Here is a 98060-nt window from a genome sequence, read left to right as displayed (position 1 = left end):
ACACTTACTCAAAAAAAATATTCCCAACCACCCCGAAATACACAACAACTCCGGCTCCCCCCCGCACGTTCTTATGTGGGGGGGGGCCGGAACACGTGCACGTGTTCCGGCCCCGCGCCTGTGCCGGGCGGTCAGGCGGGCCGCGCGACGACCAGTTCCCTGGCGAACCATTCGATCGTGGTGCGCAGGCCTTCCTCGATGGAGATCCGCGGTGCCCACCCGAGCACCTCCTCGGCCAGCGCGGTGTCGGGGCGCCGGACGCGCGGGTCGTCCTGCGGGCGGTCGACGAACCGGACGCGGGACGTCGATCCCGTCAGGTCGATGACCAGCCGCGCCAGGTCGGCCATCGAGATCTCGTAGGGGCTGCCGATGTTGACCGGCCCGGGATGGTCGGAGAGGGCGAGCGCGACGATGCCCCGGACGGTGTCGTCCACGTGGCAGATCGAGCGCGTCTGCGAGCCGTCGCCGGTGACCGTGAGGTCCTCCCCGGTCAGCGCCTGGCGCAGGAACGTCGGGATCGCGCGGCCGTCGTCGGGCCGCATCCGGGGGCCGTAGCTGTTGAAGATCCGCACGATCGCGGCGTCGAGGCCGCGGGAGTGCCGGAACGCCGACGTCAGCGCCTCGCCGAACCGCTTCGCCTCGTCGTACACGCTGCGCGGGCCGACCGGGTTGACGTTGCCCCAGTACGACTCGGGCTGCGGGTGCACCAGCGGGTCCCCGTACACCTCGGACGTGGAGGCGAGGACGAAGCGCGCGCCCTTGGCCTCGGCGAGGTCCAGCGCGTTGCGGGTGCCCTGGCTGCCGACCTCCAGGGTCTGGATCGGGTACTTCAGGTAGTCGGCGGGGGACGCCGCGGACGCCAGGTGGAAGACGTAGCCGACGTCGCCGGGGACGTTCACCGGCTCGGTGAGGTCGCGTTTCAGGAAGCGGAAGTCCCGCCGCTCGGCGAGGTGCGCGATGTTGCGGGAGGTGCCGGTCAGCAGGTTGTCCAGGCACACCACCGAGATGCCCTCGGCGAGCAGCGCCTCGCACAGGTGGGAGCCGAGGAAGCCGGAGCCCCCGGTGACGACGGCGCGTGGATGTCTCATCTTGTCCCCCTCATCGGTTCGGGCGGGCGAGTGCCCTCCCGGCGGCCTCGACGGCCTGGTCGGCTGTGATCTCCAGCAGCCCGGGGCAGGGCTCGCGTCCGTGCGGGTCGCCGCGGCGCCCCGCCCAAAGGACGCGGTGCTCGGCGCGGTCGGGAGGCCCCCACCGGTCGGGCGGCGTCGGTCCGAACAGCAGCACCGACGGTGTGCGGTAGGCGGTCGCCAGGTGCGCGACCCCGGTGTCGCCGCAGACGACGAGCCGTGCCTGCGCGACGAGCGCGGCCAGCTCGGGCAGCGCGGTGCGGCCGGCCAGGTCGGCGGCGCGGCCGAGCCCGGCGAGCTCCACGACGCGGCCCGCGAGGCCGGCCTCGCCGGGCCCGCCGGTCACGACGACGCGCTCCCCGCCGTCCCGCAGGGCCGCCGCGACGGCCGCGAACCGCTCGGGCGGCCACCGGCGCGCCGGGAACGCCGCACCGGGATGGACGACGACGGCGCCCGGCGCGGGGGAGGCCGCCGCCGGCGCCGGCAGGCCGAGGTCGGCGGGGTCGGCGTCGAACCCGTAGGCCGCGACCAGCCGGCACCAGCGGGCCACCTCGTGCTCGCCGGGGTCCCAGGCGGGACCGCCGGAGTGCGGCGCGCCGGGGCAGGCGAACGCCAGCAGCCGCCCCGGTCCCAGGGCCGCGAGGAGCCGGTGGCTCTGCGGACCCCGTCCGTGCAGGTTGACCGCGACGTTCACGGGCCCCGCGGGCGGCAGCGGGGCCTCCAGTCCGTCCGCCGGAAGGACGTCGTCGACCGCGCCGGTCGCGCGGGCGAGCGGCGCGAGCACCGGCGGCGCGGCGAGCGTGATCCGCGCCTCGGGCATCCCGCGCCGCAGCGCCCGTAACGCCGGGACGGCGGTCAGCAGGTCGCCGAGGCCGAGCGCTCGCAGCACCAGGGCCCTGCGCGCCGCTCCGCCCGCCGGCGAGGCGGCCGTCACGGCCACGAGGGCTCTTCCGAGGGGCACACGACCAGCTCGCGGACCTCGCAGCCGGGCGGCTGGGCGAGCGCGAACGCGATGGCCGCGGCCACGTTCTCCGGCCGGTTCAGCTTCGCGTCCGGGCCGGGCTTGTACTGGTCGGCGCGGTCGTCGAAGAACGCGGTGTCCATGCCGCCCGGCACCACCATGGTGACGGCGACCTTCCCGGCCGTCTCGGCGGCGAGCGCCCGGGTGAAGCCGACGACGCCGAACTTCGACGCGCAGTACGCGGTCGCGTCGCTCACGGCGCGGAACCCCAGGGTGGAGGCGACGGTGACGACCCGCCCGTGCGGCTCGTTCTCCAGGTACGGCAGCGCGGCGCGCACGACGGCGGCGGTGCCGAGCAGGTTCACCTGGACGACCCGCTCCCAGTCCTCGGCGGGGACCTCGCACAGCGCGCCGCAGGCGTCGATGCCGGCGGCGGTGACGACGGCGTTGAGCCCGCCGGCGGCGCGCGCGAGGCCGTGCACGGCGCGCTCGGCGCAGCGGCGGTCGGCGAGGTCGGCCTGCATGTGCTCGAAGTCCTGCTTCGGGGGGTGCCGGTCGAGGATGAGGGGGCGACCGCCGTCGTCGGCGACCTTCCGCGCGACGGCCGCGCCGAGTCCGGAGGCGCCGCCGGTGATGAGGACGTTCATGACGCGTTTCCCTTCGTGGTCGACAGCAGGCGGGTGGTGGAGCGCCCTTCCAGGAGAGGCAGCAGGACCACCTCGCCGTCGTGGGCCCGGACCGTCTCGGCCTCGGGCAGGGCGGTCCCGGCGTAGTCGGCGCCCTTGACCCACACGTCGGGGCGCAGCCGCTCCAGGAGCGGCGCCGGGGTGTCGTCGTCGAACACCAGCGCGGCGTCGACGTCGCTGAGCGCCTCCAGGACCCGGACGCGGTCGGCGGCGGGCGTCACCGGGCGGGAGGGCCCCTTGCGGCGCCGGACCGACGCGTCGGAGTTGACGCAGACGATCAGGCAGTCGCCGAGCCGCCGCGCCTGCTGGAGCAGGCTGACGTGGCCGGCGTGCAGCAGGTCGAAGCAGCCGCCGGTCGCCACGACCGTGCCGCCCGCCCGCCGGGTCCGCTCGACGACGTCCCAGGCGTCCTCGCCGCGCTCGGGGACGAGCCGGGCCGAGCCGGTCTCGGCGAGCTGCGCCGCGACCGCCGCCGCGGCGCCCGCGCGGACGAACTCCGAGGCGCGGTCGACGCCCTGGGTGACGGCCGCGGGCAGGTCCGCGCCGTCGGCGAGCGCGCCGACGACCCCGGCGGCGAAGCTGTCGCCCGCGCCGCACGAGTCGCCGCGGGCGGGCCGGGCGGGGGCGAGGAACGGCGCCTCGGACCCGTCGCACAGCAGCGCGCCCTCGGCGCCGAGCGTGACCGCGACGCCCTCGATGCCCCAGGACCGGCCGAGGTGCCGGCCGCGCCGCCCGGCGGCCGACAGGCCGAACCCGGTGATGTCGGCGCCGTCGGCCGCGGCGAGCCGGGCGGCCTCCTCCTCGTTCGGGGTGAGCAGCCGGACGCCGGGCACCGGCGGCTCGCCGCGCGGGTGCGGGTCCCACACGACGGGCACGCTCGGGGGCAGCCCGCCGAGCAGGGAGCGGACCGCGCTGTGCCGGGAGACGCCGCGGCCGTAGTCGGAGACGAGCACGGCGCCCGCCCCGGCGATCGCCCCGGTGACGCGGGGGCCGACGGGCCCGTCGAGGGCCTGCCCGTCTCCGGCGTCCAGGCGCGCCACCGACTGGCCGCCGGACCGGATGCGCAGCTTGCAGGGGGTCCCGCCGTGCAGGTGGAGCGCCGCAACCTCCACGTGCCGTTCCAGCATCGCGCGCAGCCGCCGGCCCGGGTCGTCGTCGGCGAGCGCGGTGACGAGCACCACCTCGCGGCCGCCCGCCGCGGCGAGCAGCGCCGCGAGGCCCGCGCCGCCGGGGCGGGGCCGCTCCTCGGCCTGCTCGACGACGGGGACGGGCGCGTCCGGGCAGAGCCGGCTGCTGCTGCCGACGACGTCGATGTCGAGCAGGACGTCGCCCACCACGACCAGTGGCGCCGTCATGGCACCTCCTTCCGGGGGGCCGGCCGCCCGCGCCGGCCGGCGCGGGCGGCGCTCCTTGCGCCGCCGCGCGGGCTCCGCTCAGGCATGCCGTACCCCCAGCGCGTCGTCGACCGCCCCGCACAGCAGGTGGATCGCGGCGAGGTGGATCTCCTGGACGGTCGAGGTCGAGGCGGCCCGCACGGTGATCGCGTCGTCGCACGCGGCGGCCAGCGGGTTCGGGCCGGGCCCGGTGACCGCCCAGGCCGCGAGCCCGAGCGTCCGGGCCCGGCGTGCGGCCGCGACCACGTTGGGGCTGCGCCCGCTGGTCGACAGGCACACCAGCACGTCCCCGGGGCGGCCGTGCGCCTGCACCTGCCGCTCGAACACGGTGGCCGGGCCGTAGTCGTTGCCGATCGCCGTGAACGAGGAGGTGTCGCCGTGCAGCGGGATCGCCGACAGCGGCCGCCGCTCGTCCTCGAACCGGCCGACGAGCTCGGCCGTCAGATGCTGCGCCTCCGCCGCGCTGCCGCCGTTGCCGCAGGCGAGCAGTCGGCCGCCGGCGCGCAGGACGCCGGCCAGGCGGCGGCCCCACGCCTCGACGGTGGGGACCTGCTCGCGGAACCGCAGCGCGGCCTCGGCGAGCTCCTCGAGCCGCTGGTCGTGGACGGTGGACGTGCGGGTCCCGAGGCCGGGTTGCGCGGTCATCAGGCGGCCACCTCGCTCAGCGCGGCGGCGTGCCGGTAGACCCCGGCGGTGTCGGCGGCGACCCGGGCCCACGAGTAGTGCTCGCGCGCCCGTTCGCCCCCCGCGCGCCCCATCGCGGCCCGCTTCGCCGGATCGTCCAGCAGCCGCCGGATCGCGTCGGCTGCCCTCTCCGGGGCGCGTGGCGGGACGACCGCGCCGGTGACGCCGTCCACGACGGTGTCGAGGTGCCCGCCGACGGCGGTCGCCACCACCGGGACGCCGCAGGCCATGGCCTCCAGCGGCACCATGCCGAACGGCTCGTACCAGGGCAGGGTGACGACGAGGCTCGCCGAGCGCAGCAGCGGCGGGACCTCCTCGCGGCCGAGCCTGCCGAGGAACTCCACCCGCCCGGCGACGCCGGCGTCCGCCGCCACCCGGCGCAGCCTGCGCACCTCGGGGTCGGCGCCGAGGCCGTCGCGCGGCGGCCCGCCCGCGACCAGCAGCTCGGCGTCCGGCAGCTGCGCCAGCGCGCGGATGGCGGTGTCGACGCCCTTGCGCTCGACGAGCCGGGACAGCACGACGAGCCGGTGCCGCGCGCCCCCGGCGCCGGCCGGGCCGTCGGGGGAGAACAGGTCGAGGTCGACCCCGCACGGCACCACGCGGACGCGGTCCCGGGGGACGCCCATCGCCGTCAGCTCGGCGGTCTCGTCCGAGCAGGTGGCGACGACGGCGTCGGCCGCGCGCCCGATCGCGCGCTCCAGCCGGACGCGGGAGGCGGGGCTGGTGTCGGCGTCGCCCTGGTGGCGCCGCTTGACGGTGCCGAGCGCGTGGTAGGTCTGCACGACCGGGACGCGCGCGGCCCCCGCCGGCCGGGCGGCCTGGACGGCCGCGAGGCCGCTCATCCAGAAGTGGGCGTGCGCGACGTCGGGCGGGTCGTCGGCCCAGCGCCGCTCCAGGTACCTCCCGAAGTCGTGCATCCACGGCAGCAGGTCGTCCTTGGCGACGTGCTCGGCCGGGCCCGCCGGGACGTGCTCCACGGTCACGCCGGGCGCGAACCGGACCCGCTCGGGCAGGGCGGCCGCGTCCCGGCGCGTGTAGACGGTGACGCGGTGCCCCTGCCTGCCGAGCTCGGCGGCCAGCTCCGCGACGAACACGTTCTGCCCGCCGCCGTCCGCGCCGCCCAGCCCCTTGCCGGCGGGACCGCGCCCGGCGGCGAGCGGGCTCGCGTGCTCCGAGATCATGGCTATCTTCATCGCGTTACCTCCTGGAGAGTTCGCCGCCAGTCGCGCAGGAACCGCGCCAGCCCGTACCGGTCGACGGCGTGGGCCCGCGCCTCCTTGCCCATCTGGCGGGCGCGCGGCGGGTCGGACGCCAGGGTCCGCGCGGCGTCGGCCAGTGCGGCGACGCGCGTGGACAGCACCCCGGCCTCGGGCGGCACCGCCTCGACCGCCTCGGTGGTGGCGAGCGCCACCACCGGGAGGCCGAGCATCATGGCCTCGATCAGTGCGAGGCCGAGCGAGGTCCACCGGTAGGGGTGGACGTAGACGCGGCGGCGGGCGAGCTGCTCGTGCATGCTCGCCTGCGGCAGGTCCTCGAAGGTCCACAGCGACTCGTGCGGGATGCCGAGCCGCTCCGGCGCGCCGGCGACGTTCATCCCGAACAGGTCCAGGGGGACGGCGGCGGCCAGCCCGGCCAGCAGGTCGGCGCCGGCGACGCGCCCGCGGCGCAGCGGGTCGTTGATGACGACGCCGGCGCGCGGCAGCTCGGCGGTGTACCGGTAGCCGGGGTCGACGACGCCGTGCTCGATGACCGTGGTCGGGGCGCGGCCGCAGTTCCAGAACAGCTGGTTGAAGTGGGTGACGTGCACGACGGGGATGTCGGAGCGGTCGTGCAGGAAATGGCGGCTGTCGGGGACGACCTCCTCGGGGAGGCCCACGTCAGAGGGGGTCCGGCGCGGGGTGTCGTGCTCGACGTAGACGGCGGGGACGTCGCGTCCGGGGCGCCGCCCGAGCCATTCCTCCGCCAGGCGCAGCTCGTGGGGGCGCTGGAGCACGACGGCGTCGACGTCCTCGCCGCGGAGCCGCTCCGGCGGCACCTCGACCGCCCGGTCGGGCCAGTGGAAGGTGTCGGGGCGGCCCTTCCCGTCCGGGCCCCGGTCGGGGGTGACGGGGACGAGCGTGGTCTGCGGGCCGTGGACGAACGAGGTCGCCCACGATCCGTGCACGTGCCACATCAGGACTCTCACGGGGCGGGCACCTCCCTGGCCGGCGCGGCGTACTCGTCCGACGCCACGATCTCCACGGCGGCCGCGACCTCGTCGGCGCTGACCGACGACAGGCAGGGGTGGCCGTCCACCGGGCACTCGCGGGCGCGGCTGTCCTTGCAGGGCGCCCGCTGGTCGCCGAGCAGCGCCAGCGGGACGCCGAAGGGGGCCCACCGGGCGGCCGGGACGGTCGGCGCGAACAGCGACACGACCGGCGTGCCGACGGCCGCCGCCAGATGCGCGGGGCCGGTGTTGCCGGCGACGACCGCGCAGGCGCTCCGCAGCACCGACGCCAGCTCGGGCAGGCTGGTGCGCCCGCCGAGGTCGAGGCCGTCCTCCCCGGCGACCAGCGCGGTCAGGTCCTTCTCGTCCTTGTGGCCGGTGACGACCACGCGGCGCCCCGCCCCGACGAGCAGCCGCACCGCCTCGGCGCAGTGGCCGGGCGGCCAGGCGCGCGCGGGGACGGAGGTCCCGGGGTGCACCACCACGTAGCCGGGCCCGCCGGTGAGGTGGTCGATGTCGGGCAGCGGGCCGCGGACCCGCAGCCGGGTGTCGCCGGGGGAGGGGAACCCGGCGTCCTCCACCAGCGCCAGCATGCGCAGCGGCTCGGGCACGTCGGTGTCGGGCCGGTGCCGCAGGTCGAGCAGCGACCCCGGGTAGTCCTCGCTGATGCCGCCGATCCAGGGCGTCCCGGCGAGCCGCAGCAGCAGCGCGAGCGGCAGCGGCGACTGGTGGAACGAGGTCAGGATCAGGGCCCGGTCGAACCCCTTCAGCTCGCGGACGAGGCGGTCCACCGCGGCCTGCTCGACGGGCACGTGGTCCGGGTCGATCCACGGGGCGCGCCACTCGACGACCCGGTCGACGCCGGGCAGCATGTCGGCCGCGGCGCGCCCGCGCGGCCCGCACAGCAGCACGACCTCGTCGGCGCGTCCGGCGACCGCCCGCACGGCGGGGCCGGCGAGCAGGACGTCGCCGATGTTGTCCTGGCGTGCGACGAGGACTCTCATCGGCGCCGCCTTCCGCCGAGGACGAGATCGACGGCGGCGTCCAGCGTCGGCGCGGTCTCCCGCGCCCGCGCGACCTCCGCCCGCCGGGTCCGGCCGGTGGGGACGAGGATGCCGCGCGCCCCGGCCGCCGCGGCGGCCTCGAGGTCGCCGCCGATGTCGCCGATGACGGCGCAGTCGGACGGCGCCACCCCGAGCCGCTCGGCGGCGCGCTCGATCAGCCCCGGGCGCGGCTTGCGGCACCCGCAGCCGTCGCCGCCGTCGTGCGGGCAGAACTCCCACACGTCGATGCGGCCGAGCAGCTCCTCGACGCGGGCGTTGACGCGCCGCACGTCCCCGGCGGTGATGTGCCCCTTGGCGATCCCGGACTGGTTGGACACGACGCCGATGCGGACGCCGTGCCGCCGCAGCCGGTCGAGGGCGCGGCGGGCGCCCGGCATCGGCTCGACCCGCGCCGGGTCGCCGTTGTAGGGGACGTCCCTGATCAGCGTGTCGTCGCGGTCGAACAGGACGGCGCGCGGCCCGCCCCACGCCCGCGCCCGCCGGTGGACGGCCAGGCCGCGCAGGCGGTGCCGGACCGCCGCGGGCGGGATGGCGGCGCTGGTGACCAGCATCCTGACCACCTCGCCCGGGGTGCGGGGCCCCGGCCGGATCCGCTCGTAGGCGAACCGCCCGGTGAGTCCCGCCCAGGCTCCCGCGGCGGTGAGCGCGACGGCGGCGCCGCCGCGGCCGCGGGGCGCCGCGGGGAGCGCGGCCAGGGCGAGCAGTCCCGCCGCGGTGGTGGCGGCGTGGCGGCGCAGCAGACCGGGGCCCTCGCCGGCGCGGCGTCGCCAGTCCGGGCCGTGCACGCGCCACATGAGGACGTCGTCGGCGTTACCGGCCTGCGCCCGCACCGACGCCCAGAACCCGGCCGGGCGGACCGGATGCGTCAGCCGCCGCTCGCCGAGGACGAGGCCGTGCCCCGCGTCCATGGCGCGCAGCGCCAGGTCGGCGTCCTCGCGGTAGGCGCGGCGGAAGCGCTCGTCGAAGCCGCCGAGCTCGGCGAGCACGCCGCGGCGGTAGGCCATGTCCGCGGTGATCCACTCGGCGTCCGCGAGCGCGGCGGTGTTGCGCTCCCAGTCCGTGGGGGCCCGGCCGTCCGGCGGCGGGACGGTGACGCGGCCCTGGGAACCGCCGACCTCGGGCGGCAGGCCGGCGAGGTCGGCCGCCAGCCGGGTGGGCCACTTCGGCTCGGGGACGACGTCGTCGTCCAGGAAGGCGACCCACTCGGTCGTGGCGGCGCGCCAGCCGGTGTTGCGCGCGGCGGCGGGGCCGCGGCCCCCGGAGCGCAGCACCCGGATCTCCGGCCCGGCGGACGGCGGCAGCGGCAGCGGCGCGCCGGGCGCCGGGCGGTCGTCCACGACGATGATCTCGTGCGGGGCCGGGCCCGCCCCGTCCTCCAGCGCGGTGAGCAGCGCCTCCAGGGTGACGCGCAGGCTCGGCCTGCCGATCGTCGGGATGACGACGGTGTGGCTCATCGGGCGTGCACCTCCCGGCGGCGCACCACGAACGGTCCGATGGCGAGCAGGTCGACCGGCGCCGAGCCGAAGCACTCCAGCGCGTCGCGCGGGTCGTCCACCATGGGGCGCCCGGCGGTGTTCAGGCTGGTGTTCACCATGACCGGCAGCCCGGTGCGGCGGCGGAACTCCTCCAGCAGGCGGGCCAGGAGCGGCTCGCCGGCGGCGTCGACCGTCTGGACGCGGGCGGTGCCGTCCACGTGCACGACGGCGGGGATCCGGGCGCGCCACTCGGGCCGCACCCGGTGCACGAACAGCATGTAGGGGCTCGGCAGCGGGCCCTCGAAGATCTCGGAGGCGTGGTCGAGCGCGACCATCGGCGCGATGGGCCGGAACTGCTCGCGGCCCTTGACGTCGTTGAGCCGCTCGACGTTCCCGGCATGGCCGGGATGTGCGAGCAGGGAGCGGTGCCCGAGCGCGCGCGGGCCGAACTCCGAGCGGCCCTGGAACCACGCGACGACCTGGTTGCGGGCCAGGGCGTCGGCGACGGCGGCGGCCAGGTCGTCCGGCCGCTCGTACGGGATCTTGGCGGTGTCGAGCCGCGCGGCGATCTCCGCCTCGTCCCACCGCCGGCCGAGGTCGGCGCCCGGCATGGCGGCCAGCGGGTCGCCGCCCGACCGCGCGACGTGCAGGGCGGCGCCGAGCGCCGTCCCTGCGTCGCCCGCCGTGGGCTGGACCCAGACGTCCTCGTAGGGCCCGGCCTCGGCCAGCCGGGAGTTCGCGACGCAGTTGAGGGCGACGCCGCCGGCGAGCATCAGGCGGCGGGCGCCGGTCCGGCCGTGCAGCCAGGCCGCCAGGTCCAGGACCACCTCCTCCAGGCGGGTCTGGACGCTCGCGGCGAGGTCGGCGTGGTCGCGGGTCCACTCGGCGCCGGGCCTGCGGGCCTTCGCCAGGGAGCCCCAGTCGATCGGGGCGACCGCGAAGCCGCCGTCCTCGGTGGCGCGGACGTGCTCGCGGAGTTCGTCGAGGAAGCGCGGCTCGCCGTAGGACGCGAGCGCCATGACCTTGTACTCGTCGCTGGAGCGCAGGAAGCCGAGGTGCTCGGTGAGGTCCTCGTACATGAGCCCGAGCGAGTGCGGGAGGCGCTGGGCGTGCAGCGGCGTCAGCTCGCCGCCCTCGTACGTCCCGGCCAGGTGCGAGTGCGACTCGCCGCGGCCGTCCAGGACCAGCACGTCGCCCTCGCCGGGCCCCGGCGCGGCGAGCGCGGCGGACGCGGCGTGCGCCACATGGTGCGGCACGTACCGGACGATCCCGGGATCGAGGCCCGGCAGCGCGGTCGCGAGGAAGTTGGGGGCGCGCTGCGCGTACAGCGTCCGCAGGCGCTCCCACTGGGCGTCGTGGCCGTCGAGCCCGGGCTCGACGAGTCCGGGATCGTAGGAGTAGGCGACGGCGTCGAGATCGCCGGGCTCCAGCCCGGCCTCCTCGAGGCACCACCGGGCGGCCCGCTCCGGCAACTCCCACGCGGCGAAGGCGACCGGCCGCTTTCCGTGCTTGCGGCGGCTGAAGCGCTCCTCCTCGGCCGCGGCGACGACGGTGCCGTCCGACACCAGCGCGGCGGCCGGGTCATGGAAGATCGCGTTGATTCCGAGCACGCGCATGTGCACCCCGTTTCGACGCAGTGTTCGGTAATGGAGTGGGGAAGTGCCGTGGTCTCAGGCACCGCGCCCCGGGACGGACCGGCCGGAACCGAATCCCCTATAGGTAATTCCGGACATTGCCGAGAACTGTGCCGCTAAACGCTGATGCCAGAAGAGTCGCTGGTAATAGAAGTGGCAGGTGATGCGGCATCTGCGCACATAGAGGGGGATGCGTGGGGTACTGGGCGGTTCATGCGCTTCACCGTCGTCGTCATCACCCGGGACCGGCGGCGGTCCCTGCTCGCCGCCCTGGCCGCCGCACGCGCGCTCACCGAGCGGGCGCCGGTCATCGTGGTGGACAACGCCTCGCGGGACGGGACCGCCGACGCCGTCGCGGAGGAGTTCCCGGAGGTCACGCTGATCCGCTCGCCGCGCAACCTCGGCGCCGTCGCGCGCAACCTCGCCGCCGACCATGTCCGCACGCCCTATGCCGCGTTCTGGGACGACGACATCCGGTGGGACCCGGACGCGCCGTCGATCGCCGCCGGCCTCCTCGACGCGCACCCGCGGCTCGCCGTCGTCACCGGCCGGATCCTGGTGGAGCCCGGCGGCCGCGAGGACCCGATCGTCCCGGAGTTGCGGCACTCGCCCGTCCCCGGACCGCCGTGGCTGCCGGGTCCGGCGCTCGGCTCGTTCCTGGCGGGGGCCTCCATGGTCCGCCTGGAGGCGTTCCGCGAGGCCGGGGGCTTCTCCCCGCGGCTGTGGCTGGGCGGCGAGGAGGAATTGCTCAGCGCCGACCTGATGGCCCTGGGCTGGCAGCTGTGCTTCGCCGAGGACGTCGTCGTGCGCCACGAGCCGTCCCCCGTCCGCGAGGCGCACCTGAGGCGCCGCCACGGCATCCGCAACACCCTGTGGTCCACCTGGCTGCGCCGCCCGCTCCCGGTCGCCCTGCGCCGGACGGCCGTCCTGCTGCGCACCCTGCCCCGCGACCGCGTGACGGCCGCCGCGCTCGCCGAGGCCGCCGCGGGGCTGGCCTGGGTGGCCCGCGAGCGCAGGACGCTGCCCCGCGACGTCGAGGACCGGCTGCGCCTCCTGGAGGCGTCCCAGCGCGCGTCCAAGGCCCGCCGCTACGTGAGCTGAGGAGACCGCCGCATGCCGGACGTGACGATCGTGGTCGCGACCCGCGACCGGGCCGCCGAACTGCGCCGCAGCCTCAACCACCACACGGCTCCGGTCATCGTGGTCGACAACGCCTCCAGCGACGGCACCCCCGCCGCCGCCGAGGCGGCCGGGGCCACCGTGCTGAGGCTGCCGTCCAACCGGGGCGCGGCGGCCCGCAACGCCGGGGCCCAGCTCGCCGCCACCCGCTACGTGGCCTTCGCCGACGACGACTCCTGGTGGGCCCCGGGCTCCCTGGAGCGGGCGGTCGAGATCCTCGACGCCCATCCGCGGACCGCGCTGCTCGCCGCGCGGGTCCTGGTGGGGGAGGAGGAGCGGCTCGACCCGGTCTCCGAGGCGATGGCCCGCTCGCCCCTCGGCCGCCCCGAGGACCTCCCGGGACCGGCCGTCCTCGGCTTCCTGGCCTGCTCCATCGTCGTCCGCAGGGACGCCTACCTCGGCGTCGGCGGCTTCTCCGACGTCCTGCACTTCGGCGGCGAGGAGGAACTGCTCGCCCTCGACCTGGCCGCCGCCGGATGGGGGCTCGCCTACGTGCCGGAACTGGTCGTCCACCACCACCCGGCGGCCGCGGGCCGCGATCCGGCGGCGCGCCGCCGCCGGCAGGCCCGCAACCGGGTGCTGACCGCGTGGCTGCGCCGCCCGCTCCCCGCGGTCGCGCGCGCCGCCGCGTCCGTGCTCGCCACCCGGGACGGCCGCGCCGGGCTCGCCGACGCGGCCCGCGCGCTGCCCGGGCTCGTCCGCGCCAGGCGGCCGGTCCCGCCCGCGGTGGAGGCCGCCCGCGCCCGCCTGTCGGGGTACTGACCGTCAGGGGCGGGCCGCCGCCCGGCCGCGGGCCAGGGACAGGGCGAACAGGGCGCCGAGCAGGACCATGCCGGCGAGCGCCCATCCGGCGCCGTACTCGGCGTGCCGGGTCGACCCGCCGGACTCGGCGAGGGTGAGGAACAGCGTCCCGACGGTGGCGATGCCGACCACCTGCGCGAGCTGCATCAGCGTGAGCAGCAGCCCGCTCGCGTCCGCCGCGTCGCCGGCCGGGACGTGCCGCAGGGCGAGCGTCATGATGATCGGCATCACCCCGAGCCCGAACCCGATGACCACGGTGAGCGCCTCGTAGGGGACGCCGCCACCGGCGAGGGGCCCGACGCACAGGTAGCCCGCCCCCGCCACCGCGAACCCGGCCGGGACGGCGCGCCCGTGCCAGCGGGCGGGCAGCCGCTGCCAGTTCAGCCCGACCAGCCCGAACGCGGTCACGCACGGCACGAACGCCAGCCCGGACTCCAGCGGCGACATCCGCAGGTCGCCCTGCAGGTGCAGGGTGGTGGTGAACAGGAACGACCCCCAGCTGGCCGGTCCGAACATGATCGCCACGCAGGCCGGGACCAGCAGCGGGGCGCGCAGCACCCGGGGCGAGACCAGCGGCCGCCCGCCCGCGGCCGCCACCCGCCGCTCCACGGCGGCGAAGGCCGCGGCGAACGCGGCGCTGGCGGCCAGCGACGCCCAGCCCCACATGGGCCAGCCCAGCTCGTGCCCCATGATCAGCGGGACGACGAGCAGCAGCACCGCCGGGGCCAGCGTGAGCAGGCCCGGAAGGTCCAGTTCGGCGCGCAGCGGGCGCGTCCGGGGCGCGGGCTCGTCGCGGGGCAGCACGCGCGGCCCCGCGAGCAGCAGCGCGGCGCCGATCGGCACGTTGACGAGGAAGACCGTCCGCCAGCCCGTGCCGAACAGGTCCGCGCCGACCAGCAGGCCCCCGGCCGCCTGCCCGACGACGACGCCGCCCGCGATGACCGCCGAGTAGACGCCGAGCGCCCGCGCCCGGGCCGCGCCGGTGAAGTCCCGCTGGATCATCGACATCACCTGCGGGGTGAGCATCGCCGCGCCCGCGCCCTGGAGGAAGCGGAACACCACCAGCGTCCCGGTGGACGGCGCCAGCCCGCACGCCAGCGACGCCGCCGTGAAGGACGCCAGGCCGAGGTGGAACAGGCGGCGGTGGCCCGCGATGCCGCCGAGCCGCGCGCCCGTGATCAGCAGGACGGCGTAGGAGATGATGTAGCCGGCGACGATGAGCTGGAGCCCCGCGCCCGAGGCGTGCAGGTCCGCGCGCATCGTCGGGAGGGCCACGTTGACGATGTTCACGTCGAGGATGGCCATGAACTGGCCGAGCAGGATGACGGCGAGCGCGAGCCCGCCGGAGCCGTTCCGCGACCCCCGTTCGGGAATGGTCCCGCGCAGGTCGGTTGTCTGTGTCATGTGTACGAGCGTGCTCGGAGACCGGTACCGGTAACGAGAGCCTGCCGATACTGGTACTGACAGCACCTGGAAGAGCACGCCGGTCGGGGTCAGGCTGGGGGAGTGACGATGACGAGTGCGCCCGCCGCGCCCACCGCCCGCCGCAACGGTGCGGGCCCGCGCCGCCGCACGGAGCTGGCGGCGTTCCTGCGCAGCCGGCGCGAGCGGATCACCCCCGAGGACGTCGGGATGCCGCCGGGCCCCCGGCGCCGCACGCCCGGACTGCGCCGCGAGGAGGTCGCCCAGCTCGCCGGGGTGGGCGTCACCTGGTACACGTGGCTGGAGCAGGGCCGCCCGATCAACGCCAGCACCCAGGTGCTGGACGCCGTGGCGCGCACCCTGCGGCTCGACGGCGCCGAGCGCGAGCACCTGTACCGGCTGGCCGACATCCCGGACGCCGCGGTCGAGGAGCACGCCGAGACCCTCCCCGAGGACGTCCAGGCGATCCTGGACGCGCTCGTGCCGATGCCCGCGGCGGTCGCCAACGCCCGCTCGGACATCCTGGCCTGGAACGCCGCCTACGCCGCGATCTTCCCGCACGTGGTGCGGGCCGGGCCGTGCGAGCGCAACACGCTGTGGATGGTGTTCACGCTGCCGCCGTGCTGCAACCCGGTCGCGAACCTGGAGGAGGCGGCGCCCGACCACGTCGCCGTCTTCCGGCACCGCTACAGCAGGCACCTGGACGAGCCGGGCTGGAAGGACCTCGTCCGGCGCCTGCAGGCGGCCAGCCCCATGTTCGCGCGGCTGTGGGCGTCCCACGACGTGGCGCTGCCGGGGCCGACCGTGAAGCTCTTCCGGCACCGCGCCGTCGGCGAGATCCGGACGCGCACCACGAGCATGGACATCACCGCGTCGCCGAACGCGCGCCTGGTCGTCTACACGCCGACCGACGAGGAGAGCCGGGACCGGATCGGCCGGCTGCTCGCCGACCCCGGGATCGCGGAGCCCGACCACCGGCACTGACCCGCCGGCACCCACCCCCGGGCACCGGCCGACCGGCTCAGTGGCGGGCGCGCCGGGCGATCACCACCAGGTCGACGGCGGCGATCACGGCGACGGCCGCGCAGATGCCCGCCGCGGTCCAGGAGCCGTCGCCCGAGCCGTTCACCGCGAACACGATCGCGGCGGCCACCGCGCCGACCAGCGCGACCGTGGACAGGACCGCGCGCAGGGCCAGCGGGCTGCGCGCGGTCACCGGCTCGTCGCCGCGCGGCTGCTCGTGCGGGTACGGTCCGTGCGACCCGGGCCCGTGCCACCCGGGCTCGTTGCGGCCGATGTCGTGCCGCTCGGGCTCGTCCCACCCGGGCTCGCGCCGCTCCGGCTCGCGCCCTCCGGACGAGCGCCGCTCCGGCTCGTGGCGCTCGGGTCCGTTCCGGTCGGGCCCGCCGGCCCCGGTGCCGCCCATGGCTCACCTCGCGTAGGTGCCGACGAGCGTCCCCGATGCGACGACCTTGTCCTCGACGGCGTCGCGCAGGTCCCCGGCGGTGAAGCCGTCCCGCAGCCCGGACGGCTCCGACAGCCCGTACAGCCGGAAGAAGTACCGGTGCGGGTCGTCGCCCACTGGCGGCTTCGGCCCGCCGTAGCCCTCGGCGCCGAAGTCGTTGCGCCCGAGGACGGCGCCGGTCGGCGGCTCCCCGGCGTCCAGCCCGGTGGTCACGGGGTCGATGCCGGCGACCAGCCAGTGCGCGAACGTGCCGACGGGGGCGTCCGGGTCCTCGCACACCAGGGCCAGCTCCACCACCTCCTCGGGGGCGGGCGACCACTCCAGCGGCGGCGAGAGGTCCCCGCTGTCGTGGGAGTAGTCCGACGGCATGAGCGTGTGGTCGGTGAACGCGGAGCTCCGCAGCGTCATCTCCTCCATGAGCTGCTCGTGCCCCCTGCCGCCCGGTCGATGCACGCCGCGCCCGGTCGATGCACGCCGCGCCCGGTCGATGCGCGCGCCCCGATCGCCGGCCGGGGCGCTCAGCCGGCGCTGGAGGCCGCCCAGATGTTGATGCCCGCCTCGACGGCGTCCCGGTCGATCGCGGCGAGCTCGTCGGGGGTGAAGTCGAGCCGGTCGAGGGCGGCGAGGTTCTCCTCCAGTTGCGCGACGCTGCTCGCGCCGATCAGCGCCGAGGTGACCCGGCCGTCGCGCAGCGACCAGGCCAGCGCCATCTGGGCGAGCGACTGCCCGCGCGCCCCGGCGATCTCGTTCAGCGTGCGGACGTGCCGGAGGTTGTCCTCGGTGAGCAGGCTCGTGGACAGCGACGTGCCCCTGCTCGCCCGGGACCCCTCCGGGACGCCGTCGAGGTACTTGCCGGTCAGCATCCCCTGCGCCAGCGGCGAGAACGCGATGCAGCCCGCCCCCACCCGGTCGAGGGTGTCGAGCAGCCCGCCCTCGATCCAGCGGTTGAGCATCGAGTAGGACGGCTGGTGGATCAGCAGCGGGGTCCCCATCTCCCGCAGGATCGCCGCCGCCTCGGCGGTGCGCTCGGGGGAGTAGGACGAGATGCCCGCGTACAGCGCCTTGCCGGACCGGACGGCGCGGTCCAGCGCCCCCATCGTCTCCTCCAGCGGCGTCTCCGGGTCGAAGCGGTGGCTGTAGAAGATGTCGACGTAGTCGACCCCCATCCGGCGCAGCGACTGGTCGAGGCTCGCGAGCAGGTACTTGCGCGACCCCCACTCGCCGTAGGGGCCGGGCCACATGTCGTAGCCCGCCTTGGTCGAGATGATCAGCTCGTCCCGGTAGGGGGCGAGGTCCTCGCGCATGATCCGGCCGAAGTTGGTCTCGGCGGACCCGTACGGCGGCCCGTAGTTGTTGGCGAGGTCGAAGTGCGTGACGCCGAGGTCGAACGCCCGCCGCAGGATGGCCCGCTGCACGTCCAGCGGCCGGTCGTCGCCGAAGTTGTGCCACAGGCCCAGCGAGATCGCCGGAAGCCGCAGCCCGCTCCGCCCGCACCGCCGGTAGGTCATTTGCCCATATCGCTCACTGTCTGCCAAAAAGGTCATGACCGGGAGTATTCCAGGGCCGGCAGGGCGCCCGGACCGGTATGACCTGCGTCACATCCCGCGCGCGGCGCGCCCCCGGCGGTGCGGGAGTACACAAAGGATCGGGGGCCCGGCTGTCATGTCTGCGAGGCGTGAAGGAAGCTCGGAAGCGGCAAGAATGGTCAGAGCTAAGGACAAGGAGGTCCCAGTGGTCGTGCTGCGCAGTTACGTGTCGGGTTCCTGGCGTTCCCCGGAGGACGAGGGGGCGCCGTTGCACGACGCCGTCACCGGGGAGGAGGTCGCCCGGATCTCCTCGGCGGGGATCGACATGGGCGCCGCCCTGGAGTACGGGCGCTCGGTCGGCGGCCCGGTGCTGAGGGAGCTCACGTTCCACCAGCGCGCGGCCCTGCTGAAGGCGCTCGCGTCCCACCTGCGGGAGCACCGCGAGGAGCTGTACGCGCTGTCGGCCAGGACGGGCGCGACGCTGGGCGACTCGAAGTTCGACGTGGACGGCGGCATCGGCGTCCTGTTCGCCTACGCGAGCAAGGGCAAGCGGGAGCTGCCGAACGACACGGTGCTGGTCGAGGGCGCCGTGGAGCCGCTCGGCAAGGGCGGGACGTTCGTCGGGCAGCACCTGTGCACGCCGTCGCACGGCGTCGCGGTGCAGATCAACGCGTTCAACTTCCCGGTGTGGGGTCCGCTGGAGAAGCTCGCGCCCGCGTTCCTCGCGGGGGTGCCGAGCCTGATCAAGCCGGCGAGCCAGACCGCCTACCTGACCGCCCGGCTGGTCGAGCTGATCGTCGAGGCCGGGATCCTGCCCGAGGGCTCGGTGCAGATGGTCTGCGGGGAGCCGCGCGACCTGCTCGACCACCTCACCGAGCAGGACATCGTCGGGTTCACCGGGTCGGCGTCGACGGCCCGGCTGCTGCGCACCCACCCCGTCATCGTGGGGAACGCGGTGCGGTTCAACGCCGAGGCCGACTCGCTGAACTGCTCGGTCCTCGGGCCGGACGCGGTGCCCGGCACGGCGGAGTTCGACCTGTACGTCAAGCAGCTCGTCGCGGAGATGACCGTGAAGGCGGGCCAGAAGTGCACGGCGATCCGCCGGGCGCTCGTCCCCGCCGCGCTGATGGACGACGTCACCGAGGCCGTCCGGGAGCGGCTGGCGAAGGTCGTCGTCGGGAACCCGTCCGACCCCGCCGTGCGGATGGGCGCGCTCGCCACGCTCGACCAGCGCGAGGAGGTGCGCCGCTCCCTGAAGGCCCTCATGGACGCCGGCCGCGCCGTGTTCGGCGACCCGGAGCGGGTCGAGGTCGTGGGCGCGGACGCCGAGCGCGGCGCGTTCATCTCCCCGGTGCTGCTGCGCGCCGACGACGCCGGCCGCGCCGAGCCGCACGAGGTCGAGGCGTTCGGGCCGGTCAGCACGCTGATGCCGTACGAGGGCGCCGAGCAGGCGGTGGAACTGGCCGTGCGCGGGCGCGGCAGTCTCGCCGGGTCGGTCGTGACCGGCGACGCGGAGTTCGCCCGGAAGGTCGTGCTCGGCACCGCGCCGTGGCACGGCCGCCTGCTGGTGCTGAACGCCGAGGACGCCAAGGAGTCGACCGGGCACGGCTCGCCGCTGCCCCCGCTCGTCCACGGCGGCCCCGGGCGCGCCGGCGGCGGCGAGGAGATGGGCGGGATCCGCGGGGTGGTGCACCACATGCGGCGCACCGCCGTCCAGGCCGGGCCGGCGATGCTCACCTCGATCACCGGGCGCTGGGTCCCCGGCACCGACCGCACCGTCACCGACGTGCACCCGTTCCGCAAGCACCTGGAGGACCTGCGCGTCGGCGACACCGCCGTCGGCGGCCCCCGCGTCGTCACCCTCGACGACGTGGAGCACTTCGCCGAGTTCACCGGTGACACCTTCTATGCCCACATGGACGAGGAGGCCGCCAGGGCCAACCCGTTCTTCGGCGGGCGGGTCGCGCACGGCTACCTCGTCGTGTCGTTCGCGGCCGGACTGTTCGTGGAGCCGTCCCCGGGGCCCGTCCTGGCGAACTACGGCCTGGAGAACCTCCGGTTCCTCACGCCCGTCAAGCCGGGCGACGAGCTGACCGTCACCCTGACGGCCAAGCAGATCACGCCGCGCGAGGGGGCCGACTACGGCGAGGTCCGCTGGGACACCGACGTCACGAACCAGGAGGGCGCCTCGGTCGCCAAGTACGACGTGCTGACGCTGGTGGCCAAGCGCCCGCGGCACGACTGATCTTGGGACTGGGGCCCCGGCCCGCGGGATGATACGCATGGAGGGAGGCGTCTGCGGGGGAGACGGTCACGTTCAGCGCTGAACGGGGTGCGCCCATGATCAGTCCCCTGCACATCCAGACGGTGCGCGAGGTCGTCCGCACCGGCTCGTTCGCGGACGCGGCCCGCAACCTCGGGTACACCGCGTCCGCCGTCTCCCAGCAGATCGCCGCCCTGGAGCGCGCCTGCGGCCTGGTGCTCTTCGAGCGCCGGGCCCGCAGCGTGCGCCCGACGAGCGCCGCGTTCCTGATGGTCAGCAAGGGCAACGACGTCCTGTCGGCGCTCGACACGCTGGAGCGGGAGCTGCGCACGGTCGCCAGCGGCGAGCGCGGCGCCCTGCAGCTCGGCAGCTTCCCGACCGCCAGCGCCCGCATCCTGCCGCGGGTGCTGGCGGAGCTGTCGCGCGTGCGGCCCGGCATCGACATCACGCTGGCGGAGGGCGAGCCCGACGAGCTGCTGCCCGAGCTGCTCGACGGCGACCTCGACCTCCAGCTCGTCTACCGGTACGACCTGTTCCCGCGCACCTGGCCCGACCAGATCGTGGAGACGCCGGTGATGGACGAGAACCTGGTGCTGTGCGTCCCGCGGGACCACCCCCTCGCCGGGGGCCGCACCGTCCGGCTGCGGGACCTGCGGTCGGAGACGTGGATCGCGAGCCGCCCCGAGAGCTCGGGCGCGCAGGCCCTGCTGCGGCTGTGCGGCACGGCCGGGTTCACGCCCAACATCGCGTTCCGCAGCAACGACTACGCCGTGGTGTGCGGGCTGGTCGCGTGCGGCCTCGGCATCGCGCTCGTGCCGGCGCTCGGCTGCGTCCCGGCGCCGGGGCTGCGGACGCTGCGGCTCAGCCGCCGCTCCCCGCGGCGGCACGTCACCGTGCTGCGCCGCACCACCAACACCAACCCGCTCGTCAAGGACGCCATGCGCGGCCTCATCGAGGTCGCCCGGGGCGTCGAGAACGAGGTCAGCGGCGCCACCGGCCCTTGAGCTCCATCGCGGCGCGGACGCGCTCCTGCGCGAGCGCCACGGCGGCCTCGTGCGTCGTCGTGCCCTGCGCGCGGGCGGCGTCGAGGACCCGGCCGGTGTTGTCGCGCATCTTCGCCGAGACCGCCGCGAACACCGCGTCGGTGTCGGGGCGGAACGCCGAGTGGCGGGCGTCCATCGCGAACCCCGCCGCGACCACGCCGCCCGCGTTGGCGACGAAGTCCGGCACGACCGTCACGCCGCGCTCGGCGAGGACGCGCTGCGCCGCCCGCCCGGTGGGCAGGTTCGCGCCCTCCACCACGATCGCGGCCTGGACGTCCGCGGCCGCGTCCTCGTCGATGACGTCCTGCAGCGCGGCGGGGACGAGGATGTCGGCCGGGACGGACAGCTCCGCGCCGGCCCGGAGGAGCCGCCCGCCGTACTCCCGCACCGCCGCGTCGCCCGCCTCGGCGCGCAGGGCGAGCAGCCGCCCCACGTCCAGGCCGTCCGGGTCGTGCAGGGCGCCGTGCACGGTCGAGACCGCCACGACGGTCGCGCCCAGCTCGTGCAGGCGCCGGGCCGCCGCGTGCCCGACCGCGCCGAACCCCTGGATCGCGACCCGCGCGCCGCGCAGGGACGTCCCCGCGTGCTGGGCGGCGGCGTCGGCGGCCTCCGCGACCCCGAAGCCGGTCACGCCCAGCTCGTCGTAGGGCATGCCGCCGAGGACGTGCGGGGTGCCGACGGCCGCGCCCCGGTCGTCCAGCTCGTCCTGGACGATCGCCGCGTCCCGCTCCGACAGCCCCATGTCGAGGCCCGCCACGTACCGCCGCGGGATCTCCTGCGACAGGGCCCGCACGAACGCGCGCAGGACCGCCTCCCGGTCCGGCGACCGGGGGTCGGCCGCGATGCCGGCCTTCGCGCCGCCGAAGAACAGGTCGACGCCCGCCCACTTGTAGGTCATGACCCGCGCGAGCCGCGCCACCTCCGCGACCGTCACCGACGGGCTCATCCGCATGCCGCCCTTGCCCATGCCGCGGGCGGTGTTGTCGATGACGAGGACGCCCCGCATCCCGGTCCGGGTGTCGGACACGCACACGACCCTCTCGGGGCCCCACTCGTCCATCAGTTCGAGCACGTCAGACACAGTTGATCTCCGGGCGGAGGGCGTCGCCGGCGAAGCGGGCGGCGTGCAGGGGAGCGACGTCGGTGAACGGCTCGCGGCCGAGGTACAGGTCGCGGACGACCTCGCCGACCGCCGGGCCTTGCAGGAAGCCGTGGCCGGAGAAGCCCGTCGCGTACAGGAACCGGGACACCGACGGGTCCTCGCCGATGAGCGCGTTGTGGTCGGGCGTCACCTCGTACAGGCCCGCCCAGCCGCCCGTCAGCCCCACGTCCAGGAGGCGGGGGGCGCGGGTCCCGATCGCCTCGGTGAGCCGGGGGAGCCACGCGTCGGAGCGGTCCAGCCGGAAGCCGGGCCGCTCGTCCGGGTCGGACATGCCGAGCATCAGGCCCTCGCCCTCGGCGTGGAAGTAGAACGACGTCGCGAAGTCGATCGTCATCGGCACCGGGCGGGGCAGGTCCGGGATCGGCTCGGTGAAGACGATCTGGCGGCGCAGCGGCTCCACCGGCAGGTCGACGCCCGCCATCCGCCCGACCGCCGCCGACCAGGCTCCGGCCGCGCAGACGACGGCGGAGGTCCGGATGCGCCCGCGCGAGGTCCGGACGGCCGTGATCCCGCCGCCGCCGGCCTCGATGCCGAGGACCTCGCAGCGGGTGCGGATCTCCGCGCCGTGCCGCCGCGCGCCCGTCGCGTAGCCGAGCACGACCGACTCGGGCGTGCAGTGCCCGTCGTCGGGGGAGAACGCGGCGGCCAGCAGCCCGTCGGGGGAGACCAGCGGCGACAGCCGGCACGCCTCCGCCACCGAGACCATCCGGCTCGGCACGCCCAGCTCGTTCTGCAGGGCGACGCCCGCCTCGAACGCCGCGACGTCCTCGGGCCGCGACAGCAGGAACAGGTACCCGACCTGGTGCAGGTCGATCTCCTGGCCAGGGCGCTCGGGGAAGCGGGTGAACGCCTCCAGGCTGCGGGCGCCGAGCCGGATGTTGACCTCGTCGGAGAACTGGGCGCGCACGCCGCCCGCCGCCCTGCTCGTCGAGCCCGAGCCGAGCTCGTCCCGCTCGACGAGCACCACCCGCCGCACGCCCGCCTCGGCGAGGTGGAACGCGACGCTCGTCCCCATCACGCCGCCGCCGATGACGACGACGTCGGCCTCGGTCTCCGCCGCGGTCTCCGTCGCCGGTCCGGTCCCCACGCCCGCCCCTACAGCCGGAAGCCGAGGTCGGGGGTGATCTCCAGGACGTCCATCTGCGCCTTCTGGAGCCTTCCGGAGGTGTCCCAGTTCATCGACTGCCAGCGGGTGAACTGGTCCAGCACCCACACGCCCGACTGGCGGCTGCCGTTGCCGGAGCGCCCGTTCCCGCCGAACGGCAGGTGCGCCTCCGCGCCGGACGTGGAGTTGTTCACGCTGACCATCCCGGCCGAGATCCGCCGCCGGTACGCGAAGACCTTCGCCGGGTCGGCGGTGTAGATGGAGGCGGACAGGCCGTAGCCGGGGGCGTTGGCGAGGGCGATCGCCTCGTCCAGCGTCCGGTACGCGGTGACGCCGATGATCGGCCCGAAGGCCTCGTTCATGAACAGCTCCTCGCCGGGCCGCACCCCGTCGACGATCACCGGGTGGTAGAACAGCCCCGCCTCGGGGTCGCCGGCGAAGCCCGCCCGCGGCGCCGCCGCCGTGATGCGCCCGGTGGCGGACGACCCGTGCACGGTGTGGCCGGGGCCGATCCAGCCGAGGACCTTCTCGAAGCCGTCCGCGAACCGCTCGCTGATCAGCGGTCCGAACAGGACGTCGCCCGCCGGGTCGCCGACGGGCGCGGCCCGGGTCGCCTCGTCCAGCAGCCGGAGGAACTCGCCGTGCACCGACTCGTGCACGATCGCGGTCCCGAGGGAGGTGCAGCGCTGCCCGGCCGTCCCGAACCCCGAGAACAGGGCGCCCTCGACGGCGAGCGGCAGGTCGGCGTCCTCGGCGACGACCATCGGGTTCTTGCCGCCGAGCTCCAGGCAGGGCGTCTGGAGGTGGCGGCCGCACAGCTCCCCGATCCGCGACCCGACCTCGGTGGAGCCGGTGAAGCCGACCTTGTCGACGAGGCCCTCGCCGAGGGCCCGCTCGAGGCCGCGGAACGTCTCCGGGCCGTCCGCGTACACGACGTTGAGGACGCCGTCCGGCAGCCCCGCGTGCGCGAACAGCTCGTAGAACGCGTCGGCGCAGGCCGCCGCGTACTCGGCGGGCTTCCACACGACCGCGTTCCCGCACAGCAGCGCGGGGACGATGTACCAGGACGGCACCGCGACCGGGAAGTTCCCCGCCGTGACGACGGCGACGACGCCGACCGGGTCCCGGAAGGTGAACAGCTGCTTGTCGGGCATCTCGGACGGGACGGTCTGCCCGTACAGCCGCCGCCCCTCGCCGAGGAAGAACGCGCAGGTGTCGGCGATCTCCTGGACCTCGCCGAGGGCCTCGGCGTACGGCTTGCCGACCTCCCGGGTGACGGTCCGGGCGAGCGCCGCCTTGTTGGCCTCGACGAGCCGGCCGATCGCGGCGACCACCTGCCCGCGGACGGGCGCCGGCACGTCGCGCCAGGCGTCCTGCGCCGCGCGGGCGGCCCGGCAGGCGCCGACGAGCCCGCCGGCGTCCGCGAGGGACACCTCGGCGACCGTCTCGGACGTGCGGGACGGGTCGGTGGAGCGGTACGAGCGCGGCCCCGCCGGGATCCGGGCGCCGCCGATGACGGAGGAGAGCACGGTCCCAGCCTGAACGGGCCGCGAGCCCGAGCCAAGATCGGGCAGAGCACGGCTTCCTTACCGCGAGGCCAAGCCGGGCTGAGGCTCTCCGGAAGGCGTCGGTAAGCGATCCTTGGGCAATTCCCAACCGGTTCGCGGCCTTGCCCGGCTTGGCCGGGGCCGGGGCGGCGTCCGATGCTCGACACGCGTCCCGATCCGCCCGCAGGAGCACGCATGCCCGAGCCCGCCGACGTCCACTTCCTCGAGACGGCCGCAACCCTCGCCCCGTCCGGCGCGCCCGCGCCGCCGGGCGGGCTCACCGGCGAGCGCTGCCTGGAGCTGTACGACGCGCAGCTCGGCAGCCGGCACCTGGACCTCGCGGCCCGCCGGCTCCAGGCGCAGGGCCGCGGTTTCTACACCATCGGCTCCGCCGGCCACGAGGGGAACGCGGCCGTCGCCGCCGCGCTCCGCCCGGACGACCCGGCGCTCCTGCACTACCGGTCGGGCGCGTTCTTCCTGGAGCGCGCACGCCAGGTCCCCGGCCAGGACCCCCTCCGCGACGTCCTGCTCGGGCTCGTCGCCGCCGCCGAGGAGCCGATCGCGGGCGGGCGCCACAAGGTGTTCGGGAGCCGCCCCCTGAACGTCATCCCGCAGACCTCCACCATCGCCTCGCACCTCCCGCGCGCGCTCGGCGTGGCTTTCGCGATCGAACGCGCCGCCCGGCTCGGACTGGACTCGCCGTGGCCGCGCGACGCGGTCGCGGTGTGCGGCTTCGGGGACGCCTCGGCCAACCACTCCACGGCCGCCGGCGCGATCAACGCGGCCGCCAACTGCGCCTACCAGGGGCTTCCCCTGCCGCTCCTGCTCGTCTGCGAGGACAACGGGATCGGCATCAGCGTCCGCACGGCGCCCGGCTGGATCCGCGCCGCCTACGGTGCGCGGCCCGGCCTCGCCTACTTCCACGCGGACGGCTGCGACCTCGCCGACGCCCACGCGGTGTCGGTGCGGGCGGCCGACTGGGTCCGCGAGCACCGCCGCCCCGCCTTCCTGCACCTGCGGACCGTCCGGCTCATGGGGCACGCGGGGTCCGACGTCGAGTCGGCCTACCGGACCCCGGCCGAAGTCGCGTCCGACATGGCGCGCGATCCGCTCCTGGGGACCGCGCGCCTCCTCGTCGACAGCGGCGCCGCGACCTCGAAGGACGTCATCGAGCTCTACGAGGCCAAGCGGGCCGAGGTGACGGCGCTGGCGGACGAGGTCGCGGGCGCGCGCCGCCTGGCGTCCGCCGCGGAGGTCATGGCTCCGCTCCGGTCCACCGGGCCCGCGGGGCGCGCGGAGCCCGCGGAGGGGGAGCCGGCGACGGTGGCGCAGGCGATCAACCGGACGCTCGGCGAGCTGCTGGACGAGCGGCCGGGGGCGGTCGTGTTCGGCGAGGACGTGGCGCGCAAGGGCGGCGTCTACGGCGTCACGCGCGGGCTGATGAAGCGGGCCGGGGCGGCGCGGGTGTTCGACACGATCCTGGACGAGCAGTCGGTCCTCGGCCTCGCGCTCGGGTTCGGGACCGCCGGGATGCTGCCGGTCCCGGAGATCCAGTACCTCGCCTACCTGCACAACGCCCTCGACCAGATCCGGGGCGAGGCGGCGACGCTGCCGTTCTTCTCGTCCGGGCGGTACCGCAACCCGATGGTCGTGCGGGTCGCCGGATACGCCTACCAGAAGGGCTTCGGCGGCCACTTCCACAACGACAACGCCGTCGCCGCCCTGCGCGACATCCCCGGGCTCGTCATCGCCTCACCCGCCCGCCCCGACGACGCCGCGGGGATGCTGCGCTCGTGCATGGACGCCGCCGAGCACGGGGGCCGCGTGTGCGTGGTGCTGGAGCCGATCGCGCTCTACCACGCCCGCGACCTGTACGAGGACGGCGACGGGGGCTGGCTGGCTCCCGCCGGCGGGACGGTCCCGATCGGGCGCGCCCGAACCTACGGGGACGGCGGCGACCTCACCATCGCCACCTTCGCCAACGGCCTGCGCATGAGCCTGCGGGCGGCCCGGCGCCTGGAGGCCGCAGGCGTCCGGTGCCGGGTGGTCGACCTGCGCTGGCTGGCGCCGCTCCCGGTCGAGGACCTGCTCCGCGAGGCCCGCGCCACCGGCGCCGTCCTCGTCGCGGACGAGACGCGCCGGACCGGCGGCGTGTCCGAGGGCGTCCTGGCGGCGCTCGCCGACGCCGGCTTCCGGGGGCGGGCGGCCCGGGTGGCGAGCGAGGACAGCTTCATCCCGCTGGGGGACGCCGCCTACCACGTCCTGCTGTCGGAGGACGCCATCGAGGAGGCGGCGCGGAGCATGCTCACGTCGCCTCGATGACCGGGTCCCCGCCCAGGTAGGCGGCCTTCACCCGGTCGTCCCGGGCGAGCGCGGACGCCGGCCCCTCCAGCACGATCCGGCCCGTCTCCAGGACGTAGGCGCGGTCGGCGAGGCGGAGCGTCTGGTGGGCGTTCTGCTCGACGATCAGGACCGTGGCGCCCTGGTCGCGGATCTCCCGGACGACCCGCAGGACCTGCTGCGCCGTCCGCGGCGCCAGCCCCATCGTCGGCTCGTCCAGGGCGAGCAGGCGGGGCCGCAGCATCAGCGCCCGCCCGATGGCGAGCATCTGCTGCTCGCCGCCCGACAGCAGCCCGGCGGGCTGCCCGCGCCGCTCGCCGAGCCGCGGGAACATCGCGTAGACCTCCTCGCGGCGGGCCGCGACGGCGGCCCGGTCCCGGCGCCGCAGGTAGCCGCCGAGCAGCAGGTTCTCGGCGACGGTCAGGGCCGGGAACACGCGCCGCCCCTCCGGGACGTGCCCGAGCCCGGCCGCGACCACCCTGTGCGCGGCGAGCCGGGTGATGTCGCGGCCGTCGAACTCGACCCGGCCCGACCGGGCGCGGTGCAGGCCGGTGACCGTCCGGAGCGCGGTGGTCTTGCCCGCGCCGTTGCTGCCGAGCAGCGCGACGATCTCGCCCTCGCCGACCTCGAACGAGACCCCCGACAGCGCCTCGACCTGCCCGTACCGGCTGCGCAGGTCGCTCACCCGCAGGAGCGTCACCGCAGCACCTCCGTGACGAGGTCGGTCTCCGGGTCGTCCGGCACGCCGAGGTAGGCGGCGATGACCCGCTGGTCCTCCTGGATCTCGGCCGGCGGCCCCACCGCGATCGTCCTCCCGTGCTCCAGCACCGTCACCCGGTCGGAGATCGACATGACCAGCGCGACGTCGTGCTCGATCAGCACCACGGCGGCGCCGAGCGCGCTGATGCGGCCGATCAGCTCCATCAGCGCCCGCTTCTCGGTCGGGTTCGCGCCCGCCGCGGGCTCGTCCAGCAGCAGGACGCTCGGGTCGCCCGCGAGCGCCCGCGCGATCTCCAGCCGGCGCCGGTCGCCGTAGGCGAGCCCGCCCGCGGGGCGGTCGGCCGCGTCCAGCAGCCCGACGAAGTCCAGGCAGCGGCGCACCGCGTCGAGGTCGGCCCGCGACAGCGGCCGCAGCAGGGTGCGGTCGCGGGCGAACCGGCCGATCAGCACGTTCTCGGCGACGGTCATCTCCTCGAACAGCCGGATGCTCTGGAAGGTGCGCGCGAGCCCGGCGGCGGCGACCCGGTGCGGGGCGAGGCCGCGGACGTCCCGCCCGGCGAGCACGACCGTCCCGGCCGACGGCGCGATCATCCCGGTCACGCAGTTGAACGCGGTGGTCTTGCCCGCGCCGTTCGGGCCGATCACGCTGACGACCTGGCCGGCGTCCGCTTGCAGGGCGAGCCCGTCCACGGCCGTGACGCCGCCGAAGCGGCGGGACAGGCCGTCGACCTCCAGCAGCGTGCCGCGCGCGGCCGGCGGCTCCGGCGGGGGCCCGGCCCGCTCGGGCAGGCGCAGGCGGCGCGGCCGGTACGGCCACACCCCCTGCGGCCGCAGGAGCACGATCAGGATGAGCAGCAGCGCGAAGAACAGCCCCCGGTACTCCTGGACGGTGCGCAGCACCTCCGGCAGCGCGACGATCACGACGGCGCCGACCATCACCCCGGGCCGGCTGCCCATCCCGCCGATGATCACCACGAGCAGGATCATCAGCGAGGTCAGGAACGTGAAGCTGGACGGGTCCACGGTGCCGAGCTGCGCGGCGTTCAGCGGCCCCGCGACCGCCCCGGTCATCGCGCCGAGGACGTACGCCAGCAGCTTCACCCGCCGCGAGGGCACGCCGACCGCCTCGGCGGCGGTGTCGTCGGCCCGGATGGCGCGCCAGGCGTAGGCGAGCCGCGACCGGGCCAGCAGCGCGGTCGCGGCCAGCACGACGGTGAAGAACGCGAGCGCCAGGTGGAAGAAGTCCTTCGGCGTGACGATCTCCCGGCCGCCGACGGTCACCGGCGGGATCCCGGTCAGCCCGTTCGGGCCCCCGGTCACCTGCAGGTTGATCACGGTGATCCGGATGATCTCCCCGAAGCCGAGCGTGACGATCGCGAGGTAGTCGCTGCGCAGCCGCAGCGTCGGGTACCCGATGACCGCCCCCGCGACCGCGGCGGCGGCGACCGCGACCGGCAGCGTCGGCCAGAAGCCCCACTCCAGCTTGAGCATCAGCAGCCCGGAGGCGTAGGCGCCGATCGCGAAGAACGCGGCGAACCCGAGGTCGAGCAGCCCCGCGTACCCGACGACGATGTTGATCCCGAGCCCGAGGATCGCGTAGACCAGGATCGTCCCCGCGACGGTCAGCGCGTAGTCGTCGAGGGTCTGCCCGGCGACCAGCGCCAGCGCGACCAGCAGCGGCCAGCCGCCGTACCGGGCCGCGGCCTCCCCGCCCGCGAGGCGCGGCGCCCGGGCCCTCATGCCCGCTCCACGACGCGCTCGCCGAACAGGCCGGTCGGTCTCAGCGCCAGCACCGCGATCAGCAGCCCGAAGATGATGACGTCCGTCCAGCGGGACGAGACGTACCCGGCGGAGAACGACTGGACGAGGCCGATGCACACGCCCGCGACCATCGTCCCCGGCAGGTTCCCGATGCCGCCGAGCACCGCCGCGGTGAACGCGCGCAGGCCGATGAGGAAGCCCATGCCGAAGCTGATCTGCACGTAGTACACCCCGTACATGACGCCGGCCGCGCCCGCGAGCAGCGATCCGATGAAGAACGTCGTCAGGATCAGCCGCTCCACGTTGATGCCCTGCAGCCGGGCGGCGTCGCGGTCCATCGCCAGCGCGCGCATCGCGGTGCCCGTCACGGTGCGGGTGACGAACAGCCACAGCGCCGCCATCAGCGCCACCGACAGCACCACCAGCGCGAGCTGCCCCCAGGTGACGTGGACGGCGCCGCTGAAGATCCGGCCGCCGTCCAGCGTGGTGGGATACGACTTGAACCGGGCGCTGGTGAGCACCTTGACGCCCTCCTCCAGCGCCAGCGACACCCCGATCGCGGCGATCAGCAGCGCGAGGCGCGGCGAGGCCAGCAGCGGGACGTAGGCGGCCCTGGCGATCCCGGTGCCGACGACGCCGGTGGCGAGGGCGCCGACCACGACGGCGGCGAGGACGGCGGGCAGCGCCATCCCGCCGGTCGCGCCGAGCGCGGTCAGCGTCCCGAACCCGGCGAACGCGCCGATCATGAACACGTCGCCGTGCGCGAAGTTGATCAGCCGGACCACCCCGTAGATCATCGAGTAGCCCAGCGCGATCAGCGCGAGGAACGCCCCGATCGTCAGGCCGTTCACGAGGTACTGGACGAATTCGCTCATCGGGCCCCTGATCAGGAGGTCTTGGCGTCCACCCAGGTGGCGCCGTTCTCGTCGAGCTTCTTGTAGGCGGTGAACGCGCCGTTCTGGACCTGGACGGTGATGTAGAGCGGGTCGGTCCGGTCGCCCTTGGCGTCGAAGGTGATGGGCCCGGTGATGCCCGGGAAGTCCTTGATCTTGTGGAGCGCCTCGGTGATCGCGGCGCCCCGGGTGGATCCGGCGTCGTCGATCGCCTTGGCGACGATCTTCACGGCGTCGTACTCGTACACCGAGAACGGACCGGGGTCGGCGTTGTTCGCGGCCTTGTACGCCGAGACGAACTTCGCGGCGGCGGGCAGGTCCTTGGCGAGCGGCGCGGTCGTGGCGATGTAGCCGCCGGCCGCCGAGCCCGCGGTCTTCAGCACGGTGGAGTCGGTCGTCGCGTCCCCGCCCATGAGGGTGAACTTCAGCCCGAGCTGCTTGCGCTGCTTCATCAGCAGGCCCGCCTCGGCGAAGTAGCCGGTGAAGTACAGCACGTCCGGCCGGGTCGAGGCGATCTTGGTGAGGACGGGGCCGTAGTCGGACTGGCCGGGCTGCAGCGCGTTCTCGTAGACGACCTGGCCGCCCGCCTGCTTCGTCGAGTTCGCCGCCGCGTCCGCGAGGCCCTTGGCGTAGGTGGTGTTGTCGTGCAGCAGCGCGATGCGCTTGGCGCCCAGCGGCCCGGTCATGAACTTGGCCGCGACCAGGCCCTGGTTGTCGTCGCGCCCGCAGGTGCGGAACACCTTGCCCTTGCCGCTGTCGGTCAGGGACGGGTTGGTGGAGGCGTCCATCACGAACGGGACGCTGCGCCTGCCGTAGATCGGGATCGCGGGCACCGCCGCCCCCGAGCAGTACCCGCCGGCGACCGCCACGACCCCGCTGTTGAGCAGCTTCTGCGCGGCCTGCGCGCCCTGCTGGGCGCTGCACTGGTCGTCGGCCTCCACGATCTGGATCTTCCGGCCGTCCACCCCGCCGGCCTTGTTGATCTCGTCGGCGGCGACCTTGGCCGCGGCGAGGATGTCCTGCCCGGCCGAGGCCGAGTCGCCGCTGAGCGGCGCCGGGACACCGATCTTGATGGCGCCCGAGCCGCCGGAGCCGCCCGATCCGCAGGCGGCGGCGAGCGGGGCGAGCAGCAGGCCGGCGCCCGCCGCGGTGAAGATCCGGAACCGGCGTCCGCGGTCCCGCGGGGTCAGTGGGGTCATCGGCGGCTCTCCGTCGCTCGTGGCCGGCAGGTCCCTCGTGGTCCGGGATGGTGAAAGCGTGAAACGTCGGGGCACGGGCGTCGAGACGGGCAAGCATGCGATCTCATGCACTGATCGGTAAGCACCGCTTGCCCTTTCGCCCCTCGACAGCGCGGCGGAGGCCTCGCAATGATCTTCCCCATGGCCGGTGTCCTGCTGCTCTCCGCCGCCGACGTGCGCGCGGTGTTCGACCTGCCCGCCGCGATCGCCTCGCAGCGGGAGGCGTTCGGCGCGCTCGGCCGCGGGGAGGCGCGGCTCGCGCCGCGGGTGCTGCTGGACGGGCCGGGCGGCGAGGTCGCCTTCAGCTACGTCTCGCGCCTGCCCGGCGCCGGGGCCGTCGCCAAGTTCGGCAGCGTCACCCCGGGCAATGCCGCGCGCGGCCTGCCGACCGTGGCCGCGCTGGTGACCGTCCAGGACCCGGTGGACGGCCGGCCCGTCGCGATCATCGAGGGGGAGTCGGTGACGACGCTGCGCACCTCGGCGGCGAGCGCGGTGGCGGCCGACCACCTCGCGGTGCGCGGGGCGTCCCGCCTCGCGGTCGTCGGCTGCGGGGTGCAGGGCCGCGCGCACGTGCGGGCGATGGCGGCGGTCCGCCCCATCCGCGAGGTGGCGATGGCCTGCCGCCACCCGGAGACCTGCGCCGCCGCGTCCGAGCTCGCGCGGGAGCTGGAGCTGCCGGTCGAGCCGGCGGCGTCCGCCCGCGCGGCGGTCCGGGGCGCGCAGATCGTCGTCACCGCCACCACCAGCGCCGAGCCGGTCGTCCTCGGCGCGTGGCTCGAACCCGGGTGCACGGTCGTGAGCGTGGGATCCTTCGCCCCCGACCGGGAGGAAGTGGACGGCGAGGTCCTCGCCCGCGCCGCCTCGGTCGTGGTGGACGACGTGACGACCGCCCTGGAACACGCCGGCCCCGTCGTGGCCGCCGTGCGGGCCGGGTCTTTGGACCCCGCCCGCGTGCGCCCGCTGGGCCCGGTCGTCGCCGGCCTCGCCGCCGGACGCGGCTCCGACGACGAGATCGTCTTCTACAACAGCGTCGGCCTCGGCGTGCAGGACGCGGCGGCGGCCGCCGTCATCGTCGAGCGCGCCCGCGCGGCCGGCGCCGGGACGCCCGTGGAACTGTGACCGGCCCCTCCGCTGGACCCGGTCAGAGTACACTGGCCGTTCGGTAGAGCGAACGCAAGGCGAGCGAGCGGACGAGGGGCGGGAGCGTGGGCGCGTCAGGGGAATCGGTGCGGGACGTGCTGGCCGGCAACCTGCGCCGCGCGCGGCTGGAGCTCGGGCTGTCGCTGTCGGAGCTGTCCCGCCGCTCGAAGATCGGCAAGGCGACGCTGTCCCAGCTGGAGGCGGGCGCCGGGAACCCCACGATCGAGACCGTGTTCAGCCTGTCGCGCGCGCTTGAGGTCCCCATCTCCGACCTGCTCGACCGCCAGGAGCCGTCCGGGCTCACGGTGGTGCGGGCGGCGGAGGTCGAGGTGCTGAGCGGGGAGGGCGTCGACCTGCGGCCGCTGCGCGGCATCGAGTCCGGCGGGGCCATGTTCGAGGTGTACGACCAGCAGGTCAGGGCCGGCCGCCGGCAGGACTCGCTCGGCCACGTCGGGATGGAGCACACGATCGTCCAGTCCGGGCGGCTCGCCGTTCGGGTGGACGACCGGGACGTCGAGCTCGGCCCGGGCGACTACGTCGGCTTCGACGCGCGCCTGCCGCACAGCTACACCGCCGTCGAGGGGCCCGTCCGCTCCGTCCTGCTGCTGCAGTACACCGCTGACCAGCGGCTCCACGCCTCGCCGGGGACGCCGTCCCATCTGGTGGAAACCCCGTGAAGTCCGACCCGTCCGCGCGTTGACATCGCGCGCGCGACCCGCCTACTCTCGGAATCGTTCGGTTTAACGAACGGCAAACGGGAGGGTCGATGACGCGGGTCGTGGTGCTGGGCGCCGGGATCATCGGCGCGGCCTGCGCCCGCGAGCTGGCCCTGGCCGGATGCGCGGTCACCGTGGCCGACCGGGGCGGCCCCGCGGCCGGGACCACCGCCCACGGCGAGGGCAACATCCTGCTCTCCGACAAGGGGCCGGGCCCCGAACTGGAACTGGCGCGGCTGTCCCGCGAGCTGTGGCCCGCCATCCTGGACGGCGACCCGAACGCCGCCGGCGTCGAGTGGGACGCCAAGGGCGGCATCGTCGTCGCCACCACCCCCGCGGGCGCCGAGGCGCTGACGGAGTTCGCCGGCGCCCAGCGCAAGGCCGGGATCCGCGCCGAGGACCTGGACGCATCGGCCCTCGCCGCCGCCGAGCCCCACCTGACGCGCGACTTCACCAAGGCCGTCCACTACCCGGAGGACGCGCAGGTCCAGCCCGCCGGCGCCGCCACCGCCCTGCTGGCCGCCGCCGTGCGCGCCGGCGCCGCCGTGCGCACCGGATGCGAGGTGCTCGGCGCGGTCCGGCGCGGCGGCCGCGTCACCGGCGTCCGCACCTCCGGCGGCACGCTCGGGGCCGACGCCGTCGTCAACGCGGCCGGCCCCTGGGCGGGGGAGGTCGCCGCGCGGCTCGGCGTCCGGCTCGGCGTCCGGCCCCGCCGCGGCGAGGTCCTGGTGACCGCGCCGATGCCGCCGACCGTCTTCCACAAGGTGTACGACGCCGACTACGTGGGCGCGGTCGGCAGCGGCGCCGGCGACCTGCAGGCGTCCGCCGTCGTCGAGTCGACCCGGGCCGGGACGCTCCTGCTCGGCTCCTCGCGCCGCCGCGTCGGGTTCGACGACCGGCTCCGGCCCGAGGTGCTGTCGGTCATCGCGGCCAAGGCGCTGCGGCTGTTCCCGTCCCTGGCCGGGGTGCCGGTGATGCGCGCCTACGGCGGGTTCCGCCCGTACGTCGACGACCACCTGCCCGTCATCGGCGCCGACCCGCACCTGGAGGGCCTGTGGCACGCCACCGGGCACGAGGGCGCCGGGATCGGCCTGTCCGCCGGGACCGCCGCCGTCCTGCGCGACCTCATGCTCGGCCGCGCGCCCGCGATCGACGCGGCGCCGTTCCGCGCGGACCGGCCCGCCGTCCAGTGCGAAGGAGAGACCCGATGAGCGCGCGACTCGTGCCCGCCGACGGCGACCGGACCGGGCGCCGCCCGGACGTGCCGCTGCGGATCACCGTGGACGGCGAGCCCGTGGACGGCGTCGCGGGCCAGACTCTCGCCGGCGTGCTGCTGGCGGCGGGCCGCCGCACCTGGCGGCGGGGCCCGTCCGGGGCGCCGCGCGGCGTGTTCTGCGGGATCGGCGCCTGCTTCGACTGCCTCCTCACCGTCAACGGCGTCCGCGACGTGCGGGCCTGCCGCCGCCGCGCCCGGGACGGCGACGCCGTCGAGACCCAGACCCGGGACGCCCGGTGAGCCGGCACGTCGTGGTCGTCGGCGCCGGACCGGCGGGGCTCGGCGCGGCGGCGGGCGCGCTGCGCGCCGGGGCGCGCGTCACGCTGGTCGACGCGGCGGAGGAGCCCGGCGGCCAGTACCACCGGATGCCGCCCGCCGCGTTCGGGGCCGCCCGCCCCGGCCGCCTGCACCACGGATGGCGCGGCTTCGAGCGGCTGCGCGACCGCGTGCTCGGCCATCCGCGCTGCGACTGGTGGCCGGAGAGCGCCGTCTGGACCGTCGAACGCGCCGAACAGGGGCCGCCGCACGTCCACGTGCTGCGAGGTGAGGCCGACGGCGCCGGACGGGAGCGGCGCGTGCTGCGCCCGGACGCGCTGGTGCTCGCGCCGGGCGCGCACGACCGCGTCCTGCCGTTCCCCGGCTGGGAGCTGCCCGGCGTCTGCACCGCCGGGGCGGCGCAGGCGCTCGCGAAGGGGGAGCGGCTGGTCATCGGCGACCCCGTCCTGATCGCCGGTTCTGGACCGTTCCTGCTCCCGGTCGCCGCGTCGCTGATCGAGGCCGGCGCCACCGTCCTGGAGGTGCTGGAGGCCAATCCCGCCGCCACCGTGGCGCGCGGCTGGGCCCGGCGCCCGTGGGAGCTGGCGCACCAGGCGGGCAAGGCGGGGGAGCTGGCCGGGTACGCGGGGCTGCTGGCCCGGCACCGCGTCCCCTACCGGACGGGCCGCGCCGTGATCGAGGCCCGGGGCGACGGGCGCGTCGAAGAGGCGGTCACGGCGCGGCTCCACCACGACTGGTCGGTCGTCCCCGGCACCGAGCGCACCGTCGCGGTGGACGCCCTGTGCGTCACCCACGGCTTCAGCCCGCAGCTCGAGCTGGCCGTCGCCGCGGGCTGCCTGCTGCGCGGCGGAGCCGCCGACGCCGCCTTCGCCGACGTCGACGCCGACCAGCGCACCAGCGTCCCGGGCGTCTACGCGGCCGGGGAGATCACCGGCATCGCCGGGGCGCCCGCCGCCCGCACCGAGGGGCTGCTCGCCGGCTGGGCCGCCGGGGGAGGGGACCCCGGCGACCGCGCGGCCGCCGCCCTGCGCCGCCGCCGCGACCGGGCCCGCGCGTTCGCCGGCCGGCTCGCCGCCGCGCACCCCGTCGGCGCGGCGTGGCCCGGCTGGCTGCGCCCCGACACGGTCGTCTGCCGCTGCGAGGAGACCACCTACGGGGCGCTCCTGCGCGCGGCGGACGGCGAGGCCGCCGGCTCGGCCCGCGCCGTCAAGCTCGGCACCCGCGCCGGCCTCGGCCCCTGCCAGGCCCGCGTCTGCGGCCCCACGGTCGCCGGACTGCTCCGCGGCCGGGCGGACGGCGGAGACCCCCACCACCGGCCCGTCGCCCAGCCCATCCGGCTGGGCGAGTTGGCGAACCCTCCAGTCGAGGACCCAGAAGAGAAAGAGAGCGCCCGATGAGCGACAGCAAGCCCCAGAGCCTCGGCGGCGTCATCGTGGCGACGGCCCTGCCCTACCGCGAGGACGCCGCCGCCCCCGCCGGGCTCGCCGTCGACTACGACCGGTACGCCGAGCACTGCCGCTGGCTGGTCGGCAGCGGCTGCCGCGGCGTCGGCCCGAACGGCTCCCTCGGCGAGTACTCCTCGCTGACCGACGACGAGCGCCGCCGCGTCGCCCGCACCGCCGTCGAGGCGGTCGGCGGGGACGGCGTCGTGGTGGTCGGCGTGCACGGCCCCGGATCCCACCAGGCCCGGCACTGGGCGGAGATCGCGGCCGAGGACGGCGCCGACGGCGTGCTGTGCCTGCCGCCGACGATGTACCGGGCCAACCGCGGCGAGATCATCGCGCACTTCGAGGCCGTCGCGTCGGTCGGCCTGCCGGTCATGGTCTACAACAACCCCATCGACACCAAGGTCGACCTCACCCCGGACCTGCTCGCCGAGATCGCCCAGATCGACGGCGTCGTCGCGGTCAAGGAGTTCTCCGGCGACGTGCGCCGCGTCCTGGAGATCCGGGAGAGGGCACCCGGCCTGGAGGTCGTCGCGGGCGCCGACGACGTCACCCTCGAAGCGCTGCTGATGGGCGCGACCGGCTGGTTCGCGGGCTTCCCCAACGTCTTCCCCGCCGAGTCGGCGCTGCTGTACGAACTGGCCACCGCCGGGAAGCTGGAGGAGGCCCGCGCCCTGTACGAGCCGCTCGTCGCCGCGTTCCGCTGGGACTCGCGCACCGAGTTCGTCCAGGCGATCAAACTCGGCATGGAGCAGGTCGGCCGGTACGGCGGCCCCTGCCGCCCGCCGCGCGGCCCGCTCGTGCCCGAGCACCGCGCCGCCGTCACCGCCGACATGGACCGCGCGATCGAGGCGCTCGCGCGGCGGCGGGCGGCCTGATGCGCTCGGCCCGGTCGATCAGCGCGGTCGACTCGCACACCGAGGGGATGCCGACGCGCGTCGTCACCGGCGGCGTCGCGCCCATCCCCGGCGCCACGATGGCCGAGCGGCGCCGCCACGCCGTGGAGCACCTCGACGGGCTGCGCCGGTTCCTCGTGGACGAGCCGCGCGGCCACCCCGCGATGAGCGGCGCCCTGCTCCAGCCGCCCACCCGGCCGGACGCCGACTGGGGCGTGGTCTACATCGAGGTCAGCGGGTTCCTGCCCATGTGCGGGCACGGCACCATCGGCGTCGCGACCGTCCTGGTCGAGACCGGCATGGTGGAGGTGACCGAGCCGGAGACGATCGTGCGGCTGGACACCCCCGCCGGCCTCGTCGAGGCCCGCGTCGCGGTCCGCGACGGCGTCGCCGAGCACGTCACGCTCCGCAACGTCGCCTCGTTCGCGCTCCGCCAGGACGCCGTGGTGAGCGTGCCCGGGCTCGGGGACGTCCGCTACGACATGGCCTACGGCGGCAACTTCTACGCCATCACCGAGCTGGAACCGCTCGGCCTGCCGTTCGACCGGGCCCGCAAGGACGACATCCTCCGCGCCGGACTCGCGATCATGGAGGCGATCAACGAGACCGACCGGCCCGTCCACCCGGGCGACCCGCTGATCGGAGGGTGCAAGCACGTCCAGTTCCTCGCGCCCGGGTCGGACGCCGGGCGCTCCCGCAACGCGATGGCGATCCACCCGGGCTGGTTCGACCGGTCGCCGTGCGGCACCGGCACGTCCGCCCGCATGGCGCAGCTGCACGCCCGCGGCGAGCTGCCGCTGCACAGCGAGTTCGTCAACGAGTCGTTCATCGGAACCCGCTTCACCGGGCGCCTGGTCGGCACAGCCGAGGCCGGCGGCCTGCCCGCGGTGATCCCCGAGTTCACCGGGCGGGCCTGGATCACCGGCACCGCGACCTACCTGCTCGACCCCGCCGACCCCTTCCCCGAGGGCTTCGTCCTCTAGGAGGGTCCCGGCCGGCTCGCTCCCGAGCCCTTCACGGCGGCCCCGACCGCCGCTCCACCTTGAGACCACGGAGGAACCTTCATGACACCGGACCAGGCCGTGTCGGCGGCGGTCGCCGCCGCGCCAGGCTGGGCCGCGTCGCCGCCGGCCGGACGCGCCGCCCACCTGACCGCGGTGGCGGACGCGCTGGAGGCCGCCCGCGAGGAGCTGGTCGCCCTCGCCGACGAGGAGAGCCGCCTCGGCGAGGCGCGCCTGAACGGCGAGCTGACCCGCACCACGTTCCAGCTCAGGCTGTTCGCCGAGCAGGTCCTGGAGGGCGCCTTCCACGACGCCCGCATCGACCGGCCGGACCCGGACTGGCCCACCGGCCCGCGTCCCGACCTGCGCCGCTACCGGACGGCCCTCGGCCCGGTGCTGGTGTTCGCGGCGAGCAACTTCCCGTTCGCCTTCAGCGTCGCCGGCGGCGACACCGCCTCGGCCTGGGCGGCGGGCTGCCCCGTCGTCGTCAAGGCGCATCCCGGCCACCCCCGGCTGTCGCGCCGGACGGCGGAGGCGATCGGCGGCGCCGGGCTCCCGGACGGCGTGTTCGCCCTGATCGAGGGCGAGGACGCCGGAGTCGAGGCGCTGCGGCACCCCGGCACCGCCGCCGCCGCGTTCACCGGCTCCCAGCGGGGCGGCCTCGCGCTGGCGAGGATCGCGGCGGAGCGGCCCGTGCCGATCCCGTTCTACGGCGAGATGGGCAGCGTGAACCCGGCCGTGGTGACGCCCCGTGCGGCCGAGGCGCGCGCCGGGGAGATCGCCGAGGGGTACGCGGCGTCCCTGACGCTGGGGGCGGGCCAGTTCTGCACGAACCCCGGCCTGCTGTTCGCGCCCGCCGGGCTGCCGGACCGCATCGCGGCGCACCTCCGCGAGGCCGCCGCCGCGCCCATGCTCAACGAGCGCATCAGCTCCGGGTACCTGGCCGCGGCGGGCGCGCTGGGCGCCCGGCCCGGGGTGCGGCGGCTCGTCTGGCCGGACGAGCGGGACGCGCTGACGCCGCGCCTGCTCACCATGGACCTCGCGGCGTTCAAGGCCGACATCGACGCCGCGGCGGAGGAGTGCTTCGGCCCCCTCGGCCTGGTCGTCACCTACGACGGCCTCGACGAGGTCGCGGACGCCGTGGCGGCCCTGCCGGGCCAGCTGACCGCGTCGCTGCACGCGGAGCCGGAGGAGGCCGGCGGCCTCGCCGCGCTTGCCGCCGTGCTCGCGGGGCGCAGCGGCCGCGTCCTGTGGAACCAGTGGCCCACCGGCGTCTCCGTCACGCACGCGATGCAGCACGGCGGCCCGTACCCCGCCACGACGGCGCCCTCCACCACGTCGGTCGGCACGGCCGCGATCGAGCGGTTCCTGAGGCCCGTCGCCTACCAGGGCTGGCCGCAGGACCTGCTCCCGCCGCCGCTCCGCGACGACAACCCGTGGAAGGTCCCCCAGGCCGTCCGGTGACGGCGCCCTCGGTCCGCCGCTCCGGCGGCGGACCGGGGACGTCCGGACGGGCCGGCGCCCGGTCGCCGGTCGCCGGCCGCCGGCGGTCAGCCGACCCAGACGGTCTTGGCGTTGCAGAAGGCGCGCAGGCCGTCCGCCGACAGCTCGCGCCCGTACCCGGAGCGCTTCACGCCGCCGAACGGCAGCTCGGGGAAGGAGGTCGTCATCCCGTTGATGAAGACCTGCCCGGCGTCCAGCTCCCGCACGAACCGCTCGCGCTCGGCGTCGTCGCGGGTCCAGGCGTTCGAGCCGAGCCCGAAGCCCGTGGCGTTCGCGACCTCGACGGCCTCCGACACGCCGCGCACGCGCAGCAGCGACGCGACCGGCGCGAAGACCTCCTCGTGGTACATCCGCATCTCGGGCGTCACCCCGGAGACGACCGTCGGGGGGTAGTACCAGCCGGGGCCGTCCGGACGCTCGCCGCCGCACAGCACCGTCGCGCCCCTGCCGACCGCGTCGGCGACGAGCTCCTCGACCTCGGCGCGGCCCTGCTCGTTGACGAGCGGGCCGATGTCGGTGGCCTCGTCCATCGGGTCCCCGACCCTCTTCGCGCGCATCCGCTCGACGAACAGCCGCTCGAACTCGTCGGCGCAGCCGGCGTCGACGATGAACCGCTTCGCCGAGATGCAGCTCTGCCCGTTGTTGAGGCAGCGGGACTCCGCGGCCGTCCGCGCCGCGGCCTCCAGGTCGGCGGACGGCATCACCACGAACGGGTCGCTGCCGCCGAGCTCCAGCACCGTCGGCTTGATCTCGTCCCCGGCGATCGCGGCGACGGACCGCCCGGCGGGCTCGCTGCCGGTCAGCGTCGCCGCCTTCACCCGCGGGTCGCGCAGCACCCGCTCGACCTTCGCCGAGCCGATCAGCAGCGCCTGGAACGCGCCCTCGGGGAACCCGGCGCGGCGGAACAGGTCCTCCAGGAACAGCGCCGTCTGGGGGACGTTGGAGGAGTGCTTCAGCAGCCCCACGTTCCCCGCCATCAGCCCCGGCGCCGCGAACCTGATCACCTGCCACAGCGGGAAGTTCCACGGCATGACCGCGAGCACGGGCCCGAGCGGCTCGTAGCGGACATAGGCGTCCCGGGCGTTCACGTCCGCGGGGTCGGCGGGGCGCCGGTCGGCCATGAACTCCGCGGCGTGCTCGGCGTAGTAGCGGCACGCCTTCGCGCACTTCCGCGCCTCCGCGACGGCCGCCTTGAGCGTCTTGCCCATCTCGGTGGTCAGCATGGCGCCGATCTGGTCGGCCTCCCCGTCGAGGATGTCGGCCGCGGCGTTCATCCACTCCGCCCGCCGCTCGATCGGCACCGTGCGGTAGGAGGCGAACGTCTCCGCCGCCCGCGCGACGCGCCGGTCGACCTCCTCGTCGGTCAGCGCGTCGAAGGTCTTCTCGACCTCGCCCGTCGCGGGGTTGGTCGTGGCGATCGTCGTCATGTCGGGATGCTCCCTGGGTGTCCGGCTCGTTCACCCGGGACGTGCCCGAGGGGCCCCGCAGGAAACGCCCGCCGGGACCGGCGGTCAGGCGGGGACCACGCACACCGGCGAGGGGAGGGGCAGGGGCGGTCCCGCAGGCACGGGGACCCCGTCCGGCCCGATCCGGAAGGTCGCGATCGCGTCGCTCCGCTCGTTCGCCACGTGCATCCACTCGCCGTCCACGTGCAGGTCGCGCGGCCAGTGCCCGCCGGACGGGACGTCCGCGACCGGCTCCAGCGCCGCGCCGCCGTCCAGCACCCGGTGCGCCGTCACCACGTCCGTGCCGCGCATGGACGTGTAGACGTACCGGCCGCCGTCGCCGAGCTTGATCGCCGCGCCCTGGGCCGAGCCGCCCGCCGGACCCGCCGTCGCGGCCGACTCCGCCGCGACCTCCAGACCCGCGTACCCGTCGGCCGGCCGCAGGACGAGGACGGCCGCGGCCAGCTCCGCCAGCACGTACACGTGCCCGCTCGGATGGACGGCCAGGTGCCGCGGCCCGCAGCCGGCCGGGAGGGCCGTCTCCCCGGCGAGCCGCAGGGCGCCGCCCTCGAACCGGAAGGACCGCACGAGGTCGGCCCCCAGGTCGGTCGTCAGGACGGTCCCGTCTGGAGCGCTGACGGCCATGTGGGCGTGCGGGCCCTCCTGGCGGTCGGCCCTCGGCCCGCCGCCGTGCCCCTCCACCACTTGGGGACCGCCGGCCAGGCCGCCGTCCGGTCCCAGCGGATAGGCCCTGACCGTGCCGGACCCGTAGTCGGCGACGACGAGGCGCTCGCCGTCCGGAGTGACCGACAGGTGGCAGGGCAGTGCGCCGGCCTCGCGCGCGCCGAGCTCCTTCAGCCGCGCGCCGGCCACCTCGTAGGCCGCGACCCCGCCGCGGTCCTCCTCCCGGACGGCGTAGAGGACGTTCCCGGTGGGATGGACGGCCAGGTACGACGGGCACACCGCCTCGGCCGCGAGCCCGTCCGCGCGCAGCGCGCCGTCCGCCCCCCGCACGACCCGGTAGATCCCGGCGCCGCCGCCGGCCGCGCCGGTGTACGTGCCCACCCAGAACGCCCGCTCGCCCACCCGGGACTCCCCTCGAAACGCGATCCGCCCGCCCTCCGGCGGCCGAGGGCGAGCCTAGTCCCGACCGTGATCAGCGGCGCCGGGAGCCGTCTCCCCGGGCCCCGCGGCGAGGCGGGCGCGCAGCCGCGCGGCGGCGTCCAGGACCGCCTCCCATTCCGCGTCGGTGGCGTCCACCTGCCGGTGCGCGGTGAAGTAGGGGTTCTGCTCGACCTGCCGGTCCTCGGCGTGCCGCCGGACGACGTCGAGCATCCCCGGCACCGGGTCGTGCCCGCGCTCACGGTCGATCCCGGCGACCAGCTCGTCGAGCGCGGCGGCGGGGTCCGCGTCCGGGACGGTGACCGCGCCGCCGCAGCGGGCGATCTGCTCCTCGTACCGGTCCTCCCAGAACTCCACCCGCCACCCGGGCCACAGCCGATGCCGTCGTAGGCTCAGGGCGAAGTTCGCGCGAGCTCCCATGGACGGGGACCTTAGCGGCGGGCGGTGACAGAGCCCCAGGGGTTTTCCGGAGCGGTCAGGGGGAGGCGGGGCGCAGGAGCGCCTCCTGGGCGACGGAGGCCACGAGCGTGCCGTCCGCCGTGTGGAGCGTGCCGCGGGCGAGGCCGCGCGCGCCGTGGTTCGCGACGGGGTCCGCGGAGTAGAGCAGCCACCGGTCGGCGCGCGGCGGCCGGTGGAACCACACCGCATGGTCGAGCGTGACCGCGGTGGCGAGGCGCCGCGGGGAGCCCGGCGCGCGGGCGCTGCTGACCAGGCCCATGTCCGACAGGTAGGCGACGAGGCAGGCGTGCAGCGAGGGGTCGTCGCCGACCGGCGTCGACACCCTGATCCAGAACGGGTGCGGCATGGGGGACCCGCCGCCCGCGGACGGGTTCACGACCCGGATGTCGAACCCGGCGGGGTGCCTGAGGAACGCGGGCAGCTCCGGCTCGGCGAGCTCCTCCGGGCCGGGCGCGCTCGGCGGCGGACCGGCCTGCCAGTCGAACCCGTCCTCCGGGTCGTGGAACGAGGCGATCAGCTCCAGGATCGGCTTGCCGCCCTGGCTCGCCGTGACGTGCCGGGTCGAGAACGAGCGGCCGTCGCGGGTGCGGGCCACCTCGAACACCAGGGGATCGTCCGGCATGCCGGGGCGGATGAAGTAGGCGTGCAGGGAGTGCGGCGGCCGCCCGCCCGCCGTCAGGCAGGCGGCGCGCAGGCTCTGCGCCGCGACCTGGCCGCCGAACAGCCGAGGCCGCCCGACGGGCGGGGACGCGGCTGTGAAGGAGTCCCCGCCGACCGGCGTCAGGTCGAACACGCGCGTGATCCCGTCGGGGACGTCGCTCATCCGGGCACCTCCTGCGACCTGCGGGCGACCCTACCCACGGACCGGTCGGGCGCGGGCGGCCGGGGGCGGACCACTGCGGGGCCGGGGACGGCCCTGATACGGTCGCGCGCGGTCGACCTATGATCGCCGGTGGGGCCCGGCGGGGTGCCCGGGGGACGTTCGGCGCCCGCCCGCGGGGGTACGCCCTCGCCCCCACGAGGAGATGAGAGAGGCAATGGCAGATATCACCGAGTCGCCCGAATGGACCGCGCTGGCCGAGCACCACGCGGCGATCGCCGGGCGGCACCTGCGCGAGCTCTTCGCGGACGATCCGGGGCGCGCCGACCGGATGACCGTGACCGCGGGGGACCTGTTCCTGGACTACTCCAAGCACCGCGTCACCGGCGAGACCCTGACGCTGCTCGCGGCGCTCGCCGAGCGGGCCGGGCTGCGGGACCGGATCGAGGCGATGTTCCGCGGGGAGCACATCAACGCCAGCGAGGACCGCGCCGTCCTGCACACCGCGCTGCGGCTGCCTCCCGGCGAGGCCCTGACGGTGGACGGGCAGGACGTCGCGGGCGACGTGCACGCCGTCCTGGACAAGATGGCCGAATTCGCGGGCCGCGTCAGGTCGGGGGAGTGGACGGGCTCCACCGGCAAGCGCATCACGGCCGTCGTCAACATCGGCATCGGCGGCTCCGACCTCGGCCCCGCCATGGCCTACGAGGCCCTGCACGACTTCGCGGACGCGGGCATCGCCTGCCGGTTCGTCTCCAACATCGACCCGGCCGACATCCTCGGCAAGCTCGCCGGCCTCGACCCCGAGCAGACGCTGTTCGTCGTCAGCTCCAAGACGTTCGGGACGCTGGAGACCCTCACCAACGCCAAGGTCGCGCGCCGGTGGCTCACCGAGCGGCTCGGCGACGACGCCGTCTCCCGCCACTTCGTCGCCGTGTCCACCAACGCCGAGCGGGTCGCCGAGTTCGGCATCGACACCGCCAACATGTTCGGCTTCTGGGACTGGGTGGGCGGGCGCTACTCCTTCGACGGCGCCATCGGCCTGTCGCTGATGATCGCGATCGGCGGCGAGGCGTTCCGCGAGATGCTCGCCGGGTTCCGGGAGGTCGACGAGCACTTCCGCACCGCGCCGTTCGAGGCCAACATGCCGGTGCTGATGGGGCTGCTCGGCGTCTGGTACACCGACTTCTTCGGCGCGCAGACCCGGGCCGTCCTGCCCTACAGCCAGCGCCTGTCGCGCTTCCCCGCCTACCTCCAGCAGCTCACGATGGAGTCCAACGGCAAGTCGGTGCGGGCCGACGGCGCGCCCGTCGTCGCGCAGACCGGCGCGATCTTCTGGGGCGAGCCCGGCACCAACGGCCAGCACGCCTTCTACCAGCTGCTGCACCAGGGCACCCGGCTCGTGCCCGCGGACTTCATCGGCTTCGCCGAGCCGTTCGAGGACCGCGAGGGCATGCACGACCTGCTCACCGCGAACATGCTCGCGCAGACCTCGGCCCTCGCGTTCGGCAGGACCGCCGAGGAGATCGCGGCCGACGGCACGCCCGCCGCGCTCGTCCCGCACAAGGTCATGCCGGGGAACCGGCCGAGCAGCACGCTCCTCGCGCCGAAGCTCACGCCGAAGACCCTCGGCTCGCTCGTCGCGCTCTACGAGCACATCGTGTTCGTCGAGGGGACGGTCTGGGGCATCGACTCCTTCGACCAGTGGGGAGTCGAGCTCGGCAAGGTGATGGCGATGGACCTCGCCCCCGCGCTCACCTCGCAGGAGCCGCTGTCCGAGGCGCCCGACCCGTCCACCGCCGCGCTCGTGCGCAGGTACCGGGAGCTGCGCGGCCGCAAGGCCTGACGGGCGCGGACGCGCACGGCTCCGCAGCGCGGAGGCACAAGGGCCCGCCGGTCGTCCGGCGGGCCCTTCTCTTCTCGGCTTCTCTCTTCTCGGCTTCGCCGTCAGGCGCGGGCCCCGGGCAGGGGCCCGTCGACCCAGCCCTGGGACTCCAGGATGGCGCGGAACTCGCCATAGGAGATGAACCCGTCGAGATTGCTGTCCGCCCTCTCGAACCTGTCCTGCGTCTCGGCCCGAGTCCAGGACAGCCCCAGCTCCTCCAGCACGAGCGTGAACTCCATCAGGTCGAGCTTCTCGTCGCCGCCGAGGTCCGCGCGCGTGAACACGGCAAGAAGGTCGTCCCCGGTCGGTCTCGTCGTCATCTCGCTCCTCGTTCCGGTCCGATGTAGCCCCGCATCATGTCATAGCGGGCAGGTCCGGCTATATGCGAAACGCCGCAGGAAGACCCCTGGTTCCCGGCTAGCCCTCGCCCGTCAACTCGGGGACGCGGTGGCGGTAGCGCTCCAGCAGCGCGGCGTTCACCTCGTCGCCGCCGGGGACGTTCGCGCTCGTCCAGCGCGGCAGGTCGACGCCGCGCGCCGCCGCGAGGTCGTCGAGGCCGGCCAGCACCCGCGCCCACGCGTACGCGGCGAGGACGGTGGAGACCGCCGCGGTGCGCGGCGCGCCCGCCGGATGCAGGACGTCCCCGGGCGGGACGCACGTGTCGAGCACGATGGCCGCGTGGTCGGCGAGGGTCGTGTCGGTCCGCGCCGCCGCGCCCCGCGACGCCCGCGCCGAGGTCACCGCGACGACCGGCACGCCCCGCGCCGCGCACTCCTCCGCGACCTCCACCGGATAGGGGTTGCGGCCGCTGGTGGAGAACACCACCGCCACGTCGGGCGGGGCGGGCGCCGCCTTCTCGACCACGGCGCGCCCCACCCCGTCCCGCCGTTCGGCGCGGGTGCTGCGCAGCGCGTCGTCGAGCGGGAACACCGCGGGGTCCCAGATCGGGCGGACGGCGGCGAGCCCGCCGGCCCGGTAGAAGGTCTCGCACACCATCGCCAGGGAGTGCCCGGCGCCGGCGACGTGCACGATCCCGTCGGCCTCGATCGCGCCGAGCAGCAGCGCGGCGGCCTCGCCGGCCGCCGCGCCGGAGACCGCGTCGAGGTCGTCGAGCAGGGCGCGGACCCGTGCGGGGACCCCGGAGGACGCCGCGTCAGGCATTCGGTAGAGCCTCCTTCAGGATGCCGGCCAGGTCGTCCTCGCCGGACGCCGCGCGCAGGCGCTCGGCGAGTCCGCCGGACAGAGCGCGCGCCAGCGCGGACAGCGTGCCGACGTGCGCGTCGGGGTCGGGGGTGCAGAACGCCAGCAGCAGGTCGACCGGGTCGTTGTCAGGATGGCCGAACTCGACCGGGGACGCCAGCCGGGTGACGCCGACGCCGACGGCCAGGCCGCCCTCCTCGGGACGGGCGTGGACGAGCGCGAGCCCCTTGGTCAGCACGATGTAGGGGCCGTTCTCCTCCACCACGCGGACGCACGCCTCCGGGTAGCCCTCGCCCGCCGCGCCGGCGGCGACCAGCCCGGAGGCCGCCGCCCGGACGGCCTCCCGCCAGTCGCGGGCCGCCGCCCCGCCGGCCGCGGCGACGACCGGTCCCGGCGGCGGGGTCCCGGGCGCCGCCCCCTCGGGACGGGCCGTCACGGGAGCCAGCCCTGCTCGGTCAGGCGCTCCCGGAGCCGGGCCGCCAGGCCCTCCTTGTCCAGGAAGTCGCTGACGGTGATGACCACGGGCGCGAGGTCGGCGATCTCGCCGGTGTGCATGCCCTGGCCGATCACCACGTCGGGCGACATCCCGCGCGCCGTGGACACGTCGGTGTTCTCGACCCGCGCGTCCACGCCGAGCGAGCGCAGCGCGTCCTCGGCGGTCATCTTGAGCATCAGGCTGGAGCCCATGCCGACGCCGCAGACCGCGAGGATCTCCAGTTGCCGGTCCAGTGCCATGTCCGTCTTCTCTCCTCGTAGGGTCGGTCAGGCCCGCGCGGCGGCCGTTCCCGTTCGCACGGCCGCCGCGCGGCGCCCGTCATGCCTCGGCGGGGGCAGCGCTCTCGGGCGCCGCCTCCTCCTCCACCGCCGCACGGCGCTTCTCGGCGCGGCCGAGGAGCAGCAGGGTGGCGACCATCGCGGCGATCGCGACGGCGGGGACGAGCCAGATCGAGTTTCCGCCGACGACCGGGTCCGCGGCCTTCAGCAGCCAGGCGATCGCATACCAGTCGGGGTCGGCGAGCGTCGCCAGCTCGGGCGCGGTCTTCTCGTACAGGCCCCACGTGACCGCCTGCCCGACGGCGAGGACCAGCCCGGTGACGACGCCGCCGAGGACGGCGCCGCGCCAGCCCGCCACCACGTTGCCGAACAGCGCCGCCGCGCCGCCCACGAAGAACAGCATGATCATGGGCGGGGCGAGGGTGAACCAGCCGGCGCCGGCGAACACGCCGAGGCAGACCAGGAACACCACGGTCGACGAGACGAACCCGACCATGACGGCGGTCGGCGCGACGGGGAACACGGTGGGCGCGTCCAGCGCCGGGCGCGTGCCCGGGATGACGCGGTCGCTGAACCCCTTGAACGCCGGGACGATCTCACCCAGGAACATCCGCACGCCGAACAGCAGGATCGCGATGCCGCCCGCGAACCGCAGGCCCACCAGGATCGCCCACACCCACGGCGACAGCTTGTCGTCCATCTCGGCCGCGGCCTTGGCCACCACGCCGTCGTCGGCGAACGCGACCCCGACCAGCATGATCACGGTGATGATCAGCGCGGTGCTGACGTTGACGTCCTTGAAGAACGACAGCTGGCGCGGCAGCTTCAGCTTCTCGGTGTCGTGCTTCTCGCGGCTGCCGAGCGGGCGGGCCGCGTAGCCGGTGATCAGGCAGGCGAGCGAGCTGGTGTGCGCGAACCCGAACCGGTCGTCCGGCATGACGCGGCGCATCAGCGGGCGCATCCACAGCGGCTGCAGCGTCCAGTACGCCGCGACGAACCCGGCCCCGCAGAGCACGAGGGTGAGCTGGTCGGCGCCGGGCGCGATCGTCACCAGCGAGGCGACCGTCACCGTGCTGATCCAGAACATCAGGTGGCCGGTGAGGTACAGGTACCGGGCCGCCGGGAAGAGCCGCACCACCAGCACGTGCGCCAGGAACGCGACCGTGATCACCAGCGCGATCGTCCCGCCCTGGTCGGCGAGGAAGTCGGCGAGGGTGTTGTCGGCCTTCGGCGGCGTGGTCCCCATCGCGCTGGCGAGCACGGTCTGGAAGCTCGTCAGCCCGCCGGTGAAGACCTCCACGCCGATGAACAGGATGACCACGCCGATCGTGGCGCGCAGCGCCCCGGCGAAGACGTCCTCGAACCGCTTGCGCTGCAGGAGCAGCCCCAGCAGCGTGATGAGCCCGATCAGGATGGGCACCTGGCCGAACACGTTGTCGGCCAGGAAGGTGAGGATGTCCTTGATGACGTCCATGGTGAACTCGCCTCACATCTCGGGGGATGGGTGGTGCGCTGTCGCCCCCGTCAGCGCGGACGGACGATCGTGCGCCCGGGACGCGGCGCCCGGGCGTGCGGTCAGTGGTTCGGTGGTCGCAGGTCCAGTTCGAGCCGGTACCGGTCGCCGCGGTAGACGGACCGGACGTACTCCAGCGGCCGGCCGTCCGCGTCTCTGGTGATCCGCTCGAACAGGAACGCCGGCGTGTGCACCGGGACGCCGAGCTCGGCGGCCTCCTCGGCGGTGGTGACGGTCGGCTCGATGGTCTCGGTGCCCGAGGCGATCACGATGCCGCCGCCCCGGAGCAGGTCGTAGAACGACCGCCCCTCCAGGTCGTGCCGCCGCAGGCCCGGCATCAGCGCCCGCGGCAGGTAGAGGGTCTCGATGGCCATGGTGGCCTCGTCGGCCAGCCGCAGGCGGCGAATGGTAAATACCTCTTCGTCGGGCGACAGGGCCAGCCGGCGGCCGATCCGCGCCCCCGCGGCCTCGGTGCGGAACGACAGCACCCGCCCGCCCGGCTTCATCCCGCGCCTGATCATGTCCTCGGTGAACGACGTCATGGTCAGCGACACGGCGATCCGGGGTTCGGCCACGTAGGTCCCGCTCCCGTGCCGCCGCTCGAGCAGTCCGTCGGTGACGAGCCCGTCGATGGCCTGGCGCAATGTCGGCCGCGAGACGCCGAGCTCCTCGGCCAGGCGGCGCTCGGACGGCAGCGCGTCGCCGACGTCCAGGCCGTCCAGCATCGCGAGCAGCTCGCGCCGGACCGCCTGCCGTTTCGTGCTCCCGGTCCGGGCCTCACCGGCGGATGGCATGCGTATCACCTCCTTACCGCCTGTTCCTGTCGTCGCACACGGTATGTCCCATTATGGCGACTGGTCAATACCACTTTGTCGATGTTTGCCGTGGTCATGGGCGGACGGCCCGAACTACCGTCGCGGAAGATCGTCAAGACGGTGCCGTTCCGGCGGCGGTCCGGAGGACGGCGACGCCGCGCCCGGCGCGGCGAGGAAGGCGGCCAGATGAGGAAGTTCGTGCGCGGCGCACTGGCGCTCGCCCTGCCCGTGCTCATGCCGGCGGCGCTCTGCGCGGCGCCGGCCCGGGCCGGCGAGAACAGGCCGGGGGCCCGGGACGGCTGGAGGCTCGTCGCCTCCGAGCCGTTCGACCGGCGCATCGACGATGCGAGGACGCCCTGGAGGCCGGACGGCGACGGTCCGTCCAGTCCGTACAACGTCGACATGTACGACAACGACGGCGCCTACTTCGACACGGTGGGCGGTCCGGCGTTCCGCGAGCAGCTCGCGAAGATGAAGACCTACCGCAAGTCGTTCGCGTTCGGGAAGCGCGGCTGGCTCACCGCCGAGCTGGCCGCCCGGGACGCCGACGGGGACGGCCGGCCGGACGCGCCGCCCTCGCTCACGTCCCGCAAGGGCATGGCGTGGATGAAGGAGCCGAGCCACCAGGCGGGCGTCGTCATCCGCTCGACCCGCGACCTGCCCGCCGAGTACCGGGTGGAGATGACCCTGCGCGGCCTCGACTTCGGCGGCCAGCGCGACGGGTCGTGGGACTACCCGGACGGCCGGATCAACGGCTACTCGCCCGAGGGCTGCAAGACCAACTTCCCGTGGGCGTCGGGGGGCGACTACACCAGGCCCGAGTGCTCCTGGGCCGACGTCCGGACCGACTCCAACGGCTTCTACTACATGTCGATCATGGACTACCGGCAGGTGGCGCCGCACAACAACGTGTTCGTCCACGGCCACCGCAAGGTCGCCATGGACGGCTACAACCGGTACAAGTACACCGGCAAGGGCCTGCTGTACTGCAACCCCGCGACCGGGCAGTACGAGCCGTACTCCGCCGGAACCGGCAACGGCGTCAACGCGATCTTCATGACCGACGACCGCCGCTACCCGACGATGCCGGGCACTGAGTACCTGATGGAGAGCGAGTGCGGGCTGCGCAAGGGCGGCGCCATCGTCTCGACCGTCGACCTCAGGCCCGAACTCCTGCCGAAGGAGCCGTACACCTTCGCGGTGGAGCGGCGCGGCGGCGCCTACACCATGGAGATGTCCGGGGTCTTCGCGCACGTCGGCCGGGCGACCTTCCGCTACACGCGCGCGTTCGTCCAGGACGGCGAGCCGATCTGGCACTACAACCAGAAGCCGGGCGAGTACGACGGCCGGTTCAACGCCGACTGGACCTGGACGGGCCCGGGCGGGACCCTCGTCGACCGCGACACCTGGCCGGCCGGGTCCGCCTACCCCGACCGGTTCATGATCGGTGACCCGCACATGAACTTCTACGAGGGATCGGCGCAGGTGGACGACATCCGCCTGTACGTACCGAAGTAGGTGCCCGATGTCGGTGGCGCGGTCTAGGGTCCGTGGGAACGTGCCAAGCCTCGTCCTTGGGGGCCTCGTGACTCAGCAGACCGCGCCCGGCCGGGCGCCCGCGCCGTCCCTCGCCGAGCCCTGCGCCGGGCGGGAGGCGGCGGGCGCCCGGCCGACCGCCGGGCGGGGCCCGGCGCCCGCGCTGGACGTCTTCCTGACCGGCCAGGTCTTCATGGACATGATCTTCACGGGGCTGCCCGGGCTGCCGCCGCCCGGCACCGAGATCGTCACCGACGGCCTCGGCTCCGCGCCGGGCGGCGTCGCCAACATCGCCGTCGCGATGAGCCGGCTCGGCCTGCGGGTCGGGCTGGCGGCCCCGTTCGGCGACGACATGTTCGGCGCCTACCTGTGGCGGACGCTCGCCGAGCAGGAGGGCGTCGACCTCGGGCCGTCGCGGCGGGTGCCGGGCTGGTCGACGCCGGTCACGGTGTCGATGGCCTACGACTCCGACCGCAGCATGGTGACGTTCGAGCGCCCCGTCCCGGCCGCGCAGGCGGGCCCGGACGGCCTCGGCGCGCCGCCGGCCGCGCGGGCGTGCGTCGTGGACGTCGACCGCCCGCTCCCGTCGTGGACGGCGGGGATGCGCGAGCGCGGCACGCTGGTGTTCGGCGACCTCGGCTGGGACCAGACGGGCGCCTGGCCGGCCGAGGTCCTCGACCGCCTCGCGCACGTGGACGCCTTCCTGCCGAACGCCGCCGAGGCGATGTCCTACACCCGCACCCGCTCGCCGGCCGAGGCCGCCGAGGCGCTCGCCGAGCGGGTGCCGCTCGTCGTGGTCAAGTGCGGCGGCGACGGCGCGATCGCCATCGACTCGGCGGCGGGGGAGCGGGCCGAGACGCGGGCGCTGCCGGTGCGGGCGCTCGACCCGACCGGCGCGGGCGACGTGTTCGCCGCGGGCTTCGTGTTCGCGACCCTCGCCGGGCTCGCGCTGCCCGAGCGGCTGCGGTTCGCCAACCTGTGCGCGGGGCTGTCGGTCCGGCACCGCAGCGGCTCCCTCGGCTCGCCCTGCTGGGGCGAGATCGCCGCCTTCGGCGAGTCGGGCGAGGTGCCCGAGTCGGTCCTCGCCGACTACGCGTTCGTGATCCCGTTCATCCCCGAGGCCGCCGACGACACCGTCGTCCGCGCCGAGCCGACGCTGCGCCGGGAGGGGTGAGCCGGCGGGTCAGCCGGCCGCCGCCCCGGCGCGGTACTCCTGCGGGCTGACGCCGTGCTCGCGCTTGAACGCCGTGCTCAGCGCGAACGCGGTCCCGTAGCCGACCCGGCGGGCCACCGCCTCCAGCGTCGCGTCCGTCTCGCGCAGGAGGTCGGCGGCCTGCGCGAGGCGGACGCCGGTGAGGTAGACCATGGGCGGCTCGCCGACCAGCTTCGCGAACCGCTGCGCGAGCGCCGCGCGGGACGCCCCGGCCCCGGCCGCGAGGTCCGCGACCGTCCACGGGTGCGCCAGGTCGTCGTGCAGGAGCCGGAGCGCGGGACCGACGACCGGGTCGCCGTGGGCGCGGTACCAGCCGGGCGCGGCCGAGTCCGGGCGGGAGAACCAGGCGCGCAGCGTCGCGATGAGCAGCAGGTCGAGGAGCCGGTCGAGGACGACGTCCTGGCCGGGCTCGTCCTTGCCGATCTCCTCCTGCAGCACGGCGACGAGCGGCGACTTCCAGGTGTCGCCGCGGACGACCGCCACCGGGGGCAGCGCGGCCAGCAGCCGCTGGGTGACGGCGCCGCGCATCTGGTAGGTGCCGATCAGCATGACCGCCGAGCCGCCGGGGTCGTTGCCCCAGGCGCGGACGCCGAGGTCCATCGCCTCCGACAGGCTCGTCCCGTCCGGGGTGGTGCAGCGCTGCCCGGGATGGATGACGACCTGCGGCGCGGTCGCGGGGTCGTCGCTGACGGTGTAGGGGTCCGGGCCGCGGAAGACGGCCATGTCGCCGGGGCCGACGCGCTGCGGTTCGCCCTCGTCGGGGATCAGCCACGCCTCGTCCCTGACCATGGAGAGAAGGGTCAGGGGCGCCTCGTCCTGGATCCGGAGCGACCAGGGCCGGGCGAGGGTGGAGCGCAGCATGAACGCTCCCCGCGCGCGCGGACCGTCGAGGAGTTCGGCCAGGGCGTCCATGGGGGCCAGCGTAGACGCTCGCGTATGGGGGCGAGCGTCTCGACGATGGTGGCCGGAACCGCCCGGCGGTTGACTCGAAGGCATGACGAACAGCGCAGCGGACATCATCGAAAGCGGCCTCACCCTCGTCCTCGGCGGGACCGGCAAGACCGGCCGCCGCGTCGTCGAGCGGCTGGAGGCGCGGGACGTCCCGGTCCGGATGGGCTCGCGGTCGGCCTCGCCGCCCTTCGACTGGGAGGACGAGTCGACCTGGGCGCCCGTCCTGCGGAACGTCGAGAACGTCTACCTCTCCTACTACCCCGACCTGGCCGTGCCCGGAGCCCCCGGCGCCGTCCGCGCGTTCACCGCCGCGGCGGCGGACGCGGGCGTGCGGCGCGTGGTCCTGCTGTCGGGGCGTGGCGAGCCCGAGGCGCGGGAGTGCGAGCGGATCGTGGCGGCGTCGGGCCTGCGGTGGACGGTCGTGCGGTCGAGCTGGTTCGCGCAGAACTTCAGCGAGGACTACCTGCTCGACCCCGTGCGGGCGGGCGAGGTGGTCCTCCCGGCGGGCGACGTGCCCGAGCCGTTCGTGGACGCCGACGACATCGCGGACGTGGCCGTCGAGGCGCTCACCCGGGACGGGCACGCCGGCGAGGTCTACGAGGTGACCGGCCCGCGGGCGCTCACGTTCGCCGAGGCGGTCGCCGAGATCGGCCGCGCCGCCGGACGCGGGATCGCCTTCGTCCCCGTCGGCGCGGACGACCACGCGGCGGCCCTCCGGGAGCACGGCGTGCCCGAGGACGTCATCGCCCTCCTGACCTACCTGTTCACCACCGTGCTGGACGGCCGCAACGCCCGGCCCGCCGACGGCGTCGAGCGGGCCCTCGGCCGCAAGCCGCGGGACTTCTCCGAGTACGCCCGCGACACCGCCGCCAGCGGCATCTGGAACCACTGACCCGAGGACCGGACCATCATGAAATCGTCTCTCGCGGGCGTCTCCGCGACCCTTTCCATCATCATGGCGGTCGGGATGGCCGGAACGTTCTTCGGCTTCTCCACCGGGGTGATGCCCGGTCTGAGCGCGGCCCGCCCCGCGTCGGCCATCGACGCCATGCAGGGCATCAACCAGCGGATCCAGAACCCGGTCTTCGTGGGGATGTTCCTCCTGGTGCCCGTCCTGGCAGGGGCGGCGGGAGTGCTGCTGCTCACCATGGACCAGAAGTCGGCGGCCCTGCTCTTCTTCGCCGCGGCCGGACTGTACTTCGCGGGCGCGCTTCTTCCGAGCTTCGCGGTGAACATCCCGATGAACAACGACCTGGACGGCGTCACGATCCCGAAGGACGCGTCCGAGGCGGCGAGGATCTGGTCGGACTACTCCGGCCGCTGGACGGCGTGGAACACCGTCCGGGCCGTGTTCAGCTGGGCGAGCCTCCTCGCGATGAGCCTGGCCGTCTACGTCTGGGGCAAGGACGGCTGACCCGGGCCGGCGGCGCCGAGGGCCCGTGCTCCCTTCCCGGAGCACGGGCCCCGAGCCGCGCTCACGGGAGCAGCACGCCCCAGTGGACGCCCCACGGGACGAAGACCGCGCCGGCGGCCAGCAGCAGCCCGAGCCGCACGCGCTCGCCGCGGGGGACGGCCGCTCCCGTCCGGCGCCACGCCAGCGCCGTTCCGGCCGCCGCCACGACCGTCGCCGCGGCGAGCCCCTGGAGGACCAGCCACGGCAGCGGCCTGCCGCCGAGGACGGGACCGGGGCTCGGATCGCTGCCCGCGACGAGGGAGAGGAGGTAGACGACCGGACCGAAGGCGGCGACGAGTCCGGCCCCGGCGAGCAGGCGGGCCCAGCGGCTCACCGGACGCGCCCTCCGCCCGCGCAGCCTGCGCACGAGCGCGGCCAGCGGGTAGGCGAGGAAGCCCACGAGGAAGAGCACGGCCGCCGCCAGGTGCACCCACCGCGACTCCCACCACGCCAGCGGAGCCACCTCGGTGCTTGCGTGCGCCTGGTGGGGCGGCGTCGCCGTCCCACCAGGCGGCGTCGCCGCGTCGGCCGCGGGCGGCTTGCCGCTCGTGACGTCGCGCACCCAGGCGCCGACGAGGTCGGCGTAGCCGGGTGCGAGCTCGGGGCCGCGGGTGGTTCCGCCGTCCGGGGTCAGGTGCGCGGCGTGGTCGGCTCCGGCGAAGAACCGGAAGGTGTAGCGGTCGTTGCCGCCCCGCCTCAGGGCCTTCGCGAACAGCGGCGGATTGTCCTCGGGCGGGGTCTGCAGGTCGTGCTCGCCCCAGACGCCGAGCAGGGGCTGCCGCACGCGCGCCAGCACGGCGGGCGCGTCGAAGTAGGCCTCGGCGAACAGGCCGACGTCGCCGGCGAGCCGGGCCAGCGCCGGCTTGCCGCGGTCGATCAGCGAACCCGAGACGCCGACCCTGCGCAGGTCGGAGACCTCGTTCCAGGTCTGCTGGCGGATCGGCGTCATGGCGTTGCCGCCGACGACGATCACGAAGGCCGCCTCGGCCGAGCGGGACGCGGCGAGCGGCGCGACCCAGCCGCCCTCGCTGAGGCCCCACAGGCCGACCTTCCGGTGGTCGACGCCGGGGCGGGCGCGCAGGGCCCGCAGCCCGCCGAGCGCGTCCTCGGCGAGCTCGGAGTAGTCGCGGCGCAGTGCGGTGTACCCCGCCGACCTCTTGTCGTAGATCAGCACGGCGAGGCCGCGCCGCGCGAACTCCGTCGCCTCGGTGAGCAGGTGCTCGCGCGGCACCCCGGCGCCGGACCCGGTGACGAGCACGACGCCGGGACGGGGCGGCCCCTTCACCGCCGGGGCGAGGACCGTGCCGTGCAGGGTCAGCCCGCCCGCGCCCGTGAAGGCCACGTCCGTCGAGGTCAGGCCGGGCGGTGCGGGGATCCGGCCCGGGCCGCCGCCGGCGCCGGCCCGGGCGGGTGCGGCCCAGAAGGCGCCGAGCAGCAGCGCCAGGAGGAGGGTCATCGCGGTTCTCATGGCGGCGACCCTAGAACTACAGAGAAAGCTCTGCAAAGAGTTCTCTGCAAATATACGTCTGCGGTACTAGGCTTCTCCCCATGAAGGACGAGGAGGAGCCCGTCGTCCTGGACGACCCGGGGCGCATGAAGGCGCTGAGCCACCCGCTGCGGCGCCGGATCCTGCACCGGCTGCGGGTGCACGGCCCGGCGACGTCCACGACGATCGGCGAGGCGCTCGGCGCCAACACCGGCACGACCAGCTACCACCTGCGCCAGCTGGAGAAGCACGGGTTCATCGAGGAGATCCCGGAGCGTTCGGGCGGCCGGGAGCGCTGGTGGCGCCGGACCGAGGGGCTCCGCGACGTCCGCGCGCCCCACCCCGGCTCCCTCCCGCCCGAGGACCGGCCGGTGCTGGCCGAGCTGATGCGGGTCGGCCACGCCGAGGACATGGAGCTGTTCGCCGGGCTCCCCGCCGCCTACGAGCGGGACCAGGCCTGGGCGCGGATGTCGCGGGGGTTCGCCCACATGACAGAGGAGGGCCTGGCCGAGTTCTTCGAGGCCTACATCCGCCTGCTGCACGAGCACGCGCACGGCCGGGAGGACGCGCCGCCGGGCGCCCGCCCCGTCCACATCCGCCTGTTCACCCTCCCCGCCGACGGCGACTGAGGCGCGGCGGGGCTTACGATCGCTGGATGGGCGGCGTCTACGCGATCAGCGACCTGCACGTGGGGTTCCCGGAGAACCGCGCGTTCGTCGAGGGGCTGCGGCCCGCGTCCGAGGACGACTGGCTGATCGTGGCGGGCGACGTCGGCGAGCGCTTCGCCGACGTCGAGTGGACGCTCCGCACCCTCGCCGGACGCTTCGCCGCCGTGCTCTGGGTCCCCGGCAACCACGAGCTGTGGACCGTCAAGGGCGACCCCGTGCAGCTGCGCGGCGAGGCCCGCTACCGCCGGCTCGTCGACATGTGCCGCGGCCTCGGCGTCCTGACCCCAGAGGACCCCTACCCCGTCTGGGACGGACCTGACGGCGCCGTCACCGTCGCGCCGCTGTTCATCCTCTACGACTACACGTTCCGGCCGGACGGGACGTCCACCAAGGAGGAGGCCCTCAAGGCCGCGCACGAGGCGGGCGTCGTGTGCACCGACGAGGTCTACCTGCACCCCGATCCGCATCCCGGCCGGGACGCCTGGTGCGACGCCAGGATCGACTACACCGAGCAGCGCCTGTCCGCCCTGGAACCGGGGACGAGGACCGTCCTGGTCAACCACTGGCCGCTCGTCCGCGAACCCACCCGCGTCCTGTGGTACCCCGAGTTCGCCCAGTGGTGCGGCACCGAGCGGACCGCGGACTGGCACAGCCGGTACGGGGCGGTGTCCGTCGTGTACGGGCACCTGCACATCCCCCGGACGATCTGGACCGACGGCGTCCCGCACATCGAGGTGTCGGTCGGCTACCCGCGCGAGTGGCGGCGGCGGGCCGACGCCCCGCGCGGTCCCCGCCGGGTCCTGCCCGATCCCGAGACGTCCTGACCGCCGCGACCGGCCGGTCCTAGCGCGCGCCGCCCGGCACCACTCCGGCGGCGGCGAGCGACAGCATCCGGCCGGCGGCGCCGGGGTCCCGCTCGGCGACCGTCGCGATCGCGCCCGCGAGCCCCAGCACGTCGCCGAACGCGGCGTCCGCGGGCGCGTCCCCGGCGCGCTGCGCGCGGGCGAGCAGCGCCTCGCCCGCCTCGAACATCGCCGTGCGCGAGCCCGAGTTCTCCAGCCGGGGGTCGCGCAGCGACACCACCGCCGAGGCGGCCATCCCCGGGAACGCCGTGACCTCCGAGACGAACGTCCGCAGCCAGGTCAGCAGCGCCTCGCCGGGGGAGGGGGAGTCCAGCAGTCCGCGCGCGGCGGCCGCCAGCCCGTCGTAGACGTCGGCGAGCAGGGCCTCCAGGAGGTCCTGCCGGGTGGGGAAGTGGCGGTAGAGCGTTCCGATGCCGACGCCCGCGAGCCGCGCGACGCCCTCCAGGGAGGCGCCCGCGCCCCGGCTCTGGAAGGTCTCCCGCGCCGCGGCGAGCAGCCGCGCGCGGTTGCGCCGCACGTCCGCGCGCACCGCACGCGCCTTCGGCGTGTCGTCGCTGGTCACCTGGGTTGTCGATCCTTCCGGCGGGTGGAGCGGGCCTGCGGCTTTCGGAGGGATCCGCGGCTTTGGAACGGTCCTTCGATCCTAGCCGCGCCGCCTCCCCGCCCCCGCGCCGGGATGCGCCCTGACCTGCCAGGGCCCGCCGCGCACGGTGCGCGGCGGGCCCGTCGGCGCCCCGGGCGGCGCCCCTCCGGCCCTCCGGCCGGTCAGCTCCCGGCGGGCGAGACCGGGAGGTGCAGGCGGCCGCCGGAGGCCTTGAACTCCTCGGCCTTCTCCCGCATCCCGGCGGCGAGGGCCTCCTCGTCGCCCAGGCCCCGCTCGGCCGCGTACCGCCGCACGTCCCGCGTGATCTTCATGGAGCAGAAGTGCGGGCCGCACATCGAGCAGAAGTGCGCGGTCTTCGCCGGCGCCGCCGGGAGCGTCGCGTCATGGAAGGCCCGCGCGGTGCCGGGGTCGAGGGACAGCTCGAACTGGTCCTCCCAGCGGAAGTCGAACCGCGCCTCCGACAGCGCGTCGTCCCACGCACGCGCGCCCGGGTGGCCCTTGGCGAGGTCGGCGGCGTGCGCGGCGATCTTGTAGGCGATCACGCCGGCCTTGACGTCGTCGCGGTCCGGCAGCCCGAGGTGCTCCTTCGGCGTGACGTAGCAGAGCATCGCGGTGCCGTGCCAGCCGATCATCGCGGCGCCGATCGCGGAGGTGATGTGGTCGTAGCCGGGCGCGATGTCGGTGGTCAGCGGCCCGAGGGTGTAGAACGGCGCCCCGTCGCACCACTCCTGCTGCAGGTCCACGTTCTCCTTGATCTTGTGCATGGGGACGTGCCCGGGGCCCTCGTTCATCACCTGGGTGCCGAACCGCGCGGCGATCCGCGTCAGCTCGCCCTGGGTGCGCAGCTCGGCGAACTGGGCCTCGTCGTTGGCGTCCGCGATGGAGCCCGGGCGCAGGCCGTCCCCGAGCGACCAGGTCACGTCGTAGGCGGCGAAGATCTCGCACAGCTCCTCGAAGTGGGTGTAGAGGAAGTTCTCCTCGTGGTGCGCCAGGCACCAGGCCGCCATGATCGACCCGCCCCGGGACACGATCCCCGTCTTGCGCCGCGCCGTCAGCGGGACGTACGACAGCAGCACCCCGGCGTGGACGGTCATGTAGTCCACGCCCTGCTCCGCCTGCTCGATCACGGTGTCGCGGAACACCTCGTAGGTGAGCTCCGCCGGGTCGCCGCCGACCTTCTCCACCGCCTGGTACAGCGGCACGGTCCCGACCGGCACGGGGGAGTTGCGCAGGATCCACTCGCGCGTGGTGTGGATGTCCCGCCCCGTCGACAAGTCCATGATCGTGTCGGCGCCCCAGCGGGTGGCCCACGTCATCTTCTCGACCTCGTCCTCGATCGAGGACGCGACCGCCGAGTTGCCGATGTTCGCGTTGACCTTGACCAGGAAGTCGCGTCCGATGACCATCGGCTCGATCTCGGGATGGTTGACGTTGGCGGGCAGCACCGCTCGCCCGGCCGCCAGCGCGTCCCGGACGGCCTCCGGGGCCACGCCCTCGCGCAGCGCGGCGAACTCCATCTCCGGCGTGATCTCCCCGCGCCGCGCGTAGGCCCGCTGGGTCACCGCGCCGCCGGTGCCGCGCCGCGGCCGCCGGGGCAGGGAGCCCTCGCCGTCGGCCTGCGGGAGGCCTCCCGCGCCCCCGGGGAAGGCGGTGGACGACGGCCGGCGTCCGTCGTCCTCGGGGCGCGCCGCCCGCCCCTCGTACGGGGCGGTGTCGCCGCGCTCGGCGATCCAGGCCTCCCGCAGCGGCGGCAGCCCGCGGCGCACGTCGGTCCGCTGGTCGGGGTCGGTGTACGGCCCGGACGTGTCGTACAGGACGACGACGTCGCCGTTGGTCAGCGCCACCTCCCGCATCGGGACCCGGAGCTCCGGGCGCGAGCCCTGGAGGTAGGTCTTGCGGGCAGCTGGAACCACAGGTTCGGTCATGACGACTCGATCTCTCCCTACGCCGGCATTACCCGGTCAGGTTCATGCGGTCAGCGGCCGTCCCAGCCGCTATCTCAGCCCGGTTCGCCGGACCCCCGCGATCTGTCGTCCCCGACGTTAACCCGCGCCGCCCCCGTTGCCGCAACCGCCGTCCGCGGGGTAGAACGCGCCCGCGCGGAGCCTCTGGGAAGATCACGGCATGTCCCACGTCGACAGGGAAGTCACGCTCACACCGGTCGGGCACGTCTCCTCGCCGCTCACCGACCGCGCGGCGGCGCCGAAGCAGGGCACCGAAGGCGCCCCCGAGGCCTGGCTGGTCTTCGAACCGGCCTACCGCGCCGCCCTCGACGGGCTCCGCCCCGGCGACCGGATCATCGTGCTCACCTGGCTGCACCAGGCGTCGCGCGAGGTCCTGCGGACGCGGCCGCGCAACGACCCGGCCAACCCCGAGACCGGCGTGTTCGCGACCCGCTCGCCGGACCGGCCGAATCCGGTCGGCCTGCATCCGGTCGAGATCCTCCAGGTGAGCGGGCGGCGGCTGCGCGTCCGCGACATGGAGGCCGTGGACGGGACGCCCATCCTGGACGTCAAGCCCGTCATCTGACCGGCTCCGGCCGCCCGGCTAGCGGCGGCCCGAGCGGAACGCGACCGGCAGCGCGAGGGCCAGGGTGCGGAGCGGGTCCGGGGCGGACGGCGACCGCTCCAGCCGGACCTCGTCTCCGTCGCCCGTGTCTCCGTCGCCCTCGCCGCCGCCGGTGTCCAGCGCGGCCGAGCGCCGGCCGTCGATGCCGGTGACGACGAGGCCGCCGCCGGTCTCGCGCGTGCTGCCGAGGAGGATCCCGCCGGCGGTGTGGAAGGACGGCTCGCGCGGGCCGCGCAGGAACCCGAGGGTGCGCCCGGCGGGGTCGAGGACGCGCACGCGGTCGCGGCCCGGCAACCGGGAGGGGCCCCGGACCACCAGCAGCGCGGCGGCGTGGGGGTCGCGCAGCACGACGGTCCTCCGGCCGCGCCGCCGGCAGGCCACGGCGAGGACCGCGCCGCCGTCCCGGTCGCGGTACCGGCCCCTCCCGTCCACGGTGATCTGCGGGGCACGGGACAGGGCGCCGGCCGCGGGCGGCGGGACCTCCTCGCCCTCGTCGTCGACGACGCGCCAGGCCGCGCCGAGGGTCTCGGCGGTCGCGGTCCGCACGGCCTGGAGCCAGCCGGAGGGGAGCGTCCGGTCCCTGAGCAGGGCGACCGCCTTCCCGTCCACCCGGGCGACGGCCTCGACGCCCGGCGCCCGCTCCGGGTCTAGCCAGAGCGTCCACACGGGGTCGCCCACCGGCCACCTGATCCCCACCGCGTCCACCGCTCCGGCCGGGACGCGCGCCTCCCGCCCGCCGCGGCGGAGAACCACACCCTCCGCGTCGACGGTGACGACGAGGCGGGTCAGGTGGAGGCGGACGGCCCAGAGGACGGCGGCGAGGGCGGCCAGAAGGCAGCCGCCGCCGCACAGCAGCAGGGCCCCGCGGGCACTCTCCGGCTCCCAGGCCCCGAGGCCGGAGCGGGCCGCCGGCAGGGCGGCGGCGCCGCCCGCGAGCGCGGCGAGCAGGACGCCGAGCGGCCGGCGGTACGCTCGCGCGCCGAGCGTGATCCGGAGTCCGGGCGGGGGGACGGCGGGCGGGGGGACGGACAACTGTCGGCCCTTCGTGACGGGGTTTGCAGAACTATAGGGCGGCCCCGCGGCGCCGCACGGGGCCCGGCGCGAAAGATCGTCCGCGCGGGCGAGGACCGCTGCGCGGGTCGCGCGCACGTGGGGGAGAATGATCGCGTGCTGACGGTGCCCCGGGTCGACGCGACGGTGAAGGACGCTCTGGCGGCGGCGGTGCTGGCGGTGGCCGCGACCGCGGCGGCGGTGCTGTGGCCGGGCGTCCGGGAGCTGGACGCGCCGGGCGCGCTCCTGCTGGTGGCGGCGCACGTGCCGCTCGCGGTGATCCGGCGCCGGCCGGCCTCGGGCCTGGCGGCGCTGGTGGTCCTGGTGCTGCCCTACCACCTCGCCCAGTACCAGCACCACGCGCTGGTGCCGGCCGAGGTGGTCGCCCTGTTCGCCTACGCGGTGCTCGGACGCAGGGTGCGGGTCGTGCTCGGCGTCGCGGCGTCCCTGCTCGCCGTGTGCGTGATCGGCATGGCGATGCGGGCGGGCGGCGGCTCGCTGCGCGAGCAGATCGCGGTCATCGAGGCCGTGGTGTCGGTCGTGATCGCCGTCCAGGTGCGGCGGGTGCACCGCGCGCGGCTCGCGACGATCACCGAGCGGGCCGAGCGCGCCGAGCGGACGCGGGAGGAGGAGGCGCGGCGGCGGGTCGCCGAGGAGCGCCTGCGGATCGCCCGCGACCTGCACGACCTCCTCGCGCACAGCATCACCCTCATCGGCGTCCAGGCCGGCGCCGCGGCCCACCTCGTGCGCGGGGACCGGCCCCTCGACCGGGACGAGCTGGCCGACGCGCTCGCGTCCATCGCCTCGACCTGCCGGGACGCCAGGACCGAGCTGCGCGGCACCCTCCAGGTCCTGCGCGGCACGGACGTCGGCGCCCCCGGGACGCTGCCGGGCCCGCACGGCATCGGCGACCTCGTGCGCGCGGCGCGCGGCGGCGGCGTCGACGTCGACCTCCGGGACGGGGACGTCGGGACGCTGCCGCCGGAGACGGGCGTCGCGGCGTACCGGATCGTCCAGGAGGCCCTGACCAACGTTGTCAAGCACGCCGCCGCGAAACGCGCGACGGTGAGCCTGGAGCGGGACGGCGCGGGGCTCGTCGTCCGGGTCGCGGACGACGGCAGAGGCCCGTCCGGCGCCCCGCCCGAGGGCTTCGGGATCCTCGGCATGATCGAGAGGGCGCGCAGCGTGGGCGGGACATTGGACGCGGGTCCGGGCGAGTCCGGAGGGTTCGTCGTGACGGCCGTCCTGCCGCTCGCGGACGCCGCGGCGCCGCACCGGGCGTGACGCGAGCCCCGGCGGGAATCCGGTAGCGCACGTTCGCCGGGACCCTCCCGACTCCGACCCGGACGCCGCCGGGGGGCTTTCCACCCCTTACGGATAGGGTCAGGATCAAGGGGACCAGGGGAGGCGAACGGGTCGGTGAGCACTTTGCAGGAGGCCCCGCAGGACCGGATCTTCACGGTGCCCAACATCCTGAGCCTCGCCCGGCTCCTGGGCGTCCCGCTGTTCCTGTGGCTCGTGCTGGCCGAGGCGGACTGGTGGGCGCTCGGCCTGCTGGTGTTCGCGGGCCTGTCGGACTGGCTGGACGGGAAGCTCGCACGCGCGCTGAACCAGACGAGCAGGCTCGGCACCGTGCTCGACCCGGCCGCCGACCGCCTCTACATCCTGGCCACGCTCGTCGGGCTCACCATCCGCGACATCATCCCGCTGTGGCTGGTGCTGGTGCTCGTCGCCCGCGAGGTGTCGATCCTGCCGATCGCGCCGATCATGCGGCGGCTCGGCTACGGCCCCGCGCTGCCGGTCCACTTCATCGGCAAGGCGGCGACGATGTGCCTGCTGTACTCCTTCCCGCTGCTGCTGCTCGGCGACCACGACGGGGGCGCGGCCACCGCGGCGAGGGTCATCGGGTGGGCCTTCGCCGGCTGGGGGACGGGCCTGTACTGGTGGGCGGCCGTCCTGTACTGGGCGCAGACGCGGCAACTGGTGCTGGCCGGCCGCGGCGCGCCGCCCCCGGGCGCCCCGCCCGAGGCGGACGGTCCGGGCGCGGGACCGCCCGCCGGTGACCAGAAGGGAGCTGAGACCCCCCGATGAAGGCCGTCGTGATGGCGGGAGGCGAGGGGACGCGGCTGCGTCCGATGACCGCCAACCAGCCCAAACCGCTGCTGCCGCTCGTCAACCGGCCGATCATGGAGCACGTGCTGCGGCTGCTGAAGAAGCACGGGTTCAGCGAGACCGTCGTCACCGTGCAGTTCCTGGCCGCGCTGATCCGCAACTACTTCGGCGACGGTGAGGAGCTCGGCATGGCGCTGAGCTACGCGACCGAGGAGATGCCGCTCGGCACCGCGGGCAGCGTCAAGAACGCCGAGGAGGCGCTGCGCGACGACCGCTTCCTGGTGATCTCCGGGGACGCGCTCACCGACATCGACCTGACCGACATGGTGCGGTTCCACGAGGAGAACGACGCCCTCGTCACCATCGGCCTGAAGCGCGTCCCGAACCCCCTGGAGTTCGGGATCATCATCGTGGACGACGAGGGCCGCGTGCAGCGGTTCCTGGAGAAGCCCACCTGGGGCCAGGTGTTCTCCGACACCGTCAACACCGGCATCTACGTCATGGAGCCCGAGGTCCTGGAGCACGTCGCGGAGGGCGAGCCGGTCGACTGGTCCGGGGACGTCTTCCCGAAGCTCCTCGCCGAGGGCGCCCGCCTGTTCGGGTACGTGGCCGACTGCTACTGGGAGGACGTCGGCACCCACGAGAGCTACCTCAAGGCCCAGGCGGACATGCTGTCCGGGCAGGTCGGCATCGACCTGGACGGCTTCGAGGTGTCGCCGGGCGTGTGGGTCGCCGAAGGCGCGGAGGTGGACGCCGAGGCCGTCCTCAAGGGCCCGCTCTACATCGGCGACTACGCGAAGGTCGAGGCGGGCGTCGAGCTGCGCGAGTTCACCGTCCTCGGCAGCAACGTCGTGGTGAAGGAGGGCGCGTTCCTGCACCGCGCCATCGTCCACGACAACGTGTTCGTGGCGCCGTCCACGAACCTGCGCGGCTGCGTCATCGGCAAGAACACCGACATCATGGCGGGCGCCCGGGTGGAGGAGGGCGCCGTCATCGGGGACGAGTGCGTCATCGAGGCCGAGGCGTACGTGTCCAGCGGCGTGAAGGTGTACCCGTTCAAGACCATCGAGGCCGGCGCCGTCGTCAACACCAGCGTGATCTGGGAGTCGCGGGGGCAGCGCAACCTGTTCGGGCCGCGCGGGGTGTCCGGCCTGGTCAACGTCGAGATCACCCCGGAGCTGGCGGTCCGGCTCGCCAGCGCCTACGCGACGACGCTGAAGAAGGGCACGACGGTCGTCACCGGGCGGGACGTCTCCCGCGCGGCCCGCACCCTGAAGCGCGCCGTGAACAGCGCGCTGACCGCCAGCGCCATCAACGTCCAGGACCTGGAGGCGACGCCGCTGACCGTCGCCCGGTTCGAGACGGGCCGCGAGGACAGCGTCGGCGGCATCTACATCCGCACCACCCTCGGCGACCCGCAGGGCGTCGACATCCTGTTCCTCGACGCGGACGGCGCCGACCTCTCCCAGGGCGCGCAGCGCAAGCTGGAGCGCGTCTTCGGCCGGCAGGAGTACCGCCGCGCGTTCCCCGGCGAGATCGCCGAGCTGACCTACCCGCCGCGCGTCGTGGAGACCTACACCCGCGACCTGCTGCGCCGCGTCGACATCCGCGGCGTCCGCGAGGCGGGACTGAAGATCGTCCTGGACTGCGCGGGCGGGGTGGCCTCGCTCGTCCTGCCGAACCTGCTCGGCAAGGTCGGCGTGGAGGTCCTCACCCGCAACGCCGGCTTGGACGAGGCCAACCCGACCGAGACGCTCGCCGAGCGGATGCGCGACCTCGAGCGGCTCGGCGAGCTGGTGTCGTCGTCGCGGGCCGCGTTCGGCGTCCGGTTCGACCCGGTGGGGGAGCGGATCTCCCTGGTGGACGAGAACGGCGAGCTGGTCGGCGACGACCGGGCCCTGCTGGTGATGCTGGACCTGGTCGCGGCCGAGCGGCGCGGCGGCAAGGTGGCGCTGCCGGTGACGACGACGCGGGTCGCCGAGCAGGTGTGCCGGTTCCACGGCGTGCAGGTCGAGTGGACCTCCACGTCCCAGGACGTGCTGACCAAGGCGGCCGCGCAGCCGAGCGTGGTCTTCGCGGGGGACGGGCGCGGCGGGTTCCTGATGCCCGAGTTCAGCGGCACCGTGGACGGGATCGCGGCGTTCGTCCGGCTCGTCGGGCTGGTCGCGCGGACGCGGCTGACGCTGTCGCAGATCGACCGCCGCATCCCCGACGCGCACCTGCTGCGCCGCTCCGTCCCGACGCCGTGGGCGGCCAAGGGCAGCGTGATGCGCCATGTCGTGGAGGCGGCGGCGGGCCGGACGATCGACACCACCGACGGCGTCCGCGTGGTCGAGGGCGACGGCCGCTGGGTCCTCGTCCTGCCCGACCCCGCGGAGGCCGTGACGCACCTGTGGGCGGAGGGGCCGGACGCCGACGCCGCGCAGGCGCTCCTGGCCGACTGGGCCGCCGTCGTCGAGAGCGCGGGCTCCTGACCGGCCCTCAGCAGCGCTCGCGGGGCCTGAGCCCGGCCCGGTCGGGCTCCCGGTCGGCGTAGGCGGCGCCGAGGAACCCCGCGAGGCGCTCCACGTCGGCGGCGTTGGACACGAGGCCGAGGGACGCCCTGACCGCGCCGCCGCTCGGCAGCCCGAGCACGTCGAGGTAGTCGTCGAGGGTCCGCGTCCGCCGGTGCGCGGCGCTCCGCAGGGCGGGCTCGGGGATCCCGAAGGCGCCCTCGCCGGCGCCGGGGTTGCAGAAGCATCCCGTGCGCACCGAGATGCCGGCTGCGGCGGTGTCGCGGGCGACGATCCGCTCGTCCACGACCGCGCCGCGCCGGTCGAGCACGTTGAACGCGACGGTGCCGCCGCGCCGGTCGCCGTCCTCCGGCCCGTACACCCGGATCACGGGGGAGCCGTCGGCGTGGCGGAGCTCGGCGAGCCGGCGCAGGAGCAGCACCGTCAGGCACCCGACGCGGCGGTGGACGAGGTCGATGCCGATGTCCTCGATCCAGTGGATGCCGAACTCGACGTCCGGGATGGACAGGAAGTTCAGGGTGCCGTCCTCGAACGCGGTCTCGTCGGGCGCGGGGACGTGCCAGCCGCCGAGCGCGCTGACCGCCTGGATCGTCCCGCCCGCGAACCAGGGGCGGCGCAGCCGGGCCAGCGCGTCCCGGCGGGCGACCAGGCCGCCCACGCCGGTCGGGTACCCGAACACCTTGTACCAGCTCACGGGGACGAAGTCGGCCCGGACCCGGCTCAGGTCGAGGCGGTTGGCGGGCGCGAACGCGGCCGCGTCCAGCAGCACGTCGCAGCCGTGCGCGTGGGCGAGGTCGACCCAGCCCAGCGGGTGCTGGACGCCGCTGAAGTTGCTCTGCGCGGGGAACGCCAGCAGCCCGCCGCCGCCGCGCAGCGCCGCGGCGAGCTCGGCCTCGCGGACGCGCAGGTCGGGCCCGCGGACGGGCACGTGGGTGACCTCGGCGCCGCGCGCCTTCGCGAACTCCCTGATCCCGTTCACCGAGTTGTGGTTGTCGCCGGTGAGGACGAGCCGCCGGCCGCGCCCGAACGGGTAGGCCTCCCCGACGAGGCGGCACGCTCCGGTGGCGTTGTGGGTGAACACCACCGCGTACTCCTCGGGGGAGGCGTTGAAGAACGCCAGGACGGCCCGCCGCGCCCGTTCGACGAGCGCGGTGGAGGCGCTGGAGGCGGGGTTCTCCGAGTGCGGGTTGCCGTAGCAGCGCCCGGCGAGGCGCTCGGCGTGCGCGCGGATCTGGGCGGCGGCGGCGACGCCGGAGCCGGTGTAGTCCAGGTACGTGTGCCCGTCCAGGTGGCCGTACTCGGCGGCCCGCAGCTCGTCCAGCCGCCGCGTCTCCGCGTAGCCGGGCATCAGCTCGGCACGGAAACCGGATGAAATTCTCACAAATCTCCCCCGCCTACATAAGCCGCATTCCTCACTAAACGGTCCAAAATTCCCAATGGGGATACAAGGGTGCGGGAGTGGCCTCAAATGGCCCGCGGAGAAGGGTTTCTATGTCCTGCGGGTGAGGACCAGGCAGGCTCCCGCGAGGAACAACGCGGCGAACCCGCCCAGCACCGCCCAGTCCACGGCGACCGGCCGCGAGAAGGTGTCGCCGTACGAGGCGAGAAGGGGCGGGCCCAGCGGCGAGCGGCCCGTCGCCCAGAGCCGGTCCACCCCGAGGCTGTGCCCGAGCCCCTCGAACGCCCAGCGGTTGGACATGGCGCAACTGAGCCATCGTCCGGGCGCCGCCATCACCGGGACGGGCAGGATCGCGCCGACGAACAGCACCTGCGGGAAGCAGAGCATCGGCAGGGCCATCGTGGCCTGGGCCGGATCGGTGACCGACGCCGACACGAGGAGACCCAGTGCCAGCGCCGCCACCGAGCACAGCAGCAGCGTCACGAACAGCTCCCCGTAGGTGCCCCACCCCATCGCGGGCAGCCGGTCCAGGGCCCGCAGGACGCCGAGCATCAGCGCGTCCACCGCGGCCAGCAGCGGCAGCAGGACGGCGGCCTTCGCCAGCACGTACGGCCCGACCCGCAGGCCGGTCAGCCGCTCCCTGCGCAGCACGGGCAGCTCGTTGCAGATCTGCAGCAGCCCGTAGGTCAGGCCGAAGAAGAACCCGCCGAACGCGATCCAGAACAGGATCATCACCGTCGCGCCGGGGCTGGGGGACTCCGGCGCGAACGCGCCCGGGCGGAACAGGACCGCGAACATCGCCAGCACCATGAGCGGCGAGCCGGCCAGCACGGCGAGGGTGAGCCGGTTGCGGGCGAGCAGGTCCAGGCTGCGGCGGGTGAGCAGCGCCCACTGCCGCAGCGGGCCGATCCCCGGTCCGGACGCCGGCGCGGCGGACGCGCCGAACCGCCCCTCCCACTCGTGCGCGTTCCCTTCGGCCAGGCGCAGGTAGATGTCCTCCACCCGGTCCGCCCGGAACCGCTCGCGGGCCTCGCGCGGCCCGCCGTAGAAAGCCAGCCGCCCGTCCTGGGAGAGGACGGCGACCCGGTCGCACACGAGGACGTCCGGCGGGTGGTGCGTGGTGAGCACCACCGTCGTCCCCGCGTCCGCGAGCCCGCGCAGCAGCCGCATCAGGTCGGCCGCGGCCGCCGGGTCGAGCCCGGAGGTGGGCTCGTCCAGGAAGAACACGCGCGGCCGCGTCAGCAGCTCGACCGCGATGCTGGCCCGCTTGCGCTCACCGCCGCTCAGCGACCCGACGCGCTGCCCCGCCCGGCCGGTCAGCGCCAGCGCCTCCAGCACGCCGTCCACGGCGCGCTCGGCCCGCTCCGGGGACGTCCCCGCGGGCAGCCTGAGTCCCGCCGCGTACCGCAGGGTGCGCCGCAGCGGCATCTCCAGGTGCACGATGTCGTCCTGCGGGACGTAGCCGAGCGAGCCTGCTGCCGGAGCGCTCCCGCCGCCGTCGTACCTGACCTCGCCCTCGGCGGGCGGCCGGACGCCCGCGATGGCGTCCAGGAGGGTGGTCTTGCCCGCGCCGCTGCCGCCGATGATCGCCACCAGCTCCCCGGCGCCGATCGACAGCGACACCTCCCGCAGCGTCCGCCGCCCCCCGGCCGCGCGCTGCCCCACCTCGCGGACCTCGATCATCTGTCCTCCCGCCGGGCGGCCCCACCCCGACGATGAACGATCTTCCGGTGCGCGTCCAGCCGCCGGAGCGCGCCGGCCGCGGCGGTTTCCGGTCAGTCCGGGGCGTCGTCGTCGGGGTCCCCGGCGGCGATCCCGGCGAGGGTCTCCAGAGCACGCGCGAGGATGTCCGGCGGCGGGGAGGCCAGGCCGAAGCGGACGGCGCGCGGGGCGGCGCCCCCGCCCACGACGAAGGCGGCCGCCGGGGTGACGGCGATCCCCCGCCGGGCCGCCGCCGCCACGAACGTCTCCGCCCGCCACCGCTGCGGCAGCTCCCACCAGCAGAAGTACGAGGCGGGGTCGGACCGGACGGCCGCGCCCTCCAGTCGGCTCGCCGCGATGCGCTGGCGGGCCGCCGCGTCGGCGCGCTTGGCGCGGGTGACCGTCTCGACCGTCCCGTCGGCGATCCAGCCCGCGGCCGCCTCCAGCGCGAAGCCCGCCGGGCCCCAGGCGCCGGAGCGCAGCGCGGCGGCGACGCGTCCGGCGAGCGCGGCGGGCGGGACGGCGAAGCCGAGGCTCAGGCCGGGGGCGAGGCGCTTGGAGAGGCTGTCGACCAGCACGGTGCGGTCCGGCGCGTGCGCCGCCAGCGGCTCGGGCCCGCCGCCGGGCAGGAACGCCCAGATGCGGTCCTCCACGGCGTGGAGGCCGAGCCGTTCCAGCGCGCCGGCCAGCTCGGCGCGGCGCTCGGGCGGCATCGTCGTCCCGCAGGGGTTGTGCAGCGTCGGCTGGACGTAGACGGCGCCGAGGGGGGCGGCGCGATGGGCGTCGGCGAGCGCGTCCGGGCGCAGGCCGTGCCCGTCCATCGCGATCGGGACCGGCGTCACCCCGAGCCTGGCCGCGATCCCCTTGATCACCGGGTAGGTCAGCGCCTCGACGCCGAGCCGGCCGCCCGCCGGCACGAGCGCCGCCACGGCCCCCGCGATGGCCTGCCGGCCGTTCCCCGCGAACAGGACCCCGTCCGGGGCGGGCCGCCAGCCGGGGGTGGCGAGCAGCGCCGCCGCGGCCTCGCGGGCGGCGCCGGTGCCCGCGACGCCCGCGGGCCCGAGCGCGGCGTCGAGGACGTCCGGGCGGCGCAGGCGCTCCAGTCCCGCGGCGAGCAGGGCGGTCTGCTCGGGCACCACCGGATAGTTCAGCTCCAGGTCGACGCGCGCGGCCGCCGGCTCGGCGAGCGCGGGCCCCGGCGGGCGCTCGCCCGCGCGGACGAAGGTCCCGCGCCCGACCTCGCCGACCACGAGACCGCGCCTGGCCAGCTCCCGGTACACGCGGTTCGCCGTGGAGCCCGCGATGCCCCGGCGCCGGGCGAAGGCCCGCTGCGGCGGCAGCCGCTCGCCCGGGCGCAGCCGCCCCGCCGCGATGTCGGCCGCCAGCTCGTCCGCGACCCGCCGGTAGTCGTCCATGCGCCACCCCATATTGCACCGAGCACAATGTTTTTATTGCTTTGAGATTACTCCGACTCCTAGCCTTGGAGCACCTTGACCGACTGGAGCGCAATGATCTCGTACGCGGCCGTCGCGGCCATCGCCCTCTTCGCCCTCGGCCTCGTCCTCACCCCGGGGCCCAACATGATCTACCTGGTGTCGCGGTCGGTGACCCAGGGCCGCCGGGCCGGGCTGATCTCGCTCGGCGGCGTCGCCGCGGGCTTCCTCGTCTACGTCGCGGCCGCGACCGCGGGGCTCACCACCGTGTTCGCGCTCGTCCCGCCGCTGTACGCCGCGATCAAGATCGGCGGGGCCTGCTACCTGCTCTGGCTGGCGTGGCAGGCGCTGCGGCCGGGCGGCACGACCGCGTTCGCCCCCGCCGACCTGCCCGCCGACCCGCCGCGCCGGCTGTTCGCCATGGGGCTGGTCACCAACCTGCTCAACCCCAAGATCGCCGTCCTGTACGTGTCGCTGCTGCCGCAGTTCGCCGACCCCGCGCGCGGGAACGTCGCCGCCCAGATCCTGCTGCTCGGCGCCGTCCAGGTCACGATCGCCGTCACCGTCAACGCCCTCATCGTGCTCTGCGCCGGCTCCATCGCCGCCTTCCTCGCGCGCAGGCCCGGCTGGCGGCGCGCCCAGCGGTACGTGATGGGCTCGGTGCTGGCGGGCCTCGCCGTCCACATCGGCCTGCGCCCCGCCGCCACCTGACCCGGGGACGCCGCGCCCCGCCAAGGCCGACGCGCCCGGCGCCGATTTGCAGGTCCTTGCCATGATGGGCCGGTGATCGCACGACAGGACACGCCCGGCGGCCGCGACGCGGACGAGCGGCCGCGGAACCGGGGCGGGCCGCCCGGATGGCGGCGCCCCGACGCCTCCATGTCGCTGCTGGCCGACCTGTTCGCCGGAAAGCACCTCGATCCGGGGTACGCGGAGGCCGCGGCGCGCCGCGCCGCATCCGGCGCGGCCGCCCCGCCGCGAGGGCGGCTCCGGGGCGCGGGCGTCCTGCTCGTCCTCGCCCTCACCGGTGCGCTGGCCGCCGTCGCCGGCCTCGAGGTGCACCGCAGCGAGCCGGTGGCCGCCGAGCGGCGCTCCGAGCTCATCGACCAGATCCACGCCCGCACCGCCGAGACCGACGCCCTCCAGCGCCGGCTCGACCGGCTCCGGGCCGACACCGAGCGCCGCCGGGCCGCCGCGCTGGCCCGCAGCGCCGCCGGCCGCCGCGTCCGGCAGCAGGTGGCCGCCGCGGGCGCCGCGGCGGCCGCCGCGCCCGCCGCCGGCGAGGGCCTGGTCGTCACCCTGGACGACGCGCCGCGCGACGCCCCCGCCGGGCACGCGCCGCCGGGCCGCGCCGCCGAGGGCGGCCGGGTCTATGATCAGGACCTCCAGGTCCTGGTGAACGGGCTGTGGGCGGCCGGCGCGCGGGCCATCGGCGTCAACGGCCGGCGGCTCGCCCCGACCACCGCGATCCGTGCCGCCGGCGAGGCGATCATGGTCGACTACCGGCCGCTCGCCGGCCCCTACGAGGTGACGGCGCTCGGCGACCCCGGGCGGCTGCGGGAGGCCTTCGCCGGCTCGCCCGCCGACCGGCGGCTCGCCGCGCTGCGGGACCGGTTCGGGATCAGGTACGACACGCGCCGCTCGGACGGGGTGCGGCTGCCCGCCGCGGGCGCGTTCCGGCTGCGGTACGCCGTCCCCCGCGACGAGGGCGGCCGGTGAGCGGGGGAGGGGTGGTCCGAGGATGATCGCGCTGATCGGGCTCGTGGTCGGCGTGACGCTGGGCTTCCTGGTCCAGCCGGACGTCCCGCTCTGGCTCCAGCCCTACCTGCCGATCGCGATCGTGGCCGCGCTCGACGCCATGTTCGGCGGCGTCCGGGCCCGGCTGGAGGGGATCTTCGACGAGAAGGTCTTCACGGTCTCCTTCGTCAGCAACACCGTCATCGCCGCGCTGATCGTCTTCCTCGGGGACAAGCTCGGCGTCGGCTCGCAGCTGTCCACCGGCGTCGTGGTCGTCCTCGGCATCCGGATCTTCTCCAACGCGGCGGCCATCCGGCGGAAGCTGTTCGGCGCATGACCGGGGGAGAGGCCACGCGGCGCGACGGAACCGCACCCGAGGACGAGCGAGTCCCCGAGGACGAGCCTGCTCCTGAGGCGGAGCAGGTGGCCGAGAACGAGCAGGTGGCCGAGAACGAACAGCCGCCCGAGGACGAGCAGGCCCCGCCCGAGCCCGGAGGGCTGCGCGCCCTCGCCGCCCTGCTGCGCCCGCGCGTCAGCCCGGGCCAGCTCATCGGCGGGCTGCTGTGCCTCCTGCTGGGGTTCGCGGTCGCCGCCCAGGTGGGCTCGACCGAGCGCGACACCACGTTCGCCACCGCGAGGCAGGACGAGCTCGTCGGCATCCTCGGGGACCTGGGCCAGCGCTCCGAGCGGCTGCGGGGCGACCTGCGCGACCTGGAGGAGACGAAGGCCCGGCTGGAGCGGGACGCCGAGGGCGGGACGGCCCTGGAGGAGGCGCGCGAGCGGGCGACCACCTACGGCCTGCTCGCCGGCACGCTGCCCGCCGAGGGCCCCGGGATCGAGCTCCGGATCGACGACCCCGGCCGCGGCGTGAAGGCCCTCAACCTCCTGGACGCCATGGAGGAGCTCCGCGACGCCGGCGCCGAGGTCATCCAGGTCGGCGACGTGCGCGTCGGCGTCGACACCCACTTCCTGGACGACCGCGACGGCATCCTGGTGGACGGCCGGCTCCTCACCGCCCCGTACCGGTTCCTGGCCATCGGCGACCCCCACACGATGACCACGGCGCTCACCATCCCCGGCGGCCTCGTCCGCACGCTGGAGGGGGCCGGGGCGCGCGTCCTGATCAGCCGGCGCGCGAAAGTGACCGTCGGCGCGGTACGGTCTCCCTAGAGGGGACGGGGGAGACGGTGGACCGCGCGCCCGCAGGCGCTTCTGATCGCGGCCGCCCGCGCGGCGGCATGGACCTGCGATCATCGGCGAATGTAGTTTGGTGCAGCCGGCTCACCGTTCCAGTTGACCCCTCGGGTGATACCCGCGTAAGTTGCGGCGACCGTCGTGTGAGCGGGCGGTGAGTTGGACCGTTGCCGGGGGCGGACCCCCGGCGTGGGTTGGGTGAAGGATGCGCGTGGCGCAGGCGGCCCCCGCTACGGCGGGAGTCGCGGGCGGCACGCCGATGGTAGGAGGCCGAGCCGATCGATGCCGAGCGTCTACTGCACGCAGTGCGGTCACGCCAACCCGGATGATGCCCGCTTCTGCTCGAACTGCGGCACTCCGCTGAGGAGTTCGGCGCCGCCGCCTCCCCGGGAGTCGCCGGGCGAGTCCACGTCCACGATCTCCATCGGAGGGTTCGAGGCGCTGGACACCGATGCCGGCGCCGAGGAGCCGGTCGGGCCCGACCAGATGGCGATGGAGGCGCTCCCCCCGGGCACCGCGCTGCTCGTCGTGAAGCGCGGCCCCAACGCCGGCAGCCGCTTCCTGCTCGACAAGGACCGCACCTCCGCCGGGCGGCACCCCGAGAGCGACATCTTCCTGGACGACGTCACCGTGTCCCGCCGCCACGCCGAGTTCGCCCGCCAGGGCGGCGTGTTCTCCGTCCGCGACGTCGGCAGCCTCAACGGCACCTACGTCAACCGGCAGCGGATCGACCAGGCCGGGCTGTCGGGCGGCGACGAGGTCCAGATCGGCAAGTTCCGGCTGGTGTTCCTCACCAACCCGGCCCACGGCTGACGGAACGCGGCGAGGCCAGGCGACGATGGGAGGGCCCTTGAACGCGGAGCCGGCCCGGTCCCCGATGACGATCGGGGACGTCCTCGGGCTGCTCAGGCCCGAGTTCCCCGACATCACCATCTCCAAGATCCGGTTCCTGGAGTCCGAGGGGCTCGTCGAGCCGGAGCGCAGCCCCTCCGGCTACCGCAAGTTCAGCGACGCCGACGTCGAGCGCCTGCGGTACGTCCTCACCGCGCAGCGCGACCACTACATGCCGCTGCGCGTCATCAGGCAGCACCTGGAGGCGCGCGACCGCGGCGAGAGCGTCCCGCCGCTCGGCGCCCGCCGCACCGGTCCGGCCGAGCCGGACCGGCGCCGCCCCCGCACGCTCGTGGCCGCCGACACCACCGCCCCTGACCCGGCCGTCCGGCTCACCCGCCGCCAGCTCCTCGACGGCGCCGGGATCGACGAGGCACTCCTCGCCCGCCTGGAGGAGTACGGCCTCGTCCGCCGGACCGGCGCGCACTACGAGGGCGAGGCGCTGAACATCGCGCGCGTGGCCGCCGCGCTCGGCGAGTTCGGCTTCGAGGTCCGGCACCTGCGCGCCGTCAAGGCCGCCGCCGACCGGCAGGTCGGCCTGATCGAGCAGATGGTCGCGCCGCAGCTGCGGCGCCGCAGCCGCGGCGCGCACGAGCAGGCCGCCGAGACCGCGCGGGAGATCGCCGCCCTGTCGGTCCGGCTGCACGCCGCGCTGGTCGGCGCGGGGCTGCGCGAGAGCCTCGACCACTGAGCACGCGGCCCGTGGACGATTTTCCCGCCCCCCGTCCGCCGCGAGCTGTCCGAGCCTGGGTGTACGTTGGCTACATGGTTCGGTCAGGAATCGATCCGCTGCACGTGGTGATCGAGACAGCGAGAACCAGCAGGGAGCCGCAGTGAAGCAGATGGAGGTCGTCGGCGTCCGGGTCGAGATGCCCTCCAATCAGCCGATCGTCCTGTTGAAGGAGACGGAGGGCGATCGCTACCTGCCCATCTGGATCGGGGCGGTCGAAGCGACCGCGATCGCCTTCGCCCAGCAGGGGGTGCTGCCCGCCCGTCCCCTCACCCACGACCTGTTCCGCGACGTCCTGGACGCCCTCAGCGTCCAGCTCCGCACGGTCAACATCACCGCGCTCCGCGAAGGGATCTTCTTCGCCGACCTGATCTTCTCCAACGGCGTCGAGGTGAGCGCGCGCCCCTCCGACTCCATCGCCCTCGCCCTGCGCACCGGCGCGACGATCTTCGCCAGCGAGGACGTCCTGGAGGAGGCCGGCGTCGCCATCCCCGACGAGCAGGAGGACGAGGTCGAGAAGTTCCGCGAGTTCCTCGACACGATCTCCCCGGAGGACTTCGGCCGCGCCGGATAGCCCCCCTCCGTACAGCCCGCCTCCGCCCCGCCTCGTCCTCCGCCGTCCCGCCCGCGACGCGCCGGTCGAGCGCGTCCCGCGCCGGGCCTGTGGCGAATGTCACTCTGGAGGGGGCGAGTTCATGCCATGGGGCGATTGGTCGCCCATTGGGCTGGACCTGGCGGTTTTTGCGGGGGAACCATCGGGGTATGGACTGCGTGGGTGGCGAAGGTGTGCAGTTTGCCCATGTGAAGCCGGTTCGTCCGGGCATGCGACGCGCCGACGATGAACGTTGACCACACCCTGACCGGCACCTACCGTGCTGGTGGAACACCCGTGGTGTTATTCGTCAAACCCCCTTGACGAACCGCCGCGGGCTGATAGAAGCCGGAGGTCCGCGTGGCGGTGAGCAGCGGCGAGGGCAAGGCGACCCCCGACAGGCGCGTGGCGTCCCGCCGTGCCGGAGAGCAGGGCCTGCTCTTCGACACCCAGGTGTCGGCGCCGCCGGAGGACGTCGGCTACCGCGGCCCGACGGCGTGCGCCGCGGCGGGGATCACCTACCGGCAACTCGACTACTGGGCCCGCACCAAGCTGGTGGAGCCCAGCGTGCGGTCGGCGCAGGGATCCGGCAGCCAGCGGCTGTACAGCTTCCGCGACATCCTCGTCCTGAAGGTCGTCAAGCGGCTCCTGGACACCGGCGTCTCGCTGCAGCAGATCCGCACGGCCGTCACCCATCTGCGCGACCGCGGCGTCCAGGACCTCGCTCAGATCACCCTGATGAGCGACGGCGTGAGCGTGTACGAGTGCACCTCGCCCGACGAGGTCGTCGACCTCCTCCAGGGCGGGCAGGGCGTGTTCGGCATCGCGCTCGGACGGGTGTGGCAGGAGGTGGAGGGCAGCCTGGCGGAACTACCCGGTGAGCGCGCCTCCACCGGTGAGCCCGACCCGGCGGGGCACCCCCACGACGAGCTCGCCGACCGGCGGCGCGCCCGCCGCACCGGCTGACGCCTCAGAGCGCCTCCTTGCGCTGCAGGAAGGCGAACGCCCCCCAGCCCGGCAGAACCGGCAGCCACAGCGTCAGCAGCCGGTAGAGCAGCACCGCCGACGTCGCCGTCTCCGCCGTCAGCCCCGAGATCGTCAGCGCCAGGGTGAGGGCGCCCTCGACGGCGCCGAGCCCGCCCGGCGTCGGCGCCGCGGATCCGACCGCGTTCGCGGTCAGGAACACCAGCACCACCGTCGTCCACGGCAGCGACCCGCCGAACGCCCGGATCGAGGCGTCCAGGCACAGGGTGAACGCCAGCGTCAGCAGCAGCGTGCCGCCCATCCCGGTGGCGAGCTTCCGCGGGGACTGCAGGACGTCCACCAGGCGCGGCACCACACCAGAGAACATGGCCCTCAGCCGCGAGGCGACCACCCGCCGCACCCGCGGCACGGTCAGCGCCAGCCCGGCGAGCAGCCCCAGCCCCAGCACCGCGAACATGATCGTCCGGGAGGGGGCGAGGTCCTGCGTCGCCTTCGCCGTCGAGCCGGTCAGGAACCCGAACAGCACCAGCAGCAGGATGTGGATGACCATGCCGACGAGCTGGGACGCGCCCACGCTCGCGACGGCGAGGGCCGGCCGGACGCCCGTGCGCTGCAGGTAGCGGGTGTTGACCGCGACGCCGCCCACGGCCGCGGGCGCGACCAGCTTCACGAACGACGCGGCCAGCTGCACCAGGACCGTCCGCCACAGCGGCAGGCGTTCCGGGACGAACCCCATCAGCATGAACGCGGCGGCCACGTAGGTGAGCGCCGCCGCCCCGAGGGCCGCCGCCACCCAGTGCCAGCTCGCCGTGGCCGCCAGGCGGCCGATGTCCAGGCTCGTCACCTGCGGGATGACGATGTAGGCCGCGATCGACAGCGCCACGATGCTGACGATGGTCCGGGGCCGGAAGCGCTCCAGGTTGGCGGGGGCCGCCTCGGTCTCCGGCTTCAGCCGGACGATCTGCTCGCGGATGCGGGTGAGCAGGTCCTTGTGGTGCCGGAGGGCCGTGCGGGTCGCCCGGGACAGCGCCACCCGCTGCAGCAGCGGCACCGCCCCGCCGAGGGCCTCCTCGCCCAGCACGGACGCCGCCGTCCGGACCGCCCGCTCCGGCCCCGCCCGCAGCGCCAGGGTCGTGAGCAGCTGGGCGAGGTCGAGGCGCAGCGCCAGGTCGCCCGCCGCCGTCTCCCCGGACCGCAGGTCGGTGAGGTAGGCGCGGCCGTCGTCGCCGACCAGGACCGCGCCGCCCTCCAGCCGCCGGTGCGCGATCCGCCCCGCCTGCAGCGCCCGGAACTGCCGCCACACGTCCGTCAGCAGCACGTCGGTGACCTCGTCGTCGGGGACGTCCCCGAGCCGCCGCCCCGGCACGTGCTCGTACGCCAGCAGCGCCGCCTCGGTGCCGACCTCGCAGGTGCCGGCGAGCCGCGGCGTCCGGGCGCCCGCCGCGTCCAGCGCGTACGCCGTCAGCGACTCCAGCTCCAGGGAGCGGCGGAGCGAGCGCAGCGTCCGCCCGGTCGTGTCGCCGCGCAGCCGCAGCAGCCGCCAGACGCGGTAGAGCAGCCCGGCGGTCTGCTGGTCGCGGTCGAGGACGCGGACCTCCACGTCCCACTCGCCGTGCGGCCCGCGCCGCGCCGGGAGCCGGGCGCCGGTCCCGCCCCGCGGGCGGTCGGCGAGGACGACGCCGTACCGGCGCGTCTGGTCGGTGCCCTCCCCGGCGCCGTCCAGCCGCGCCGCCCGCTCCGGCCGCAGGCCGAGCCGTTCGAGCGCGGCCACCACGGTCCTGCCGGGCGGGCGCGGGTTCGGCGTCCCGACCGCGTACAGGGTGCCGTGGCCGATGGCGCGGCCCAGCAGGTAGGTGGCCGCCAGCGCCGCCACGGAGGCGTACGACGCGGTCAGCCCGGTCAGCGCCGCCAGCCCGATCATGGTCCAGGTCGCGGCCTGCCAGCGGGCGCGGCCCGCCATCCCCACCGCGCTGACGAACGCGATGACCGGGGCGATGTCGGTGTGCACCGGCGCGGTCTCGGTGCCGCCCCAGATCAGCGAGTCGAGCACGCCGCCCGGCGCGGCCCGCACCACCAGGTCGTCCAGGCCCACCGTGACGCCGAACGCGATCATCGCGGCGAGCAGCGCGATCGCGACGCGCGTCCCGTCCTTGTGGAACAGCCGCTCGATCCCGAACGCGATCGGCACGGCGAGCACCCCGAAGCTGGACACCAGCGTCGCCAGCGTCAGCAGCGGCCGGGGCGCGTGCGCGGTGCCCTGCGCGATGTCGGTCTGGAGGCCGTGCGTCGTCTGCTGCGCGATCGACACCAGCAGCATGACCGCCGCCAGCCCCACGACGGACGCCGCGAACCGGAAGGCGTCGGAGGGGCGGCGGATCCGGTCGGGCTGGGCGGGCTCCTCGACGGGGACGCCGGCGGACGCGCCCGGCGCCGGGCGCACCGCGCCGTCGTGGGTCTGTGTCACGCCGTACCGCCGCTCCGGCCATCCGTCATCGTGGCCAGCGTCCCAGACCCGGCGGCGCGCCGTCGAGTCGGTGGAGCGCCGCCGGGACGCGCGTCCATCCCGCAGCCTCACCTCCCCGCCCCCGTGCGGCCCGAGCCCCTCCCGTCCCAGGTGGGTGAGCACATGGTACTCGCCGGTAGACCTCCGGCGCCGGAAGGGCGCGGCCCTTGCGGCGGGCCGGAACCACCCGGTGGACGCGCCTTTGGGTAGGGTTCGTCCTAGGACATGCCGTCGACCCTGTGCGGGAGAGTCCCCACGCCGCCAGCGTGGGGCGCCGAAGGGGCAACCTCCCCGGAACCTCTCAGGCAAAAGGACCGCGCGGACGAGGCACCTCTGGAAAGCAGGCGTCGATCCCCGCGCGCGGGGAAGGGCGGCTCACCGAAGGGGAAACCCCGCCGCGCGGGTGAAGCTCTCAGGTGCCGATGACAGAGGGGGAGACCGGCCCGCCGGCCCGCGCCGGCGGCGCACCTGAGCGACCGCAGCAGCCAGGAGGCCTTCCATGACCGCCCAGTTCTTCGCCCCCGTGGCCGCGCCGCAGCACCCGCGGTCGGCGTTCGCCGACCGGCACGTGGGCCCGTCCCCGAGCGACCAGGCGCGGATGCTGGCCGCCATCGGCTACTCCGGCGCCGAGGCGCTGATCGACGACGCGGTCCCCGCCGCCATCCGCACCTCCCGGCCGCTGGACCTGCCGCCCGCGCTGAGCGAGACCGCCGCGCTGGACCGGCTCCGCGAACTGGCGTCCCGCAACACCGTCCTGACGTCCATGATCGGGCTCGGCTACCACGGCACCACCACGCCCGGCGTGATCATGCGGAACGTGCTGGAGAACCCCGGCTGGTACACCGCCTACACGCCCTACCAGCCGGAGATCTCCCAGGGCCGCCTCGAGGCCCTGCTGAACTTCCAGACGGTGGTGGGCGACCTGACCGGGCTGCCCGTCGCGAACGCCTCCATGCTGGACGAGGGCACCGCCGCCGCCGAGGCCATGGCCCTCGCGCACCGCGTGTCCAGGCGCAAGGAGCCCGGGACGTTCCTCGTCGACGCCGACACCCTCCCGCAGACCATCGAGGTCGTCCGGACCCGCGCGGTCCCGCTCGGCATCGAGGTGGTCGTCGCCGACCTGTCCGGCGGGCTCCCGGACGGCGACTTCTTCGGCGTGCTGCTGCAGTACCCGGGCGCCTCCGGCGCCGTCCGCGACCTGGAGCCCGTCATCGCGCAGGCCCACGAGCGCGGCGCCAAGGCCGTCGTCGCCGCCGACCTGCTCGCGCTGACGCTGCTGCGCCCGCCCGGCGAGGCCGGCGCCGACATCGCGGTGGGCTCCGCGCAGCGGTTCGGCGTCCCCTACGGGTTCGGCGGCCCGCACGCCGGCTACATGGCGGTCGGCGAGGGCATCCAGCGCCAGCTCCCCGGGCGGCTCGTCGGCGTGTCCGTCGACGCGGACGGCGCCACCGCCTACCGGCTGGCGCTCCAGACCCGCGAGCAGCACATCCGCCGCGAGAAGGCCACCAGCAACATCTGCACCGCCCAGGTCCTGCTCGCGGTGATGGCGAGCATGTACGCGGTCTACCACGGGCCCGAGGGCCTGGCCGCGATCGCGCAGCGCACGCACCGCCGGGCCGCCGAGATCGCCGCGGGCCTGCGCGCCGGCGGCGTCGAGGTGGTGCACGACTCGTTCTTCGACACCGTCCTCGCCCGCGTGCCCGGCCGGTCCGCCGAGGTCGTCGCGGCCGCCCGCGAGCGCGGGATCAACCTGCGCCCGGACGGGCCCGACCGGGTCGCGGTCGCCTGCGACGAGACGACGCTGCCCGAGCACGTCGCGGCCGTGCTGGACGCGTTCGGCGCCCCGGCGGCCGGCGAGGCCCCCGAGGCGTTCCCGGACGCGCTGCGCCGCGAGAGCCCCTACCTGACCCACCCGGTCTTCCACGCGCACCGCTCCGAGACCGCGATGCTGCGCTACCTGCGCAGGCTCCAGGACAAGGACATCGCGCTCGACCGGTCCATGATCCCGCTCGGCTCCTGCACGATGAAGCTGAACGCCACCGCCGAGATGGAGCCGATCACCTGGCCGCAGTTCGCGGACATCCACCCGTTCGCGCCGATCGACCAGGCCGCCGGCTACGTCGAGCTGATCGGCGAACTGGAGGAGCGCCTCGCCGAGATCACCGGGTACGCGAAGGTCTCCGTCCAGCCGAACGCCGGCTCCCAGGGCGAACTGGCCGGGCTGCTCGCCATCCGCGGCTACCACGCCTCCCGCGGCGAGGAGCACCGCGACGTCTGCCTGATCCCCTCCTCGGCGCACGGCACCAACGCCGCGAGCGCCGTCATGGCCGGGATGCGGGTCGTCGTCGTCAAGTGCGACGAGGGCGGCAACGTCGACCTCGACGACCTGCGGGCCAAGCTCGCCGAGCACGGCGACCGGCTCGCCGCGATCATGGTGACCTACCCGTCCACGCACGGCGTCTTCGAGGAGACGATCACCGAGGTGTGCGCGGCCGTGCACGAGGCCGGCGGCCAGGTCTACGTCGACGGCGCCAACCTCAACGCGCTCGTCGGCCTGGCCCGCCCCGGCGAGTTCGGCTCGGACGTCTCCCACCTCAACCTGCACAAGACGTTCTGCATCCCGCACGGCGGCGGCGGCCCCGGCGTCGGCCCGATCGGCGTCCGCGAGCACCTGGCCCCGTTCCTGCCCAACCACCCGCTGCGCGAGGAGGCCGGCCCCGGCACCGGCGTCGGCCCGATCTCCGCGGCCCCGTGGGGCTCGGCCGGCATCCTGCCGATCTCCTGGGCCTACATCGCGATGATGGGCCCGGACGGGCTGCGCGCCGCCACCGAGGGCGCGATCATCGGCGCCAACTACCTCGCCGCCCGCCTCGCCCCGCACTACCCGATCCTCTACACCGGCCGGAACGGCCTCGTCGCGCACGAGTGCATCGCCGACCTCCGCAAGATCACCAAGGAGACGGGGATCACCGCCGAGGACGTCGCCAAGCGCCTCATCGACTACGGCTTCCACGCCCCGACCCTGTCGTTCCCCGTCGCCGGCACGCTGATGATCGAGCCCACCGAGTCCGAGGACCTCGCCGAACTCGACCGGTTCTGCGACGCCATGATCGAGATCCGCCGGGAGATCCAGCGCGTGGCCGACGGCGGCTACGACGCCGACGACAACCCCCTCAAGAACGCCCCGCACACCGCCGCCTGCCTCGTCTCCGACGACTGGAAGCACGCCTACACGCGCGAGGAGGCCGCCTACCCCCTCCCGTCCCTGCGGGAGAACAAGTACTGGCCCCCCGTCCGCCGCATCGACCAGGCCTACGGCGACCGCAACCTCGTCTGCTCCTGCCCGCCCCCCGAGGCCTTCGAAGACTGAGTTGAGGTGTGTTCTTGGTGGCTCAGGCGTCTGGTGGTCTGAGCCACGAAGAACACGTGTCGCCGAGTGCAGGGATGATCCCCGATGGAATGCCGCCGGACTCGGCCTGGCCACGGCTCAGCCACCAACGACCCGAGGGATCGCGATCGCGTCCGAAGGCAGGTTCGAGCTCGCGAGAACCTGATCGCGCAGCGAGCCGCAAGGCGAGTCGGAGCGATGCCAGCGATCGCCGCAGTGCCCGACGATGGAGGGCCGTCAAGGCCCGAAGGAGGAGGGCACTGCAATAGATAGGTGATCATGGCGGGATTTCGGGGTGTCGGGGCGGGACGGGGGTGGGGGCGTCTCGCTACGCTCTTGCTGATCCCGACCCCCAGAGGGCAGAAGAGCGATGAGCGAGTCTCTGGACGCCGTTTCCGACGATGCGGCGCGACTGTGCGAGGAGGCCCGCGGCCTCGCCGAGAACGGTGAGGCGGAGCGGGCCGCGCTGCTGTTCGAGAGGGTGCTCGCGCTGGGCGACACCTCCTTCCGGGCGCAGGCGGCGCTGGGGCTGGCGGTCGTCCTGGACGACGCCGGGCATGTGGAGCGCGCCAGGGAGGCCGACCGGGCGGCGATCGCCACGGCCGACCCCGAGTACGGGCCGCGCGCCGCCTACCACCTGGCCCTCACGCACGAGCGGGCCGGCGAGCACGAGCTGGCGGCGCCCGCCTGGCGGGTCGTGGTCGACTTCGGCAACCCGGCCTACCTGCCGCCCGCCCACCTCGCCCTCGCCCGCATCGCCGACGACGCCGGCGACTTCGACACCGCCCGCGGCCACTGGGAGGCGGTGATCGCGACCGGGGACGCCGAGTACGGGCCGCCCGCCGCGCACGACCTCGCGCAGCGGCTGCTGGAGCGCGACGAGCCCGCGCGGGCGCAGCGGGTCCTGACCGCCGGGCTCAGGCTGATCGACCGGGGCACCGCCCCCTACGCCCACTCCCGGCTCGCCGTCGCGCTCGGCATCTCCTACCTCGACCAGGCGATCGGCGCGTTCGGCGCGGCGCTGGGGGAGGAGCCGCCCGACCCGGAGGTCGGGCCGCTGGCCACCGAGCTGCTGGCGCGGACGCTGCCGCTGCGGGGGCGGGGCGCCGAGGCCGGCGAGGTGTGGCGGCGGGGGCTCACCGACCCCGGCACCGCGGGCCAGGTGCGGGCGCGGCTGCGCCGCGACTTCGGCGACGCCGAGGACGACGGCGACCCCGGCGACCTGTGGTGGGAGCCGGTCGTCGAGCAGGCCGTGTCGGACGGGACGCTCCCGGCCCTCGCCGGGGAGGCGTTCGGGGCCCTCGACCACATGTACGCGCTGCTCGCCGCCCGGTACGCCGAGCGGCGGGCGGGCGAGTCGAACGAGACCCTCGGCAGGGCGGTGCGGGTGCCGAGCGGCTACCCGTGGGGCCCGCTGCTGCACGAGAGCTTCGCGGAGCGGTTCCGGCTGGCGATGGGCACGCCCGTCCCGGACTGGACCGAGGGCTAGCTACTCGGCGATGGCGCGCTCGGCGATCACCTTGGTGATGCGGGCGCGGACGAGGTACTCGGTGGGCACCGCGTTGCGCCGGCCGAACTCCTCGGCCCGGTCGGCGCCCATGTAGCGGCCGCCGATGGCGGTCGCCCAGCGGAGCACCTCGTCCAGGTCCTCGACCAGCGTCGCCTCGGCCTGGAGCAGGACGTACGAGTAGGGCGGGACCTGGTCGTCGACGCAGATGGACACGCGCGGGTCGCGGGCGAGGACGCGTCCCTTGACGCTGCGGCGGCCGGTGTTGAACAGCACGTCGTCCCCGTCGAGGACGAACCAGACCGGGGTGACGTGCGGCGTCCCGTCCTTGCGGGTGACACCGGCCTTGCCGGTGCGGGTGCCCTCCATGACGAACGCGCGCCACTCGCTCTCGGTCATCCTCTGCATGGGGCCAGTCTGCCGCACGGGCCGGTCGGCCCGGCCGCTACCTTGAGTCACATGAAGGTCGCGACGGCGCACGGGCCCGCCGAGGTGGTGCTCGACGAGGTGGACGACCCGGCGTTCCTGCTGGTGCTGACGCACGGGTCGAACGGGGGAGTGGAGGCGGCCGACCTGCTGGCGGTGCGGGCGGAGGCGCTCGCGCTCGGCGGCGCCGTCGCGCGGGTGACGCAGCCGTTCCGGCTCGCCGGCCGGCGGGCGCCCGGCCCGGCGGCCAAGCAGGACGAGGCATGGCTGGAGGTCGTCGCGGTCCTGCGGGAGAGTTTCGGGGACGTCCCGCTGGTGCAGGGCGGCCGCAGCAACGGCGCGCGGGTGGCGTGCCGGACGGCGGCGGCGGCCGGGGCGGCGGGCGTGGTGGCGCTGGCGTTCCCGCTGCACCCGCCGGGCAGGCCCGAGAAGACCCGGGTGGACGAGCTGCGGTCGGCGGGTGTGGAGGTCCTCGTCGTCAACGGAGACCGCGACCCGTTCGGCGTGCCCGATCCGGCGGACGCGGCCGAGGTCGCGGTGCTGGCGGGGGAGCGGCACGACCTGAACAAGGACCCCGCGGCGGTCGGCCGGGCAGTGGAGCCGTGGCTGAGAAGGTGGGCGGCCCGTCCGGTGCGGACGGGCCGGGAGTAGGGTCGCTCCGGGCCCGGTGCGGGCCCAGAGGCCGGTGGTGGGCGGGCGTGCCCCCGAGGATGATCACCCGTTTGAACTAGTCCCCCGTGGAGACCCGCTCAAGCGGCGGACGTGGCCTGCGCGTCCGTCGGCCGGTGCGGCGCGATGACTCCCCCGTCGGGCAGCAGCTCACCGGTGTCCTCGAACAGCACGACCCCGTTGCACAGCAGGCTCCACCCCTGTTCGGGGTGCGAGGCCAGCGTGCGGGCGGCGTCGCGGTCGGGTGCGTCGTGGGAGGGACAAGGCGGCTGGTGCGGGCACATGGCGTGCCTCCGGTCTCAACTACTGGTCGGTCGTGGTGCTTTCCTGTTCTGACGCACCCAAGTGTGGAGTGGTTCGCCCCCACCGGCCATAGCCCGTTGGGACGGTTGTCCGTTGGTACCGGAGTACCGGACGGGTGTGATCCCTCCCACTCCGGGGTGCCACGCAGTAGCGTCCCCCCGGCGCGGTAACGGACGGAGAACGACACGCCGCCGGAGCCTGAAACCCCTACGATGTTCGGCGGGGGAACGGGCTCTGCGGGTTGGGGGAGTGAGGCCGGTGCGGGTCGCGCTGTCCGTCGCGTGCTTCGACGACGTGCTGTTCCCCGGCACCGCGAAGGCCGTGACCGCGCTGCTGGAGCGTCTCGGCCACGAGGTGGCGTTCCCGCCGGGGCAGGGCTGCTGCGGCCAGATCCACTGGACGGCCGGCTACCACCGCGAGGCCGCCGCGCTCGCCCGCTCCCACGCCGCCGCGTTCGAGGGCTGCGAGGTCGTGGTGGCGCCGTCCGCGTCGTGCGCCGCGACCGTCCGCGACGACTACCCGAAGATCGCCCGGGCGGCCCGCGACCCCGGCCTGGCCCGCGTGGCCGAGGGCCTCGCCGTCTACGAGCTCACGGAGTTCCTCGTCGACGTCCTTGGGGTCACCGACGTCGGCGCTTACTTCCCGCACCGGGTCGCCTACCACCCGTCCTGCCGGTCCCTGCGCACCCTCGGCGTCGGCGACCGGCCGGTGCGGCTGCTGCGCGCGGTGCGCGGCCTGGACCTGGTCGACCTGCCGTCCGCCGGCGAGTGCTGCGGGTTCGGCGGCGCGTTCGCGATGAAGAACGCGGACGTCTCGGTCGCGATGGTGGCCGACAAGGTCAGGCACATCCGCAGCACCGGCGCCGACGTGGTCTGCGCCGTCGACGACGCGTGCCTGGCCCACATCGGCGGCGCGCTTTCCCGGCTGCGCGGCGGCGTCCGGACGATGCACCTGGCCGAGATCCTCGCCGAGACGGGGCCGGCATGACGGCCTCCCCTCCGGGGGCGGCGCCCTCCTCCCAGGGGAGGAGCGAGCCCGCCCGGCCGCCGAGGCCGAAGTTCGCCGCCGCCGCGCGGCCGGAACTGGCCGACACCCGGCTGCGCCGCAACCTGCGCGGCGCGGCGGCCGCGCTGCGGGAGCGGGAGGCCGCCGCGGCGGCCGAGGCCGCCGACTGGGAGGACCTCCGCGAGGCCGGCCGCGCGATCGGGGACGGCGCCCTCCTCGACCTCGACGCCCATCTGGAGGAGCTGGAGCGGGCCGTCACCGAGGCGGGCGGCACCGTGCACTGGGCGGCGGATGCCGCGGAGGCCCGCCGCGTCATCACCGGGCTGGTCCGCGCGGCGGGCGCGAAGGAGGTCGTCAAGGCCGCGTCCGCGACGACGCGGGAGATCGGGCTGAACGACGCGCTGTCCCAGGCGGGCGTCACCGTCCGCGAGACCGCCGTCGCCGAGATGGTCCTGCAGCTCGGCGAGGACGCGCCGTCCCACCTGCTGTCCCCGGCGGCGCACCGCGACCGCGCGGAGATCGCGGAGCTGTTCCGCCGCGCGGTGCCCGCCGCCGGGCCCGGCCTCGCCGACGACCCCGCCGCGCTGGCCGCCGCCGCCCGCGCCCACCTGCGCGACCGGTTCCTGCGCGCCCGCGTCGCGGTCACCGGCGCGAACTTCCTGGTCGCCGAGACCGGCACCGTCGTCCTGGTGGAGTCGGAGGGCAACGCGCGGATGTGCCTGACGCTCCCCGAGACGCTGATCAGCGTCGCCGGTATCGACAAGGTCGTCCCGACATGGGATGACATGGAGGTGTTCCTCCAGCTGCTCCCGCGCTCGTCGACCGGCGACCGGATGACCCCGTACGTCTCGTCGTGGACGGGCGTGACCGCGGGCGACGGGCCGCGCGAGTTCCATCTCGTCCTGCTCGACAACGGCCGCACCCGCGCCCTCGCCGACGAGGTCGGCCGCGCCGCCCTGCGCTGCATCCGCTGCTCGGCCTGCCAGAACGTCTGCCCCGTCTACGAGCGGACGGGCGGGCGCCCCTACGGGCCGGTCCACCCCGGCCCGATCGGCGCGGTCCTCACCCCGCTGATGCGGGGCGTGGAGAGCGCCGCCGACGCCTCGCTGCCCTACGCGTCCACGCTGTGCGGCGCCTGCGCCGACGTCTGCCCCGTGAAGATCGACATCCCGGACGTGCTGGTGCACCTGCGCGGCAGGGTGGTCGAGTCGCGGCGGCGGCGCCCCGTCCCGACCCCCGAGATGGCGCTGATGCGCGGCCTCGCCTGGACGATGGGCGACCCGCGCCGGCACGAGGCGGCGGTGCGGCGCGGCGTCCGGTGGGCCCGGCTGCTGTCGCGCGGCGGGCGGATCCGCCGCCTGCCCGGCCTGCTCGGCAAGTGGACGGAGGCCCGCGACCTGCCCGCGCCGCCGGCCGAGAGCTTCCGCGGCTGGTGGGACAGGACGCGGGCATGAGCTCGCGCGAGGAGGTGCTGCGGCGGGTCCGCGAGGCGCTCGGCGGGGCCCGCGGCACGGGCCGGCCGGCGCCGCGCGGCTACGCCCGGCGGCTGCCCGCGGCGGACGCCGAGACCAGAGCCGACGTCCTCGCGCTGTTCACCGAGCGGGTCGCCGACAACCGCGCGGCGGTCCGGCACGTCGGCGCCGACGAGGCGGGCACGGCGGTGGCGGCCGCGCTGTGGGGGCGGGAGGCCAAGCAGATCGTCGTCCCGGCCGACCTGCCGTTCGGGTGGCTCGCGGAACTGGACGGCGTGCGGGCGCTGCCCGACACCCCGGCGGTCGACCTGGCCACCCTCGCCGCGGTCGACGGCGTCGTCACCGGCTGCGCGGTGGCGGTCGCGCAGACGGGCACGGTCGTCCTGGACGGCGGCCGGGCGCAGGGCAGGCGGGCGCTCACCCTCGTCCCCGGCTACCACCTGTGCGTGGTGCACGCCGACCAGATCGTCGGGACGGTCCCGGAGGCGGTCGCGCGGCTCGACCCCGCGCACCCCCTGACGTGGATCAGCGGGCCGTCGGCCACCGACGCCATCGGGACGGCACGGGTCGAGGGCGCGCACGGCCCCCGGCACCTGGAGATCATCCTCGTCGAGGACTGACCGCGCCTAGCGCACGCCGCCGAGGACGACGTCGAGGCCGGCGCGGAACCGGGCGCCCCAGTCGACGTCGCCGTCGCCGGCGGCGGTCCGCGCGGCGGCGCCGTCCTCGGCGGTGCCGCGCACCTCCAGCGCCGCGTGCCCGATCACGTAGCCGAGCAGGGTGTGCGCGGCGACGGCCGCGGCGTCCTCGGCGACGCCGCCGCGGCGCAGCACCTCCCGCAGGGACGCGAGGGTGGCGGTGAGCGCGGCCGGGTTGCGCCGCGTGACGACCAGCGGGAGGACGCCCGCGTGCGCCAGCAGGCGCTCCCGGTAGTCGCCCGCCCACGCCCGCAGGACGTCCTGCCAGCGCCCGGAGGCCGACGTGTCGGCCGGCGCCGCCGCGACGTGCGCGACGAGGCCGTCAAGGAGCTGCTCCTTGCCGCGGGGGAGGTGGTGGTAGATCGCCATCGCCTCCACCTCCAGGGCGTCGCCGAGCCGGCGCATCGTGAGGCGGCCGAGCCCCTGGCCGTCCACGATCCGCAGCGCGGCCTCGGTGATCCGCTCGGTGGTCAGCGGGGCGCGGTTCTGGGCGTTGATGCTGGGTTGCCGGACCATGAAGCGACCTTACTACGTAAAGGGCCGCGGCCGGGTGTCCGCCGCCGCAACTCGCGGGGACGCCGCGTACGCTTACCCTCGATCGAACACTGCACGACCGTCGAGGGAGTACCACCATGCCGCTGGGCCGCCGGGTGAGCAAGGACGTCGCGGAGCCGTACGAGGCCGACCAGCGGCTGGCCGGCGAGTACGAGGACCGGCTAGCGGCGGCCGGCGAGGCGGAGCGGGCGCTGCGGGAGGCGCAGGCGTCCGGCGCCGCCGAGCCGGAACTGCGCGAGCTGACGATCGCCTTCGACGAGGCGATGACGGCCGTGCTCGCCGCCGCCGAGGCCTCCGAGCGGGTCGCGATGGGCCCGAAGGCGTACTCCACGGAGGCGCAGGACGCCAAGACGCGCCGCGCCGCCGAGATCGCCTACCGCAAGGCCAAGGCGCGCCCGGCGGTGCGCCCGTGGACGGAGGAGGTCGACCGGCTGCGCACGGCCCGCGAGGCGCACCGGCTGAGCTTCAGGACGCGGCCCGCCGCCCGCCTGTGAGCCGCGGCGGACGTGTGGCGACACAGCGTCACCGGGTGGCACGGGCCACCGAACTCTGAGAGTCTGCCCTCTCTGGGGAACGCCAGGGGGCGCCTCGCGCCGCACGCCGCGCCGGCGTGACGGCCGCGGGCACCTCCCGGCGGGAGGGCACTCGGTGCTCTGGACGTTGGGGGATGTCACGTGGAGCGCACGCCGCCGGACCGGTGCCGCGTACTCGAGTCCTACCAGGACGGGGTGGAGGCGATCCGCGCGCTCGCCGACGCCGTCGGGGACTGGGACGTGCCGACGCCCTGCGCCGACTGGCAGCTGGTCGACCTGGCCGGGCACCTGCGGTGCGTCGCGGAGAACTGCCTGGAGTACCTCCAGGACGCGCCCGACAGCCGGCTGGCGAAGCTGTTCGCGCAGGACGCGGCCACTGCGGTGCTGATCAGGCAGCAGGCGCGGCAGAACGCCGCCGAGCTGGCGGTGCTGCCGCCCGAGCCCGGCCCGGAGCGCATCCTGGCGTTCGGGGTGTCGGCGGGGGCGTACGCCGACCTGATGCCCGACATGTGGGACCGGACCCATCTGATCTACCGGGGCACCAAGTACACGGTGGGCGACCACGCGGGCGCGGCGTGCGTGGAGTGGCACCTGCACGCCTGGGACATGGCCCGCGCGATCGGGGCCGACTACCGCCCGCGCGATCCGGACCTGCTGGTGTCGGCCTGGCACTGGGGCGTCCCGCACCTGCCGCTGGAGCCGGGGGACCCGTGGGAGGCGGTGCTGCGCTCCTCGGGCCGGTCGCCGCGGTGGCCGGACCCCGACGAGGGGCCCGGCCGGTCGCGGCGGCGGCGCTCGGGCCGGCAGCCCGCCGTCAGACGCCCGCCGGCCTCCCCGGGCGGGCCCGCAGGTAGACCAGCCAGGTGAGCGCGCAGCACACCGCGTAGAAGGCGATGAACGCGACGTAGGCGCCGTCGCCCGTCCCGTAGGTCAGGAACGACTGCCGGAACGCGATGTTGACGAGCACCCCGCCGAACGCCCCCACGGCGCCCGCGATGCCGATCAGCGCCCCGGACAGGCGGCGGGCCTCGTGCTCGGCCGCGGCGGGGTCACCGCCGGCGGCGACGCCGGCCTGCGCCTTCGCCCTGAAGATCGCCGGGATCATCTTGTAGGTGGATCCGTTGCCGACGCCGCTGAAGGCGAACAGCAGCACGAACCCGGTGAGGAACAGCCCGAGGGACCCGAGCAGCGAGGCGGCCAGCACCAGGCCCGCCGAGACGGCCATCGCCACGAACGTCCAGAAGGTGACCTTCGCTCCGCCGAGCCGGTCGGCGAGCCACCCGCCGGCGGGCCGGATCAGCGAGCCGAGCGCGGGGCCGAGGAACGTCAGGTAGGCCGCCTTGATCGGGGTGTCGAACTCGGCCTTGAACTGCACCTGCAGGACCTGCCCGAACGCGAAGCCGAACCCGATGAACGACCCGAAGGTGCCGATGTAGAGCACCGACATGATCCAGGTGTGGCCGTCCCTGCAGACGTCCCGCATGGCGCGCCTGTCGTTGCGGGCGTGCGCCAGATTGTCCATGGCGAGCGCGGCGCCGAGGGCGGCGAGGACGATGAACGGGATGTAGACGCCCGCGACGAGCCCGGGGTGGTCCTTCCCGGCGGTGGCGAGGACGGCCAGCCCGACGAGCTGGACGACGGCGACGCCGAGGTTGCCGCCGCCCGCGTTGATGCCGAGCGCCCACCCCTTGAGCCGCTGCGGGTAGAACGCGTTGATGTTGGCCATCGAGGACGCGAAGTTGCCGCCGCCGACGCCCGCCACGGCCGCGAGGACCAGCAGCGTGGTGAACGAGACGCCGGGCTCGACGAGGACGGCGGCGAGCACCGCCGGGACGAGCAGCAGCGCGGCGCTGAACACCGTCCAGTTGCGTCCGCCGAACCGGGCGACGGCGAAGGTGTAGGGGACGCGCAGCACCGCCCCGATCAGCGCCGGGACGGCGGTGAGCGTGAACTTCCCGGCCGGGTCGATGCCGTAGGCGGGGCCGAGGAACAGCACCAGCACCGACCACAGCGTCCACACCGAGAACCCGATGTGCTCGGAGAAGATCGAGAACATCAGGTTGCGGCGGGCGGTCCGGGCGCCGCCGGCGGCCCAGAACGCGGGGTCCTCGGGGCGCCAGTCGTCGATCCAGCGGCCCTTCGTCGGGTGGGCGCGGCCGGAGCGCGCGGCTTCGGTGGTGACGATCATCAGGCGGTCTCCTTGGGTCGCTCGGACGGCCCGACCGTAGGAAGCGGGGGTTTCGCGCGTGTGTGACCGGTCATACGGCAGTGATAACTCCGCTGCACAGCGTGTCCCGCCCGCTGTGAGGCGCGGGGTAGGTCCGGGCGCGCCGGGGTAGGCAGACAGGGCGACGCGGCGGGGGAGACGGAGACGCGACATGGGAACCTGCGAGGTCTGCGGGAACGAGTACGCGATGGCGTTCGAGGTGCACGCGCAGGGCGAGGTGCACACGTTCGACTCGTTCGAGTGCGCGGTCACGAAGATGGCGCCGATCTGCGAGCACTGCGAGTGCCGCATCATGGGGCACGGCGTGGACGTGGGCGGGCACTTCTACTGCGGCGCCCACTGCGCGCGCGCCGCCGAGGGAGAACGCGCCCGCACCATTCAGGACGCGGTGTCGGTGTAGACCGGCCTGGACGCGGCGCCGGCGTGGACGTCCGGCGCCGGTGGTCCTGTCCGGCCGTCGTGCCGCCCGGTCTCAGGCGCGGGCGGCACCGAACGGCTGCTCGCGGCCGTCCTCCAGGTAGACGGCGCTGCCCGCGGCCATGGCCCGCAGGCTGGGCTCCATCCGGCGCGCCACGTGCGGCGGCGCGAGCTCGGGGACCTTCTCCGGCGCCACGAGGATGTGGTCGGACAGCTCCTCGGGCGGCAGCCGGATCGCCGCGATCTCCGCTCCGGTGATCGTGCCGCCGAAGACGAAGACGTTGACCGCGTCGACGCCGTCGTCGCGCGGCGAGCCCCAGTCGACGCAGGCCATGCCGTGCAGGCGGGGGACGAGGCCGAGCTCCTCCTCGCACTCGCGCACGCACGCCGACAGCGGGGACTCGTCGGCCTCGATCACGCCGCCGGGCAGGAACCAGCCCTCGCTGTAGGTGGGCTTGACCAGCAGCACCCGTCCCAGGTCGTCCAGCAGCAGGGCCGCCGCGGCGCCGCGGGCCCGCGGCAGGGAGGCGTAGTAAGCAAGGTCGGGCATGCTCCGAGGTTAAACGTGATCAACGCGGACCGATTCAGGTCGTAACGGACAGGCGGCCGCATCCGTCCGCGAGATCGCCGGACCACCGCAGATCCGTTCGATAACGGGTCAAAATGCAACGAATAGGCCATGACAGGGATCGACAACGCTTGACACGCGTTCGTCAAGAGGCGTCGCGGCCCGGCCGGTCCGCTTCCTGACCTCGGGGGACGCGCGGCGTGAAAGCCATTTAACGCCGGGGTCACACCCGGGACTCGGCGGCGAAACCGGGCGCGCGGAGCCTCGGCGCATGATCGGGACCTCTACGCACTGCCCGTACTGCGCCCTGCAGTGCGGCATGACCCTGCACGACGGCGGCCGGGGGGGCCTGCGGGTGGAGCCGCGCCAGGACGTGCCGGCCAACGGCGGCGGGCTGTGCCAGAAGGGCTGGACGGCGGCGGAGCTGCTCACCGTCCCGGACCGGCTGACCTCGCCGATGATGCGCCGCGGCCGGGGCGAGCCGCTCGAGCCGTGCGGCTGGGACGAGGCCCTCGACCGGGTCACCGCCGGGGTGGAACGGCTGCGGCGGCTGCACGGGCCGGACGCCGTCGCGGTGTTCGGCGGCGGCGGGCTGACCAACGAGAAGGCTTACCAACTGGGCAAGTTCGCCCGGATCGCACTCGGCACGTCCCAGATCGACTACAACGGGCGGTTCTGCATGTCGTCGGCCGCCGCGGCGTCCGGGCGGGCGTTCGGGCTGGACCGCGGCCTGCCCGGCCCGGTCACCGACCTCGCGGCCTCCGGCGCGGTCCTGCTGGCGGGCGGCAACGTGGCCGAGACGATGCCGCCGTTCATGCGGCACCTGGCGCGGATGCGCGACGGCGGCGGCGCCCTCGTCGTCGTCGACCCGCGCCGCACCGCCACCGCCCGCCAGGCCGACCTGCACCTGCAGCCGACGCCGGGGACCGACATCGCCCTCGCCAACGGCCTGCTGCACCTGGCGCTCGCCGAGGGCCTGGCCGACGAGGAGTACATCGCCGCCCGCACCACCGGGTTCGAGGCGGTCCGCACCGTCGCCAACGCCTACTGGCCCGACCGGGCCGAGCGCATCACCGGCGTGCCCGTGCCGCTGATGCGCGAGGCCGTCCGGCTGCTGGCCCGCGCCTCCCGCGCCCACGTCCTCACGGCGCGCGGATCCGAGCAGCACGCACGCGGCACCGACACGGTGAGCGCGTACATCAACCTGGCCCTGGCGCTCGGACTGCCGGGCCGCGAGGGCTCGGGATACGGGTGCCTGACCGGCCAGGGCAACGGGCAGGGCGGTCGCGAGCACGGCCAGAAGGCCGACCAGCTGCCCGGCTACCGCAGGATCGACGACCCGGCCGCCCGCGCGCACGTCGCCAAGGTCTGGGGCGTCGACCCCGAGGACCTGCCGGGTCCGGGGAGGTCGGCCTACGAACTGCTGTCGGCGCTCGGCACCGCCGAGGGTCCGAAGGCGCTGCTGCTGTTCGGGTCCAACCCGGTCGTGTCGGCTCCCCGCGCCGCCGACGTGGAGGAGCGGCTCCGCGCGCTCGACCTGCTGGTGGTGGCCGACTTCGTCCCGTCGGAGACCGCGCGGCTCGCCGACGTCGTCCTGCCGACCGCGCAGTGGGCCGAGGAGTCGGGGACGATGACGAACCTGGAGGGCCGGGTGCTGCGGCGCCGCCGCGCTGTCCCCCCGCCGGACGGCGTCCGCACCGACCTGGAGATCCTCGCCGCGCTCGCCGGGCGGCTCGGCGCGCCGGGGGAGTGGAGCACCGACCCGGAGGCGGTGTTCGGGGAGCTGCGCCGCGCGGGCGCGGGCGGCGCGGCCGACTACTCCGGCATCACCTACGAGCGGATCGAGGCCGAGGGCGGGGTGTTCTGGCCGTGCCCCTCGCCGGACCACCCCGGCACGCCGAGGCCCTACCTGGACCGCTTCCCCACCCCGGACGGGCGGGCCCGGTTCGTCGCCGTCGAGCACCGCGGCGCGGCCGAGGACGTCGACGGCGAGTACCCCGTCTACCTGACCACCGGGCGCGTCCTCGCCCAGTACCAGTCGGGGGCGCAGACCAGGCGCGTCCGGCCGCTGGCCGAGGCGGCGCCGGGCCCGTTCGTCGAGCTGCACCCCGACCTGGCCGAGCGCCTCGGCATCGAGGACGGCGCCGGCGTGCGGGTGGAGAGCCGCCGCGGCGCGGCGACCGTGACCGCGCGGGTGACCGGCGCCATCCGCCCCGACACCGTCTTCATCCCGTTCCACTGGGCGGGGGAGGGGCGCGCGAACCTGCTCACCAACCCCGCGCTCGACCCGGTCTCGCGGATGCCGGAGTTCAAGGTCTGCGCCGTGCGCCTCCGGCCCCTGCCCGCCGAGGAGGGCGCCGCGCTCGGCGCCTCGCGGTGAGCCCCTTTTAACACGGCGGTGACAAAGGAGACCCAACCGCGAAACCGCCTCTTCCGAGTATCGGACCATCGGACAGTTCCCCGCCAGGAGGTTGCCGCGCGATGACCACGACACCCGAAGCGACCATCACCAGGGAGCGGGCGGGCCGGCCCGCGGCCCGCTGGTTCGACATCTGCTCCTACGCCGGCCTGACCCCCGAGCGGGGCGCCTGCGCGATGGTGGACGGCACGCAGGTGGCGATCTTCCGGGCCTTCGACGGGGCCCTGTACGCGCTGTCGAACCTCGACCCCTTCAGCGGCGCCTACGTGCTGTCGCGGGGGATCCTCGGCACCCGGGACGGGACGCCGACCGTCGCGTCCCCCATGTACAAGCAGGTGTTCGACCTGCGGACCGGGGCGTGCCTCGACGACCCCCGGGTGGCGCTGCCGACCTTTCCGGTCCGCCGCTCCGGGGACCGGGTGGAGGTGGCGCTCACCGATGAGCACCGGCAGTGAGCCGCTGGCCGGGTTCGCCGTCGGCGTGACCGCGGCCCGCCGCCACGAGGAGCTCGCGACGCTGCTGGAGCGGCGCGGGGCCAGGGTCGTGCCGGCCCCCGCGATCCGGCTGGTGCCGCTCGCGGACGACGACGAACTGCTGGACGCCACCCTGGCGTGCCTCGACGGGCCCCTCGACCACGTCGTCGTCACGACCGGGATCGGGTTCCGGGCGTGGCTGGAGGCCGCCGACGGGCACGGCATGCGGGACGCCCTCATCGCCCGGCTGGCCGGGACCGACATCGTGGCGCGGGGCCCGAAGGCGCGCGGCGCGATCCGGTCGGCGGGTCTGCAGGAGCGCTGGTCGCCGGAGTCGGAGGAGTGCTCCGAGGTGATCCGGCACCTGCTGGAGAAGGATCTGGACGGCGCGCGCGTGGCCGTGCAGCTGTACGGCGAGCGCCAGCCGGAGCTGGTCGACGCGCTGCGCGCCGCCGGCGCCGAGGTGATCGAGATCCCGGTGTACCGGTGGTCGCGGGCCGAGGACTCCACGCCGCTGCGCCGCCTCGTCGGGCAGGCGGTCGCGGGCACGATCGACGCGATCACCTTCACCAGCGCCCCCGCGGTCGCCGCGACGCTGGCCGTCGCCGCCGAGGACGACCTGGAGGAGGCCCTGCTGGAGGCCATGCGCACCCATGTCGTGGCGGCGTGCGTCGGCCCGGTCACCGCGCAGGCGCTGACCGACCGCGGCGTCCCGACCGTCCAGCCGGAGCGCGCCCGGATCGGCGCGCTCGTGCGGGCCCTGGTCTCCGACCTGCCGCGGCGCCGGTCGCGCCGGCTGTCGGTGCGCGGGTTCTCGCTGGAGCTGCGCGGGCACGCCGTCGTCCTGGACGGCCAGCTGCGGCCCATCGCGCCCGCGCCCATGGCGATCCTGCGGGCCCTCGCGCGGCGCCCCGGGCACGTGGTGTCGCGGGCGGAGCTGTGCGGGGTGCTGCCGAGCAGGCTGGCCGCCGGGTCCGGATCGCGGGACGGCTGGGCGCGGGAGGCGCGGCCCCGGGAGGCCCGCCCGCAGGCCGACGAGCACGCGGTGGAGATGGCGGTGGCGCGGCTGCGGCGCGGCCTCGGCCGGCCCGGCATCGTCGAGACCGTCGTCAAGCGCGGCTACCGGCTGGCCTGCGACCCGCGGATCGTCGACCGGCTTCCGGCGGGCGCCGGTGGCTGAGCCCGGCGCCGGGGCGCCCGCGCTGCTGGCCGTGGCGCACGGCACCCGCGACCCGGC

At 75.2% G+C, this 98060-nt stretch carries 90 protein-coding genes and 2 riboswitches; of the genes, 45 read left to right on the top strand and 45 right to left on the bottom strand.

The genetic code is table 11. The features are described from left to right. Window positions 1–131 precede the first annotated feature (131 nt). The 10 genes from AB0C21_RS39425 to AB0C21_RS39380 all read right to left on the bottom strand — a co-directional run bounded on the left by AB0C21_RS39425 (window position 132) and on the right by AB0C21_RS39380 (window position 11213). Window positions 132–1088, bottom strand: a complete 957-nt coding sequence (locus tag AB0C21_RS39425; RefSeq protein ID WP_500211276.1) for a UDP-glucuronic acid decarboxylase family protein — start codon at window positions 1086–1088, stop codon at window positions 132–134. A 10-nt stretch (window positions 1089–1098) separates the two neighbouring features. Then, a complete protein-coding gene (locus AB0C21_RS39420) occupies window positions 1099–2067 on the bottom strand; it encodes a glycosyltransferase family 9 protein (protein ID WP_500211274.1) in 969 nt (322 codons plus the stop codon). Continuing rightward, entirely contained in the window at window positions 2058–2735 is a 678-nt protein-coding gene (locus AB0C21_RS39415) for an SDR family NAD(P)-dependent oxidoreductase (protein ID WP_149258599.1), read from the bottom strand. Before AB0C21_RS39415 ends, AB0C21_RS39420 begins: the two co-directional genes overlap by 10 nt. Further along, on the bottom strand, window positions 2732–4129 hold the full coding sequence (locus AB0C21_RS39410; RefSeq protein WP_500211273.1) for a PfkB family carbohydrate kinase: 1398 nt from the start codon (window positions 4127–4129) through the stop codon (window positions 2732–2734). The genes AB0C21_RS39415 and AB0C21_RS39410 overlap by 4 nt, the downstream gene beginning before the upstream one ends. Window positions 4130–4207: 78 nt before the next feature. After that, window positions 4208–4813: a D-sedoheptulose-7-phosphate isomerase gene (locus tag AB0C21_RS39405; RefSeq protein ID WP_149258597.1), complete on the bottom strand. Its 606-nt coding sequence runs from the start codon at window positions 4811–4813 to the stop codon at window positions 4208–4210. Then, a complete protein-coding gene (locus tag AB0C21_RS39400) occupies window positions 4813–6045 on the bottom strand; it encodes a glycosyltransferase (RefSeq protein ID WP_500211271.1) in 1233 nt (410 codons plus the stop codon). The genes AB0C21_RS39405 and AB0C21_RS39400 overlap by 1 nt, the downstream gene beginning before the upstream one ends. Further along, window positions 6042–7037: a glycosyltransferase gene (locus AB0C21_RS39395; RefSeq protein ID WP_500211270.1), complete on the bottom strand. Its 996-nt coding sequence runs from the start codon at window positions 7035–7037 to the stop codon at window positions 6042–6044. The genes AB0C21_RS39400 and AB0C21_RS39395 overlap by 4 nt, the downstream gene beginning before the upstream one ends. Continuing rightward, window positions 7034–8062, bottom strand: coding sequence for a glycosyltransferase family 9 protein (locus AB0C21_RS39390; protein WP_500211268.1), 1029 nt, complete (start codon window positions 8060–8062; stop codon window positions 7034–7036). Before AB0C21_RS39390 ends, AB0C21_RS39395 begins: the two co-directional genes overlap by 4 nt. Beyond that, window positions 8059–9576 carry an HAD-IIIA family hydrolase gene (locus tag AB0C21_RS39385; protein WP_500211266.1) on the bottom strand — a complete coding sequence of 506 codons (1518 nt, stop codon included), beginning with the start codon at window positions 9574–9576 and terminating at the stop codon, window positions 8059–8061. Before AB0C21_RS39385 ends, AB0C21_RS39390 begins: the two co-directional genes overlap by 4 nt. Beyond that, a complete protein-coding gene (locus tag AB0C21_RS39380; protein ID WP_500211265.1) occupies window positions 9573–11213 on the bottom strand; it encodes a carbamoyltransferase family protein in 1641 nt (546 codons plus the stop codon). The genes AB0C21_RS39385 and AB0C21_RS39380 overlap by 4 nt, the downstream gene beginning before the upstream one ends. Before the next feature lie 231 nt (window positions 11214–11444). On the opposite strand from AB0C21_RS39380, the gene AB0C21_RS39375 reads away from it, so the two are divergent. Together AB0C21_RS39375 and AB0C21_RS39370 are read left to right on the top strand one after the other, a co-directional pair. Continuing rightward, complete coding sequence (locus AB0C21_RS39375) at window positions 11445–12332, top strand: glycosyltransferase family 2 protein (protein ID WP_500211263.1); 888 nt, start codon at window positions 11445–11447, stop codon at window positions 12330–12332. 12 nt (window positions 12333–12344) lie between these two features. Then, window positions 12345–13172: a glycosyltransferase family 2 protein gene (locus AB0C21_RS39370; protein ID WP_500211262.1), complete on the top strand. Its 828-nt coding sequence runs from the start codon at window positions 12345–12347 to the stop codon at window positions 13170–13172. Between the two features lie 3 nt (window positions 13173–13175). Here the strand turns inward: AB0C21_RS39370 and AB0C21_RS39365 are convergent, their stop codons facing one another. Continuing rightward, window positions 13176–14615, bottom strand: coding sequence for an MFS transporter (locus tag AB0C21_RS39365; protein ID WP_500211260.1), 1440 nt, complete (start codon window positions 14613–14615; stop codon window positions 13176–13178). Between the two features lie 108 nt (window positions 14616–14723). Between AB0C21_RS39365 and AB0C21_RS39360 the strand changes: the two genes are divergently transcribed. Then, window positions 14724–15617 carry a helix-turn-helix transcriptional regulator gene (locus tag AB0C21_RS39360; protein WP_500211259.1) on the top strand — a complete coding sequence of 298 codons (894 nt, stop codon included), beginning with the start codon at window positions 14724–14726 and terminating at the stop codon, window positions 15615–15617. 37 nt (window positions 15618–15654) lie between these two features. Here AB0C21_RS39360 and AB0C21_RS39355 read toward each other — a convergent pair whose 3' ends face one another. The 3 genes from AB0C21_RS39355 to mgrA all read right to left on the bottom strand — a co-directional run bounded on the left by AB0C21_RS39355 (window position 15655) and on the right by mgrA (window position 17642). Next, window positions 15655–16059: a DUF6343 family protein gene (locus tag AB0C21_RS39355; protein WP_500211258.1), complete on the bottom strand. Its 405-nt coding sequence runs from the start codon at window positions 16057–16059 to the stop codon at window positions 15655–15657. Between the two features lie 3 nt (window positions 16060–16062). Beyond that, a complete protein-coding gene (locus AB0C21_RS39350) occupies window positions 16063–16515 on the bottom strand; it encodes a YbhB/YbcL family Raf kinase inhibitor-like protein (RefSeq protein WP_500211257.1) in 453 nt (150 codons plus the stop codon). A gap of 101 nt (window positions 16516–16616) precedes the next feature. After that, a complete protein-coding gene (gene mgrA / locus AB0C21_RS39345) occupies window positions 16617–17642 on the bottom strand; it encodes an L-glyceraldehyde 3-phosphate reductase (protein ID WP_500211256.1) in 1026 nt (341 codons plus the stop codon). Window positions 17643–17829: 187 nt separating this feature from the next. Between mgrA and paaZ the strand changes: the two genes are divergently transcribed. Then, a complete protein-coding gene (paaZ, locus tag AB0C21_RS39340) occupies window positions 17830–19869 on the top strand; it encodes a phenylacetic acid degradation bifunctional protein PaaZ (RefSeq protein ID WP_500211254.1) in 2040 nt (679 codons plus the stop codon). Between the two features lie 95 nt (window positions 19870–19964). Then, complete coding sequence (locus AB0C21_RS39335; RefSeq protein WP_149258584.1) at window positions 19965–20891, top strand: LysR family transcriptional regulator; 927 nt, start codon at window positions 19965–19967, stop codon at window positions 20889–20891. On the opposite strand, the gene AB0C21_RS39330 is transcribed toward AB0C21_RS39335, so the two are convergent. The 3 genes from AB0C21_RS39330 to AB0C21_RS39320 are packed head-to-tail and all read right to left on the bottom strand — an operon-like array spanning window position 20869 to window position 24726. Further along, window positions 20869–22011: a Glu/Leu/Phe/Val family dehydrogenase gene (locus AB0C21_RS39330; protein WP_500211253.1), complete on the bottom strand. Its 1143-nt coding sequence runs from the start codon at window positions 22009–22011 to the stop codon at window positions 20869–20871. The genes AB0C21_RS39335 and AB0C21_RS39330 overlap by 23 nt on opposite strands. Beyond that, window positions 22004–23179 carry an NAD(P)/FAD-dependent oxidoreductase gene (locus AB0C21_RS39325; RefSeq protein WP_500211252.1) on the bottom strand — a complete coding sequence of 392 codons (1176 nt, stop codon included), beginning with the start codon at window positions 23177–23179 and terminating at the stop codon, window positions 22004–22006. Before AB0C21_RS39325 ends, AB0C21_RS39330 begins: the two co-directional genes overlap by 8 nt. A gap of 8 nt (window positions 23180–23187) precedes the next feature. Then, on the bottom strand, window positions 23188–24726 hold the full coding sequence (locus AB0C21_RS39320; RefSeq protein ID WP_500211250.1) for an aldehyde dehydrogenase family protein: 1539 nt from the start codon (window positions 24724–24726) through the stop codon (window positions 23188–23190). Window positions 24727–24939: 213 nt separating this feature from the next. On the opposite strand from AB0C21_RS39320, the gene AB0C21_RS39315 reads away from it, so the two are divergent. Further along, on the top strand, window positions 24940–27066 hold the full coding sequence (locus tag AB0C21_RS39315) for a thiamine pyrophosphate-dependent enzyme (RefSeq protein WP_500211249.1): 2127 nt from the start codon (window positions 24940–24942) through the stop codon (window positions 27064–27066). Here the strand turns inward: AB0C21_RS39315 and AB0C21_RS39310 are convergent. From AB0C21_RS39310 to AB0C21_RS39295, 4 genes are read right to left on the bottom strand one after another with little or no spacing between them, the layout of a single operon-like run. Next, window positions 27050–27784: an ABC transporter ATP-binding protein gene (locus tag AB0C21_RS39310; RefSeq protein ID WP_500211247.1), complete on the bottom strand. Its 735-nt coding sequence runs from the start codon at window positions 27782–27784 to the stop codon at window positions 27050–27052. The two genes, AB0C21_RS39315 and AB0C21_RS39310, sit on opposite strands and share 17 nt — an antisense overlap. Then, on the bottom strand, window positions 27781–29544 hold the full coding sequence (locus tag AB0C21_RS39305) for a branched-chain amino acid ABC transporter ATP-binding protein/permease (protein WP_500211246.1): 1764 nt from the start codon (window positions 29542–29544) through the stop codon (window positions 27781–27783). Before AB0C21_RS39305 ends, AB0C21_RS39310 begins: the two co-directional genes overlap by 4 nt. Continuing rightward, window positions 29541–30440, bottom strand: coding sequence for a branched-chain amino acid ABC transporter permease (locus AB0C21_RS39300; RefSeq protein ID WP_149258578.1), 900 nt, complete (start codon window positions 30438–30440; stop codon window positions 29541–29543). The genes AB0C21_RS39305 and AB0C21_RS39300 overlap by 4 nt, the downstream gene beginning before the upstream one ends. Window positions 30441–30451: 11 nt before the next feature. Next, window positions 30452–31657, bottom strand: coding sequence for a branched-chain amino acid ABC transporter substrate-binding protein (locus AB0C21_RS39295; RefSeq protein ID WP_500211245.1), 1206 nt, complete (start codon window positions 31655–31657; stop codon window positions 30452–30454). A 180-nt stretch (window positions 31658–31837) separates the two neighbouring features. Here AB0C21_RS39295 and AB0C21_RS39290 point away from each other — a divergent pair, with 180 nt between their 5' ends. The 8 genes from AB0C21_RS39290 (at window position 31838) to AB0C21_RS39255 (ending at window position 39910) form a co-directional block, all read left to right on the top strand. Beyond that, window positions 31838–32815 carry an ornithine cyclodeaminase family protein gene (locus tag AB0C21_RS39290; protein ID WP_500211244.1) on the top strand — a complete coding sequence of 326 codons (978 nt, stop codon included), beginning with the start codon at window positions 31838–31840 and terminating at the stop codon, window positions 32813–32815. An 86-nt stretch (window positions 32816–32901) separates the two neighbouring features. Then, window positions 32902–33513, top strand: a complete 612-nt coding sequence (locus AB0C21_RS39285; protein WP_500211242.1) for a helix-turn-helix domain-containing protein — start codon at window positions 32902–32904, stop codon at window positions 33511–33513. 89 nt (window positions 33514–33602) lie between these two features. Next, on the top strand, window positions 33603–34763 hold the full coding sequence (locus tag AB0C21_RS39280; RefSeq protein WP_500211240.1) for an NAD(P)/FAD-dependent oxidoreductase: 1161 nt from the start codon (window positions 33603–33605) through the stop codon (window positions 34761–34763). Next, on the top strand, window positions 34760–35068 hold the full coding sequence (locus tag AB0C21_RS39275; protein ID WP_500211239.1) for a (2Fe-2S)-binding protein: 309 nt from the start codon (window positions 34760–34762) through the stop codon (window positions 35066–35068). The genes AB0C21_RS39280 and AB0C21_RS39275 overlap by 4 nt, the downstream gene beginning before the upstream one ends. Beyond that, complete coding sequence (locus AB0C21_RS39270; RefSeq protein WP_500211238.1) at window positions 35065–36501, top strand: FAD/NAD(P)-dependent oxidoreductase; 1437 nt, start codon at window positions 35065–35067, stop codon at window positions 36499–36501. The genes AB0C21_RS39275 and AB0C21_RS39270 overlap by 4 nt, the downstream gene beginning before the upstream one ends. Next, on the top strand, window positions 36498–37427 hold the full coding sequence (locus AB0C21_RS39265; protein ID WP_500211237.1) for a dihydrodipicolinate synthase family protein: 930 nt from the start codon (window positions 36498–36500) through the stop codon (window positions 37425–37427). Before AB0C21_RS39270 ends, AB0C21_RS39265 begins: the two co-directional genes overlap by 4 nt. Beyond that, window positions 37427–38428: a proline racemase family protein gene (locus tag AB0C21_RS39260; protein WP_500211236.1), complete on the top strand. Its 1002-nt coding sequence runs from the start codon at window positions 37427–37429 to the stop codon at window positions 38426–38428. Before AB0C21_RS39265 ends, AB0C21_RS39260 begins: the two co-directional genes overlap by 1 nt. 81 nt (window positions 38429–38509) lie before the next feature. Then, window positions 38510–39910: an aldehyde dehydrogenase (NADP(+)) gene (locus tag AB0C21_RS39255; protein WP_500211235.1), complete on the top strand. Its 1401-nt coding sequence runs from the start codon at window positions 38510–38512 to the stop codon at window positions 39908–39910. 86 nt (window positions 39911–39996) lie between these two features. Here AB0C21_RS39255 and AB0C21_RS39250 read toward each other — a convergent pair whose 3' ends face one another. The 4 genes from AB0C21_RS39250 to AB0C21_RS39235 form a co-directional block, all read right to left on the bottom strand. Beyond that, window positions 39997–41376 carry an NADP-dependent succinic semialdehyde dehydrogenase gene (locus AB0C21_RS39250; protein ID WP_500211234.1) on the bottom strand — a complete coding sequence of 460 codons (1380 nt, stop codon included), beginning with the start codon at window positions 41374–41376 and terminating at the stop codon, window positions 39997–39999. A gap of 84 nt (window positions 41377–41460) precedes the next feature. Then, on the bottom strand, window positions 41461–42480 hold the full coding sequence (locus tag AB0C21_RS39245) for a lactonase family protein (RefSeq protein ID WP_500211233.1): 1020 nt from the start codon (window positions 42478–42480) through the stop codon (window positions 41461–41463). Between the two features lie 54 nt (window positions 42481–42534). Then, the gene (locus AB0C21_RS39240; protein ID WP_500211232.1) at window positions 42535–42936 is read right to left on the bottom strand and encodes a hypothetical protein; all 402 of its coding nucleotides are present in this window, start codon (window positions 42934–42936) and stop codon (window positions 42535–42537) included. A 55-nt stretch (window positions 42937–42991) separates the two neighbouring features. Continuing rightward, window positions 42992–43798, bottom strand: a complete 807-nt coding sequence (locus tag AB0C21_RS39235; protein ID WP_500211231.1) for an acyl-CoA thioesterase — start codon at window positions 43796–43798, stop codon at window positions 42992–42994. 214 nt (window positions 43799–44012) lie between these two features. Between AB0C21_RS39235 and pgi the strand changes: the two genes are divergently transcribed. Then, a complete protein-coding gene (pgi, locus tag AB0C21_RS39230) occupies window positions 44013–45641 on the top strand; it encodes a glucose-6-phosphate isomerase (protein ID WP_500211230.1) in 1629 nt (542 codons plus the stop codon). Between the two features lie 101 nt (window positions 45642–45742). On the opposite strand, the gene AB0C21_RS39225 is transcribed toward pgi, so the two are convergent. The 6 genes from AB0C21_RS39225 to AB0C21_RS39200 all read right to left on the bottom strand — a co-directional run bounded on the left by AB0C21_RS39225 (window position 45743) and on the right by AB0C21_RS39200 (window position 49961). Continuing rightward, window positions 45743–46000: an EF-hand domain-containing protein gene (locus tag AB0C21_RS39225; protein WP_149258564.1), complete on the bottom strand. Its 258-nt coding sequence runs from the start codon at window positions 45998–46000 to the stop codon at window positions 45743–45745. Between the two features lie 97 nt (window positions 46001–46097). Continuing rightward, window positions 46098–46841 (bottom strand): sugar isomerase domain-containing protein, encoded by a 744-nt coding sequence (locus AB0C21_RS39220; RefSeq protein ID WP_500211228.1) that lies wholly within the window; start codon window positions 46839–46841, stop codon window positions 46098–46100. After that, window positions 46834–47316 carry a PTS sugar transporter subunit IIA gene (locus AB0C21_RS39215; protein WP_500211226.1) on the bottom strand — a complete coding sequence of 161 codons (483 nt, stop codon included), beginning with the start codon at window positions 47314–47316 and terminating at the stop codon, window positions 46834–46836. The genes AB0C21_RS39220 and AB0C21_RS39215 overlap by 8 nt, the downstream gene beginning before the upstream one ends. Further along, complete coding sequence (locus AB0C21_RS39210; protein WP_500211225.1) at window positions 47313–47615, bottom strand: PTS sugar transporter subunit IIB; 303 nt, start codon at window positions 47613–47615, stop codon at window positions 47313–47315. Before AB0C21_RS39210 ends, AB0C21_RS39215 begins: the two co-directional genes overlap by 4 nt. Window positions 47616–47694: 79 nt before the next feature. Then, the gene (ulaA, locus tag AB0C21_RS39205) at window positions 47695–49128 is read right to left on the bottom strand and encodes a PTS ascorbate transporter subunit IIC (protein WP_500211223.1); all 1434 of its coding nucleotides are present in this window, start codon (window positions 49126–49128) and stop codon (window positions 47695–47697) included. A gap of 101 nt (window positions 49129–49229) precedes the next feature. Beyond that, window positions 49230–49961, bottom strand: a complete 732-nt coding sequence (locus tag AB0C21_RS39200) for a GntR family transcriptional regulator (protein WP_500211221.1) — start codon at window positions 49959–49961, stop codon at window positions 49230–49232. A 207-nt stretch (window positions 49962–50168) separates the two neighbouring features. Between AB0C21_RS39200 and AB0C21_RS39195 the strand changes: the two genes are divergently transcribed. Next, entirely contained in the window at window positions 50169–51500 is a 1332-nt protein-coding gene (locus tag AB0C21_RS39195) for a hypothetical protein (protein WP_500211219.1), read from the top strand. 67 nt (window positions 51501–51567) lie between these two features. Next, the gene (locus AB0C21_RS39190; protein ID WP_500211218.1) at window positions 51568–52692 is read left to right on the top strand and encodes a PfkB family carbohydrate kinase; all 1125 of its coding nucleotides are present in this window, start codon (window positions 51568–51570) and stop codon (window positions 52690–52692) included. Window positions 52693–52701: 9 nt separating this feature from the next. On the opposite strand, the gene AB0C21_RS39185 is transcribed toward AB0C21_RS39190, so the two are convergent. Continuing rightward, window positions 52702–53643: an AraC family transcriptional regulator gene (locus AB0C21_RS39185; protein WP_500211216.1), complete on the bottom strand. Its 942-nt coding sequence runs from the start codon at window positions 53641–53643 to the stop codon at window positions 52702–52704. A gap of 82 nt (window positions 53644–53725) precedes the next feature. Between AB0C21_RS39185 and AB0C21_RS39180 the strand changes: the two genes are divergently transcribed. Together AB0C21_RS39180 and AB0C21_RS39175 are read left to right on the top strand one after the other, a co-directional pair. Continuing rightward, complete coding sequence (locus tag AB0C21_RS39180; RefSeq protein ID WP_500211215.1) at window positions 53726–54574, top strand: NAD(P)H-binding protein; 849 nt, start codon at window positions 53726–53728, stop codon at window positions 54572–54574. An 18-nt stretch (window positions 54575–54592) separates the two neighbouring features. After that, a complete protein-coding gene (locus tag AB0C21_RS39175) occupies window positions 54593–55096 on the top strand; it encodes an anthrone oxygenase family protein (protein WP_500211213.1) in 504 nt (167 codons plus the stop codon). Window positions 55097–55157: 61 nt separating this feature from the next. Here AB0C21_RS39175 and AB0C21_RS39170 read toward each other — a convergent pair whose 3' ends face one another. Next, window positions 55158–56603 (bottom strand): alpha/beta hydrolase family protein, encoded by a 1446-nt coding sequence (locus AB0C21_RS39170; protein ID WP_500211211.1) that lies wholly within the window; start codon window positions 56601–56603, stop codon window positions 55158–55160. 80 nt (window positions 56604–56683) lie between these two features. On the opposite strand from AB0C21_RS39170, the gene AB0C21_RS39165 reads away from it, so the two are divergent. Then, window positions 56684–57250 (top strand): helix-turn-helix domain-containing protein, encoded by a 567-nt coding sequence (locus tag AB0C21_RS39165; protein ID WP_500211209.1) that lies wholly within the window; start codon window positions 56684–56686, stop codon window positions 57248–57250. Window positions 57251–57276: 26 nt separating this feature from the next. Beyond that, on the top strand, window positions 57277–58113 hold the full coding sequence (locus AB0C21_RS39160) for a metallophosphoesterase family protein (protein ID WP_500211207.1): 837 nt from the start codon (window positions 57277–57279) through the stop codon (window positions 58111–58113). A gap of 19 nt (window positions 58114–58132) precedes the next feature. Here the strand turns inward: AB0C21_RS39160 and AB0C21_RS39155 are convergent, their stop codons facing one another. Further along, entirely contained in the window at window positions 58133–58714 is a 582-nt protein-coding gene (locus AB0C21_RS39155; protein WP_500211206.1) for a TetR/AcrR family transcriptional regulator, read from the bottom strand. A gap of 203 nt (window positions 58715–58917) precedes the next feature. After that, window positions 58918–60681, bottom strand: a complete 1764-nt coding sequence (gene thiC / locus AB0C21_RS39150) for a phosphomethylpyrimidine synthase ThiC (RefSeq protein WP_500211204.1) — start codon at window positions 60679–60681, stop codon at window positions 58918–58920. Further along, a riboswitch (TPP riboswitch) is annotated at window positions 60677–60790 on the bottom strand. (Overlaps the previous gene by 5 nt.) Before the next feature lie 90 nt (window positions 60791–60880). Here thiC and tsaA point away from each other — a divergent pair. Further along, a complete protein-coding gene (gene tsaA, locus AB0C21_RS39145; protein ID WP_149258551.1) occupies window positions 60881–61285 on the top strand; it encodes a tRNA (N6-threonylcarbamoyladenosine(37)-N6)-methyltransferase TrmO in 405 nt (134 codons plus the stop codon). An 18-nt stretch (window positions 61286–61303) separates the two neighbouring features. Here the strand turns inward: tsaA and AB0C21_RS39140 are convergent, their stop codons facing one another. Then, window positions 61304–62356: a hypothetical protein gene (locus tag AB0C21_RS39140; RefSeq protein WP_500211203.1), complete on the bottom strand. Its 1053-nt coding sequence runs from the start codon at window positions 62354–62356 to the stop codon at window positions 61304–61306. Between the two features lie 135 nt (window positions 62357–62491). On the opposite strand from AB0C21_RS39140, the gene AB0C21_RS39135 reads away from it, so the two are divergent. From AB0C21_RS39135 to AB0C21_RS39125, 3 genes are all read left to right on the top strand, one after another. After that, window positions 62492–63658 (top strand): sensor histidine kinase, encoded by a 1167-nt coding sequence (locus tag AB0C21_RS39135; RefSeq protein WP_500211201.1) that lies wholly within the window; start codon window positions 62492–62494, stop codon window positions 63656–63658. A 135-nt stretch (window positions 63659–63793) separates the two neighbouring features. Further along, on the top strand, window positions 63794–64465 hold the full coding sequence (gene clsA / locus AB0C21_RS39130; protein WP_500211199.1) for a cardiolipin synthase ClsA: 672 nt from the start codon (window positions 63794–63796) through the stop codon (window positions 64463–64465). Continuing rightward, the gene (locus tag AB0C21_RS39125; protein ID WP_500211197.1) at window positions 64462–66960 is read left to right on the top strand and encodes a sugar phosphate nucleotidyltransferase; all 2499 of its coding nucleotides are present in this window, start codon (window positions 64462–64464) and stop codon (window positions 66958–66960) included. The genes clsA and AB0C21_RS39125 overlap by 4 nt, the downstream gene beginning before the upstream one ends. 7 nt (window positions 66961–66967) lie before the next feature. On the opposite strand, the gene AB0C21_RS39120 is transcribed toward AB0C21_RS39125, so the two are convergent. The 3 genes from AB0C21_RS39120 to AB0C21_RS39110 form a co-directional block, all read right to left on the bottom strand. Next, the gene (locus AB0C21_RS39120; protein ID WP_500211196.1) at window positions 66968–68380 is read right to left on the bottom strand and encodes an aminotransferase class V-fold PLP-dependent enzyme; all 1413 of its coding nucleotides are present in this window, start codon (window positions 68378–68380) and stop codon (window positions 66968–66970) included. A gap of 108 nt (window positions 68381–68488) precedes the next feature. Next, on the bottom strand, window positions 68489–70081 hold the full coding sequence (locus tag AB0C21_RS39115) for an ABC transporter ATP-binding protein/permease (protein ID WP_500211194.1): 1593 nt from the start codon (window positions 70079–70081) through the stop codon (window positions 68489–68491). Between the two features lie 92 nt (window positions 70082–70173). Continuing rightward, a complete protein-coding gene (locus AB0C21_RS39110) occupies window positions 70174–71514 on the bottom strand; it encodes an aminotransferase-like domain-containing protein (protein WP_500211192.1) in 1341 nt (446 codons plus the stop codon). 75 nt (window positions 71515–71589) lie between these two features. Here AB0C21_RS39110 and AB0C21_RS39105 point away from each other — a divergent pair, with 75 nt between their 5' ends. From AB0C21_RS39105 to AB0C21_RS39070, 8 genes are all read left to right on the top strand, one after another. After that, window positions 71590–72243, top strand: a complete 654-nt coding sequence (locus AB0C21_RS39105; protein WP_500211190.1) for a LysE family translocator — start codon at window positions 71590–71592, stop codon at window positions 72241–72243. A gap of 72 nt (window positions 72244–72315) precedes the next feature. Further along, window positions 72316–73251 carry a DUF881 domain-containing protein gene (locus AB0C21_RS39100; protein WP_500211188.1) on the top strand — a complete coding sequence of 312 codons (936 nt, stop codon included), beginning with the start codon at window positions 72316–72318 and terminating at the stop codon, window positions 73249–73251. A gap of 22 nt (window positions 73252–73273) precedes the next feature. Further along, window positions 73274–73606 (top strand): small basic family protein, encoded by a 333-nt coding sequence (locus AB0C21_RS39095; protein ID WP_149258545.1) that lies wholly within the window; start codon window positions 73274–73276, stop codon window positions 73604–73606. Next, window positions 73603–74439, top strand: coding sequence for a DUF881 domain-containing protein (locus AB0C21_RS39090; protein ID WP_500211186.1), 837 nt, complete (start codon window positions 73603–73605; stop codon window positions 74437–74439). Before AB0C21_RS39095 ends, AB0C21_RS39090 begins: the two co-directional genes overlap by 4 nt. A 306-nt stretch (window positions 74440–74745) precedes the next feature. After that, on the top strand, window positions 74746–75276 hold the full coding sequence (locus AB0C21_RS39085; RefSeq protein WP_500211185.1) for an FHA domain-containing protein: 531 nt from the start codon (window positions 74746–74748) through the stop codon (window positions 75274–75276). Between the two features lie 37 nt (window positions 75277–75313). After that, window positions 75314–76045, top strand: a complete 732-nt coding sequence (gene ftsR / locus AB0C21_RS39080) for a transcriptional regulator FtsR (RefSeq protein WP_500211183.1) — start codon at window positions 75314–75316, stop codon at window positions 76043–76045. Window positions 76046–76187: 142 nt separating this feature from the next. Then, complete coding sequence (locus tag AB0C21_RS39075) at window positions 76188–76658, top strand: bifunctional nuclease family protein (RefSeq protein ID WP_067468341.1); 471 nt, start codon at window positions 76188–76190, stop codon at window positions 76656–76658. 378 nt (window positions 76659–77036) lie between these two features. Next, on the top strand, window positions 77037–77642 hold the full coding sequence (locus tag AB0C21_RS39070) for a MerR family transcriptional regulator (protein ID WP_353821687.1): 606 nt from the start codon (window positions 77037–77039) through the stop codon (window positions 77640–77642). 4 nt (window positions 77643–77646) lie between these two features. Here the strand turns inward: AB0C21_RS39070 and AB0C21_RS39065 are convergent, their stop codons facing one another. Beyond that, a complete protein-coding gene (locus tag AB0C21_RS39065) occupies window positions 77647–80124 on the bottom strand; it encodes a lysylphosphatidylglycerol synthase transmembrane domain-containing protein (RefSeq protein ID WP_500211182.1) in 2478 nt (825 codons plus the stop codon). 271 nt (window positions 80125–80395) lie between these two features. After that, window positions 80396–80490, top strand: a riboswitch (glycine riboswitch). Window positions 80491–80662: 172 nt separating this feature from the next. On the opposite strand from AB0C21_RS39065, the gene gcvP reads away from it, so the two are divergent. After that, window positions 80663–83533: an aminomethyl-transferring glycine dehydrogenase gene (gene gcvP, locus AB0C21_RS39060; RefSeq protein WP_500211180.1), complete on the top strand. Its 2871-nt coding sequence runs from the start codon at window positions 80663–80665 to the stop codon at window positions 83531–83533. 388 nt (window positions 83534–83921) lie between these two features. Beyond that, window positions 83922–85040, top strand: a complete 1119-nt coding sequence (locus AB0C21_RS39055; protein WP_500211179.1) for a tetratricopeptide repeat protein — start codon at window positions 83922–83924, stop codon at window positions 85038–85040. Here the strand turns inward: AB0C21_RS39055 and AB0C21_RS39050 are convergent, their stop codons facing one another. Then, window positions 85041–85466, bottom strand: coding sequence for a PPOX class F420-dependent oxidoreductase (locus AB0C21_RS39050; protein WP_500211177.1), 426 nt, complete (start codon window positions 85464–85466; stop codon window positions 85041–85043). It abuts the gene before it with no gap. A 51-nt stretch (window positions 85467–85517) separates the two neighbouring features. Here AB0C21_RS39050 and AB0C21_RS39045 point away from each other — a divergent pair, with 51 nt between their 5' ends. Next, window positions 85518–86135 (top strand): alpha/beta hydrolase family protein, encoded by a 618-nt coding sequence (locus AB0C21_RS39045; RefSeq protein WP_500211175.1) that lies wholly within the window; start codon window positions 85518–85520, stop codon window positions 86133–86135. Window positions 86136–86233: 98 nt separating this feature from the next. On the opposite strand, the gene AB0C21_RS39040 is transcribed toward AB0C21_RS39045, so the two are convergent. Further along, a complete protein-coding gene (locus AB0C21_RS39040) occupies window positions 86234–86437 on the bottom strand; it encodes a DUF5999 family protein (protein ID WP_141575683.1) in 204 nt (67 codons plus the stop codon). A 277-nt stretch (window positions 86438–86714) separates the two neighbouring features. Between AB0C21_RS39040 and AB0C21_RS39035 the strand changes: the two genes are divergently transcribed. From AB0C21_RS39035 to AB0C21_RS39025, 3 genes are read left to right on the top strand one after another with little or no spacing between them, the layout of a single operon-like run. Then, complete coding sequence (locus AB0C21_RS39035; RefSeq protein ID WP_500211172.1) at window positions 86715–87443, top strand: (Fe-S)-binding protein; 729 nt, start codon at window positions 86715–86717, stop codon at window positions 87441–87443. Next, entirely contained in the window at window positions 87440–88915 is a 1476-nt protein-coding gene (locus AB0C21_RS39030) for a lactate utilization protein B (protein WP_500211170.1), read from the top strand. The genes AB0C21_RS39035 and AB0C21_RS39030 overlap by 4 nt, the downstream gene beginning before the upstream one ends. After that, window positions 88912–89553: a LutC/YkgG family protein gene (locus AB0C21_RS39025; RefSeq protein ID WP_500211168.1), complete on the top strand. Its 642-nt coding sequence runs from the start codon at window positions 88912–88914 to the stop codon at window positions 89551–89553. Before AB0C21_RS39030 ends, AB0C21_RS39025 begins: the two co-directional genes overlap by 4 nt. A gap of 6 nt (window positions 89554–89559) precedes the next feature. On the opposite strand, the gene AB0C21_RS39020 is transcribed toward AB0C21_RS39025, so the two are convergent. Continuing rightward, a complete protein-coding gene (locus AB0C21_RS39020; RefSeq protein WP_500211166.1) occupies window positions 89560–90147 on the bottom strand; it encodes a TetR/AcrR family transcriptional regulator C-terminal domain-containing protein in 588 nt (195 codons plus the stop codon). 116 nt (window positions 90148–90263) lie between these two features. Here AB0C21_RS39020 and AB0C21_RS39015 point away from each other — a divergent pair, with 116 nt between their 5' ends. Next, window positions 90264–90680 (top strand): plectin, encoded by a 417-nt coding sequence (locus AB0C21_RS39015; RefSeq protein WP_500211164.1) that lies wholly within the window; start codon window positions 90264–90266, stop codon window positions 90678–90680. Window positions 90681–90860: 180 nt separating this feature from the next. Then, a complete protein-coding gene (locus AB0C21_RS39010) occupies window positions 90861–91586 on the top strand; it encodes a maleylpyruvate isomerase N-terminal domain-containing protein (protein ID WP_500211162.1) in 726 nt (241 codons plus the stop codon). On the opposite strand, the gene AB0C21_RS39005 is transcribed toward AB0C21_RS39010, so the two are convergent. Continuing rightward, window positions 91534–92907 carry a nitrate/nitrite transporter gene (locus tag AB0C21_RS39005; protein WP_500211161.1) on the bottom strand — a complete coding sequence of 458 codons (1374 nt, stop codon included), beginning with the start codon at window positions 92905–92907 and terminating at the stop codon, window positions 91534–91536. The genes AB0C21_RS39010 and AB0C21_RS39005 overlap by 53 nt on opposite strands. A 190-nt stretch (window positions 92908–93097) precedes the next feature. On the opposite strand from AB0C21_RS39005, the gene AB0C21_RS39000 reads away from it, so the two are divergent. Then, window positions 93098–93346, top strand: coding sequence for a metallothionein (locus AB0C21_RS39000; protein WP_149258529.1), 249 nt, complete (start codon window positions 93098–93100; stop codon window positions 93344–93346). 72 nt (window positions 93347–93418) lie between these two features. Here AB0C21_RS39000 and AB0C21_RS38995 read toward each other — a convergent pair whose 3' ends face one another. Beyond that, the gene (locus tag AB0C21_RS38995) at window positions 93419–93913 is read right to left on the bottom strand and encodes an NUDIX domain-containing protein (RefSeq protein ID WP_500211158.1); all 495 of its coding nucleotides are present in this window, start codon (window positions 93911–93913) and stop codon (window positions 93419–93421) included. A 289-nt stretch (window positions 93914–94202) separates the two neighbouring features. On the opposite strand from AB0C21_RS38995, the gene AB0C21_RS38990 reads away from it, so the two are divergent. The 3 genes from AB0C21_RS38990 (at window position 94203) to AB0C21_RS38980 (ending at window position 98003) form a co-directional block, all read left to right on the top strand. Then, on the top strand, window positions 94203–96311 hold the full coding sequence (locus tag AB0C21_RS38990; protein ID WP_500211157.1) for a molybdopterin oxidoreductase family protein: 2109 nt from the start codon (window positions 94203–94205) through the stop codon (window positions 96309–96311). Between the two features lie 101 nt (window positions 96312–96412). Beyond that, window positions 96413–96805 (top strand): nitrite reductase small subunit NirD, encoded by a 393-nt coding sequence (gene nirD, locus AB0C21_RS38985; protein ID WP_500211155.1) that lies wholly within the window; start codon window positions 96413–96415, stop codon window positions 96803–96805. Then, complete coding sequence (locus tag AB0C21_RS38980) at window positions 96789–98003, top strand: uroporphyrinogen-III synthase (RefSeq protein ID WP_500211153.1); 1215 nt, start codon at window positions 96789–96791, stop codon at window positions 98001–98003. Before nirD ends, AB0C21_RS38980 begins: the two co-directional genes overlap by 17 nt. Window positions 98004–98060 lie beyond the last annotated feature (57 nt).

The sequence above is a fragment of the Spirillospora sp. NPDC049024 genome, from assembly GCF_040649235.1.
GTDB lineage: Bacteria > Actinomycetota > Actinomycetes > Streptosporangiales > Streptosporangiaceae > Spirillospora.
Note: the sequence above shows the minus strand (reverse complement) of the source record. Positions and strands in the feature narration are given on the sequence as shown.

Coding starts and splice junctions, on each gene's coding strand:
- AB0C21_RS39425 (WP_500211276.1), bottom strand. CDS start 1,088: ATGAGACATCCACGCGCCGTCGTCACCGGGGGCTCCGGCTTCCTCGGC.
- AB0C21_RS39415 (WP_149258599.1), bottom strand. CDS start 2,735: ATGAACGTCCTCATCACCGGCGGCGCCTCCGGACTCGGCGCGGCCGTC.
- AB0C21_RS39410 (WP_500211273.1), bottom strand. CDS start 4,129: ATGACGGCGCCACTGGTCGTGGTGGGCGACGTCCTGCTCGACATCGAC.
- AB0C21_RS39405 (WP_149258597.1), bottom strand. CDS start 4,813: ATGACCGCGCAACCCGGCCTCGGGACCCGCACGTCCACCGTCCACGAC.
- AB0C21_RS39400 (WP_500211271.1), bottom strand. CDS start 6,045: ATGAAGATAGCCATGATCTCGGAGCACGCGAGCCCGCTCGCCGCCGGG.
- AB0C21_RS39390 (WP_500211268.1), bottom strand. CDS start 8,062: ATGAGAGTCCTCGTCGCACGCCAGGACAACATCGGCGACGTCCTGCTC.
- AB0C21_RS39385 (WP_500211266.1), bottom strand. CDS start 9,576: ATGAGCCACACCGTCGTCATCCCGACGATCGGCAGGCCGAGCCTGCGC.
- AB0C21_RS39380 (WP_500211265.1), bottom strand. CDS start 11,213: ATGCGCGTGCTCGGAATCAACGCGATCTTCCATGACCCGGCCGCCGCG.
- AB0C21_RS39375 (WP_500211263.1), top strand. CDS start 11,445: ATGCGCTTCACCGTCGTCGTCATCACCCGGGACCGGCGGCGGTCCCTG.
- AB0C21_RS39370 (WP_500211262.1), top strand. CDS start 12,345: ATGCCGGACGTGACGATCGTGGTCGCGACCCGCGACCGGGCCGCCGAA.
- AB0C21_RS39365 (WP_500211260.1), bottom strand. CDS start 14,615: ATGACACAGACAACCGACCTGCGCGGGACCATTCCCGAACGGGGGTCG.
- AB0C21_RS39360 (WP_500211259.1), top strand. CDS start 14,724: ATGACGAGTGCGCCCGCCGCGCCCACCGCCCGCCGCAACGGTGCGGGC.
- AB0C21_RS39355 (WP_500211258.1), bottom strand. CDS start 16,059: ATGGGCGGCACCGGGGCCGGCGGGCCCGACCGGAACGGACCCGAGCGC.
- AB0C21_RS39350 (WP_500211257.1), bottom strand. CDS start 16,515: ATGGAGGAGATGACGCTGCGGAGCTCCGCGTTCACCGACCACACGCTC.
- mgrA (WP_500211256.1), bottom strand. CDS start 17,642: ATGACCTTTTTGGCAGACAGTGAGCGATATGGGCAAATGACCTACCGG.
- AB0C21_RS39335 (WP_149258584.1), top strand. CDS start 19,965: ATGATCAGTCCCCTGCACATCCAGACGGTGCGCGAGGTCGTCCGCACC.
- AB0C21_RS39315 (WP_500211249.1), top strand. CDS start 24,940: ATGCCCGAGCCCGCCGACGTCCACTTCCTCGAGACGGCCGCAACCCTC.
- AB0C21_RS39305 (WP_500211246.1), bottom strand. CDS start 29,544: ATGAGGGCCCGGGCGCCGCGCCTCGCGGGCGGGGAGGCCGCGGCCCGG.
- AB0C21_RS39300 (WP_149258578.1), bottom strand. CDS start 30,440: ATGAGCGAATTCGTCCAGTACCTCGTGAACGGCCTGACGATCGGGGCG.
- AB0C21_RS39295 (WP_500211245.1), bottom strand. CDS start 31,657: ATGACCCCACTGACCCCGCGGGACCGCGGACGCCGGTTCCGGATCTTC.
- AB0C21_RS39290 (WP_500211244.1), top strand. CDS start 31,838: ATGGCCGGTGTCCTGCTGCTCTCCGCCGCCGACGTGCGCGCGGTGTTC.
- AB0C21_RS39280 (WP_500211240.1), top strand. CDS start 33,603: ATGACGCGGGTCGTGGTGCTGGGCGCCGGGATCATCGGCGCGGCCTGC.
- AB0C21_RS39275 (WP_500211239.1), top strand. CDS start 34,760: ATGAGCGCGCGACTCGTGCCCGCCGACGGCGACCGGACCGGGCGCCGC.
- AB0C21_RS39265 (WP_500211237.1), top strand. CDS start 36,498: ATGAGCGACAGCAAGCCCCAGAGCCTCGGCGGCGTCATCGTGGCGACG.
- AB0C21_RS39260 (WP_500211236.1), top strand. CDS start 37,427: ATGCGCTCGGCCCGGTCGATCAGCGCGGTCGACTCGCACACCGAGGGG.
- AB0C21_RS39255 (WP_500211235.1), top strand. CDS start 38,510: ATGACACCGGACCAGGCCGTGTCGGCGGCGGTCGCCGCCGCGCCAGGC.
- AB0C21_RS39250 (WP_500211234.1), bottom strand. CDS start 41,376: ATGACGACGATCGCCACGACCAACCCCGCGACGGGCGAGGTCGAGAAG.
- AB0C21_RS39240 (WP_500211232.1), bottom strand. CDS start 42,936: ATGGGAGCTCGCGCGAACTTCGCCCTGAGCCTACGACGGCATCGGCTG.
- AB0C21_RS39235 (WP_500211231.1), bottom strand. CDS start 43,798: ATGAGCGACGTCCCCGACGGGATCACGCGCGTGTTCGACCTGACGCCG.
- pgi (WP_500211230.1), top strand. CDS start 44,013: ATGGCAGATATCACCGAGTCGCCCGAATGGACCGCGCTGGCCGAGCAC.
- AB0C21_RS39225 (WP_149258564.1), bottom strand. CDS start 46,000: ATGACGACGAGACCGACCGGGGACGACCTTCTTGCCGTGTTCACGCGC.
- AB0C21_RS39220 (WP_500211228.1), bottom strand. CDS start 46,841: ATGCCTGACGCGGCGTCCTCCGGGGTCCCCGCACGGGTCCGCGCCCTG.
- AB0C21_RS39210 (WP_500211225.1), bottom strand. CDS start 47,615: ATGGCACTGGACCGGCAACTGGAGATCCTCGCGGTCTGCGGCGTCGGC.
- ulaA (WP_500211223.1), bottom strand. CDS start 49,128: ATGGACGTCATCAAGGACATCCTCACCTTCCTGGCCGACAACGTGTTC.
- AB0C21_RS39200 (WP_500211221.1), bottom strand. CDS start 49,961: ATGCCATCCGCCGGTGAGGCCCGGACCGGGAGCACGAAACGGCAGGCG.
- AB0C21_RS39195 (WP_500211219.1), top strand. CDS start 50,169: ATGAGGAAGTTCGTGCGCGGCGCACTGGCGCTCGCCCTGCCCGTGCTC.
- AB0C21_RS39185 (WP_500211216.1), bottom strand. CDS start 53,643: ATGGACGCCCTGGCCGAACTCCTCGACGGTCCGCGCGCGCGGGGAGCG.
- AB0C21_RS39180 (WP_500211215.1), top strand. CDS start 53,726: ATGACGAACAGCGCAGCGGACATCATCGAAAGCGGCCTCACCCTCGTC.
- AB0C21_RS39175 (WP_500211213.1), top strand. CDS start 54,593: ATGAAATCGTCTCTCGCGGGCGTCTCCGCGACCCTTTCCATCATCATG.
- AB0C21_RS39170 (WP_500211211.1), bottom strand. CDS start 56,603: ATGAGAACCGCGATGACCCTCCTCCTGGCGCTGCTGCTCGGCGCCTTC.
- AB0C21_RS39165 (WP_500211209.1), top strand. CDS start 56,684: ATGAAGGACGAGGAGGAGCCCGTCGTCCTGGACGACCCGGGGCGCATG.
- AB0C21_RS39160 (WP_500211207.1), top strand. CDS start 57,277: ATGGGCGGCGTCTACGCGATCAGCGACCTGCACGTGGGGTTCCCGGAG.
- thiC (WP_500211204.1), bottom strand. CDS start 60,681: ATGACCGAACCTGTGGTTCCAGCTGCCCGCAAGACCTACCTCCAGGGC.
- tsaA (WP_149258551.1), top strand. CDS start 60,881: ATGTCCCACGTCGACAGGGAAGTCACGCTCACACCGGTCGGGCACGTC.
- AB0C21_RS39125 (WP_500211197.1), top strand. CDS start 64,462: ATGAAGGCCGTCGTGATGGCGGGAGGCGAGGGGACGCGGCTGCGTCCG.
- AB0C21_RS39115 (WP_500211194.1), bottom strand. CDS start 70,081: ATGATCGAGGTCCGCGAGGTGGGGCAGCGCGCGGCCGGGGGGCGGCGG.
- AB0C21_RS39110 (WP_500211192.1), bottom strand. CDS start 71,514: ATGGACGACTACCGGCGGGTCGCGGACGAGCTGGCGGCCGACATCGCG.
- AB0C21_RS39095 (WP_149258545.1), top strand. CDS start 73,274: ATGATCGCGCTGATCGGGCTCGTGGTCGGCGTGACGCTGGGCTTCCTG.
- AB0C21_RS39090 (WP_500211186.1), top strand. CDS start 73,603: ATGACCGGGGGAGAGGCCACGCGGCGCGACGGAACCGCACCCGAGGAC.
- AB0C21_RS39085 (WP_500211185.1), top strand. CDS start 74,746: ATGCCGAGCGTCTACTGCACGCAGTGCGGTCACGCCAACCCGGATGAT.
- gcvP (WP_500211180.1), top strand. CDS start 80,663: ATGACCGCCCAGTTCTTCGCCCCCGTGGCCGCGCCGCAGCACCCGCGG.
- AB0C21_RS39055 (WP_500211179.1), top strand. CDS start 83,922: ATGAGCGAGTCTCTGGACGCCGTTTCCGACGATGCGGCGCGACTGTGC.
- AB0C21_RS39050 (WP_500211177.1), bottom strand. CDS start 85,466: ATGCAGAGGATGACCGAGAGCGAGTGGCGCGCGTTCGTCATGGAGGGC.
- AB0C21_RS39045 (WP_500211175.1), top strand. CDS start 85,518: ATGAAGGTCGCGACGGCGCACGGGCCCGCCGAGGTGGTGCTCGACGAG.
- AB0C21_RS39040 (WP_141575683.1), bottom strand. CDS start 86,437: ATGTGCCCGCACCAGCCGCCTTGTCCCTCCCACGACGCACCCGACCGC.
- AB0C21_RS39030 (WP_500211170.1), top strand. CDS start 87,440: ATGACGGCCTCCCCTCCGGGGGCGGCGCCCTCCTCCCAGGGGAGGAGC.
- AB0C21_RS39025 (WP_500211168.1), top strand. CDS start 88,912: ATGAGCTCGCGCGAGGAGGTGCTGCGGCGGGTCCGCGAGGCGCTCGGC.
- AB0C21_RS39020 (WP_500211166.1), bottom strand. CDS start 90,147: ATGGTCCGGCAACCCAGCATCAACGCCCAGAACCGCGCCCCGCTGACC.
- AB0C21_RS39015 (WP_500211164.1), top strand. CDS start 90,264: ATGCCGCTGGGCCGCCGGGTGAGCAAGGACGTCGCGGAGCCGTACGAG.
- AB0C21_RS39005 (WP_500211161.1), bottom strand. CDS start 92,907: ATGATCGTCACCACCGAAGCCGCGCGCTCCGGCCGCGCCCACCCGACG.
- AB0C21_RS39000 (WP_149258529.1), top strand. CDS start 93,098: ATGGGAACCTGCGAGGTCTGCGGGAACGAGTACGCGATGGCGTTCGAG.
- AB0C21_RS38995 (WP_500211158.1), bottom strand. CDS start 93,913: ATGCCCGACCTTGCTTACTACGCCTCCCTGCCGCGGGCCCGCGGCGCC.
- AB0C21_RS38990 (WP_500211157.1), top strand. CDS start 94,203: ATGATCGGGACCTCTACGCACTGCCCGTACTGCGCCCTGCAGTGCGGC.
- nirD (WP_500211155.1), top strand. CDS start 96,413: ATGACCACGACACCCGAAGCGACCATCACCAGGGAGCGGGCGGGCCGG.
- AB0C21_RS38980 (WP_500211153.1), top strand. CDS start 96,789: ATGAGCACCGGCAGTGAGCCGCTGGCCGGGTTCGCCGTCGGCGTGACC.